This is a genomic window from Geodermatophilus sp. Leaf369 (assembly GCF_001424455.1).
Taxonomy (GTDB): Bacteria; Actinomycetota; Actinomycetes; order Mycobacteriales; family Geodermatophilaceae; genus Klenkia.
Map to the genome: position 1 here is coordinate 452945 of NZ_LMQA01000004.1, position 115343 is coordinate 568287.

At 72.2% G+C, this 115343-nt stretch carries 105 protein-coding genes, 1 pseudogene and 1 riboswitch (2 of these 107 running past the window's edge); of the genes and pseudogenes, 54 read left to right on the top strand and 52 right to left on the bottom strand.

Features of this window, described 5'->3' with window-relative positions:
* Positions 1 to 349, bottom strand: the 5' portion of a protein-coding gene (locus tag ASG36_RS18515; protein ID WP_157498942.1) for a hypothetical protein. Its footprint begins 53 nt before the window's first position; the window shows 349 of its 402 coding nt (coding positions 1-349); it begins with the start codon at positions 347 to 349; its stop codon lies beyond the left edge, outside the window.
* Positions 350 to 381: 32 nt separating this feature from the next.
* Positions 382 to 498, bottom strand: a riboswitch (SAM riboswitch).
* A gap of 90 nt (positions 499 to 588) precedes the next feature.
* Here ASG36_RS18515 and ASG36_RS18520 point away from each other — a divergent pair.
* Both ASG36_RS18520 and ASG36_RS22065 read left to right on the top strand, forming a co-directional pair.
* Positions 589 to 1029 (top strand): hypothetical protein, encoded by a 441-nt coding sequence (locus ASG36_RS18520; RefSeq protein ID WP_157498944.1) that lies wholly within the window; start codon positions 589 to 591, stop codon positions 1027 to 1029.
* 42 nt (positions 1030 to 1071) lie between these two features.
* A complete protein-coding gene (locus ASG36_RS22065; RefSeq protein ID WP_157498946.1) occupies positions 1072 to 1317 on the top strand; it encodes an antitoxin in 246 nt (81 codons plus the stop codon).
* On the opposite strand, the gene ASG36_RS18530 is transcribed toward ASG36_RS22065, so the two are convergent.
* The 5 genes from ASG36_RS18530 to ASG36_RS18550 are packed head-to-tail and all read right to left on the bottom strand — an operon-like array spanning position 1301 to position 6212.
* Entirely contained in the window at positions 1301 to 2197 is an 897-nt protein-coding gene (locus ASG36_RS18530) for a hypothetical protein (protein ID WP_055767398.1), read from the bottom strand. The two genes, ASG36_RS22065 and ASG36_RS18530, sit on opposite strands and share 17 nt — an antisense overlap.
* Positions 2194 to 3864 (bottom strand): ATP-binding domain-containing protein, encoded by a 1671-nt coding sequence (locus tag ASG36_RS18535; RefSeq protein ID WP_055767401.1) that lies wholly within the window; start codon positions 3862 to 3864, stop codon positions 2194 to 2196. The genes ASG36_RS18530 and ASG36_RS18535 overlap by 4 nt, the downstream gene beginning before the upstream one ends.
* Entirely contained in the window at positions 3861 to 4541 is a 681-nt protein-coding gene (locus ASG36_RS18540; protein ID WP_055767405.1) for a hypothetical protein, read from the bottom strand. The genes ASG36_RS18535 and ASG36_RS18540 overlap by 4 nt, the downstream gene beginning before the upstream one ends.
* A 1-nt stretch (position 4542) precedes the next feature.
* Positions 4543 to 5589: a RodZ family helix-turn-helix domain-containing protein gene (locus tag ASG36_RS18545; protein WP_055767408.1), complete on the bottom strand. Its 1047-nt coding sequence runs from the start codon at positions 5587 to 5589 to the stop codon at positions 4543 to 4545.
* Complete coding sequence (locus tag ASG36_RS18550; RefSeq protein WP_235495241.1) at positions 5586 to 6212, bottom strand: hypothetical protein; 627 nt, start codon at positions 6210 to 6212, stop codon at positions 5586 to 5588. Before ASG36_RS18550 ends, ASG36_RS18545 begins: the two co-directional genes overlap by 4 nt.
* Positions 6213 to 6387: 175 nt before the next feature.
* On the opposite strand from ASG36_RS18550, the gene ASG36_RS22405 reads away from it, so the two are divergent.
* Positions 6388 to 6552 (top strand): hypothetical protein, encoded by a 165-nt coding sequence (locus ASG36_RS22405; RefSeq protein WP_200944555.1) that lies wholly within the window; start codon positions 6388 to 6390, stop codon positions 6550 to 6552.
* 46 nt (positions 6553 to 6598) lie between these two features.
* Here ASG36_RS22405 and ASG36_RS18555 read toward each other — a convergent pair whose 3' ends face one another.
* Positions 6599 to 7261 (bottom strand): NUDIX domain-containing protein, encoded by a 663-nt coding sequence (locus ASG36_RS18555; RefSeq protein ID WP_055767411.1) that lies wholly within the window; start codon positions 7259 to 7261, stop codon positions 6599 to 6601.
* A 74-nt stretch (positions 7262 to 7335) separates the two neighbouring features.
* Here ASG36_RS18555 and ASG36_RS18560 point away from each other — a divergent pair, with 74 nt between their 5' ends.
* From ASG36_RS18560 to ASG36_RS21630, 11 genes are all read left to right on the top strand, one after another.
* Positions 7336 to 8196, top strand: coding sequence for an ARPP-1 family domain-containing protein (locus ASG36_RS18560; RefSeq protein WP_055767414.1), 861 nt, complete (start codon positions 7336 to 7338; stop codon positions 8194 to 8196).
* Positions 8193 to 9755 (top strand): ADP-ribosylglycohydrolase family protein, encoded by a 1563-nt coding sequence (locus ASG36_RS18565; RefSeq protein ID WP_235495243.1) that lies wholly within the window; start codon positions 8193 to 8195, stop codon positions 9753 to 9755. The genes ASG36_RS18560 and ASG36_RS18565 overlap by 4 nt, the downstream gene beginning before the upstream one ends.
* Positions 9756 to 12004: 2249 nt before the next feature.
* Complete coding sequence (locus ASG36_RS18575) at positions 12005 to 13276, top strand: RNA polymerase sigma factor RpoD/SigA (protein WP_055767421.1); 1272 nt, start codon at positions 12005 to 12007, stop codon at positions 13274 to 13276.
* A 19-nt stretch (positions 13277 to 13295) separates the two neighbouring features.
* Positions 13296 to 16328 carry a helicase-related protein gene (locus ASG36_RS18580; protein WP_200944557.1) on the top strand — a complete coding sequence of 1011 codons (3033 nt, stop codon included), beginning with the start codon at positions 13296 to 13298 and terminating at the stop codon, positions 16326 to 16328.
* Between the two features lie 102 nt (positions 16329 to 16430).
* On the top strand, positions 16431 to 18158 hold the full coding sequence (locus ASG36_RS18585; RefSeq protein ID WP_055767427.1) for a hypothetical protein: 1728 nt from the start codon (positions 16431 to 16433) through the stop codon (positions 18156 to 18158).
* A gap of 190 nt (positions 18159 to 18348) precedes the next feature.
* Positions 18349 to 21480: a DISARM system SNF2-like helicase DrmD gene (gene drmD / locus ASG36_RS18590; protein WP_235495245.1), complete on the top strand. Its 3132-nt coding sequence runs from the start codon at positions 18349 to 18351 to the stop codon at positions 21478 to 21480.
* 17 nt (positions 21481 to 21497) lie between these two features.
* Positions 21498 to 25487, top strand: a complete 3990-nt coding sequence (locus tag ASG36_RS18595; RefSeq protein ID WP_200944559.1) for a type IIL restriction-modification enzyme MmeI — start codon at positions 21498 to 21500, stop codon at positions 25485 to 25487.
* A complete protein-coding gene (gene drmA / locus ASG36_RS18600; protein WP_055767433.1) occupies positions 25484 to 29152 on the top strand; it encodes a DISARM system helicase DrmA in 3669 nt (1222 codons plus the stop codon). The genes ASG36_RS18595 and drmA overlap by 4 nt, the downstream gene beginning before the upstream one ends.
* Positions 29149 to 31254, top strand: coding sequence for a DUF1998 domain-containing protein (gene drmB, locus ASG36_RS18605; protein ID WP_200944561.1), 2106 nt, complete (start codon positions 29149 to 29151; stop codon positions 31252 to 31254). The genes drmA and drmB overlap by 4 nt, the downstream gene beginning before the upstream one ends.
* On the top strand, positions 31251 to 31964 hold the full coding sequence (gene drmC, locus ASG36_RS18610; protein ID WP_055767437.1) for a DISARM system phospholipase D-like protein DrmC: 714 nt from the start codon (positions 31251 to 31253) through the stop codon (positions 31962 to 31964). Before drmB ends, drmC begins: the two co-directional genes overlap by 4 nt.
* Before the next feature lie 110 nt (positions 31965 to 32074).
* On the top strand, positions 32075 to 32518 hold the full coding sequence (locus ASG36_RS21630; RefSeq protein WP_082523277.1) for a very short patch repair endonuclease: 444 nt from the start codon (positions 32075 to 32077) through the stop codon (positions 32516 to 32518).
* Here the strand turns inward: ASG36_RS21630 and ASG36_RS18615 are convergent.
* Positions 32475 to 33659, bottom strand: a complete 1185-nt coding sequence (locus ASG36_RS18615) for a DNA cytosine methyltransferase (RefSeq protein ID WP_055767439.1) — start codon at positions 33657 to 33659, stop codon at positions 32475 to 32477. The genes ASG36_RS21630 and ASG36_RS18615 overlap by 44 nt on opposite strands.
* Before the next feature lie 124 nt (positions 33660 to 33783).
* On the opposite strand from ASG36_RS18615, the gene ASG36_RS18620 reads away from it, so the two are divergent.
* Positions 33784 to 34695 (top strand): HNH endonuclease, encoded by a 912-nt coding sequence (locus ASG36_RS18620; protein WP_200944562.1) that lies wholly within the window; start codon positions 33784 to 33786, stop codon positions 34693 to 34695.
* Positions 34696 to 34758: 63 nt separating this feature from the next.
* Here ASG36_RS18620 and ASG36_RS18625 read toward each other — a convergent pair whose 3' ends face one another.
* From ASG36_RS18625 to ASG36_RS22075, 4 genes and pseudogenes are all read right to left on the bottom strand, one after another.
* Positions 34759 to 36501: a DUF262 domain-containing protein gene (locus tag ASG36_RS18625; protein ID WP_200944563.1), complete on the bottom strand. Its 1743-nt coding sequence runs from the start codon at positions 36499 to 36501 to the stop codon at positions 34759 to 34761.
* A gap of 295 nt (positions 36502 to 36796) precedes the next feature.
* Positions 36797 to 37183, bottom strand: coding sequence for a Tm-1-like ATP-binding domain-containing protein (locus ASG36_RS22780; RefSeq protein WP_055767445.1), 387 nt, complete (start codon positions 37181 to 37183; stop codon positions 36797 to 36799).
* A gap of 187 nt (positions 37184 to 37370) precedes the next feature.
* Positions 37371 to 37460: pseudogene (locus tag ASG36_RS23110) on the bottom strand (hypothetical protein); the annotation flags it as partial.
* 176 nt (positions 37461 to 37636) lie between these two features.
* Positions 37637 to 37918: an aldo/keto reductase gene (locus ASG36_RS22075; RefSeq protein ID WP_055767448.1), complete on the bottom strand. Its 282-nt coding sequence runs from the start codon at positions 37916 to 37918 to the stop codon at positions 37637 to 37639.
* A gap of 50 nt (positions 37919 to 37968) precedes the next feature.
* Here ASG36_RS22075 and ASG36_RS18640 point away from each other — a divergent pair, with 50 nt between their 5' ends.
* Both ASG36_RS18640 and ASG36_RS18645 read left to right on the top strand, forming a co-directional pair.
* Complete coding sequence (locus tag ASG36_RS18640; RefSeq protein ID WP_162245210.1) at positions 37969 to 38607, top strand: MerR family transcriptional regulator; 639 nt, start codon at positions 37969 to 37971, stop codon at positions 38605 to 38607.
* Positions 38604 to 39467 carry a hypothetical protein gene (locus tag ASG36_RS18645; RefSeq protein ID WP_055767455.1) on the top strand — a complete coding sequence of 288 codons (864 nt, stop codon included), beginning with the start codon at positions 38604 to 38606 and terminating at the stop codon, positions 39465 to 39467. Before ASG36_RS18640 ends, ASG36_RS18645 begins: the two co-directional genes overlap by 4 nt.
* Before the next feature lie 7 nt (positions 39468 to 39474).
* Here ASG36_RS18645 and ASG36_RS18650 read toward each other — a convergent pair whose 3' ends face one another.
* Positions 39475 to 40023 (bottom strand): GIY-YIG nuclease family protein, encoded by a 549-nt coding sequence (locus ASG36_RS18650; protein ID WP_055767458.1) that lies wholly within the window; start codon positions 40021 to 40023, stop codon positions 39475 to 39477.
* Between the two features lie 49 nt (positions 40024 to 40072).
* Between ASG36_RS18650 and ASG36_RS18655 the strand changes: the two genes are divergently transcribed.
* Positions 40073 to 40360, top strand: a complete 288-nt coding sequence (locus ASG36_RS18655) for a hypothetical protein (RefSeq protein WP_055767460.1) — start codon at positions 40073 to 40075, stop codon at positions 40358 to 40360.
* Positions 40361 to 40423: 63 nt separating this feature from the next.
* Here the strand turns inward: ASG36_RS18655 and ASG36_RS18660 are convergent, their stop codons facing one another.
* A complete protein-coding gene (locus ASG36_RS18660) occupies positions 40424 to 41911 on the bottom strand; it encodes an NAD(P)/FAD-dependent oxidoreductase (protein WP_055767463.1) in 1488 nt (495 codons plus the stop codon).
* 161 nt (positions 41912 to 42072) lie between these two features.
* On the opposite strand from ASG36_RS18660, the gene ASG36_RS18665 reads away from it, so the two are divergent.
* Complete coding sequence (locus tag ASG36_RS18665; RefSeq protein ID WP_055767466.1) at positions 42073 to 42891, top strand: alpha/beta fold hydrolase; 819 nt, start codon at positions 42073 to 42075, stop codon at positions 42889 to 42891.
* A gap of 57 nt (positions 42892 to 42948) precedes the next feature.
* Here ASG36_RS18665 and ASG36_RS18670 read toward each other — a convergent pair whose 3' ends face one another.
* The 3 genes from ASG36_RS18670 to ASG36_RS18680 all read right to left on the bottom strand — a co-directional run bounded on the left by ASG36_RS18670 (position 42949) and on the right by ASG36_RS18680 (position 45019).
* A complete protein-coding gene (locus ASG36_RS18670) occupies positions 42949 to 44073 on the bottom strand; it encodes an RNA polymerase sigma factor (RefSeq protein WP_055767469.1) in 1125 nt (374 codons plus the stop codon).
* Positions 44070 to 44477, bottom strand: a complete 408-nt coding sequence (locus tag ASG36_RS18675; RefSeq protein ID WP_055767472.1) for a YciI family protein — start codon at positions 44475 to 44477, stop codon at positions 44070 to 44072. Before ASG36_RS18675 ends, ASG36_RS18670 begins: the two co-directional genes overlap by 4 nt.
* Before the next feature lie 86 nt (positions 44478 to 44563).
* Positions 44564 to 45019 (bottom strand): MarR family winged helix-turn-helix transcriptional regulator, encoded by a 456-nt coding sequence (locus tag ASG36_RS18680; RefSeq protein WP_055767475.1) that lies wholly within the window; start codon positions 45017 to 45019, stop codon positions 44564 to 44566.
* Between the two features lie 36 nt (positions 45020 to 45055).
* Here ASG36_RS18680 and ASG36_RS18685 point away from each other — a divergent pair, with 36 nt between their 5' ends.
* Positions 45056 to 46252: an FAD-dependent monooxygenase gene (locus tag ASG36_RS18685; protein ID WP_055767478.1), complete on the top strand. Its 1197-nt coding sequence runs from the start codon at positions 45056 to 45058 to the stop codon at positions 46250 to 46252.
* A gap of 9 nt (positions 46253 to 46261) precedes the next feature.
* Here ASG36_RS18685 and ASG36_RS18690 read toward each other — a convergent pair whose 3' ends face one another.
* Positions 46262 to 47491, bottom strand: a complete 1230-nt coding sequence (locus ASG36_RS18690; RefSeq protein ID WP_055767480.1) for a type II toxin-antitoxin system HipA family toxin — start codon at positions 47489 to 47491, stop codon at positions 46262 to 46264.
* Positions 47488 to 47781 (bottom strand): helix-turn-helix domain-containing protein, encoded by a 294-nt coding sequence (locus ASG36_RS18695; protein ID WP_055767488.1) that lies wholly within the window; start codon positions 47779 to 47781, stop codon positions 47488 to 47490. Before ASG36_RS18695 ends, ASG36_RS18690 begins: the two co-directional genes overlap by 4 nt.
* A gap of 184 nt (positions 47782 to 47965) precedes the next feature.
* On the opposite strand from ASG36_RS18695, the gene ASG36_RS18700 reads away from it, so the two are divergent.
* Together ASG36_RS18700 and ASG36_RS18705 are read left to right on the top strand one after the other, a co-directional pair.
* Positions 47966 to 48781: a hypothetical protein gene (locus tag ASG36_RS18700; RefSeq protein WP_055767490.1), complete on the top strand. Its 816-nt coding sequence runs from the start codon at positions 47966 to 47968 to the stop codon at positions 48779 to 48781.
* A gap of 41 nt (positions 48782 to 48822) precedes the next feature.
* Positions 48823 to 49767 (top strand): hypothetical protein, encoded by a 945-nt coding sequence (locus ASG36_RS18705; RefSeq protein ID WP_055767493.1) that lies wholly within the window; start codon positions 48823 to 48825, stop codon positions 49765 to 49767.
* Here ASG36_RS18705 and ASG36_RS18710 read toward each other — a convergent pair.
* Positions 49764 to 50201 (bottom strand): nucleoside deaminase, encoded by a 438-nt coding sequence (locus tag ASG36_RS18710; protein WP_055767496.1) that lies wholly within the window; start codon positions 50199 to 50201, stop codon positions 49764 to 49766. The genes ASG36_RS18705 and ASG36_RS18710 overlap by 4 nt on opposite strands.
* Positions 50198 to 50731, bottom strand: coding sequence for an NUDIX hydrolase family protein (locus ASG36_RS18715; protein ID WP_055767917.1), 534 nt, complete (start codon positions 50729 to 50731; stop codon positions 50198 to 50200). The genes ASG36_RS18710 and ASG36_RS18715 overlap by 4 nt, the downstream gene beginning before the upstream one ends.
* Positions 50732 to 50791: 60 nt before the next feature.
* Here ASG36_RS18715 and ASG36_RS18720 point away from each other — a divergent pair, with 60 nt between their 5' ends.
* On the top strand, positions 50792 to 51280 hold the full coding sequence (locus tag ASG36_RS18720; RefSeq protein ID WP_055767499.1) for an acyl-CoA thioesterase: 489 nt from the start codon (positions 50792 to 50794) through the stop codon (positions 51278 to 51280).
* A gap of 67 nt (positions 51281 to 51347) precedes the next feature.
* Complete coding sequence (locus tag ASG36_RS18725; RefSeq protein WP_157498950.1) at positions 51348 to 53531, top strand: bifunctional diguanylate cyclase/phosphodiesterase; 2184 nt, start codon at positions 51348 to 51350, stop codon at positions 53529 to 53531.
* Here ASG36_RS18725 and ASG36_RS18730 read toward each other — a convergent pair.
* Positions 53528 to 53974 (bottom strand): hypothetical protein, encoded by a 447-nt coding sequence (locus ASG36_RS18730; protein ID WP_157498952.1) that lies wholly within the window; start codon positions 53972 to 53974, stop codon positions 53528 to 53530. The two genes, ASG36_RS18725 and ASG36_RS18730, sit on opposite strands and share 4 nt — an antisense overlap.
* Positions 53975 to 54012: 38 nt before the next feature.
* Between ASG36_RS18730 and ASG36_RS18735 the strand changes: the two genes are divergently transcribed.
* The 3 genes from ASG36_RS18735 (at position 54013) to ASG36_RS18745 (ending at position 56187) form a co-directional block, all read left to right on the top strand.
* Positions 54013 to 54777, top strand: coding sequence for a thioesterase family protein (locus ASG36_RS18735; RefSeq protein ID WP_235495250.1), 765 nt, complete (start codon positions 54013 to 54015; stop codon positions 54775 to 54777).
* Between the two features lie 172 nt (positions 54778 to 54949).
* A complete protein-coding gene (locus ASG36_RS18740; RefSeq protein WP_055767512.1) occupies positions 54950 to 55354 on the top strand; it encodes an excalibur calcium-binding domain-containing protein in 405 nt (134 codons plus the stop codon).
* An 80-nt stretch (positions 55355 to 55434) separates the two neighbouring features.
* Positions 55435 to 56187, top strand: coding sequence for a class F sortase (locus tag ASG36_RS18745; RefSeq protein ID WP_082523314.1), 753 nt, complete (start codon positions 55435 to 55437; stop codon positions 56185 to 56187).
* Here the strand turns inward: ASG36_RS18745 and ASG36_RS18750 are convergent.
* Positions 56174 to 56563 carry a VOC family protein gene (locus tag ASG36_RS18750; RefSeq protein ID WP_055767515.1) on the bottom strand — a complete coding sequence of 130 codons (390 nt, stop codon included), beginning with the start codon at positions 56561 to 56563 and terminating at the stop codon, positions 56174 to 56176. The genes ASG36_RS18745 and ASG36_RS18750 overlap by 14 nt on opposite strands.
* Before the next feature lie 122 nt (positions 56564 to 56685).
* Here ASG36_RS18750 and ASG36_RS18755 point away from each other — a divergent pair, with 122 nt between their 5' ends.
* Positions 56686 to 57519: a hypothetical protein gene (locus ASG36_RS18755; protein ID WP_055767519.1), complete on the top strand. Its 834-nt coding sequence runs from the start codon at positions 56686 to 56688 to the stop codon at positions 57517 to 57519.
* A gap of 46 nt (positions 57520 to 57565) precedes the next feature.
* On the opposite strand, the gene ASG36_RS18760 is transcribed toward ASG36_RS18755, so the two are convergent.
* Both ASG36_RS18760 and ASG36_RS18765 read right to left on the bottom strand, forming a co-directional pair.
* Positions 57566 to 59095, bottom strand: coding sequence for a class I adenylate-forming enzyme family protein (locus tag ASG36_RS18760; protein WP_055767521.1), 1530 nt, complete (start codon positions 59093 to 59095; stop codon positions 57566 to 57568).
* A gap of 22 nt (positions 59096 to 59117) precedes the next feature.
* A complete protein-coding gene (locus ASG36_RS18765; protein WP_055767524.1) occupies positions 59118 to 60356 on the bottom strand; it encodes an alpha-amylase family glycosyl hydrolase in 1239 nt (412 codons plus the stop codon).
* A gap of 51 nt (positions 60357 to 60407) precedes the next feature.
* Between ASG36_RS18765 and ASG36_RS18770 the strand changes: the two genes are divergently transcribed.
* Entirely contained in the window at positions 60408 to 61010 is a 603-nt protein-coding gene (locus ASG36_RS18770; protein WP_055767527.1) for a TetR/AcrR family transcriptional regulator, read from the top strand.
* A 61-nt stretch (positions 61011 to 61071) separates the two neighbouring features.
* Here the strand turns inward: ASG36_RS18770 and ASG36_RS18775 are convergent, their stop codons facing one another.
* The 5 genes from ASG36_RS18775 to ASG36_RS18795 all read right to left on the bottom strand — a co-directional run bounded on the left by ASG36_RS18775 (position 61072) and on the right by ASG36_RS18795 (position 67122).
* The gene (locus ASG36_RS18775; RefSeq protein WP_055767530.1) at positions 61072 to 61650 is read right to left on the bottom strand and encodes an Ltp family lipoprotein; all 579 of its coding nucleotides are present in this window, start codon (positions 61648 to 61650) and stop codon (positions 61072 to 61074) included.
* Positions 61651 to 62062: 412 nt separating this feature from the next.
* Positions 62063 to 63082, bottom strand: coding sequence for an acyl-CoA dehydrogenase family protein (locus ASG36_RS18780; protein ID WP_055767533.1), 1020 nt, complete (start codon positions 63080 to 63082; stop codon positions 62063 to 62065).
* Positions 63079 to 64230: an acyl-CoA dehydrogenase family protein gene (locus ASG36_RS18785; protein ID WP_055767536.1), complete on the bottom strand. Its 1152-nt coding sequence runs from the start codon at positions 64228 to 64230 to the stop codon at positions 63079 to 63081. Before ASG36_RS18785 ends, ASG36_RS18780 begins: the two co-directional genes overlap by 4 nt.
* A gap of 25 nt (positions 64231 to 64255) precedes the next feature.
* Entirely contained in the window at positions 64256 to 65563 is a 1308-nt protein-coding gene (locus ASG36_RS18790) for a cytochrome P450 (protein ID WP_055767538.1), read from the bottom strand.
* 44 nt (positions 65564 to 65607) lie between these two features.
* Positions 65608 to 67122, bottom strand: coding sequence for an acetolactate synthase large subunit (locus ASG36_RS18795; protein ID WP_055767541.1), 1515 nt, complete (start codon positions 67120 to 67122; stop codon positions 65608 to 65610).
* 98 nt (positions 67123 to 67220) lie between these two features.
* On the opposite strand from ASG36_RS18795, the gene ASG36_RS18800 reads away from it, so the two are divergent.
* The 5 genes from ASG36_RS18800 (at position 67221) to ASG36_RS18820 (ending at position 71196) form a co-directional block, all read left to right on the top strand.
* Complete coding sequence (locus tag ASG36_RS18800; RefSeq protein WP_055767543.1) at positions 67221 to 67538, top strand: EthD family reductase; 318 nt, start codon at positions 67221 to 67223, stop codon at positions 67536 to 67538.
* 89 nt (positions 67539 to 67627) lie between these two features.
* A complete protein-coding gene (locus ASG36_RS18805) occupies positions 67628 to 68443 on the top strand; it encodes a formate/nitrite transporter family protein (protein ID WP_055767546.1) in 816 nt (271 codons plus the stop codon).
* A 10-nt stretch (positions 68444 to 68453) separates the two neighbouring features.
* Positions 68454 to 69152, top strand: a complete 699-nt coding sequence (locus tag ASG36_RS18810; RefSeq protein ID WP_055767548.1) for a DUF6308 family protein — start codon at positions 68454 to 68456, stop codon at positions 69150 to 69152.
* A gap of 2 nt (positions 69153 to 69154) precedes the next feature.
* Positions 69155 to 70114 (top strand): SDR family NAD(P)-dependent oxidoreductase, encoded by a 960-nt coding sequence (locus tag ASG36_RS18815; RefSeq protein WP_055767923.1) that lies wholly within the window; start codon positions 69155 to 69157, stop codon positions 70112 to 70114.
* Between the two features lie 50 nt (positions 70115 to 70164).
* On the top strand, positions 70165 to 71196 hold the full coding sequence (locus tag ASG36_RS18820; protein ID WP_055767551.1) for a glutathione S-transferase family protein: 1032 nt from the start codon (positions 70165 to 70167) through the stop codon (positions 71194 to 71196).
* Positions 71197 to 71248: 52 nt separating this feature from the next.
* Here ASG36_RS18820 and ASG36_RS18825 read toward each other — a convergent pair whose 3' ends face one another.
* The 4 genes from ASG36_RS18825 to ASG36_RS18840 form a co-directional block, all read right to left on the bottom strand.
* Positions 71249 to 73657 (bottom strand): esterase-like activity of phytase family protein, encoded by a 2409-nt coding sequence (locus ASG36_RS18825; protein WP_055767554.1) that lies wholly within the window; start codon positions 73655 to 73657, stop codon positions 71249 to 71251.
* A gap of 83 nt (positions 73658 to 73740) precedes the next feature.
* Positions 73741 to 74190, bottom strand: coding sequence for a hypothetical protein (locus ASG36_RS18830; RefSeq protein WP_055767557.1), 450 nt, complete (start codon positions 74188 to 74190; stop codon positions 73741 to 73743).
* A 23-nt stretch (positions 74191 to 74213) separates the two neighbouring features.
* Positions 74214 to 74963 carry an IclR family transcriptional regulator gene (locus tag ASG36_RS18835; RefSeq protein WP_055767560.1) on the bottom strand — a complete coding sequence of 250 codons (750 nt, stop codon included), beginning with the start codon at positions 74961 to 74963 and terminating at the stop codon, positions 74214 to 74216.
* On the bottom strand, positions 74960 to 76426 hold the full coding sequence (locus ASG36_RS18840) for an APC family permease (protein ID WP_055767563.1): 1467 nt from the start codon (positions 76424 to 76426) through the stop codon (positions 74960 to 74962). The genes ASG36_RS18835 and ASG36_RS18840 overlap by 4 nt, the downstream gene beginning before the upstream one ends.
* 239 nt (positions 76427 to 76665) lie before the next feature.
* On the opposite strand from ASG36_RS18840, the gene ASG36_RS18845 reads away from it, so the two are divergent.
* The 5 genes from ASG36_RS18845 (at position 76666) to ASG36_RS18865 (ending at position 82860) form a co-directional block, all read left to right on the top strand.
* The gene (locus ASG36_RS18845) at positions 76666 to 78135 is read left to right on the top strand and encodes an APC family permease (RefSeq protein ID WP_055767568.1); all 1470 of its coding nucleotides are present in this window, start codon (positions 76666 to 76668) and stop codon (positions 78133 to 78135) included.
* Positions 78136 to 78146: 11 nt separating this feature from the next.
* On the top strand, positions 78147 to 80063 hold the full coding sequence (locus ASG36_RS18850; RefSeq protein WP_055767570.1) for a primary-amine oxidase: 1917 nt from the start codon (positions 78147 to 78149) through the stop codon (positions 80061 to 80063).
* Positions 80060 to 80431, top strand: coding sequence for a hypothetical protein (locus ASG36_RS18855; RefSeq protein WP_055767574.1), 372 nt, complete (start codon positions 80060 to 80062; stop codon positions 80429 to 80431). The genes ASG36_RS18850 and ASG36_RS18855 overlap by 4 nt, the downstream gene beginning before the upstream one ends.
* A 253-nt stretch (positions 80432 to 80684) precedes the next feature.
* Positions 80685 to 81851: a hypothetical protein gene (locus ASG36_RS18860; protein ID WP_055767578.1), complete on the top strand. Its 1167-nt coding sequence runs from the start codon at positions 80685 to 80687 to the stop codon at positions 81849 to 81851.
* A 13-nt stretch (positions 81852 to 81864) separates the two neighbouring features.
* Positions 81865 to 82860, top strand: coding sequence for a hypothetical protein (locus ASG36_RS18865; RefSeq protein ID WP_055767581.1), 996 nt, complete (start codon positions 81865 to 81867; stop codon positions 82858 to 82860).
* Between the two features lie 14 nt (positions 82861 to 82874).
* On the opposite strand, the gene ASG36_RS22080 is transcribed toward ASG36_RS18865, so the two are convergent.
* A complete protein-coding gene (locus ASG36_RS22080; RefSeq protein WP_055767583.1) occupies positions 82875 to 83522 on the bottom strand; it encodes a hypothetical protein in 648 nt (215 codons plus the stop codon).
* Between the two features lie 55 nt (positions 83523 to 83577).
* Here ASG36_RS22080 and ASG36_RS18875 point away from each other — a divergent pair, with 55 nt between their 5' ends.
* The gene (locus ASG36_RS18875) at positions 83578 to 84348 is read left to right on the top strand and encodes an SseB family protein (RefSeq protein WP_055767586.1); all 771 of its coding nucleotides are present in this window, start codon (positions 83578 to 83580) and stop codon (positions 84346 to 84348) included.
* Positions 84349 to 84355: 7 nt separating this feature from the next.
* Here ASG36_RS18875 and ASG36_RS18880 read toward each other — a convergent pair whose 3' ends face one another.
* On the bottom strand, positions 84356 to 84688 hold the full coding sequence (locus tag ASG36_RS18880; protein WP_055767589.1) for a hypothetical protein: 333 nt from the start codon (positions 84686 to 84688) through the stop codon (positions 84356 to 84358).
* A 133-nt stretch (positions 84689 to 84821) separates the two neighbouring features.
* Between ASG36_RS18880 and ASG36_RS18885 the strand changes: the two genes are divergently transcribed.
* Complete coding sequence (locus ASG36_RS18885; protein ID WP_055767592.1) at positions 84822 to 85649, top strand: DUF1206 domain-containing protein; 828 nt, start codon at positions 84822 to 84824, stop codon at positions 85647 to 85649.
* Entirely contained in the window at positions 85646 to 86530 is an 885-nt protein-coding gene (locus ASG36_RS18890) for a DUF1206 domain-containing protein (RefSeq protein ID WP_055767595.1), read from the top strand. Before ASG36_RS18885 ends, ASG36_RS18890 begins: the two co-directional genes overlap by 4 nt.
* Before the next feature lie 56 nt (positions 86531 to 86586).
* Here ASG36_RS18890 and ASG36_RS18895 read toward each other — a convergent pair whose 3' ends face one another.
* From ASG36_RS18895 to ASG36_RS18935, 9 genes are all read right to left on the bottom strand, one after another.
* Positions 86587 to 87915, bottom strand: a complete 1329-nt coding sequence (locus ASG36_RS18895; RefSeq protein WP_082523317.1) for an ABC transporter substrate-binding protein — start codon at positions 87913 to 87915, stop codon at positions 86587 to 86589.
* An 84-nt stretch (positions 87916 to 87999) separates the two neighbouring features.
* On the bottom strand, positions 88000 to 89166 hold the full coding sequence (locus tag ASG36_RS18900) for a branched-chain amino acid ABC transporter permease (RefSeq protein ID WP_200944566.1): 1167 nt from the start codon (positions 89164 to 89166) through the stop codon (positions 88000 to 88002).
* Positions 89163 to 90050, bottom strand: a complete 888-nt coding sequence (locus tag ASG36_RS18905) for a branched-chain amino acid ABC transporter permease (protein ID WP_055767598.1) — start codon at positions 90048 to 90050, stop codon at positions 89163 to 89165. Before ASG36_RS18905 ends, ASG36_RS18900 begins: the two co-directional genes overlap by 4 nt.
* Positions 90047 to 91924 carry a long-chain fatty acid--CoA ligase gene (locus ASG36_RS18910; RefSeq protein WP_055767601.1) on the bottom strand — a complete coding sequence of 626 codons (1878 nt, stop codon included), beginning with the start codon at positions 91922 to 91924 and terminating at the stop codon, positions 90047 to 90049. Before ASG36_RS18910 ends, ASG36_RS18905 begins: the two co-directional genes overlap by 4 nt.
* Entirely contained in the window at positions 91921 to 92763 is an 843-nt protein-coding gene (locus ASG36_RS18915; RefSeq protein WP_055767604.1) for an ABC transporter ATP-binding protein, read from the bottom strand. Before ASG36_RS18915 ends, ASG36_RS18910 begins: the two co-directional genes overlap by 4 nt.
* Complete coding sequence (locus ASG36_RS18920) at positions 92760 to 93545, bottom strand: ABC transporter ATP-binding protein (protein ID WP_055767933.1); 786 nt, start codon at positions 93543 to 93545, stop codon at positions 92760 to 92762. The genes ASG36_RS18915 and ASG36_RS18920 overlap by 4 nt, the downstream gene beginning before the upstream one ends.
* 166 nt (positions 93546 to 93711) lie before the next feature.
* On the bottom strand, positions 93712 to 94638 hold the full coding sequence (locus ASG36_RS18925; RefSeq protein WP_055767607.1) for an alpha/beta hydrolase: 927 nt from the start codon (positions 94636 to 94638) through the stop codon (positions 93712 to 93714).
* A 29-nt stretch (positions 94639 to 94667) separates the two neighbouring features.
* Positions 94668 to 95012, bottom strand: a complete 345-nt coding sequence (locus tag ASG36_RS18930; RefSeq protein WP_082523284.1) for an STAS domain-containing protein — start codon at positions 95010 to 95012, stop codon at positions 94668 to 94670.
* Between the two features lie 117 nt (positions 95013 to 95129).
* Entirely contained in the window at positions 95130 to 96257 is a 1128-nt protein-coding gene (locus tag ASG36_RS18935; protein WP_055767614.1) for a 5-methyltetrahydropteroyltriglutamate--homocysteine S-methyltransferase, read from the bottom strand.
* Positions 96258 to 96314: 57 nt separating this feature from the next.
* Here ASG36_RS18935 and ASG36_RS18940 point away from each other — a divergent pair, with 57 nt between their 5' ends.
* From ASG36_RS18940 to ASG36_RS18950, 3 genes are all read left to right on the top strand, one after another.
* Positions 96315 to 96617, top strand: coding sequence for a hypothetical protein (locus tag ASG36_RS18940; protein WP_157498954.1), 303 nt, complete (start codon positions 96315 to 96317; stop codon positions 96615 to 96617).
* Positions 96618 to 96917: 300 nt separating this feature from the next.
* The gene (locus ASG36_RS18945) at positions 96918 to 98420 is read left to right on the top strand and encodes an aldehyde dehydrogenase family protein (RefSeq protein WP_055767620.1); all 1503 of its coding nucleotides are present in this window, start codon (positions 96918 to 96920) and stop codon (positions 98418 to 98420) included.
* A complete protein-coding gene (locus ASG36_RS18950; RefSeq protein ID WP_055767623.1) occupies positions 98417 to 100033 on the top strand; it encodes a GMC family oxidoreductase in 1617 nt (538 codons plus the stop codon). The genes ASG36_RS18945 and ASG36_RS18950 overlap by 4 nt, the downstream gene beginning before the upstream one ends.
* A gap of 86 nt (positions 100034 to 100119) precedes the next feature.
* Here ASG36_RS18950 and ASG36_RS18955 read toward each other — a convergent pair whose 3' ends face one another.
* Positions 100120 to 100608, bottom strand: a complete 489-nt coding sequence (locus ASG36_RS18955; RefSeq protein ID WP_157498956.1) for a hypothetical protein — start codon at positions 100606 to 100608, stop codon at positions 100120 to 100122.
* Positions 100608 to 101450 carry a LysR family transcriptional regulator gene (locus tag ASG36_RS18960; protein ID WP_055767630.1) on the bottom strand — a complete coding sequence of 281 codons (843 nt, stop codon included), beginning with the start codon at positions 101448 to 101450 and terminating at the stop codon, positions 100608 to 100610. The genes ASG36_RS18955 and ASG36_RS18960 overlap by 1 nt, the downstream gene beginning before the upstream one ends.
* Positions 101451 to 101542: 92 nt before the next feature.
* Between ASG36_RS18960 and ASG36_RS18965 the strand changes: the two genes are divergently transcribed.
* Entirely contained in the window at positions 101543 to 102259 is a 717-nt protein-coding gene (locus tag ASG36_RS18965) for an SDR family oxidoreductase (protein ID WP_055767633.1), read from the top strand.
* A gap of 126 nt (positions 102260 to 102385) precedes the next feature.
* Here the strand turns inward: ASG36_RS18965 and ASG36_RS18970 are convergent, their stop codons facing one another.
* Positions 102386 to 103699: an MFS transporter gene (locus ASG36_RS18970; protein ID WP_235495254.1), complete on the bottom strand. Its 1314-nt coding sequence runs from the start codon at positions 103697 to 103699 to the stop codon at positions 102386 to 102388.
* A 71-nt stretch (positions 103700 to 103770) separates the two neighbouring features.
* Here ASG36_RS18970 and ASG36_RS18975 point away from each other — a divergent pair, with 71 nt between their 5' ends.
* Positions 103771 to 104739, top strand: a complete 969-nt coding sequence (locus ASG36_RS18975) for a GlxA family transcriptional regulator (protein ID WP_055767639.1) — start codon at positions 103771 to 103773, stop codon at positions 104737 to 104739.
* A 3-nt stretch (positions 104740 to 104742) separates the two neighbouring features.
* On the opposite strand, the gene ASG36_RS18980 is transcribed toward ASG36_RS18975, so the two are convergent.
* Complete coding sequence (locus ASG36_RS18980; RefSeq protein WP_235495256.1) at positions 104743 to 106257, bottom strand: MFS transporter; 1515 nt, start codon at positions 106255 to 106257, stop codon at positions 104743 to 104745.
* A gap of 272 nt (positions 106258 to 106529) precedes the next feature.
* On the opposite strand from ASG36_RS18980, the gene ASG36_RS18985 reads away from it, so the two are divergent.
* From ASG36_RS18985 to ASG36_RS19015, 7 genes are all read left to right on the top strand, one after another.
* The gene (locus ASG36_RS18985) at positions 106530 to 108281 is read left to right on the top strand and encodes a DEAD/DEAH box helicase (RefSeq protein ID WP_235495258.1); all 1752 of its coding nucleotides are present in this window, start codon (positions 106530 to 106532) and stop codon (positions 108279 to 108281) included.
* 58 nt (positions 108282 to 108339) lie between these two features.
* Positions 108340 to 108771, top strand: a complete 432-nt coding sequence (locus tag ASG36_RS18990) for a hypothetical protein (RefSeq protein WP_055767642.1) — start codon at positions 108340 to 108342, stop codon at positions 108769 to 108771.
* Between the two features lie 170 nt (positions 108772 to 108941).
* A complete protein-coding gene (locus tag ASG36_RS18995; protein WP_055767645.1) occupies positions 108942 to 110402 on the top strand; it encodes an NAD(P)/FAD-dependent oxidoreductase in 1461 nt (486 codons plus the stop codon).
* Positions 110403 to 110557: 155 nt separating this feature from the next.
* On the top strand, positions 110558 to 110878 hold the full coding sequence (locus ASG36_RS19000; protein WP_055767648.1) for a putative quinol monooxygenase: 321 nt from the start codon (positions 110558 to 110560) through the stop codon (positions 110876 to 110878).
* Positions 110878 to 111291, top strand: a complete 414-nt coding sequence (locus tag ASG36_RS19005) for a cupin domain-containing protein (RefSeq protein WP_055767651.1) — start codon at positions 110878 to 110880, stop codon at positions 111289 to 111291. Before ASG36_RS19000 ends, ASG36_RS19005 begins: the two co-directional genes overlap by 1 nt.
* 55 nt (positions 111292 to 111346) lie before the next feature.
* Positions 111347 to 112114: an SDR family NAD(P)-dependent oxidoreductase gene (locus ASG36_RS19010; protein ID WP_055767654.1), complete on the top strand. Its 768-nt coding sequence runs from the start codon at positions 111347 to 111349 to the stop codon at positions 112112 to 112114.
* The gene (locus ASG36_RS19015) at positions 112111 to 112677 is read left to right on the top strand and encodes a DUF6578 domain-containing protein (protein ID WP_055767657.1); all 567 of its coding nucleotides are present in this window, start codon (positions 112111 to 112113) and stop codon (positions 112675 to 112677) included. The genes ASG36_RS19010 and ASG36_RS19015 overlap by 4 nt, the downstream gene beginning before the upstream one ends.
* Positions 112678 to 112690: 13 nt before the next feature.
* On the opposite strand, the gene ASG36_RS19020 is transcribed toward ASG36_RS19015, so the two are convergent.
* The 3 genes from ASG36_RS19020 to ASG36_RS19030 form a co-directional block, all read right to left on the bottom strand.
* Positions 112691 to 113908, bottom strand: coding sequence for an HNH endonuclease signature motif containing protein (locus ASG36_RS19020; protein WP_055767660.1), 1218 nt, complete (start codon positions 113906 to 113908; stop codon positions 112691 to 112693).
* Positions 113909 to 113984: 76 nt separating this feature from the next.
* The gene (locus tag ASG36_RS19025) at positions 113985 to 115172 is read right to left on the bottom strand and encodes an amidohydrolase (protein ID WP_055767663.1); all 1188 of its coding nucleotides are present in this window, start codon (positions 115170 to 115172) and stop codon (positions 113985 to 113987) included.
* Between the two features lie 5 nt (positions 115173 to 115177).
* Positions 115178 to 115343, bottom strand: the 3' portion of a protein-coding gene (locus tag ASG36_RS19030; protein ID WP_055767667.1) for a hypothetical protein. Its footprint extends 557 nt past the window's final position; only the last 166 of its 723 coding nucleotides appear in the window; its start codon lies beyond the right edge, outside the window; its stop codon occupies positions 115178 to 115180.

A 115343-nucleotide genomic window follows, 5' to 3' on the forward strand; every position in this document is an offset into this window, starting at 1 on the left:
AGAACGCGGCCCGGTGGCCTTCGTCGGGCAGGTCGAGCAGCAGCAGGTGGTGCCGCCGGTCCAGGTGCGCGACCGGCCCGTGCCGGCGGACGAGGGCAGCCACCCGCGGGGCGTCGTGGGTGCGGACGCGGAGCAGTTGGTCGCCCGCCGCCACGACCGCGGATTCCCGGTCGACGTCCATCACGACGACGATTTCGCGGGTCTGCGCCTCAGCAGACAACCGGACCTGGATGTGGTGCGGACGGTGACCGGGGGCCTGCCGTGCGCAGTCGGCGAACGACGGCAGGTGCCGCGGGACGGCTGTGTACGGCGGCTCGAAGCGGTCGCCGCGGTGGGTGTCATCAGGCATGGGAGCCCTCTCGCCCGGGGGCGCCGTCGGGCGCCCCACCCTTGCCGACCGCGGACGCGGTCGACCCGGTCTTCTCCCGGAGGCACCTTGTGCGGAGCGAGGTTGCCGGGACAGCAAGCCGGGAGGCTGTGCGCTGTCCGCTCTGGACCTGTTTCTCAGCCTAGGACGGGGGTCCGACAGAAACGCACCCTGTGGACAAGATCATCGCGGTGGCCGCCGTTCGCGCGAGGCTGCCGGGCATGACGACACCGCCGCTGCCCACCGTCCCCGTGACCACCGACGCCGAGCTGACCGAGCGCTGGAAGGGACTGCTCACCCTGGGCGGCCAGCCCGTCCGTCGCTCGCTCTTCCTGACGTGGCTGCGAGCCGACGGCACGATGGTCCCGCTGTGCGTCCCGGTCGAGGACCTCGACGCCGAGCCCGACCGACTGGCCATCGGCAACCTGGTCCAGCTGCACGACGTCGTGGCCGAGTCCGAAGGCGCCGACCGCACCGAGCTGCACCTGGCCATGTGCCTGGAACGTCGCGGCCCGGCCGGGCTGTCCCCCGGCGACGACGCGTGGGTGTCCGCGCTGGAGTCGGTGCTGCGCCATCGGGACGGGCTGGACTGCAGCCTGCACGTGGGGAACGGGCACACGGTGGTGGTCGTGATGCCCCGTCGGTCCTGGCCAGCTGCGTGACGCGTGCCTGCCGAGTCGGTCGTGGGCCCGGAGAATGTCGGGATGGCGACCCTGCACCTGACGAACGTCCCGGAGCACGTCGTCGCGGCGTTGGAGGCGATCGCTGCGGCCGAGCAGACGACGGTGAACGCGGTTGCCGTGCGTGAGCTCGCCGCTGTGCCCGAGCCGACCGGGAGCGCCCGCCTGCTGGTGGCGCTGCCGGACACGGGGCTCTCGGCTCAGGTGCTGCTGGGCGCGATCGCCGACGGCCGACGTCCAGCCGGTGAGGGGCTCAGGTCGGCGGAGTGAGGTAGCGCTGGTGGAAGTCCCGGATCCACCGTCCCGGGGTCGTTCCGGCGATGACAGCACCCACCTCCTCCAGGGTCCTCCGCTCGTAGGTGAGTGCGTCCGACAGGAGCTCGCGGTAGCGCACGTCGGCCGAGACGACCGCCGGGTTGGTGGCGGGTGCCAGGACGACGAACCTCGTCGCGGCCACACGGTCCGGGGCGTCGCCGACCATGGACAGGGCCAGCAGGTGGTCCAGCCACAGCTGGCGCAGCGGCAGGGCACGCAGTGCGGGTGCCTCGGGGTCGGTGAAGACCCCGGACTCTCGGGCGACCTCGCCGTACCGGTCCGACCGGGGTGGACCGGGATCCTGGGTCAGGTCTTCGTGGTACTTCACCTCGATGCCCACGCACGTCGGTCGCCCGGCGGCGTCGACGGCCCGAATGGCGACGTCGAACGCCGAGCGGTTCCCCAGGAACCGGTCGTCCCCTCGACCCGGGGACCACTCAAACTCGATCGTCGTCACGGTGCGCACGAGGTCCGGCCACAGCAGGCGGCACACCGACGTCGCCAGGTCCAGGTCGGCGGCCAGCTCGGCGAACAGGTTGAACGCCAACGGCTGCGACGACAGCATGTTCTCGTAGACACGGGGTGCGCTGATCAGGGCACCCGGCCGGGTCCGCGCCCGCTCGACCGCTGCGGCGACTGTTCGGGTGAGGAAGTTGCTCGTCGTGTCCCCGGCCGGCAGCAGCGATCCCAACGGCCGGCCCTGGTGGTCACCGGCTGGCAGGCCGAGGTGTTCGCGCCACCGGGCCTGCCGGAGCCGGAGCTCGCTCTGCCAGGGTCGGTCCGAGGAGACGAGGACGTCGGCTGCTGCCAGCGCCCCGGGGTCGGACGAGGTCATGGACGCACCCTCGCGATCAGTGCGCGGGTCGCATCCGACCCGCGTAGTCGGTGCGCGACGGCGTCCCCGCCGACGCGCTGGATCAGGTCGAGGTCCCCGCAGACCACCAGCAGGTCCCGGGCCCGGGACAGCCCGACGTAGAGCATCTCCCGGGCCCGCGCCTCATCGCGGAACCCGTTGACCGCCAGCACGACCGCCGGCCGCTCCAGGCCCTTGAACCCGAGCACGTGGCCGTAGAAGAGGTCCTCGTCGTCCCAGTAGGAGGCCCAGTAGGCGTCCTGCCCGGCGGCCTGGCGCTCGGCCTGGACCGGGTGTCGGCGGTAGGTCGTCAGCAGCGCCAGCGCCTCCGGGGGCCAGCCCTCGTCGAGCAGCTCCTCGGCAACGCCGTCTGCGGCGTCGACGGCGTCGTCGGTCGCGCACGGCACGAAGCGGACGGGCGCACCGGTCCCGCCCAGCAGCCTCATCTGCGCCGGCGCCAGGCTGGAGAACGTGCCGCCGATCTGCTTGGTGTTCCGCAGGTTCTCGTTGAGGTCGTAGGTGCCGAGCTCGACGGTGGGGCGGCCCTGCCGGGCGAAGACGCGCTGGCCCTCGTCGGCGAACACGTAGAGGCAGCCGCCGTCGGGGTCGCGCAGCGAGGCGAGCACCGCCGGCCACCAGGACTGGTCGAAGTCCTGGGCCTCGTCGACGACAATCGCGTCGAAGCGCTCCTCGGACGGCAGCGCGGAGGCCAGCTGGACCATCTGCTGCGGCAGCCGCTCCTCCCAGTAGGGACTGTCGTCGTCGGTGCCCCGTTCGACGCCCCACCGGATGCCGAGCGCGTGGAACTCCCCCACGTAGGCCGGTTGCTGCTTGGGCGGCAGCAGGGCCACGCGGCGGCGGAGGAACTCGGCCAGGCCGCGGGAGTAGCAGAGCAGCGCGACCCGCTGACCCGCGGCGGTCAGCCGTCGGGCCTTCTCCACCGCCAGCCAGGTCTTGCCCGACCCCGCGCCACCGCGGATCTCGACCCGGTCGTGGGACTCGCAGAAGTCCAGCAGCTTGGCCTGCTCACGGGTCAGCAGCTCGACGGTGGCCTCCCGCTCCCCGAGCTGGGCGACCAGGTCGGCCTGTGGGATCAGGGTGCCGACCAAGCAGTCCACGAGCAGGTCGACGTCGTCCTTGGTCGGGGCGTCGGGCTGGTTGTCCGCCTGCCGCAGGGCCGAGGCGATCCGGCCGGCCGCGACCGGCAACTCGCTCCGGTCGATCAGCGCCCAGCGCGGCGCATCGGGTGCGGCGAAGCCCTCGGGCAGCGTCGTCGTCGGCAGGGCGACCATGTGCACCAGCCGCGGGTTGCCCCGCGACCACCGCGGCGCGGCCCACAGGAAGTCCCGAAGGGCGTACTTGCACTTCAGGGCCTGTTCGACCGGGTGGATGGCCTTGCTCTTGCCGCCGGTCTGCCACCACTGCCCGTCACGCAGCGAGACGCTGCCGCCCTTCACCTCGAGGACGGCGACCCCGTGTCCGGGCCAGGCGACGATGACGTCGGCCTCGCGGTCGGCGCCGCGGTCGGTGAACCGCTGGTTGCAGATGAGCACCGCGACGTCGGGCAGCTGGTCGCACAGCGCCGTGACGAACAACCGCTCCGCGTCCGAGGCGAACGCCGCGTCCGCCGGGACCATCCGCGCTGTCATGTCCGCTCCCCCGTGTCCGCGGGCGTCGACACCGGCACCCGCGCGGGCAGCATGTCAGGCGAGCCACCCTCGGTCGTCGACATGGCGGCCCGCCGCGCGGCGGCAAGGGCCCGGCCCGCGTCGAGCCTGGCTCGCAGCACGGCCCGCTGCGCCGCGGCCTTCTCCCGTGCTTCCTGACGGACGTCGAGCAACCGATGCTGGACCGGCGTGGCGGCGCCGACGACGCGGAACAGCGCCGGACAGGGCGGCTGGACCGCCAGGTTCAGAGCCGCGAGATCGCTGCCCACCAGCGGCACCGGGACGACGAGGACGTGCCGGGCGACCCAGTCGACGAGACGCGGGGACCGTTCGCGCCCGAGGTCGAGCAGCGGCCACAACCGGATGCGGAGCAGGGACAGCAGCCGCGGGTCGAGCAGCCGTCGGGCCTGCCCGGCCAGGGTGTCCAGGGCGGCACCCTCCCGTTCGTGGTCGGCCGGAGCCATCCACCAGGTGAGCAGGTCGCCCTCCATCGGCGTGCCCAGTCGTCGTTCCACCGCCCACCGGCCCTCGCCGTCGAGCCACGCGCTCATCAGCCCGGGCTGGTGCCAGCGCACGGAGTCCCCGTCGGCGATCCAGGCCGGGGGGACGGCGGCGTCCTGGACGAAGAGCGCAGCTGACACCTCGGTGGCCGTCGGCACCTCAGAACACCGTCCCGCGGTGCTCGCTCATGCAGTCGTGGCACTCGTCGCCGTCCATGTGCCATGCCGAGCGCTGCCGGCGGCACAGCACGCACCAGCGGACGGCGGCGCGGCTGGCCCCCACCAGCGCGGCCGCGACGGCGGCGACCTCCGCGGGGCGGACCAGCAGGTCGGTCAGGTCGAGGACGTGCTGGTCGACCGGGTGCAGCACCGGCCGGTGGTCCTCCCAGCGGCCCTCGGGGCGGGCGAGCGCGAAGGAGGACTGGTCGACCCCCAGCAGGAGCTGCGCGGGCTCACCACTGACGAACCAGGTCCGAGAGAGCAACCCTCCCTCGGCCTCCAGCACGTCGGCGCCGCGGCGCCATCCGCCGCCGAGCACGTCCACCAGCGGGCCCACCGGGAGCCCGACCTGCGCCTCGATCACCCTCTCGAGCTCGGGGAGGGAGACCCCGTCGTCGTCCTCGTCATCGTCATCGGGGTCGGGGACGGGGACGCCTGGCGGTGGCAGCGAGGGTGCCGGGCCGGCGGCGATGTCCTCCACGACGTCCCAGAAATCCTCGATGTCGAACGGGAAGGTCATGACGACGTCGACGCCGGGGCCGCCCAGCCAGACGTGGTCGGGACCCGCCCGCAGGTGCACGTCCGTGCCCGCCATCTCGTCGAGGTCGGCGAGGTGGCTGCTGCCGGTGTGGTCGAGCAGCTGCTCGAGGTCCTGCAGACCGGTGTCCGCCGCAGCGACCTGCAGTTGCCGGGCCAGGTCGGGGTGCCAGCGGACGCCGGACTTCATGAGCACCACGTGCAGGACCTGCTCGTCGATGTCGGCGTGCGGGGCCGCTCGGTTCTCGATGGCCGCCAGCCGGTGGACGCGCAGGCGCGTCCTCTGGGCAAGCTCCGGGAGACTCAGCCCCAGGACCGCGCGCATGGCCCGGAACTCCACGCCGGTGGGGATGGGCCCCTGCGGCATCTCCTCGGCCGGGTGCCAGTCCGGGGAGTTCATCTCGGCCTCGGTGGGCAACCGGTCGGTCCACCGGCGACGTACGCTGCTCACCGGTCGATCCCGTGGTGCCGCCCGGCGCAGTCGTTGCAGACTCCGCGGTAGCCCGAGAAGTCCTCCGGGGCGTGCGGACGGCGGCAGGTGGGGCACCAGCGGAAGCTGCGCCGCCGAGCCCGTGCGAACTCGTCGGCCGCTGCGGCGAGCCACCCCGGGGAGCAGAGCAGATCGTCCCGGCTGAAGGACCGCCCCTGGTCCCACGCGACCTCGACGTCCCCGGCGGCGGCGACCGGCGCCAGGGTCAACGTCCCGAGCCCCACGCCGAGGGCCACCTGCGCCGGCTCACCGCTGACGAACCAGTCCACCCCGGCGTCGTCCAGACTCACCCGCCGCCACCCGGCGCCCACCGCGCGGACGACGTCCTCGACCCCGACCCCGAGCAGGTCGGCGAGCTCCCGCTCGTCGGTCGTGGGGTCGTCGTGGGACCCCCACTCGTGCGAGCACCCACGGCAGACGAACGCCGCCTGGTCCTCGAACACGATGCACCCGGCCAACGCGACCAGGCCACGCTCGGCGGCCAGCGCCAACTCCGCCGTCGGCATGCCGTGCACCACGCGCACCGCGTCCTCGACGCCGCACTCCGGGCACACCTGCCCCCGCACCACTCCGTACTCGACCAACCCACACCCCCGTGCTGGTCGCCCCCGTGACGACCGGATGCGGACTGTGGCACGGGGGTCCGACAAAACCCGCGGCCATCGCTCCTCCCGGCTCCGACGCGCTAGGTTCGGCCCGTGGAGCGGAGCGGACTACCCCGCCCTCCGTGGCGGGTGTAGTCACGGACAAGGAGCCCCCATGGCTCACTCCCCGCACAAGCAGTGGAAGGGCTGCCGGGTCTGCCGGCCCCACAAGGACCGCCGCCTCGGCCGGTCCCACCGCGACCCGTTCCGCGAGCTGAGGAAGCTCGGCACGCTCTCGCGCGTCAGCCGCCAGGACCTGGGCGACGTCGACCTGGAGTGACTGCCGCGGGGTGGGTCGCGTCCGACGGCGTGACCCACCCCGTCGCTCAGCCGGCCGGACGGCGCCGGTAGAGCTGCGCCGGCTTGCCGACGGTCCCCTCCCGCACCTCCCCCGACACCTCGTCCAGGGACGGGAGCATCGCCCGCCGGAACGTGTCCGCCGAGCGGGGCAGCCGCCCGAGCACGGCCTCGTGCACCAGGCGCAGCTCCCGCAGGGTGAACGGCTCCTCGACCAGGCCGGCTGGGTCGGGCCCGGCCCGATAGCCGGCGCGGACGTGCTCGGCGGCGAGCGTGACGATCGCGTCGTGGTCGAACGCCAAGCCGCGAACGTCGTCGCACGGCCGGTGGGTGACGTCGTCCGAACGGCGCTCGAGCACCGGGGCCAGTTCGGCCCACGGGACGACGTCGACGTGCGCGACGCTGAGCACCCAGCCGCGGCTGTCCCGCGCCGGATCGTCGAACACCCGCAGCTGCTCGGGGTCGCGTCCGCGGAGACCCACCTTCACCCGCAGCGAGCGCTGGACGGCGTCAGCGAGCCGCTCCCCCTCGTGCAGGAAGGTCCCCGGCAGCCGCCAGGTCCCGTCGTCCGAACGCACCACCAGCACGTCGAGGGTCGGCGAGTCCGGCGGGATCGTCAGCACGGCCGTGTCAACCGCGAGGGACGGTCGCGCGTAGTCGGTGAGGGCCTTGCCGGCTGAGTCCAGGTGCACAGCTTGACATTAACGCAGGACCCGTCTATCTCTTGTTACAGCGAACTTGCGCTAACTAGAACGGGGTGGTCAGCATGACCCGCATCCGACTGCACGTGGGGCAGGGCACCCACCGCGGTGCCCTCACCGTCTTCCCGGTCTGGACGGACGCCGCGCCCGTCACCGGCCTGCTCACCGGTGCCGCGGCCCAGGTCGACGTGGTGGAGCGCGCCGGTTCGCCGTCCGTCGACCAGCTCGTCGTCACCAACCGCACCGAGAGGCCCGTCCTCCTCCTGGCCGGCGAACTGCTCGAGGGCGGCTGGCAGAACCGGACCCTCACCGCGTCCACGGTGCTGGCACCGGCCACGCCGACGGTGCTGCCCGTGCTCTGCGTCGAGCACGGCCGGTGGGGTGGCGGCGAGGTGCACCGCCGCCAGGCGCGCCGGGCTCCGGTCGCGCTGCAGCCCGACCTCGAGCACCCGGACGCCCAGGCTCGGGTCTGGCGCCGAGTGTCCGGTTACACCGCGGTCGCCGGCCCCTCCCCCACCGACTCGCTGCTCGACCGGCTGGACCGCACCCGCCCCGAGGCCGAGCGGCTCACCGCAGGTCTGGCGCCGCTGGCTGGGCAGAGCGGCGTCCTCCTGGGGATCGCCGGCCGACCGGTGTCCCTCGAGCTGTTCGGCTCCCGCCGCGCGCTGGCCGAGCACTGGACGCCGCTCCTGGAGGCGGCCGCACTCGACGCGCTCGGCCGCCCGGCGGTGCGGACCACCGCGGCCCTCGCCCGCGTCTTTGCCGAGCGGGTGCAGGGCACCGACCTGACCGCCGTCCGAGGCGCCGGCGCGGGCCGTCGGTACGGCGGGGGTGGTCGCGTGCGGGTGGACGACGTCCGCTGGCATGACCGCACCGTGCACCTGACCGCGATCGACCTCACCCACCCCGTCCTGGAGGCGTCATGACCATGCCCCGCTCGCACCGCGCCGCCGGCGCCGTCATCGGTTCGGCCGTCGGGGACGCCCTCGGCGCCCCGTTCGAGTTCGGCCCGCCCGGGCGCTTCTCGGCCCGCTACCCGGACGACGCCCGCGGGTCGGCCACCGAGATGTGCGGAGGCGGCTCGCTGGGCTGGGAGCCGGGCGAGTTCACCGACGACACCCAGATGGCCCTGCTCGTCGCGCAGTCGTTGGTCGAGCGCGGCGGCCTCGACGAGGCAGACCTTTTCGACAGGTTCCGCCGCTGGGCCGACGCTCCCCCGCCGGACATCGGCACCCAGACCCGCGCCGTCCTGGGTTCCGGCCGGCCGTGGGACGTCGCCGCGAGCGAGCACTTCGCCCGGTCCGGGCACGCCGCCGGCAACGGCTCGCTCATGCGGACGACGCCCGCGGCCGTGTTCTTCGCACCCCAAGGGCGGACGGCGACGATGGACGCCGCGCGACGGATCTCCGCGCTCACCCACGGCGACCCGTCAGCCGGCGAGGGCTGCGCGGTCTTCCACGAGCTCGTCCGGGTAGCCCTGGACGGCCGGGACCCGCTGGCCGCCGTCGACGACGCCCTGGCCGCGGTGGCCCCCGAACACCGCGACCGCTGGGCGACCGTGCTGTCCGCGGACTGGACGCCGTCCGACGCCACCGAGAGCAACGGTGCCGTGTGGCCGACGCTCGGCCAGGCGGTCTGGGCGTTGCGCGGGGCGACGTCGTTCGCGCAGGTGATGCGCCGGGTGATCGACCTGGGCGGGGACACCGACACGGTGGCCGCCGTCGCCGGCGGTCTGGCGGGCGCGGTCTTCGGCATCGCCGGCATCCCGATGCGCTGGACGTCGGTCGTGCACGGCCGGGTGCCAGGGCACGGCGACCACCGGTGGGACGTGGCGGACCTGCACGCCCTGACCGCCGGGCTCACCGGCGGCTCGACGGCGCGGTACGAGGCGCCGCAGACGCGCGGGATCGAGCCCCGGGAGGTCGCGGACGGCGTGTGGGCCAGCGACCTCGACGGTGCGCGCAACAGCTCACGGGACTTCGCCGTCGTGTCGCTGTGCCGAACCGGCGAGCCGTTCGGCCACGCCGTCCAGCGGTTCGCCTACCTGACCGACGACGGCGCCAACAGCGAGCTGGACGCCGTCCTCGCCGACGTCCTGGACGACATGGCCGCGCTGCGGGCCGAGGGCAGGCCGGTGCTGGTGCACTGCTTCGCGGGGCAGTCGCGGACCGGGCTCGTACTGCGGGCGTGGCTGCGGCGGATCGAGGCGCTCACCGCTGCGAGGCGCCCGCCGCGATCGCTGACCGATGGCCGCACCTACGCCGGCGGAATGACTGCTTCACTGCGGCAATCGAACGCGCGCGCTGACCACGGGAATCCCATCAACGCGGAGAACCTGCTGCCCTGCGGTGCGGTCACGCCGCGATGGCCGGAAAGACAACCAAGGATCCATCTCGATGTCGTTCGATCTCGATCACCACGTCCGGCGCGTGCGCACCTTCGTCAAGTCCATCGCCAAGCGCGCGGAGACGGTAGGCAACCCTGAGCAGTCCGTCGACAGCTCCTTGGGTCCACATAAGGTTACTGAAACCGCTCGACGGCTTGAGTTCGAGAGTCGACAACTGGTGGAGGACCGAGGAGATCCCTCGCTCCAGTTGGTCAACGCGACGCTCGTCGTCCTGCAGAGTGCGAATGAACGCCTCGAACGGGTGATTACCACCTTCTCGCTGCGCATGATCGACGGCTTGCAGTACAAGCACCCGACGCTTGAGCGCGATGGCCAACCGCGCCAACTCCAAGTGCGCGCGGAAAGCGCCGCCCTCCTCGTCTAGGCCCGGGAATGCCTTCGAGAGCGCGCCGATCTCGACGGGCCCCTTGGGCAGCGCGGCGAGCGCCGCTTGCCACCTGGTGAGCCGGGTGCGGGCCCGCTCGGTCGACTTACTGATGGCATGCACGGCCGAGTCGAGTCCAAGGGACGGACCGATGCGCCCCTGATCGAGGAGGACCGAAGTCGCCTTCTCGATGGCGTCGCCGCAGCCGCCAAGCTCGCTGCGCTCGTCGTCGAGCTTCTGTTCGTGCAATTGCTCCAACAAGTCGGTGATCCGCTCGATCGCTGCCTGACGCTGGCGATCGGCGTGGGCGCTCACGCTGACTGCGATCGCCATGAGCACGAGCGGCGCGGCCACCGTCAGCGCGCCAGCACCGGCAGCCGCGACGCCGGCTGTGGCCGCGGAGCCCGTTGCCGCGCCCGCAACTGCCGCCTTGCTCGCCACTGGCACGAAGGTGGCCTGCCCCACGATCCCCGTCGAGTTGACGAGTGCGCTGTGGACACCCAGGGCTGCGCCCTTGGAAGGCATGTTGCGAACTAGTCCGCTGCCGACCTGTGCGGCCACGCTCGCTGGAACAACCATCCGGTAGAGGACCTCGCCACTGGCAGCGACGCTGTCGGTCGGCGCCGACTTCACCGCCTGAGACACGAGCTCCGCCAATTGCTTCGCAAGCGGACTGGCTGCGTGTAGCGAGAGGCCGTCATCCCGGTTGCGTGCGTTCGGCATCGGGTGCGCCTCTAGCATCGTGATCGGTGAAGCCGCAAGCGTTGCCAAGACCGTGCGCAGCTCCGCAAGGCGCGCGGGCGTCATCCCCTCTTCCACCAGGACGTTCGGAACGGCCACGTCCTCCGTCGCGACAGTCCACACCGGTACGGCCGTACTGCATTCAGCCTTCATGTTCTGCTTCCCCCAAGCCGACAGGCCCACGTCCGACGTGAAGCCATCTGCCTCAACCTAGGGGTCCGGCGGAACAGCCGGCCGCCCAAAGGTGGGACGACCAGTGCGCGGCGACATCCGGCGTCACCGGCGCCCCACAGGTCTCGCTAGCCCCTCAGGAACTGGCCGGCTGATGAGGCGGTCCTCCGCAAGTCACTGCCGTCAGCATCGAACCGCCAGGGCCAGTCCATGGCCTCAAGCAGGCGATGGCTACGGGCCTTGTCCGCGCCCGCGTTCGCACCGCCCTCGCTGAGAAGGTGCAAAGCGCCCGAGGCCGCCAATACGTCGCCGGAGCAGCACAGAGCTCGTCGACACAAATCCCTCACACAGGCGTCCGCGCATGCAACGATGCGTCCCCAATCAGTGACGATGTGGTCTCTGAACTACTCGGGGTCGGGGGTCGCGTGGGTGCAATGAGGATCGACTGCCCGTCCACGGCACCGTCGAGAACATTCGGTAGGTGGCCGTCACTCGTCGGCCATGGGGCCGGGCGAAGCGTGCACCTGCTCCACGCCGGCCGTAAAGGTTGAACAGGTCGATGGAGGAGCCCTCTCGGAGGCCTGGCGGTCCAACAGTCGGTGATGCAACCGCTCTGATTGCCCTCCAGGCCGACCTCCGAGACCTGGCACAGAAAACCGGTCGTCGCCCGACGGCTGCTGAAGTGCACGCGCTGCTGCAACGCCACGGGTTGGACAGCGCAGCGCTCGGCGACTTGCTTGGGTCATCGGGTGCCGGCGCGAGCGGAGCGATGCCCGGCCCGGGGAAGCGTTGGCTCAAGCAAGCAAGGTCGTGGCCGACCGTCGAGAGGCGCCCTACGCGTCCCCCGTCGCGGTGGGATCACGCGCCTAGAGATGACGCGGTCGGCGAGCTGTCGACTAGATCGAACGGACATCCGGTCGTCCCCATTCGTTCAGAAGTCGGCGAGGGCACCTCGGCCGGGCCCAATGGCGATGAGGACGACTGGAACGATGAGGATCCCTTCTCCGTCGGACCGGCGCATCGTTCTGCAGTCATCACGGCTGGTGACATCGTGGTCGCCCGCGTCGGAGCCGACCTCTTGGACGATTACAACCGTTCCGGCTCGCTGACCCTGGTGGATGTGACGACGCTGGCCCAGCGACGCGGGTTGTCCAGCGGCGCGGTGGAGGACGTACTGCTTGCGCTGGCCGCAGCTGGCGTCGAACTGAACGAAGAACGCCCCGAACTCGCTTACGACGGCTCCGGCGACCTCGACGGTGGTCTCGTCCGGCGCCAGATCGCCTCGGTCGAGCATGATCAATTGGGCGCGTACCTGGCTGCGGCCTCCCGCATCCGCCTGCTGACGGCAGAGCAAGAGGTGCGCCTGGGCCGCACCATCCGCGCCGGGCAGGAGGCGCTCCGAGCCCTAGCCGCTGATGATGCCTCAGCGATCCGGTCTGGGGCACGAACCCGCTACGTGTCGGTCATCGAGGCCGGACGCCGAGCACACCGGAACCTCGTGAGCGCCAATCTCCGGCTCGTCGTCAGCATCGCAAAATTGCCCCGATACTCGCGCAGCGGAATTGAGCTGTCCGACCGTATCCAGGATGGCAACACCGGTCTGATGCGCGCGGCGGACAAGTACGACCCTGAGTTAGGCTATAAGTTCTCCACTTACGCGACGTGGTGGATACGCCAGGCAATCGATAGGGGGGCCGGTGATCGCGGCCGGGCGATTCGCCTGCCGGTGCACATGTACGACCAGGCGAAGAAGGTCCGGGCAGTGAAAGCTCGCCTTGAGAGCCAACTGGAACGCCCGGTGACGCTCGGCGAACTGGCCGGCGACCTGGGGCTGGAGGTCGGACGTGTGGCAGCCATCCTGACCTGGTCCGAGCCAGTCCTCAGCTACGACGTCCTGGTTGGCGACGAAGAGGACACGCCTCTGCTAGACCTCTTGTCCGGCGACTCCTTTGACATCTCATGTCTCGATCCCGCCGCGGTCGTGCTGGCCCAGCAGCTGGAGCACGACCTGGCGCGCGTGCTCGCCAAGGTGCTGACGCCGCGCGAGGTTCAAGTGCTCACGTGGCGTTACGGGCTCGGTGGGTGCGATGTCCTGACGCTCGACGCGATCGGAGAGCTCCTTCTAGTGACCCGCGAGCGCGTTCGCCAACTTCAGGTCAAGGCCGTGGAGACGCTGCAGTCAGATTCTCATGTCGACTGCCTGTTCGAGTACCTCATCGACCATGCAGTTGACGACGTGCTCGTATCCCCACTGGAACCGCGTGAGGCAGCCCCACCAAAGCGACGCGGACCGAAGAAGCAACCAGGGAAAGTGGGAAACTGACACGATGTCTGATCAACAAATGTTCAGCGAGGCGGCCACGCACTTCACTGCTTGGCTCGACCGACAGGTCACCGTCGCCGGCCGCGGGGACGGCATGGACCGACTCGGCGTTGCGCCGGCGTCGACGTTCTGGATGGGCCGCCTCGCCACCGAGCAAGAGGTGATGAGCAGCGGTCTGGGGCAGCGGGCCGAGCGCCTCGAGCCCTGCGCCATCGGCCTTCGTGTACGCCCCACGGGTGCGGCACCGTGGCACTTCGAGGTCCGGATCCAGGCGCGGGCGTGGACCTACGAGGACCCGAAGACCTCTTCGAATCCGAATCGCCCCTGGGTGCGGTCTCCGGGCATCGACGTTCCAGTGAGCGTCAACATCGATCCAGCCCTCCCGCCTTCCCCCTTCGGTGGCAACGCGCTCGGTGCGGCATTCGCACGCGTGGGGGCAACGGGTCTGAACGCAGAGGTCCGAGTGGACATCGAGAGCTGGAACGGAGCACCTGAGCTGGTGGTGCAGCTGGTCAACAGCAGCCCCGCCCAGCACGCGCAGCTGGAGGACACCCACCTCTACGAAACAGCCATGCAGATCACCGGCCTGTCGACCGTCCCGTTCGAACTTGAGGCCCTGCCCGACAGCTTCCGTTACGACCGGGACGTGCCCGCCTACGGGGTCAACGTCGGTGTCGCCTTGCTGCCCGGAGGGGGCTTCCGCACCACTGACACCGTCGAGGTCACCACCCGCCGACCGGAGTACTGGACGAGCGACCGACCCGAACCCGACCTCACCTTCGCGACACTGTCGCGAGACCCGCTGCCTCCGCTTGAGGCTCTCGTCCAGGCCCTGGGCGACTACCACTCTGACCGGTGGGGCCCGTTGCTAGACGAGCACCCTGAGTGGGACCAGCCGATGCGCGACGAGGCGGCGGAAGCCCGCCTCACGGCTGGACGGGAGATCGGACGGCTGCAGCGCGGCCTACAGCTGCTCATCAGCGATACCACCGTGCGCCGAGCCTTCCAATTGATGAACGACGCCATCGCCCACAGCGCGGCCGGCAAGTACGACAGCTGGCGCCCCTTCCAGGTCGGGTTCCTGCTCGGTGCGCTCGCCTTCCTCGTCGACGAAGAAGAAGCCGACATCGTCGACACGGTCTGGTTCGCCACCGGCGGTGGCAAGACCGAGACCTACCTCGGCCTGCTGGTCACCGCGGCGCTGCATGACCGCATGACCGGCAAGACCAGTGGTGTGACCGCCTGGTCACGCTTCCCGCTGCGGCTGCTGTCCCTGCAGCAGACGCAGCGTTTCGCCGACGCGCTAGCCGGTGCCGAGCTGGTGCGACGCCGCGAACGCATCAAGGGAGCCCCGATCAGCCTGGGCTTCCTGGTCGGTTCCAGCAGCACCCCGAACAGGATCGTCAAGACCGCTAGGCCCGAGACAGCGGACCTAGATCCGGACAGCCCCGGGATGCCCGACCGGTTCCAGGTCCTCATGCGCTGCCCGTTCTGCCGAGGCAACGAAGTCGGCATGCACTTCGACCGTCTCATGTGGCGGCTCACCCACCAGTGCGCAAATCCCGACTGCCCCTGGCCGGAGCCCGCCCTCCCGGTGTACGTCGTCGACAGCGAGCTGTACCGCTATCTGCCGACGGTCGTCCTCGGAACCTTGGACAAAGCAGCCAGCGTCGGCATGCAGGCCGCGATGCGGGGCCTGGTGGGGCCACCCATCGCGCTGTGCACCGAGGCGATGCACGGCTACACCTACACCCCCCGCTCGGCCACACCCACCGGCTGCCTGGTCCCCGACTGCAGCGCCGGGACGCGCCCGTTGCCCATGCCGGCCGACCGGTACGCACCGACCCTGCGACTGCAGGACGAACTTCACCTCCTCCGTGACAGCCTCGGCGCCGTCGACAGCCACTACGAGAGCCTGCTCGACCACCTGCAGGACGAGCTCGGCAGCCGCCGAGCCAAGATCGTGGCCAGCAGCGCCACCTTGACCGGCCATGACCACCAGGTCGACGTCCTCTACCGCCGCAGCGGGCGGGTCTTCCCCACACAAGGACCGGTGGCCGGAGGGTCCTTCTGGACCCGCCCCGGGCCGATGCCTCTGCGTCGCTTCGTAGCCGTCGCACCGCGCGGTGTCACCCTGGACCACGTAAGCGACCGGACGCTGGACGTCCTGCAGATCGCCATTCGCCGGCTCGCTCAAGACCCGGGGACGGTCTGCGCCGAAGCTGGCGTGGACCCCAAGCACGCAGATCGCCTGCTGTCCTACTACGGCACCGACGTCATCTACGGCAGCACCTTGTACGACGTCGAGGCCGCCACCCGCAGCCTTACCAGCAACACCAGCAGTCAGGGACTTCAGGCGGTACAGCTGACCGGTGGCACCGACTTCGACGAAGTCCGCGCCATCTTGGAGCGCCTCGAGAACCCCGAGGCCGACTTCGACGATCGCATCCACATCGTCGCAGCCAGCAGCATGCTCAGCCACGGCGTCGACGTCGCCCGTCTCAACGTGATGGTCATGCTCGGGCTGCCGCTGTCCACCGCAGAGTTCATCCAGACCACAGCCCGTGTGGGACGCACCTTCCCGGGGCTCGTCTACGTCCTTCACAAGATCGGCCGAGAACGGGACGCGGCCATCTTCCGACAGTTCGGCCAGTACGTGACCCATGGAGACCGTTTCGTGGAAGCAGTCCCCATCACCCGCCGCAGCCGACGAGTGCTGCGGCTGACGATGCCGGGGATCGTGGAGGCCCGCCGACTGGCCCTCATGGAACCGGCCTCACGCGGACGCCTCACCACCATCAGCGCCGTGCGCCGCTACTTCGATGACGCCGGCATCGGCGCAGCGGACCAGACGGCGGCCATCGCCGCGCTCCTCGGTTTCGACGGCCCAGTGGACGACACGCTGCGGGAGGAGATCGGCCGATGGCTGGACAACTGGTTCACCAACCTCAACGACCCAGCCGGCAGCCGCACCTGGCCGAACGAGCTGGGCGCCTCGTCCCCCATGACCAGCCTGCGTGACGTCGAGGTCAGCGTGCCCATCCACGACTGATCCAGCCCCTGGCAGCCCAAAAGTCCAAGCGGCGGGACCACCCGCCGGACACCCGCTGCACCACCGTCCCCGCCGGTGATGCGCGATAGGAGGACAAGCAGCGTGAGCGACCTTGGAACTCGCAGTGCCAGCCAGGTGCTGCGCACTTTCCTGCCCCAGCAGACCGCCGACCTACGTGGCGGCATCTACCGCGTCATCGACTGGTCGGGCGCAGCGGCGCTCAGCATCGACGACGCCAGCGTGCGTCGTCGACTGCTCCGGGAGATCCACCCGTGGGAGCAGAACAACAACGACAACGGTTTCGCCGCCGACCTCCGCCGTCAACAACGCCTGGAAGTGGTCGAGCTCGACCCCAGCCGCGGTGTGGCGGTCGAGCGATACCCCCGGGTCTGGTTGTGCCCGCGCTGCAAGCGAGTGGGCAAGGACGCCACCCGCGCCTGCGTGTGCGGCAACTCCCGCTGGGGTCAGCTGCACTTCCTCGGGTTCCACGAGTGCGGGGCGGTGGGCGAGCCCCGCATCCCCCGCTGTCCCACCCACGACGAGGTGGAGCTGGTGGGTACCACCAGCACCCGGACCTCCGACCTGCGGTTCGTCTGCCCTCGGTGTCACCTGCAACTGCAGAAGGGGCTGGGCTTCCAGCAGTGCCAGGGTTGTCGGCAGGGCGGGCTGCACTGGAACGTCCACAAGGCCCGCACCGCCTACACGCCACGCGGGATGGTCATGGTCAACCCGGCTCGACCCGAGCGCATGCAGGCCCTTGCCGGCGCCGGCGGGGCAGCGAAGGCCTTGGACTGGGTGCTGGGTGGCATGGAGGCCCACAGTCCAACCACCGTCACGGGGCTGCCTTCCGCTGCCGAACTCCGTGCCCAGCTACTCGGCAACCGCATGGATCCCGCCATGGTCGACCTGCTCGTCGAACAGGCCGCTGGGCTGGGACAACTTGCCCAGGCAAGCAGCCCCACTGCGCTGGACACCGCGCCCGCCGACCGGCGGGAGGCCGTCGAGCAGGAAGCCGTCGACATCGCCCTCGCACTGGGTGAAGCCCGCGTTTCGATCTCCGGCCTCATGGCGCCCCCCGGCAGCGTGCTGGCCGACCGGTTCGCCAACGACTATCCGGCAGCAGTACGTCGGGCTGGGCTCGCAGGGGTCGATCTGGTGGAGAGCTTTCCGGTTCTCAATGTCATGTACGGCTACACACGGGGCGAGAGCGATCCCAAGCTCTGCCGCCTGGTGCCTTTCCGGCACCCCAAGCGCGAGGGCTACCGGCTCCTGGGCGACCTCGCCGAGACCGAAGCCCTACTCGTCCGACTCGACCCGCTCCGCGTAGCCGGCTGGCTCCTGGCCCGCGGCCACCAGCTGCCGGGCTGGTCTCCCGAACAGGACGCACGGCAGGCGCGCGCCGCGATCACTGCCGCCAGTGACATTCCCGGCCCCGGCGACACCCCCGCCACTCCCACCGTCGGATCCGAGGTCCTCACCTTGGTTCACAGCTACGCCCACCGCATGATCCGCCAGACCGCCGTCTTCGCCGGCATCGACCGGGACGCACTCAACGAGTACCTGGTGCCAAGCCACCTCGGCTTCTTCCTCTACGCGGCACCACGAGGAGACTTCGTCCTCGGGGGCTTGCAATCGGTCTTCGAGACCAGCCTCGACCAGCTGCTGAACACCGTCTCCACAGCCGAAACCCGTTGCCCACTGGACCCCGGCTGCGCACGCGGCGCTGGGGCCTGCAGCGCCTGCCTTCATCTAGGGGAAACCTCTTGCCGGGCCTACAACACGTTCTTGGACCGCCGAGGGCTCTTCGCTAGCGGCGGCTTCATGCGCTGACGGCGATTGCTCGACCACCAGCCCGCCCTGATGCACCAGCGCTAGAGCCGGGTCCGCTTCTTTCGGTCACACGTCTGGATACGCCCCGTTACCGGCTAGTGTCCAAAGGTGACCATCACGGGGGATGTGAACAGCCGAACCATGGCCGCCAACGCACTTGACTTGCGCTCGGTACCGGAGCCGGGCCAGATTGCCATGGTCAGGCGCCACGTGGGCTGTCACCGACGTCCGCGTTCAGGGACTTCCCCGCAGCGGCGCCGACGACGCAACGAGCGGCCTCCAACATGCCGTCACCCTCCAGTCCCTCGACGAAGACCGACTCGGCGAGGAGCTCCAGGTCGTCTGGGAGCTTGAGCAGGGTCGCTCGCTGAGGCCGGAACTGGGTCTGCCGATGACGCTCGATCCGGAACGCTTCGACGACCCCAGCCGGCTCGCGGCCTTTATCGACGCGCTCCGCTGGGGCGCCATCACCTCGGCCGACTCGCAAGTCGTCCAGGCGCCTTTCCGTAGCGGCGCGAACGTCGAGGCCTACCAGCTCGAACCACTACGCCGAGCACTGCGTGAGACCCGGGCCAACTTGCTCCTCGCCGACGACGTCGGCCTCGGCAAGACCATCGAGGCTGGCCTCGTCGTCCAGGAGCTGTTCCTGCGTCACCGCGCCCGCACAGCGATCATCGTCTGCCCCGCCGGCCTTGCCCTGAAGTGGCAGGACGAGATGATCGAAAAGTTCGGACTCGACTTCACGATCATCAACTCCGGGACTATGCGCGAGGTCCGGCGCAGCCACGGGCTGCACGCCAATCCGTTCGTACTCTTCCCGCGGATCATCGTCTCGATGTCCTGGCTCCCTGGCCAGCGCGCCCAGCGCCTCCTGCGCGACGTGTACGCCCAAACGGCGAAGCGCGAAGGCGCCCGCCGGTTCGCCTACGACATCCTCGTCGTGGACGAGGCCCACCACGTAGCGCCCTCAAGCCCGCAGCGCGTCGACAAGCTCAACATCACCCGCCGCGGTTACGCCGTCGACTCGCAGCGCACGCACGCGGTCCGCGAGCTCGCCGAGAAAAGCGAGCACCGCCTCTTCCTCAGCGCCACCCCACACAACGGCTACGTCGAGTCGTTCACCGCGTTGCTGGAGATGATCGACCCGCAGCGCTTCGTCCGCGGCTCCCACATCGACCGCTCGGCGCTCCGCGAGGTGGCGGTCCGGCGCTTGAAGCGCGACTTGAAGGAAGCCAAGGGATTCAAGGAGCGGCAGGTCACTGCCCTCCCGTTCAAGCCGACCACTTCCGAGGAGCAGGCGTACGAGCGACTCCTTGCCTTCACCCATCGGCGTGACAAGGCGGTGGTTACGGGCGACGGCGCGGTCAAGCAGGCGCGCGACTTGGCGACACTGCTGCTGAAGAAGCGCTTCTTCTCCTCTCCCGTCGCCTTCGCCAAGACCGTCGACGTCTACCTGCAGACGCGGTTGCGAGGCGTCGACGCGGACTTGACCGGCGACTACGACGACGTCCTGGGCGTTGACGCCGACGACCTCGAAGAGGGCAGGTCCGGTCAGACGGAGCTGCTCACCCTCGCCAGCACCCGGCGCAAGCTCCCGCCCCTCACGGATGAGGACGTCGAGGACCTCCGCTGGCTGAGCCACTGGGGCCACGACTTCGACGGCACCGTCGACTCCCGGCTCGCCGCGCTGGTCCGGCACCTGGACGGCATCCTGCTCGCGGGTGAGCACTGGTTGGACGAGCGCATCGTCGTCTTCACCGAGTACGTGGACACGCTGACGTGGATCCGGGACAACCTCCTGCAGCACGGCTACGACGCCGAACGGATCGCGATCATCGACGGATCTTCCGACCCCGAGCAGCGAGAGATCACCCGCGCCGAGTTCAACGAGCCACCCCGCAAGACCAAGGTGCGCGTCCTGCTCGCCACTGACGCCGCCGGCGAGGGCATCGACCTCCAGGCGCACTGCCACCGACTCTTCAACTACGACATCCCGTTCAACCCCAACCGGCTGGAGCAGCGCATTGGTCGGGTCGACCGCTACGGCCAGGACCACCAGCCCGACATCCGACACTTCCAGCCGGTCGGCGGTCGATCCGGCCTGGCGTCCGACGTCCACTTCCTTGCGCTTGTGGCGGCGAAGATCGCCCGGGTGGAGCTTGACCTGGGTTCCGCGAACGAGATCATCGCCCCGGACATCCAGCGGAAGCTCGCCGGCTCCGTCGTGGCCAGCCGCTCGGAGAAGGACGTCCCCCAGGGCGACCGAGCGATCAACGAGATGCTCCTCGGTCAGCGGCAGGTCAACGCCGAGCTGACCGCCCTTGAGACGCAGCTGCAGGAGGACCGCGAGAGCCTGCATCTCCGGCCGATGAACCTTTGTCGAGTGGTCGAGACGGCGCTTGAGCTCGACATGCAACCGGCCTTGATCCACGCCCACGCAGAGGGGGGCGACAACGCAGTCTTCGAGCTCCCCGACCTTGCGCGCTCGTGGGAACCGGTGACGCGAGGCCTTGCCAGCCGGCTGGAGCCAGACCGGTTGCGTCCCATCACCTTCGACGAGGACGTCGCCCGCGGCACCACCGACGTCGTCCACGCTCACCTCGGCCACCCGCTGCTCCAACGATCCACGCGCCTGCTGCGATCGGCCTTGTGGGGCGGGGAGTCCGACCTGGGCCGAGTCAGCGCCGTCGTGGTCCCGGGGCTAAACGAGTCGTTTGCCGCCGCGGTGGTCCGGTTGGTCCTCGTCGGCCGCGGCGGCATCCGGCTGCACGAGGAGGTTTTCCTGGCCGGTACGCGACTGACCCGCCGGCAGCAGGTCGGGGTCGAGAAGGCTGAAGACCTGCTGGCCCGAGCTCTGGACGGCGACGAGCTGACCGAAGCGCCGGACGACGTGCGGAAGGAACTCGCGACAGCCTGGGACGACGACGCAGGTCTGCGAGCCCGTGTCGAGGAGGCCATCCGGACCCGGGTCGAGAAGCGGACGCAGGACGTCGAAGCCCGGCTGGCGAAGCGACGCGGCGAGGACCTCGCCCGCGTCGACGCCATATTCACCCGGTTCGGCCAGACGCTGCGCGAGTCCATCGCCGAGGCGGAGAACCTGCAGGAGGACGCGGAAGCCATGTTGTTCGACGTGGAGCAGCACCAGTCGGAGCGGGATTTGAGGCAGATGCGGGCGCGGCTCGACGAGCTGGACGAGGAGCGCAGACGCGAGAGGCGGGCCGTCGAGACCCGCTACGAGGACGTCAAGCCGTGGCCCTTTCCCGCCGCCATTCTCTTCGCCATCAGCCCCGCCGACGCGGAAAAGGGGGTGTCGGTCCGATGAGGCGTCGGCCGCCGAGCGTGTCTCGGCTGCACCAGGATTGGCTGGCGCAGGTGGAGACGGATGGCCCGTTTTTGTCGCTGCCTGTCCTCAAGGACATGTGGCCGGACGGGATGGACCGGCTCAGCGACGTCGACGACCGACTGGTCGCGTTCAAGGAGAACCACGCCGCCTGGGAGACGGCGTTCGACCGCTCCCGGTCCGGTTCGGTCGAGGAATACGGCCGTGCCGTTGCTTCCTGGATCGACGTGGTCCTCGACGATCTCGCGCTGTGGGGACCCCATCGGGTCGCGGCAGCGGGCCTCTCGGGTGATCTGGTCGTCCGGTCCCCCGGCGAGACGATCACGGTGCGTCCCGACGGTGGGCTCGGTGGCCGTGACGACGAGCTGGTGTGCCTGCTCCGCGTCGTACCCTCGACGGAGAGTCTTCATGCCGCGGGCTTGGACGGCTGGTCGGCGAGCGAGATCGACCGGATGGCCGCGCTGCTGCGCAAGGCGCACGTCGCGATCGGCGTAGTGACCGACGGCCGCTGGTGGGCGCTCGTGTGGACCGGTGAGGGCACCACCACCGGATCCGGTGTGGTGGATGGGCTGACCTGGCGCGAAGAGCCGCAGCTGCGCGATGCCTTCCTGACCGTGGTCAACGCCTCTTCGCTGCGCCACAAAAACCCAGAGCGCCGGCTGCCGCGCCTGTTCGAGCGGAGCGTGCTTGAGGCCGAGGAGATCACTGAGGCGCTCGGCGTCCAGGTCCGCAAATCTGTTGAGCTGCTCGTCCAGTCCTTCTCCGAGGCCAGACTCGCCGCGCGAGCCAAGGGGTCGGTCGACCCGCTGTGCGAGGACCCGGACGAGATCTACCAGGCCGCAGTCACGGTGATGATGCGGGTGGTCTTCCTGCTCTTCGCCGAGGAGCGCGGGATGCTTCCGACCGCGGAGCTGTACCGGGCCGCCTACGGAATCAGCGACCTGCTCGACGATCTGCAAGCTCGGGCCAGGCGAGAGGGTGAGGAGAACCTCGATCACTCCTCCGACGTCTGGCACCGACTCCTCGCAGTCAGCAGCGCCCTCTACAGCGGTGCCAATTTCGACGAGGTCCGTATGCCGGCCTACGGCGGATCGCTGTTCGACCCCCAGCGGTTCCCGTGGTTGGCGGCCGAGCGCCCCGATGGCGGCCTCCGTCTCCGGGTGTCGGACCGCACTGTGCTGCACGTCCTCGAGTCGGTGCAGGTGGCCAAGGTCGGTGGCCAGGCGCTTCGAATCTCCTTCCGCGACGTCGACGTCGAGCAGATCGGCTACATCTACGAAGGGTTGCTCGGCTACACGTGCCGTGAGGTCGATGCCGACGTGGTCCTCGGACTGGTCGGCAAGGAGGGCGAAGAGCCCGAGATCGACCTGGACACCGTGGCCAACATCTACGACCAGTCGACCGGCGGGACGGACTTCGCCGCCCGGCTCACCGAGTGGGTCAAGCAAACGCAACCCGCGGCCAAGCTGGTCTCTGCGGCCAAGCTCGCCAAACTCTACGATGCCGAAGTCGATGAGGCCGAGATGAACCGGCTGCTCAAGCCGGTCGCCGGGGATGACCACGACCTGCTGACCGCCCTCGTTGACTGGTCCAATTACATCCGCCGCGACCTGCGCGAACTTCCCTACGTCGTCCCGCGCGGCGGCCTGGTGGTCTCCGAGACCCCATCGCGCAAGAACGCCGGCGCCCACTACACCCCGCGGTCGTTGGCCGAGGAGGTCGTCCTCCACGCCCTGCAACCATTGGTCTATGAACCCGGGCCGCTTCAGACCAAGGACGAAGACGCCTGGCGGCTGAAGTCCAGCTCGGCGATCCTCGACCTCAAGATCGCGGACATCGCGGCTGGCTCGGGCGCATTCCTCGTCGCCGCCGCCCGCTACCTAGCGGACCGCCTCGTCGAGGCGTGGACGGCCGAAGGCATCGTCGACGCCGACCACGTCGACGGCAATCTTCGGACGCGTGCCATCCGCGAGGTCATCGCGCACTGCCTCTACGGCGCCGACATCAACGGCATGGCCGTCGAGATGTGCAAGCTGTCCCTCTGGCTGGTCTCCCTCGACCCGACCAAGCCATTCTCATTCGTCGATGACAAGATCTTTCACGGTAACTCACTGCTCGGCCTGACCTCTATCGACCAGCTCAGGCATCGGCGTGTCGACCCAAAGCCCATGATGTTCGAGCAGCTCACCGCCTACGTCGACGCCGAAACTGTGCTTCATGAGGTCGTCCGCATCCGTCGGCAGCTGGCCACCGCCGTTGACGACCGAGACCCGCAGCGCACCCGAAACGGTAAGCACCAGCTACTCCGGCAGTCCCAGCAGTTAACAGCGAAGCTCCGGCTCATCGCCGACGGCATTGTTGCCACCGCACTCCGCCTCGGCGGCAAACCCGGCGCTCCGCTCGACGACGCGTACAAAGGCCTTGAGGGTGCGTTGATCACGGCGCTTCCCGCAGACGACACCCGCGGCGACCCAGCGGACCTTGAACGCATTATCGATCAGGGACTTACCCCGACGGTTCCCACCGACTACCGACGCTGGACACCGCTCCACTGGATCATTGAAGTCCCCGACGTCCTCCTTGAGCACGGCGGTTTCGATGCCATCGTTGGCAATCCTCCATTCATGTACGGTCGTGATATTTCCACAGCCCATGGTCCAGAGCTCCGCCGCTGGTATCTCAACATACTCAGCGAAGGGCGCGACGGCGTCGCCGACCTATCCGTCTACTTCCTCCGACGGGCCACAGGCCTAGCGGCCGCGAACGCGACCCTTGGACTGATCGCCACTGACTCGATCGCTCAAGGGGACAGTCGAGATGTTGGCTTAACTCCTCTACTAGCAGAGGGTCTGGCGTGGATCTACAGGTCAACAAAAAGCACACGCTGGCCCACCCGCAGCGCTAAAGTGCGAATCGCAAAACTGTGGCTCGCTATGGGTCCCTCTGATCCACAGAGTTTGCTCGCTCAGTGCGACGGTCGCCACGTGCATCGAATCGACGCCGCATTGGAGCCCGCCGGTCGCACCCTGAGCGATCCGGTGAAGCTACTGGAAAACAAGGGCCTGGCATTCATGGGAGCTAATCTAAACGGGATCGGGTTTCTCATGGACCCTAGCGAGGCGAGACGCATGATTGTGGCGGAGCCTACGAACCGGGAGGTCTTGCTACCTTATCTGACGGGAGACGACCTCAACGATTCACCGAACTTAGCGGCCTCGCGGTTCGCCGTGAACTTTCACGATTGGGATCTCGCAAGAGCATCTCACTACAAAGAACCGCTGAAGCACCTTGAAAGAAACCTGCGGGCCTACCGCCAAGGACTCACCAACAAGCCGAAGCTCCAGCACTTCTGGTGGATCTACGAGCGCCGAGCCGTGGCACTATCTGCCGCACTTTCGGGACGAACTGACGTGCTGGCGATAAGTCTCGTGAGCAAGTACTTGACTCCGACGCGAGTCCCGGCCGCACAACTCTTCAGCCATAAGGTGGGCGTGTTCGTCGATTGCAGCTTTGCAAGCATAGCCATACTCTCGTCTGGCGTTCACAGCATTTGGGCCGAGCGGTTCGGATCCACACGGGGCGTTGGATTGAACTATTCGCTGACCGACATCTTCCAAACTTTCCCGAGACCAATGCCGAACGACGAGCTGGCACGGACTGGGCGGGCTATCGCGGAAGCCAGGGAGCACGTGATGACGAGCAGAGACGTGGGCCTGACTGCAACCTACAATCTTTTTCACAACCCAGAATGCTGCGATGCCGATATTGTCGAGTTACGGGCAGCCCACCTTGATCTCGATCGGGTGATGCTCGACTCCTATGGATGGGGGGACCTTGACACCTCTGTCTCCTTCTATCCACGACACAAAGAGTCTCGCCTGGAATGCTCCCCCGACGTCAAGGCGGAGCTGCTCAACCGGTTGATAGAGGAAAATCACCAACGCGCAGGATCCAGCCGCCGGCTCGATCGAGACAGAAGGATTCGATGAGCGAGGCTGGGCCTTCGGTGGTTGTTCGACAGGAGCTCCTCAGGAGCATCCGCCAAGAGCTGCTCGGCCCCCGGGGCGGGGCCGAAGAAGAGATCCCGGCCAGCCCACGGGCCATGTACGCCATTGGGGGAATAGCACCCGTGACCATTGACCCCGGGCTCGACCGCCTGCCGTTCGACGCCGATGGAGCGGAGAGCCAGGGCGTCGATGGCGCTCCGGTGCAGGCGATCAGCGAGGCCGACCCGGAGCACGCCGGTCAACACGGCGTTCCCGTGCCGACCGACGAGGAGATTGCGACCGCGGATTCCGATGACGAAGAGGACTCCGGACCGAAGGGTGCTCTGACCCACCCCTCGTCCATGGGCCTGCGCTTCCAGGTCGCGTCCGATGCTGGCTCGCTGGTCGTGACGGCCGCGTGGGGCCGGTACGGGAGTTTCCAGCGCGTGAACGAGGAGACCGGGCGCAATCGGACTTGGTTCCGGCGGGAACCCGTCCAGGTGGCGGAGGAGATCGATCTGGCGGGCACGAAGGCTCGCCGTACCGAGGTTGTCCAGCTGAAGCAGGACGTCAGCCTAAGAGTCGAGGTTTTTCCTCTCGGCGATCGCTTGATCGTAGAGCTGGCCTTGAGCAACGACCGTGTCACTGGTGACGATGCGCCGCCTGGCGACTGGCTCTTCCAAACGGAGCTGAGCGTGAAGGCTCGGGAGGGCTCGGCCTGCTTCCTGCCGAGCCGCGATATTTGCGAGCCGGGCTACCGGGAGGACGACCCGGAGCGACGACGTCTTGACCTGCAGTACAAGCACAGGCTTGAGTACGCGGTCGGCCGCACTTGCTCAGTGAATTGGGAGGAAGCGGGCGACCAACGACGGGCCACCAAGGTTTTGACCACGTGGCTGCCGACGGCCGACGTCCCTCAGACAGTCGCGGGCGCTGCAGGTCAGACCGTGACCGCGATGCGCGTCCTGGCCGATATCGGGGCCGGCGACATCCGCCGGGCACTTGAGCCGATGGTCTCCGGGTACGTCACGTGGCTGGACGAGGACCAGGCGAAGACGGCTGGTTCCCTCCCCGACCACCTCAAGGAGACGGCGTCCGAGGCGATCGGCGACGCGCGCATCGCTGCATCGAGACTAGAGGCCGGCCTCGCGCTCCTGGAGGGCGACCCGGACACCCTCAAGGCGTTCCGGTTCATGAACCGCGCGATGCGCCGTCAGCGCATCCGTTCTCAGGTCGCCGCCAAGAGGGCCGCCAATGCCGGCGTCACCGTGGACGAAGCCCTGGCCGAGGTGGAAGCCGACGGTGACAAGGCCGCGTCATGGCGACCGTTCCAGCTGGCCTTCATCCTCATGCAGCTGCCGGCGCTCGTGAACCCGTCCGATCCCCATCGCAGCGGCCACGACGCCCGTGTCGAGCTTCTCTTCTTTCCTACCGGTGGCGGAAAGACGGAGGCCTATCTCGGCCTGGCCGCGTTCACGTTCGCGATACGGCGACTGCAGGGCACCCTCCAAGGCAAGGACGGAGAACTCGACGGCGGTGACGGCGTCGCCGTGCTCATGCGATACACCCTTCGTCTCCTGACCTCCCAGCAGTTCCAGCGCGCCGCAGCACTGGTCTGCGCTACCGAGCTGATTCGCCAGGAAGACGAGGCAACCTGGGGCAGCGAGCCCTTTCGGATCGGCTTGTGGGTCGGTAGCAGCGTCAGTCCAAAGCGTTTCGCCGAGGCACAGGCACAGGTGCAGCTGGCCAAGTCCGAGGACGGCAGGGCCCACGGCCTCACCGTGCTGCAGATCAAGCGTTGCCCCTGGTGCGGGACGCCGATCGATCCGAAGAGCGACGTCGAGGCGGTAGCTACGACGCAGCGGATTCACGTCTACTGCGGTGACGACGCGGAGGAGTGCCCGTTCTCCGCGCGGGGACCGGAGGACGAGGGGCTGCCCATCCTCACCGTCGACGAAGAGATCTACCGCCATCCGCCCACGTTCTTGCTTGCCACCGTCGACAAGTTCGCACGGCTGGCGCGTGAGGGGGAAGCCGCGAGCCTCTTCGGCTACGTCGCCGAGCACTGCGAGCGGCACGGCTACCGCCACCCCGACGCCCGCGGCGACTCTTGCAAGGGCCAGAAGCACAACGCGGTCACGAAGGGCGGCGTCGCCTACCCAGCCGTGGAAGTCCGGCCGGTGCCGCGCCTGCGGCCTCCGGACCTGATCATCCAGGATGAGCTGCACCTGATCACTGGAGCCCTGGGGACGGCGGTCGGTGTCTTCGAGAACGTCGTCGACGTGCTCTGCTCGTGGTCTCAGGGCGGCCAGGCGGTTCTACCGCTGATCGTCGCCTCCACGGCGACGGTGCGGAAGGCCGATGAGCAGGTCCGCAACTTGTACGGGCGCGGCGTCGACGTCTTCCCGCCCCAGGTCCTCGACGTCCGGCACACGTACTTCTCCCAGGAGCTGGCGGTGACCGAGGACCAGCCCGGACGGAAGTATCTGGGTGTCGCCGCGCACGGCATCCGGCTCACGCTCGCCGAGATCCGCATCGCAGAGGTCCTTCTGCTCGCCGGGCAGAAGCTGCTCGACGAGCACGGCAAGGCAGCAGACCCGTACATGACCTCGGTCGCCTACTTCAGCGCGACCCGTGAGCTGGCCGGCATGCGTCGGTACCTCGACGATGACGTCACCACGCGTGTGTCGGGCAAGACGGAGCCGTTCCCGCGCCGGACGACGGACTTCTCGCGCCTTGCCATCGGCGAGCTGACATCTCGGATCTCCGCGTCCGAGATCGGCGCAACGCTGGATGGGCTGGCCCTTGAGTTCGACCCGGGGCGCTGGAGCACGGCCGGCAAGGCCGCGTTCGGCAACGCGATGCAGGAGGGGAAGGTCAAGGGCGGGTACGGCCAGCGGCCATACGACTTCGTGCTCGCCACGTCGATGCTGCAGGTAGGCGTCGACGTTCCGCGCCTGGGCCTCATGCTGGTGGTGGGCCAGCCGAAGAACACCGCCGAGTACATCCAGGCGTCGTCCCGCGTGGGACGCGATGCCTCGAAGCCCGGTCTGGTCGTGTCGCTCGCCAACTGGGCGAGGCCACGCGACATGGCTCACTTCGAACAGTTCCGGCACTACCACGAAACGTTCTACGCCCAGGTGGAAGCGCTCAGCGTGACGCCGTTCTCGGAGGCTGCCCTGGAGCGCGGGCTCATGGGCGTACTCGTCAGTGCAGCGCGGGTGCTGGACGTCGGCCGGCCCGACTCCCTGTCTCCGGAGTTGGGCGCCGGCCGGGTCCTCGACGAGAGCCAGCGTCTGGACAAGGTCATCGAGCGCCTGACCGAGCGAGCCTCGCGGGCGTACCTCGAGCCCGACTTCGACGAGCGCGTCCGAGCCAAGCTGATCCAGCGGAAGGACCGCTGGTTCGGCCGGGCCAAGGAGGAGTCAGGTGGGCTGGTATACGAGCGGTCGACCGACAAGAACCAGCTGACCCGCCCCCTGCTCATCAGTCCTGAGGTCCGGACTACGACTGCCGCGGAGAAGGTGTTCGTCGTCGCGAACTCCATGCGCGAGGTACAGCCGGAGATCAACCTGCTCGTCAGCCCAAGCCCAGACCGGCTCGCCGCCAAGGAGCCCGTCGATGCGCCACGATGGGACTTCACCCCGCCCACAGGGAAGGACGCATGACCACCGTGTCGGACGACGCGACTGAGGTCACCGACCTCTCCGGGGCATCTCCCGAGCCGGTAGTGGCGAGCGTCGAGCAGGAGCTCGACCCGATCGCGGACGTCGAAGACAACAAGCCGAAGAACCGAGCCAAGGTCGGCGCCGTCCGACCGTCCGCGCTGCTCTACACGCAAGGCATCGGCTCGACGGTCGACCTACCGCACTTGTCGGTCATGCCGCACGGGCTGGACGACTGGGAACGCATCTATCGGCGACGCCCCACGCCGCCGGAGACGATCGTCGAGCCCCGACTGCTGCAGGTCGTCCAGGCACATCTCGAGAAGAGCGTGCAGGAGCTCCGGAAGCCGCCATGGGCTTCGGCCGAGATCGGCCAGCAGGACTCGGCGACGGACCTCGGCATCCCCGGCCGGATCTTTCCGCAGTGGCTCCGGTGCACAGGCTGCGGTCTGCTCGGGCAGGTGTCGGACGGCGTCAGCTTCGAGTACCGGAACACCAACCCGTTCCGGCCGGACAAGGCGGAGTTCGTACACATGAAGTGCACCGGATGGTCCGAGGAGGGCGCGACCAAGCGCAAGCCCCGCGACCGCACGGCCGTCCCGGCCCGCTACCTCATCGCCTGCCAGAAGGGTCACCTCGACGAGTTCCCCTATGTCGCCTGGGTGCACCGCGGTGAGAAGTGCCCCGCCGCTGCCCGGCCGCGCCTGCGGATGCAGGAGTGGAAGAGCAACCTGGGTCCGGACGTCCGGATGACCTGCCAAGCGTGCAAGCGGAAGCGCGGCATGCTGGAGGCGACCGCCCGCGGCGCTGACACCAAGCTGCCTCGCTGTCGTGGACGACACCCTCACCTCGACGCGTTCTTCAAGTGCCAGGAGCAGGGCCGCCTCATGCTCCTCGGCGCCGCCAACCAATGGTTCTCGAACACCGTGAGCGCCCTCTCCCTGCCTCGGGAGGATCAAGCATCGGCGTCCGAGCTGGCTCCGGCCATCAAGTCTCTGCCGAAGCCGGTCCTGGCTGCCATCCACGGCCCGGAGGCCATGGACTCCCTGAAGCTCCTCGCTGGCGTCAACGGCCTCGGCGGTCTTGAGGACGTCGACAACGCCGTCCTGTGGGATGCCTTCCAAATCGCGACCAGTCAGGCGACCGAAGAGGACCAAGCCGATCAGGCAGCTGCCCGTCGTGATCCTCGGACCCTGCTGGCACCCGAATGGACCGTGCTGAGCGACCGGTCGAAATTCACGAAGTACAGCGGTTCCTCCGACTTCAAGGCAGAGTCACGCAAGGTCGCCGAAGAGCTGGAGCCGATGGTGACGGGTGTTGTAGCGGTCGAACGGCTCAAGAAGGTGAATGCCTTCATCGGTTTCACCCGGATCGATGCCTTCGACCGCATCGACGACGCATCAGATCGCGTCGCACCTCTGACCCGCACGGGTACTCCAACATGGGTCCCGGCAACCGAGGATCGTGGCGAGGGCGTCTTCCTGCAGTTCGACGAGGAGCGCGTCGCCGCTTGGGAAGCCGACGTGCTCGTCCGTCCGGTGTGGCAGCGCTATCGCGAGGCACATCGCCTCAACTTCCTGCGGCGGACGAGCAAGACCGCCGCAGAGATCGATCCCGACGGGCGTTTCCCCTCCCCGCGCTACTGGGCGATCCACACGCTGTCGCACCTGCTCATCCGGGAGATGGCGATGTCCAGCGGATACGGCTCGGCCAGCCTCACCGAGCGGATCTTTGCCTGGCCCGAGAACGGCGACGTCCCAGCAGCGGCCGGCCTCCTGATCAGCACCACGTCCTCGGACAGCGAGGGAACGCTCGGCGGCCTGGTGGAGCTGGCCAAACCGGCGAAGCTCCGGGGAGTGGTGCTCGAAGCTCTTCGCCGAGGCACCCGGTGCTCGTCGGACCCCATCTGCTCCCACCGAGCGCCCCGTGGCAAGGAAGACTTCCTCCACGGCGCGGCCTGCCACTTCTGCCTCTTCGTCAGCGAGACGAGTTGCGAGCGCACCAACCGCTTCCTCGACCGGCGGATGGTCCTGGACCTCGTGGCCGACGACAGCGTCGCGACGCCCGGGCTGTTCTCCGTCCTGCTGCCGGCCGGAGCGTGGTGACGGCGGCGGCCGAGCTCGGGGCGTTCGTGACGAAAGAGGAGGCTCGGAAGCTCAAGGCGAATCTGGCGCTCGGTCACGGGCTGCTGCACCAAGCCATCCGCGGTGTCCACCCGTCGCGGCGGGCCCGGGCTCACGAGCTCCTTGAGGCGGTCCTCACGGATCTCGGCGGTGATGTCGGCGCCGTGTCCGTCGTCCTCGAGGCGCTCGGGGGCGTGGCTCAGGCGGTGCGACCGCAGCTCGTCTGGACGTCACCAAGTCTTCCCAGCAGCGAGGGGCACACAACGCTCGCCGTGTCTTCACTGATCAACGAGGCACAGACGTACGTCTACGCCGCGACCTATTCGGCGGGTATGGGGTCGGCGTACTTGACGGCGTTGCGCCAGGCGCTGGAGCGGGGCGTGAAAGTCACCGTCGTCGTCGACCGCAAACAGCAGGGGCAGATCGCTGCGGCGCTCGCCGCGAAGCTCGGCGGAGCTCGCATCTGGACGTTGCGCGAACCCGACGACGGCAAGTGGGCTGTCCAGCATGCCAAGCTGGTGATGGTCGACGGTCTGGCGGCGCTGGTGACGAGCGCGAACTTCTCCGCGGCGGCTGCCGAGACGAATCTGGAATGTGGCGTCCTCCTACGAGACGCCGCCGTGGCGAAGTCGGTCAAGTCCCACCTCGACCGTCTGCGTGAGTGCGACTACCTGGTGGACTACACCGCCTGACTGAGTCAACTGGGGACATCGCGGTTCGGGTGCGTCGGCGTGCGAGGCTGGTATGCGTGCCGGCAAGGACTCCCCAGCCCGGCCCGCACCCCGGGTCGTCCAGCTCCGAGATGTCGCGACGGATGAGCGCCGTCCGGAAGCGCGACAACGGACCGGAGATGGCCGTCCGCCGCCTGCTACACGCGGCCGGGCTCCGTTACCGGGTGGCCTGGCCGGTTCCGGGTCAGCGCAGACGAACGATCGACATCGCTTTCACCCGGGCGCGGGTCGCCGTCTACATCGATGGCTGCTTCTGGCACGGCTGTCCGTTGCACGGGACGTCCCCCAAGGCCAACGCTGCTTGGTGGGCGGAGAAAATCGCCGCCAACCGAGCCCGCGACGCCGACGTCACTGCTCAGCTCCATGACCTGGGTTGGACGGTATTGCGGTTCTGGGAGCACGAGCCGCCTCCGGACGTCGCAGCAAGCGCCCTCGCCGTCGTGCACGGCGGTACGCCCAGCTCGGACGATGTCAAGGCGCCGCAAGCATCACGTGCTCGTCGAGCGCAGCCATGAACTCGGCCGTGTGCCTGAGATTGCTCCGCTTCAGACGGTCTCGAAAGCCCCTCGTCGCTCGATAGGACAGCGGCTCGCTGCCGTAGCGATCGAGCACGGTCACCAGGTGCCGGTTGTCACCGGCGGGAGAGCGTGGCCACTCGGACACGGCTACGTCCCAGGTCTTGCCGTCCACATGCGCCGCTGCTCGGGGCCACGAGGAACCCGGCATGTGAGGAGACTTATTATATCCGTCGATCGCCGCCTCGGTCTTGCCTGAGCTCAGCAAGCCCTCACCGATCCACGCAGCCACAGGGACGCTCACTGCGTTGCCGACCAGCTTCCAACGGTCCCGCGGAGGCGCTGACTCGGTCCAGCCAGCCGGAAATCCTTGAAGCACCTCCGCTGCCTCGATCGAAGGCCGCACGATCCGTCGCCCGGAGCCATTTCCAGGAACCCAGACGGCGGGAGGACTGGCGATGCTGACCGTCGTCGAACCTTTGAGCGTCGGTACAGCGTCAACAGCCCAACCGACACCGCGGTTGCCCTCGGTCGAATAGAAGCCGTAGGCGCTGTCTCGCCACGCCCCGCGGGCGGCCCCGTCTGGTTCCTCCGAGGGATCGTCCTCTCTGAAGAGAACCGCTGCCGGGTCCTGAACTGCTGAGGCCAGCAGGTAGACCCGTTTGCGGCGCTGTGGCAATCCGAACGAGCGAGAGTCGATCGTCCGGTAGGCCCAGGCGTAACCGGCTGCCTCGAGACTCGCCGTGATCTCCTGGATGGCGCTTCCTCGGCCCAGACGGAGCATGTTCGGGACATTCTCGATGAGGACCCACTCGGGGCTGGACTGCGCCAACAGCTGGAGGATGCGGCGGATCAACCCTGAGGCCTCGCCGTCCAGCCCAGTGGTTCGCCCTGCTTGGGAGAGGTCGGTGCATGGGAAGCCCGCCGTGACGATCGCGGCGTCGTCGAAGCCGCTGAGCTCCGTGACGTCCCGACTCAGCTCCGCCTCAGGCAACTGGTGCGACAGGACCGCGCGCGCTGGGCCCCATCGCTCGTACAACTCGGTGGGACCTCGTAAGCCAGCCTGCCGGAGCCCGAGCTCAAGACCCCCGATCCCTGCGAAGAGCCCCAGGATCGGTCTGTCATGCACGAGCTCGAGCATGGCAGACCAAACATACGGCCGCGCGCCGCATGGGCGACACGCAAGCTCGCTTGCGGACGGCGGTACGACACGCCCCGAGAGCGACGTGGTTGTGGGTGAGCCAGCTCGCAGGCAGGCTCAGCTGGTGGTTGACGGAGTTCGCGAGGAGCACATCAGAGCAGCAGCACTGGACTGGCTGAGCAAGGTGACTCTCGACGGGACGGTGCCGGTCAGCCGTGTCCAACTGAGGGACGACTTCCAGGTCGACGGCAGCCGCTTTCCCTTGGTCGACGCCGGGCGAGGGATTCGCAAGCCGCGCGGGTGGTCGGCGGCACTGAGCATCCTGACCGCAGCACCGGAAGGTGCAGCCTGGCGACCCTACGACGACTCGGAAGGCCCTGACGGGCTACACCGCTACAAGCTGCGACGGGATGAGGGCGGCGCCGCAGAGAACGCCGGTCTTCGCGGGGCAATGCACCAGCAGGCGCCCCTGCTGTGGTTCTGCGGGATCCGCCCTGGCATCTTCCAGGCCATCTTCCCTGTGTATCTGATCGCCGAGGAACCAGAGCAAGCGCAATTCGTCCTGGCGCTCACCGAGGAGCAGCGGCAGGTCCAGCCGGGGAGCAAGATCGAGGCGGCGTTGCGGCAGTACCTCGTCACGATGACGCGACGTCGGCTGCACCAACCGCTCTTCGCAAGTCAGGTCATGCTGGCGTACGAGACACGGTGCGCTGTCTGTTCGCTCAACCACCGTGAGCTCCTGGACGCCGCGCACATCATCCCGGACTCGCAACCGCGCGGCGACGCCGTCATCACGAATGGGCTGGCGCTCTGCAAGCTCCACCACGCGGCCTTCGACCGCAACATCCTAGGTATCCGGCCGGACTACACGGTGGAAGTCCACCCGCGAGTGCTGGACGAACAGGACGGTCCGATGTTGAAGCATGGGCTGCAGGAACACCACAACAAACCTCTGATGAAGGTGCCGGCGGCCAGGCGAGAACGGCCAGATACGGACCGACTACTAGAGCGCTACGCGATGTTCAAGGCCGCTTGACTGCCCTCGTGACGCGTTGACCCGACGCGGCACGAGTTCAGCCCTTCGGCGAGCGCCAAAGCGTCAGGAACTCGAAGTCACCGACGATGGTGAGACGCCAAGCCGCTGTTGCAACCGCTGTCGGAGCAGTGACTTTCTCTTCTCGTAGAAGTCCATGAAGCCAACGATCGAATTCGGGAGAGAGTCGAGATCGTTCTGTTGGACGTAGGTGTCGACATGGTTCGGTGACGCAAAGGCATGAACTAGCCACTCAGCGGGGAGCTCGGCCTGCTTCTCGATGTTGACCGTCCCCTGCAGGAGTTGGAGGTTGGGCAGCCGATCGACGCAGTCCATGAAGGTCGGTACTTCATGAGGCGCCACGCCGGCGTCCGTCAGGCGCTTCTTGGTGAAACGCGACCTCGGGAAGACGTGATCTTCGTGGAAGATCTTGCTGAGATCAAGACCGGGGTAGAGCATCGCCAGAACTGGGAAGGTCCGCTGCCCGCCGTACTTCAGCTCCAGCAATTCGTCGATCTCGGTCGGGTCGAACTCCAGGGACTTCCCTATCGAAGCCATGACCGTCTGGATCGGAGCGACGGGGAAATCGGCGCCGGCCGAATCGTCGATGGCCTGACGAATCCGGGCAAGGGTGGTGTCCAGCCCGGAACCCCAGATCCCGCGCTTCATGACCGACCGGTTGACCCACTTTTGCAGCGCCAACCGGTCCTGCGCCCGAGCCGTCGAGTCGAGGTAAGAATCGTCGAGCCCCTTCGACGCCAGGAAGTATGCGATGGGTATCACCACACTGTCCGCCGTCAAGCTCCTGCTCGAGAAGCCGAACCGGCTGAGGAGTGTGGCTGCTCGCAGCAAGGACTGTCGCGTCAGATCCCAGGCGTCCTCGACCTTCTTCATGTTCTCCTGGGTGAAGTTGGTTACGCGGAACTGCAGATTGACACCCGCAACCATCAACGCAGTCTTGAGAACAACGTCCTTCGAAAACCCGAATTCCCGCGAGCCGCCGGTGTTCAACTCCTGGACCAAGGCACGCACTTCCTCGCGCGCATCGCGGTGCTGCCACTGATTGGTCGCCATGGAGAGGAGCAGGTCGGAGTACGACAATGTTGTGCCGCCACTGTTAACCCGAACGAAGATGTCGAGCACCTTGTCGGCATCCTGTGATCCTTCAAGAAAATAATTGATCGGCTTGTTCACGCGCACCGCGTCGTAGAGGCTGTACAGCCGCTTGTACGAACCTGTGCTGTTCAAGTCCAAACCACGACTGGTCAACGCGTCCATCAGGGCCGGGCCGGCATTCTCGAGCTGGAGGATGTCACCGATTCGAAACCACTTGGACGGTTCGCCCGCCTTCGGCTCCGCTTCGGAATCCGTCAGGAAACGGAGGTCGTACCGCAACGACAGCTCTTCGTGATCTGCGTCGTCCAGCAGGTTGAGGTACAGCCTCTTCTTTGGGAAAGCGTCGGAACTGTTCCACCAGGCGTACTTCTTCTTTTCTGCATGACTCCCGTAGACCGCGATGTTCAGAGCAGTGAGACGCTGCTGCCCGTCGAGGATCGCCACCGTGGACTGACCGGTCGGCACAGTCGCCTTGGTGGCATAGGGGTGGCTCTTCTCGTGGTAGTCCGTGAGGAAGTCGTAGAACGCGTAATGAGACGCCGTATTCGATTCGACCTCCCAGAAGAGGAACGACCCGATAGGGTAGCCCCTCATCAAGCTGTCCATCAGTCGGCGAATCTGATCCGGACCCCAGACGAACTCCCTCTGGATCGCCGGTAGCAGGTAACGCTTCTCATGGATGCCAGCGAGCACCTCTTGAACCGTCACAGGTGTCTGGAAAGCCATTGGATCCCCCGTCGCAGCTTCGGATTGAGGCGCATGCACCATAGCCTCCCCACCGGGCGACCGGTGAGTTCGTCCTGATCCAGGGCGACAGCCCGGCGACGGGCGCGATGCCGGGACGTCGGGCAGTCATCCGACGAGCGCAACACCCCGCCTGCGAGCACCTTGGACAAGGCGTCAGCTAGGGCTGTTTCTGTCGCCAGCCTGAAGGAAGCTCAGCCATAGCTCCATTCTCGGAGTATCGAGCCATGCGTGCCTCTAATAGTCAAGCCTGAGGCCCCAAGCGAATTACTCGCTCGCTGATGGTCTTGCCCCTGCGTCGCCGGAGCCGCGATCGGAGAACCACCGGACCCACCGACGGCGAGACGGCGGGCCGCCTGCCCTGCTTGAGGAGATCCCGGACGACGGCTGCCGCGCCCTTCCCCATCGTGTCCATCACCGCGCCGCGGTCACGGGCTGCCAGCAGCGGGCCGACGTCCACACCCGACCGGGAGGAGACCTCGGACGACGGGATGTCGGCCGCCGCGTCGTCGCTGGAGCTGCCGACGTCGACCGCGACGACCTCGCAGCCGGCGGCCTGCAGCTGCGCGCCCGGCCAGCTGTACTTCTGGCCCTTGGTGTCGAGCGTGGCCAGCAGATCCACGGTCGCCATCGACCGCCTCCTCACTCGTCGAATCGGGTGTTCGGGGTCGTGGTCGGTGCCGACGCAAGGCCGACTCCGTGAGCGCCGGCGGTGCGTAGCCGGCATCGTCGGCGCGGATCTTGGTCCCAGGCGGCAGGATTGCGTCGATTGCGTCCAGGACGTTGTCGGTCAGGACGACGTTCACCGCCGGCAGCTGGCTCGTCAGCTGCTCCATCGTCCGCGGCCCGATGATCGACAAAGTCACTTGCGGGGGCCGGATGATGAACGCGACCGCCAGCTGCGACATCCAGCTTGCGCTGGTTGACTGGGTCCGATGGGTCGTAGCGCGACGCCATCCGGCCACCCATCGCCGACGCGCGGTGCGTCTCGGGGGCGTTTGACGCCCTTGCGCCACCTGCGCCACCTGCCCGATAGCCAGCGACCGGCCAGTGGGCTCCACACCTAAAGGCCCATGCCGTACTCCTAGGCCCCCGGCAGCAGCTGGCGCTCGATCCCGCGCACCAGCATCGCGTAGGGCGGCTGCTCGGTGAAGAAGCTGTCGGATTGCCGCACCGACGCCACCCACTGCGCCTGCACGACCCGCGACGGCAGGAAGGTGGACGAGCCGAGGCAGCGGATCTTCCTCGCCCGCTGCATGTCGGTCAGCACGTCGAGGGGCTCCTCAATCTCGGTGTCCAGCGACGGGTGGTGGATCTGGTACCGGTCGATGTGGTCGGTCTGCGGGCTACGCAGGTGCAACTGCATATGCGGATCCACAGTTGACAGCAGCACTATCGACAGCCATGCTGTCGACCATGCGGATCGCAGAGCTGGCGTGCGCGAGCGGGGTGAGCGCCACCTCGATCAAGTGGTACGTCAGCGAGGGCCTGCTCCCCGCCGGCGAGCGCACCGGCTACAACCAGACCGAGTACACCGAGGACCACCTCACCCGCCTGCACCTGGTCCGCAGCCTCATCGAGGTCGGTGGGCTCAGCGTCGCGGCGGTCAAGGACGTCCTGGCCGCCGCCGATGACCCCGGCCACCCGTTCGGTAACACCCTGGGCATCGCGCAGGCCTCGCTCCCCCGGCCCGCCACACCGCCGTCCGACGAGTCGTTGCGACAGGTCCAGGAAGCGGCGGACGCGCTGGGCTGGCAGGTCCACGACGCAAACCCCGGCCTGCCTGCGGCAGCCGCCGTCCTCGACCGGTACCGCGCCCTGGGTCGCGACGACCTCGCCGCCACCCTGCCGAACTACCTCCGCGCCGCCGAGTTGGTGGCCGAGGCCGACCTCGACGCCGTCACCAAGATCCTCGACCAGGGGCCGGCGGTGGCGGCGCAGACCGTCGTCGTCGGCACCGTGCTCGGGGACGCCCTGTTCGCCGGACTCCGCCGCATGGCGCAGGAGAACGAGTCCGTCCGCCGGTTCGCACCCACCCCCGGGAGCCCCACATGACCGCCGTCCTCGACCGTCCCGCCGTTCGGACCCTCAACCGGCCGCTGCTCGGCCTGGCCGCGCTCATGGCGGCCACCGCCGTCGTCATTGCCGGGCTCGCCACCGTCGACCCGGTGCAGATCACCGGCACGAACGGCTGGTTCAAGCCGCTGAAGTTCTCGGTCTCCATCGCCGTCTACGCCCTCACCCTGGCCTGGCTGCTCAGCCTGCTGCCCCAGCGCCGCCAGCGGCTGGGCCGGCTCGGCGCGTGGGTCGTCGTCGTCGCCATGGTCGTGGAGATGCTGGTCATCACCGGTGCCGTCGCGGCCGGCACGACCAGCCACTTCAACGTCTCCTCCCCCACCGCGACCGCCCTCTGGGCAGCCATGGGGACGGCGATCGCCGCCGTCTGGCTGGTCACCCTCGTCGTCGCGGCCCTGCTCTGGCGACTGCCGGACGCTGACCCCGCCCGACAGCTGGCCATCCGGGCCGGACTGGTCATCGGGCTGGCCGGCATGGCGGTGGCCTTCTTCATGACCTCGCCGACCAGCGCCCAGCTCGACGACTTCGCCGGGGTGGCCGGCGCGCACGCCGTCGGGGTCGCCGACGGTGGGCCGGGCCTGCCGTTCCTCGGCTGGTCGACCGTGGGCGGGGACCTGCGGGTGCCGCACTTCGTCGGCATGCACGCCCTGCAGGTGCTGCCGCTGCTCGCCCTGGGTCTGGAGCTGCTGTCCCGCCGGGTCCCCGCGCTGCAGGCACCGGGCGCTCGCTACCGGGTCGTCGCGATCGCCTCGGTGGGGTTCGCCGTCCTCGTCGTCCTGCTGACCCTGCAGGCCCTCGCCGGCATCCCGGTCACCGAGCCGCTGGGGTTCATCGACTGACGGGTCGTCAGCGACCGGCGGCCTTTGCGGCCTCACGCCAACGCCGGCGTGCGTCGCTCACATAACCGTGCAGCGGGTGGGCGGTGTTGTCGGCCAGGTTGAGCGGCGGCTCCAGCTCGGCGATGACGGTGGCCTCCACCGTCCACGGCTCCGGGTGCTCGGCCCAGGTCAGCTGCAGCGTCTGGGCCATCCACTCCGACAGCGCCAGCTCGTCCCTGTTGACCAGCACCGGCCGCGACGTCCAGCGGCTGTGCCAGCCCTGCTGCTCGCTGAGCAGCGCTGCCAGCGAGCGGCGCAGCGTTGAGGAGCCCGTTGTCCCGCGGACGTGGTTGCCCACCACCCGCGAGCGCAGCGTCGCCTGCGAGGTCGACCCGCTCGGCGCGATGCCGACGTAGAGCAGCTGCACCGGGGCACTCGGGTGCTTGGGTCCGGAGACGCCGGGCAGCGCACCGAACCGGCCCCACCAGGCGTAGAGGCCGGGGACGGCCGGCACGGCGGTCGGCGCCTCCGTGACCGGTACGGGCTGTGCGTGCAGAGCTCTGACGACGGCGTCCACCGCGTCAGTCAACCCGGGCCGCCGACGCGACTCCTCCTAGGCTCCCTGCGTGACCACACCGCAGCAGCCCCGCCCCCTCCCCGTCCGGGTGCTCGGCGGCCTCGGCGTGCTCGGCATGGCCAGCCCGCTGGTCTGGGTGGTCGTCCTCGCGGTGTTGTGGCTCGTCGCGCGTGACCGGCTCAACGGGGGCCTGGTCTTCTACGTCTTCGGATCGACGCTGCTGGCGATGATCGTCGGGGTGCTGCTGTTCGCCTGGGCCGACCGGCTCGACCAGCGGCGTCTCCACCCGGACGGTAGAGCTCGCGCGGACGACAGCGAGGTCGACGGGCAGTCCTGAGCGGCACCGCTCCCCGGGCAGCGGAGGCCACGGGGTGTCCCCGCGGGGACACCCCCGGCCCCGTCAGCGGTAGACCAGCGACCCGTCGTCCAGGTCGGCGCCGGGCAGGTCGTCCTTCTCCACCGCGTGCTCCTGCAGGCCCAGCCACGGCTCGTGGTCGCCCTGCTTGGGCATCAGCTGCATCGACCGCGCCAGGTAGCCCGGGTTGAAGTTGGCCGGGTCCACCCACGGGCCGAGGGTCATGTCGCCGTCCTCAGGCCGTAGCTCGGGGACGACGGTGCTCGCACCGTGCGTGCTCATCTCGCCGAACAGCCGGCAGACGACGTCGCTGATCATGTCGGCCCGCAGCGTCCAGCTGTGCCGGAAGTAGCCGAACACGTAGACCAGGTTCGGGATGCCGCTGAACATCATCCCGCGCCAGGTGACGGTGTCGGCGAAGTCGACGGGCGTCCCGTCGACGGCGAAGGCGATGTTGCCGAACACCGACAGGTCGAAGCCGGTCGCGGTGACCACGATGTCGGCCTCCAGCGTCTCCCCGCTGCTGAGCTTGATGCCGTCGCGGGTGAAGGTCTCGATGGTGTCGGTGACCACCGAGGCGCTGCCGTCCTTCAGCGCGTCGAACATGTCGCCGTCGGGCAGCACGGCGATGCGCTGCTGCCACGGCCGGTAGGCCGGGTTGAAGTGCTTGTCGATGTCCATCCCCTCGGGCAGCAGCGGGCGCATCGACCCGATGAGGAACGTCCGCAGCTCCTCGGGCTCCTCGAACGACATCCGGGTCAGCTCGTTCATCTCGGTGATGTAGGCCCGCCGGAGGATCTCGTGGGTCCATTCCTCGGGGGTGTCAAGCCCGCGCAGCGTCGTCGCCAGCTCGTGGGTCTTCGGCCGGGCGTAGAAGAACGTGGGCGAGCGCTGCAGCATCGTCACGTGCTTGGCGGTCTTCGCGATCGCCGGGATGAGGGTCGCCGCCGTCGCCCCGGAGCCGATGACGACCACCTGCTTGCCGGTGTGGTCGAGGTCCTCGGGCCACGTCTGCGGGTGCACCACCTGGCCCTGGTAGTCCTCGATCCCGGGCCACTGCGGCGTGTAGCCCTGGTCGTGCTTGTAGTAGCCCGGGCACATCCACAAGAAGTCCGTGGTCAGCCGGCTCTCGACACCGCTCGCGACATCGGTGACGTCGACGGTCCACCGCGCCTCGGACGACGACCACTGCGCCGCGGTCACCCGGTGCTCGTAGCTGATCTTCGAGCCCAGCTTGTTCTCCTCCACCACCTCGTCGAGGTAGGCGAGGATCTCTGCTGCCGTCGCGATCGAGGGCCCGCGCCAGGGCTTGAAGCGGTAGCCGAAGGTGAACAGGTCGCTGTCGGAGCGGGCTCCGGGGTAGCGGTGCGTCCACCACGTGCCGCCCTTGTCCGGCAGCGCGTCGAGCACCCGGAAGCTGCGATCGGGGAAGCGCTCCTGCAGGTGGTACGCGGCCCCGATGCCGGAGATCCCCGCCCCCACCACCAGGACGTCGACGTGCTCGGTGGCCGTGCTCTGCTCGATGGTCGTCACGTGCGGTTCCCCCTCGGCTGTGGCCCTGCCCCGCCGCCAGGCCCGGTTGTGATCCAGGTCTCACGCTGCACTTTCGGAACCGGCTTGTCCACCCCCCACCCGCGCGTCGTCGGCGTGTGGTGTGATCCAGGCCACCCACCCGTCACACCCGAGGAGACCCCGTGACCGAGCAGCGCACCGTCCAGGTCGGCGACATCTCGGTGGCCGTCCAGGAGTACGGCGAGGGCGAGCCGCTGCTGGTGATCAACGGCACGAGCCAGTCGCTGGGCTTCTGGACCGAGATGGCCGAGGTCTGGGCCGCCACGCACCGGGTGATCACCTACGACCTGCGCGGCATGGGCGGCACCAGCCGTGGGGACGGCGAGATGACCGTCGCCTCCCTCGCCGCCGACGCCCGCGGGCTGCTCGACGCCCTGGGCATCGAGCGGGCCCACGTGCTCGGCTACTCCCTGGGCAGCGCGATCGCCCAGGAGCTGGCCCTCGCCGTCCCCGAGCGGGTCTCCTCGCTGGTCCTCTACTGCACCTGGGCCCGCACCGACGGGTTCCAGCGGGCGATGATGACCGGCCTCGCCTACCCCTGGCGGCACGGCGACCTGGCCGGCGGTCTCGGCGTCCTCGGGGTCGCGTTCTCCCCCCAGCTGCTGGACAGCCCCGAGTTCGGCGGGCTCATCGAGCAGCTGCTGCCGCTGTTCCCCAGCACGCCCGAGCAGATCGCGGCCACCGCCGAGCAGTGGGACGCCGACCTCGGCCACGACACCCTGGACCGGCTCGGTTCCATCACCGCCCCGACCCTGGTGATCGCCGGCGAGCAGGACCTCCTGACCCCGCCCTGGCACGGCCGCCAGGTCGCCGCCGCCATCCCGGGCGCCCGGCTGGAGTTCTTCACCGGCCCGGGCTCCTCGCACGCGCTCGGCGTCGAGCGGCCGGAGGAGTTCCTACCGCTGGTGGGTGGGTTCCTGGCCGAGCAGCGGGTGGGGTGACGCGGTCGTCTTGTTCGCACTTACCGCGCTAAGTGCGAACAAGGGCGGGCGTTGTTCTCAGATGCGCAGCCGGGCCGCCTGCCGCGCCAGGTGGTCGCGCTCGGCGGTGTTCGTCGACACCCGGGCCGCCTCGGCGTACAGCTCCGCTGCCCGGGCGCGGTCGCCGTCCGCCTCGTGCAGGTGCGCGGCCACCGCGGCGTAGCGCGGCAGGGCGGGGTCCAGCGGCGCGAGCGCCGCCAGCCCGGCCCGCGGTCCGTCGGCCTCGCCGACGGCGACCGCCCGATTGAGCCGGGCGACCGGGTTGTCGGTCAGCGCGACCAGCTCGTCGTACCACTCGACCACCTGCACCCAGTCGGTCTCAGCGGTCGAGGGGGCGTCGGCGTGCAACGCCGCGATCGCGGCCTGCGCCTGGTACTCCCCCAGCCGGTCCCGGGAGAGCGCCCACTGCAGCACCGCGACCCCCTCGGTGATGAGGACGGTGTCCCACAGCGACCGGTCCTGCGCGGCCAGCGGCACCAGCGACCCGTCGGCGGCGAACCGGGCCGGACGCCGGGCCGCGTGCAGCAGCATCAGCGCCAGCAGCCCGGCCACCTCGGGGTGGTCGATCGCCGCATGCAGCTGCCGGGTCAGCCGCACCGCTTCGGCGGCCAGGTCGACGTCCCCGGAGTGGCCCTCGGTGAACACCAGGTACAGCACCCGCAGCACCGTGCCGACGTCGCCCGGGGTGTCCAGGCGGGCGCCGGCGATGGTCCGCTTGGCCCGGCTAATCCGCTGCGCCATCGTGGCCTCGGGCACGAGGAACGCCGATGCGATCTGCCTCGTCGTCAGCCCGCCGACCGCGCGCAGGGTCAGCGCCACCGCCGAGGACGACGACAGCGACGGGTGTGCGCAGAGGAAGTAGAGCCACAGCGAGTCGTCGGTACCGGGGACCTCGCCCGGCTCGACGTCCACCGCCTCCTCTCGGCGCCGGCGCGCGGTCTCCGAGCGCTGGGCGTCCAGGAACCGGCGCCAGGCAACGGTGACCAACCACGCGCGCGGGTCCCGCGGCGGGTCGTCGGGCCAGGTGCGCAGCGCCTCGACCAGTGCGTCCTGCACGGCGTCCTCGGCCGTCGCGAAGTCCAGCCCACGGCGGACGAGGACGCCGAGCACCTGCGGCACCAGCGCCCGCAGGTCCGGGGTCACTCGGTGACGGTGGGCGCCTCGGACATGAACGGCCGCAGCTCGAGCCACTCTTGGATCGGCTTCCCCCCGGCACCGGGCGCCGCCGACAGCTCCGCGGCCAGCTCCAGCGCGCGGTCGTAGGAGTCGACGTCGATCGCCATCCAGCCGGCGATCAGGTCCTTCGTCTCGGCGAACGGCCCGTCGGTCACCGGCGGCTTGCCCTCCCCGTCGAACCGCACCCAGGTGCCCTCCTGGGCCAGCGCCTGCGCGTCGACGAACTCGCCGTTCTCCTGCAGCCGGGCGGCGAAGTCGTTCATGTACTGGATGTGCGCGGTGACCTCTTCCGGCGTCCACTCCCCCATCGGGACGTCGTTGCTGGGAGCCGGTGCGCCGCGGTAGTGCTTGAGCAGCAGGTACTTGGCCATGAGGTGTCCTCTCGGTCGCGTGCGGCCCATCCTGGCCGCCTCCACCCCTGGGACGGAACCGTCATCGCGTTCTCGACACCGCCCCGTCAGGGGTGCTCCTGCACCGCCTCGGCGATCCGCCGCAGGTAGTCGGCCACGACGCCGCGGTGCTCGGCGGGCAGGTCCGCGGCGACCGCGTCCATCGCTCGGATCGCCGGCTCCCACAGCCCCCAGCTCTCGGCGCGCCCGGCCGGGGTCAGGTGCACCAGCGTGCTGCGCCGGTCGGTGGGGTGCCGACGGCGCTCCACCCGGCCGGCGGCGACCAGCCGGTCGACCAGCACGGTCGCCGACGCCGTCCGGATGTCCAGGCGCGAGGCCAACGCCCCCACCGTCATCGGGCCCAGCATGTCCACCAGTCCGACCGCCGTGACATCGGTGACCGGCATGTCCAGCCGGCGGGCGATCCGGGCGGTCAGCTCCCGGAACGCGTGCGTCAGGTCGCGCACGCCCAGGGTCACCTCGGTCAACCCGGGCAGCGCGGCAGAGGTCACGTCGTCGTCCATTTGCTAGACAATCTAGCGAACGTGTCTACTGGGTGCATGACCACCCGCAGCATCCTCGTCTCCGGCGCCAGCGTCGCCGGACCCACCGCCGCCTTCTGGCTCGCCCGCGCCGGCTTCGACGTCACCGTCGTCGAGCGCACCGACGCCCTGCGCGAGGAGGGCCAGAACGTCGACGTCCGCGGCGCCGCCCGCGAGGTGCTGCGCCGGATGGGCCTGGAGGACGCCGCGCTGGCCGCCACCACCGGCGAGCAGGGCACCGCGTTCGTCGACGACCAGGGCCGCGACGTCGCCGCCTTCCCCGCCGGCACCGACGACACCAGCGGGCCCACCGCCGAGCTCGAGATCCTCCGCGGCCGGCTCAGCGAGCTGCTGTACGAGCACACGAAGGACGACGTCACCTACCTCTTCGGCGACCAGATCGCGAGCCTGGAGCAGGACGCCGACGGGGTGGACGTCGTCTTTGCCTCGGGCCGCGAGCAGCGCTTCGACCTCGTCGTCCTCGCCGAGGGCGTCAACTCCCGCACCCGGCGCCTGGTCTTCCCCGACGCCCGCAAGGACCACCTCGGCATGGTCATCGCCTACCTGACGATCCCGCGCCAGGACGACGACACCGACTGGTGGCGCTGGTACGTCGCCGGCAAGGGCCGCGGGGTCAACCTGCGCCCGGACGACGTGGGCAGCATCCGCGCCTCGGTAAACCTGATGACCGATGTCCGCGGCCTGGACGAGCTCGACCGCGACGGCCAGGTCACCGTGCTGCGCCGCGCCTTCGAGGACGCCGGGTGGGCCGCGCCGCGCATCCTGGCCGCTCTGGACGACGGTGCACCGTTCTACTTCGAGGACCTCGGCCAGATGCACCTGCCCAGCTGGACGGCGGGCCGGGTCACCCTGCTCGGCGACGCCGCCTGGTGCGCGACCCCGGTCAGCGGCATCGGCACGACGCTCGCGCTCACCGGCGCCTACGTCCTCGCCGCCTCGCTCGCCGCGACCGAGGACCACCGCGCCGCACTGGCCGACTACGAGGCGACGATGCGGCCGTTCGTGGACAAGGGCCAGTCGCTCCCGCCGGGCACCCCGGGCCTGGCCAACCCGCAGTCCCTCGCCGCCCGCCGGGTGCTGTGGACCGTGCTGCGCGCCGTCGCCAGCCGCCCCGCCCAGCGCCTCGGCGCCCTGGCCGGCCGCTTCTCCCCGCCGGCGGACGAGTTCGAGCTGCCCCCGATGCCCGCTCGTTGACGCTCGTGGTCAGCCGGCGAGCTCCGCGCGGCGGGTGCGCAGCAGGTCGGCCAGCCTGGCCGTCGCGGCGTCGTCGAAGCCGATCTCCCCGACCCGGTCGATCCACGGCTCGACAGCGGTGACGATCCGGTCGAGCGACCGGTGCACCACGCGCTCGGGGAGACCCAAGCGCTGGGCGGCGTCCAGCCACCACCGGCGGCCGAGCCGGTTGGCGCGGCCGTACAGCGGGACGGCCATCGGGTCGGTCCAGCCGGTGTAGGGCTGGGTGCAGAGCAGGTCGTAGGCCGGGGTCACCTCCCACAGCCCGTCGGGTGCGGCCCGCACCGACAGGTTCTTCCCGTGCAGGTCCCCGTTGCCGATGAGGTAGCTGACCGCGGCGGTCTCCAGCACCCGGCGCAGCGCCAGGGGCCGGGAACCGCCGGCCTGCTCGACGGCGTCGGCCAGGGCCAGCGCAGCCTCCTGCAGGGTGATCCGGTACTTCGCCGCCGGGTAGCGGCCGAGCACCTGGCAGGCGTCCTCCTGCGGCAGCCGCCGCACCGGGGCTCCGGGGACGACGACCCGGTCGAACCGCCCCACGAGCAGCCCGGAGCGCCCGGCCGCGTCGGTGAGCAGACGGTGCGACGGGACGGGCAGCCCGCAGGCGTCGGCCAGGGAGAGGAAGAAGTGCTCGTTGGCGACCAGCTGCGGCCAGCCGGGCGGGTCCAGCTTGAGGATGGCCGGCCCGGCCGTCGTCCCCAGCGGCGTCGACATGACCGCGGCCGACACCTTGACCTGCACCCCGGGCAGCGCCACCCGGTCCAGGGCAGCCGGGTCGGTGGAGGTGGCCCGGGCGAACAGGGCGGTGAAGTCCACGTCGGGGGCGGCGGTGTCCAGCAGGGGGTCGGGCTCGACCGGGGTGGTGCCGTGCGGCAGCACCCGGACGTCGCCGATCGCGTCGGCGCCGACCAGGAGCAACAGGGTGAGGTGGTCGTCGGCCGACGTCCGCGCGCCGCTGGTCAGTGCCTGCAGGCGGGCGCCCTCGGGCAGCAGACCGGCGAAGAAGGGCGGGACCGACCCGGCTCCGGAGCGGACGGGTACCTCGGTCAGCGGCAGGGAGGAGGCCACGGGGCGGGCCTCGGGGTCGGCGAGGTGCGCGGGGTCGTAGGTGAAGACGACGTCGTCGCCGTCCCGGCGGAGCTGCCCGGCGAGCCGGTCGCCCTGCAGGACGTCGGCCACCTCGACCTCACGGGGGTCGCTCACCGGGGCGCCACCGTCGGGTCGAGCAGCAGGACCTCGCGGGCCGACCGCAGTGCCGGGCGGGGTCCGACGCCGAGCCCCAGCCCGAGGGCCTCCAGGACGGCGAGCGCCACCACGAGGGTGACCGTCTCCCGGCCGGCTTCGAGCCCGCGGACGGAGGAGACCCCGACCCCGGAGAGGTCGGCCAGGTCGAGCTGGGTGAGGCCGAGCTGCAGCCTCCGGTCCCGGACCAGCTCGCCGGCCTCGGCCAGACCGCCGGTGGTCAGCCGCTGACGACGACGGGGAACGGACACGAGGGCTCCTGTCGTCGGTAGAGCAGCGATAGCGGGCCAGACGGCCCACGGGGAGGATCGGCACCATCTTATCGCTGCTTGAGCAACGAACAACGAACATCCAGCTCGATCACGCTCCGATCACGACCTTGTCGTTGCTCCAGCAACGCCGGAACCACCGACGCGCCCGGGTCGTCCTCACCGCATGCGCACCCGCCTGCTCGCCGCCGTCCTCGGAGCGGGGCTCGTGCTCACCGCCTGCGCCGAGCAGAGCAGCGGCAGCCCGGCTCCCCGGGTGCAGCTGCCCGTCGGCGCCGACGACCTGGTGCTGCGGATCGCCTACACCGGCGGCTACGTCACCCCGACGACGACGGTGAGCCGGCTGCCGCTGGTCGCGGTGTACCGCGACGGCCGGGTCTTCACCGAGGGCCCGGTGACCGCGATCTACCCCGGCCCGGCGTGGCCCAACGTCCAGGTGGGCCAGCTCGACGAGGCGCAGGTGCAGCGGATCGCCGAGGCCGCGATGGACGCCGGGGTGGCCGACACCGCCGACCTGGGCTCCCCCGGCATCGCCGATGCCCCGACCACGGTGTTCACCCTGGCCACCGCCGAGGAGACCTTCACCCGCGAGGTGTACGCGCTCCGGGAGGGGACCTCGGGCCCCGGTGTCACCCCCGAGCAGCAGGACGCCCGCGTCGCGCTCTCCGAGCTGCTCGACGAGCTGACCAGCTCGCAGGACCCGACCACGGCCTACGAGCCCACCGCCGTCGCCGCGATCGCCGAGCCGTACCTCCCGCCCGAGGACGCCACGCTCACCCGCGACCCGGTGGCGTGGCCCGGCCCGGCGCTGCCCGGTGACCCGGTCGGCCCGGGGATCGGCTGCGTCGTCGCCGGCAGCGAGGTCACCGCCGCCGCGCAGGCCGCCGACACCCTCACCCCCTGGACCAGCGAGGGGCAGACCTGGACCGTCACCTTCCGGCCGCTGCTGCCCGACGAGACCGGCTGCGCCGACCTGGGCTGAGGCGTGGCGCCCGGGCGGCGACCGTCCTACGGTCCACGGGCATGGCGACCGAGCTGACCCCCGAGGTCCGGGACTGGCTGCTGGACGGCGACCCGGCCATCCGCTGGCAGGTGCACCGCGACCTGCTCCGCTCCCCCGCCGACGTGGTCGACGCCGAGCGCGCCCGCGTCGCGACCGAGGGCTGGGGCGCCCGGCTGCTCGCCCTGCAGGGGGACGACGGCCAGTGGGCCGGCGGCGCCTACTTCCCCGACGACGCCACCGCGGCGACCGAACCCGGCCAGCCGTGGACGTCGACCGCGCACGTCCTGGAGCTGCTCCGCCGCTTCGGGCTGCCCCCGGAGGCCGCGCGGGAGGCCCTGGCCGGGGTGGCCGAGAACTGCCGCTGGGAGCACGACGGCCAGCGGTTCTTCGACGGCGAGGTCGAGCCCTGCATCAACGGCATGACCCTCGCCGTGGGCGCGTACTTCGACCAGGACGTCGCCGGGATCGCCGCCCGGCTCGTGGCCGAGCAGCTGGCCGACGGCGGGTGGAACTGCGCGGTGGAGACCGGCTCGACCCGGTCGTCCTTCCACACCACGATCGCCGTCCTCGAGGGGCTGCTGGAGTTCGAGCGTCGCACCGGTGACGCGGGAGCGAGGGAGGCACGGCTGCGCGGCCAGGACTACCTGCTGCAGCGCCGGCTGCTCCGCAAGGCCTCGACCGGCGAGCTCATCGACCCGGACTTCACCACCCTGGCGTTCCCGCCGCGCTGGTACTTCGACGTCCTGCGGGCTCTGGACCACCTGCGCGACGCCGGCACCTTCCTCGACGAGCACTGCCGGGAGGCCGTGGAAGCGGTCGCGGCCCAGCAGGGGGACGACGGCCGCTGGCTGGTGGGCCACGCCCACCCCGGGCGGGTGCCGTTCGAGCTGGAGCCCGTCGGTGCGCCCAGCCGGTGGAACACCCTGCGGGCGCTGCGGGTGCTCGCCTGGTGGGAGGGCCGCTAGACGCCGATGTCCTCGTTCCACAGCGCGGGCTCCCGGGCGATGAAGTCGGTCATCAGCTCGATGCACTCGGCGTCGTCGAGCACCACGACGTCCACCCCGCGCGAGCGGAGCAGGTCCTCTCCGCCCAGGAACGTGCGGTTCTCCCCGATCACCACCCGCGGGATGCCGTAGAGCAGCACCGCGCCGGTGCACATGTCGCACGGGGAGAGCGTGGTGACCATCGTGGCGCGGGCGTAGACCGAGGCCGGGAGCCGACCGGCGGTCTCCAGGCAGTCGGTCTCCCCGTGTCGGATCGCGCTGCCCAGCTGCACGCGCCGGTTGCGGCCGACGGCGAGCACCTCGCCGTCCACCACCAGGGCCGCGCCGATCGGCACCCCGCCCTCGTCCCGGCCCAGCCGGGCCTGGGCGAGGGCCGGTGCGAGGAGCTCGCTCACACGCCCAGGTGGGCCAGCGCCTGCTGCAGCAGCACGCTCTGCCCGTTGGCCAGCTCGGACATCACGGTGGGCTCGCGGACCTCCTCCGGGGAGAACCAGGTGAGCTCCAGGGCGTCCTGCTGCGGGGAGCAGTCGCCCTCGACCGGCACCACGTAGGCCAGGGACACCGCGTGCTGGCGCGGGTCGTGGAACGGGGTGACGCCGGGGGTCGGGAAGTACTCGGCGATGGTGAACGGCTGCGGCGCCGGGGGCACCCGCGGCAGCGCGAGGGGGCCGAGGTCCTTCTCCAGGTGCCGGATCAGCGCCGTCCGCACCCGCTCGTGGTAGAGCACCCGGCCCGACACCAGGGCCCGCTTGATCTGCCCGTCCTCACCCGCGCGCAGCAGCAGGCCGACGCCGGTGACCACGCCGTGGTCGTCCACCCGCACCGGCACCGCGTCGACGTAGAGGATCGGCAGCCGCTCGCGTGCGGCGTCCATCTCCTCGCGGGAGAGCCAGCCGGCCTGCGTCGCGGTCGTCACGTCGGTCATGAGCACTGTCTATCCGACGACACGGCGATCCGGGCGGAGGGGATGCCAGGATCACACCCCATGACCGGCGACGAGGAGCTCCACCGGCTGTCCATGACCGTGCTGATGACCCCGGACATGAGCAACTTCTCCGGCAACGTGCACGGCGGGCAGCTGCTCAAGCTGCTGGACCAGGTGGCCTACACCTGCGCCAGCCGGTACAGCCGGAACTACGCGGTCACCCTCAGCGTCGACCAGGTCGTCTTCCGCGAGCCCATCGCGGTCGGCGAGCTGGTCACCTTCCAGGCCAGCGTCAACTACACCGGCCGGACGTCGATGGAGATCGGCATCCGGGTCACCACCGAGGACCTGCGCGCCGGGCAGGTGCGGCACACCAACAGCTGTTACTTCACGATGGTCGCCCTCGACGGGGACCGGAAGCCCGTCGAGGTCCCCCCGCTCGTGCCGGCCACCGACGACCAGCACCGCCGGCGCGCCGCCGCGCTGGCCCGTCGGGAGCTGCGCCGGGAGATCGAGCGCCGCGGGCAGGAGATCCGCGGCACCGGCTGACCACCCGACCGGGTGGTCCCGGCCGTGCGGGGTGCAGGACGACGTCCCGGCTGCCGAGGACCTCAGGGTGACCGCCCCCCGCACCCACCGCGCGCGGGCACTGCTCCCGGTCGCCCTGGCCGGGGCCTCCCTCGCCGCCACGGCGGTGTCGCTGTACACCCCGGCCCGACCGGCCGCGATGCTCACCGCCTGCGGGCTGGCCACGGTCGCGCCGCTGGTCGGGATCGCGCTGCACCGACCCGCCCGGCGGGTGCCCTGGCTGCTGATGAGCCTCATGCTCGGCACCTGGACGGTCTCCTTCGCCGCCACCTCGGTCCAGCTCGCCCTGGACACCCAGCTCGCCGGCACCGTGCTCGCCCTCGTGGTGGTCGGGCTGATGTTCGACGTGCACCGCCGGTCCCCCCGCTCCCCACGACCGGTCAGCCGCCGGGAGACCTGGGGACGACGGGCCGACCTGGTCGCGGTGATCACCGTGATGGGCCTGGCCGCAGCGCAGGCGGTGCGGGCCGCGACCGCCGTGGACGCCCCGCCCAGTGCCTGGTGGTCACCGGTCGACGTCGTCCTGGCCTGCCTGCTGCTGCGCTTCCTGGCCTCCCGCGCGGAGCTCGGCCCCAGCACCAAGCTCTTCGTGCTCGCCGGGGTCATCGCCTGCGTCTACGACGCGGTCGTGGCCAACACCGGCACGCACCTCGTGCTGCTGCCGCACCCGCTGAACAGCCTGTGGGCGTTCGCCTCGACGGTCTTCGTGGCCGCTGCGGTGCACCCCAGCATGCGGACGGCGTACGCCACCAGCCGGGTGCCGCGGATGCGGCCGGAGTCCGGCCGGGTGCTCGGGCTGGTGCCGCTGGTCGTGGTGCCGTGCGTGCTGGCCAGCTTCGACCCCGCGGGCCGGCTGCCCACCTGGGTCTACCTGGTCAGCGGCGCGTTCCTGGCTGGCGTCGCCCTCGCCCGCGGCGCCCAGGCGCTGCACACCAGCGAGCAGCGCGCCCGGCACGACCCGCTCACCGGGCTGGCCAACCGCCGCGGGCTGCAGGACGCCTTCGACGCCCTCGTGCTGACCCCCGTCGCGGCGGGCGCGGTCGTCGGACGGCTCGCCGTGCTCGACGTCGACGACTTCAAGCACGTCAACGACACGTTCGGTCACGAGACCGGTGACCGGCTGCTGGTCGCCGTCGGCCGCCGGCTCGCCGAGGCCGTCGCCGGCCACGGGACGGTCGCCCGCTCCGGCGGCGACGAGTTCGTACTGCTCCTCGCACCCGGGGCGCCCCTGCCCGAGGACCTGCTCGAGCGGGCGTTCCTGCAGTCCTTCGTGCTGGACAACGGGTTGCGCGACCAGGCGTTCACGGTCCGGGCGAGCTCGGGGTGGGTCGACGTGCGCACCGACAGCGAGCTCACCCACGCCCTCGCCGACGCCGACGTCGCCCTCTACACCAGCAAGGACACCGCTCGGGGGACGACGACGCGCTTCGCCCCGCTGCAGCGCACCGCCGTCCTCGGGCAGCTGGCCCTGGCCGAGGACCTCCGCGCCTTGGTGCGCGGCGACCCCGCCGCCGGGGAGCTGGTCCTGCACTTCCAGCCGCTGGTCGCACTGCCCGACCGCACGGTCCTCGGCCACGAGGCGCTGCTCCGCTGGGCGCACCCCACCCTCGGAGTGCTGGGCCCCGACGCGTTCCTGCCCCTCGCGGAGTCCCAGGGCCAGGGCGCGGCGCTGGACAGCTGGGTGCTGCAGCGGGCCTGTGCCGCGGCCGCCGGGTGGGCCGCCGCCGGGTCGGACTGGACGGTCAGCGTCAACCTGGGCCGCTCGTCGATGGTCGACCCCGACCTCGCCCGCCGGGTGCAGACCGCCCTGGACGCCACCGGCCTCGCCCCGGACCGGCTGCACGTGGAGATCACCGAACACGACCAGCTGCCCGCCGAGGCCGGGGTCGGACCGCTGCGGGTGCTCGCCGACGCCGGCGTCGGCGTGCACCTGGACGACTTCGGTACCGGCTACACCTCGCTGGCCTACCTGCAGCGCTACCCGGTGTCGGTGCTCAAGCTCGACCGCTCGGTCACCGGCCTGGACGCCTCGCACGGCCTGCTCGCCGGGGTGGTCGCGCTCGCCGACGCCCTGGGCATCACCGTGCTCGCCGAGGGCGTGGAGACCGACGCGCAGTGCGCCCGGCTGGCCTCGCTGGGGATCGACCGTGGGCAGGGCTGGCTGTTCGGCCGGCCGGTGCCGCACCCGCAGCGGGTCGTGGCTGCGGTCTAGCGGTCCCGCGGCACCCGGCGGTCCCTCCCGCGGTCACCGACGAGGGACGCCACCACCACCAGCTCGAGGACGACGAACACCCAGCCGGTCGTCACGGCCCGGTCGGGCGTGCGCGGCCACTTCGTGCCCCCGTCCGGGTCGGCCACCAGCTCGGGGGCCAGCACGCCGAGCGGACCGATGACGAACAACCCGACCACCAGCGGCGCCGTCACCAGGACCGCGCTGGCCCTCCACCACCGGTCGTGCGTGCGCCGGTCCGCGAGCGGGAACAGCAGCCCGGCCAGCCCCCAGCTCAGGAACAGACCGCGGACGAGCACGTCGGACAGCCGCTCGGCGGGCTCGGCCAGGGTGAGCCACCCGCCGGCACCGAGGAGCACCAGACCGACGACGGCGCACACCAGCCGCCCGCGCAGGCCCATCGGCTGGGGGCTGGGGCGACGCACCGGACCATCCTGGCCCGGCGTGGGTGAGGATGCCGGGCATGGACGCCTTCTACCTCCCGCTGGGCGAGAACCGGTTCGCCCCGACGGTGGCCACCGAGAGCCCGTGGGACGGCGAGGCCCAGCACGGCGGCCCGCCCTCGGCGCTGCTCGCCCACCTCGCCGGTGCGGCGAACGGCGGCCAGCAGATCGCCCGGGTGTCGGTGGACTTCCTCGGCGCCATCCCCCGGCGGGAGCTCTCCGTGGAGGTCTCCCCGGTTCGGCCCGGCCGGCGGATCGACCTCACCGAGGCGGTGATGACCGTGGAGGGCCGGACCGTGGCCGTCGCCCGGGTGTGGTCGCTGGCCCCCGGCCCCACCCCGCCCGTGGTCACGTCGCTGACCCCACCCCCGCCGGTGCCGTCCGAGGGGTCCCAGGTGCTGCCGCAGCTCACCGACTGGGGCTACGGGCGGGCGCTGGACTGGCGGTACACCGCAGGGTCGGCCACCGAGCCGGGTGCCGCCGACGTGTGGACCCGGGTGCGCATCCCCTTGATCGACGGGCAGGACCTGACCGGCACCGACCGGGTGCTCATCGCCGCCGACGCCGCCAACGGCATCTCGGCCGAGCTGCCCATCGACTCGTGGCTGTCCATCCCGCCGGGGATGACCGCCCACCTCGTCCGCGAGGCCGAGGGCGAGTGGGTGCACCTGTCCTGCCGCACCTCGATCTCCGCCACCGGCCTGGGCCTGTGCACCGGCGTCCTCGCCGACGCACGCGGCGCACTCGGCGAGGTCTCCCAGCCCCTGCTGGTCCGCGCCCGGTAGCGCTGCGTGGCGGTCCTCCCCCGGCTGTCGTGACCCTGTGTGTGACCTGAACGACATGTGCCGAACAGCGGACCCGCAGGTGTCGGAAACAGGCGCGCGGCACGCGGGCCGTTCCGAGACCCAGCGGTCAGGGTGATGGAGAACGTCCACCACCTCACGGGGAGCAACCCACATGCGCACTCGCACCCTCGCCGCCGGCGTCCTCGCCGCCGCCACCATCTCCATCGGCTTCACCGGCACCGCGTCCGCGGCCGACCTCAACTGCGACGACTTCGCCACCCAGGCCGAGGCCCAGGCCAACCTGGTCGCGAACCCGACCGACCCGAACGGGCTGGACCGCGACAACGACGGTCTGGCCTGCGAGAACTACACCTACGCCGCCGGAAGCGCGACCTCGAACGAGGGTCAGACCGTCATCGTGGCCCAGGTCGCCAACCGCCCCTCCGGTGGTGTCGCCGCCGGTGACGGGTCGTCGTCGGACGCCTCCGCGCTGCCCTACGTCCTCGGTGGCCTGGCCTTCGCCGGTGCCGGTGGCGCCGCGTTCGCGTCCAAGCGCACTTCCCGCGCCACCGCCTGAGCACCCCGCACCTCCTCGTGCGGCACCGCGCACCCGCGAGCGACCGGCCGGACCCGATCGAGGTCCGGCCGGTCTCTCCCGTGCGCATCGTCGGGCTGTACCCCCCACCCCTGGTCCCGGTGGAGGTCGAAGCCCCCCACGTCACCCGGTACGGACGACGGCGGACCAGCAGCTCCCGTGCCTGGGCCGGCGCCTCGGCGCTGCTCGCCGCCGCCGGGGTGGCCGCCGTCGTCGTCCTGCCCTCGTCGGGAGACCCGGCGCCGGCGCGGCTCGACCAGCCGGTCGCCGTCGTCGCCGCCCCGGCCCCGGTGGCCCAGGCGCCTGCTCCCGTCGTCCCGGCGCCGGTCGTCGAGACGGCTGCGCCGATCGCCCTGCAGCTGACCCCCAGCACGCCCACCCGGGTGCAGATCCCGGCGCTCGGGGTGACCTCGTCGGTCATCGACCTGGGCCTGGAGCGGGACGGGTCGATGGAGGTGCCCGGCGGCGCCTACCCGGTCGGCTGGTTCGACGGCAGCCCGACCCCGGGCGAGCTCGGGCCCTCCGTGCTGGCCGGGCACGTCGACTGGTCCGGTGAGCCCGGCGCGTTCTACGGCCTGCGTGAGCTGCTGCCCGGTGACGAGGTCGTCGTGGACCGCGCCGACGGCACCCGGGCGGTCTTCGTCGTCGACGCCGTCGAGGAGCATCCCAAGGACGAGTTCCCCTCCGACGCGGTCTACGGCGACATCGACCACGCCGGGCTGCGCCTGATCACCTGCGGCGGCTCCTTCGACGAGGACACCGGCGACTACCTGGACAACGTCGTCGTCTTCGCCTCGCTCGTCAGCGGCGGCTGAGCGGGGCGGCGATCTCCCAGAGGTGGCCGGACGGGTCGGCGAAGGTCGCCGTCCGGATGCCCCAGGGGCGGTCCTGCGGGCCGTTGGTCAGGGCGACGCCCAGCTCGGCGAGGGTCACGCAGACGGCGTCGACGTCCTCGACGCCGACGGTGAGCAGGAACCGGTGCCCGGACGGCGGCGCCACCTCGCCCGGCGCCACCAGCTCGGGGGCCTCGCCCGCCTGCAGCAGGTTGACGATCACGTTGCCGAGGTCGAAGGCGGTCGAGACGTCGTCCTCGTGCACCACGGGGCGGTCGAAGACGGCGGCGTAGAAGGCGCGCGAGGCGGCCAGGTCCTCGGTGAACAGGGTGATCGCGTCCAGGTCCTGCAGCGGCACGGGTGCTCCTCGGGGGTGGGACGGCGGGGTGTCGGAGGGGGTGACCGGGTCACGGGGCGGGACTCATCGCCGAGGGGGCACTAAACTCGGGTGCACACCGAGCCATTCGTGTTCGAACGACCGTGAAGGCTCTCTCCTTGGCCCTGATCGCCTGCCCGGAATGCTCCTCCGAGGACATCACCGGCACCCCCCAGCCCGACAGCCGTCTGCTGATCCACTGCGCCGACTGCGGCCACGAGTGGCTGCGCGGCGAAGCCCGCCGCGACCCGGCCCGTCCGCACGTGCGTTCCGTCGACACGCTGCAGGGTGAGTTCCCCTCGGCAGCCGACGTCCGGCCCGACGTCCGGGAGCGGATCACCGCCCTCGAGGCGGAGTACATCGCCCAGAAGCCCGACGCCGACCCCGACGTCGAGGGCTTCGCCAGCCGCTACCGCGAGCTGTTCCAGAAGGAGAATCTCTCCTCGGCCAGCCCCGAGGCGCTGCTGCACTTCGCCACGTCCACCACGCTGGCCAACCCGGGCAACACCTCCGGGTTCACCCGCGCCTGGAAGACCGCCGGGGACGACAAGGCCGCCGACGGCGTCCGCGCCTCGATCGACCACCTGCTGTACGGGCCGGAGAGCCTGCGCGTGGAGGACCGGCTCACCCAGCTCGTCGAGGGCAAGAAGGGCCTGGGCTTCCCCTCCTTCAAGGAGCCGATGCTGACCAAGGTCCTGGCCGTCGTCGAGCCCGAGCGCTTCCTGCCGCTGCTGCGCTACAGCGCCGCCGCCGACGGCAAGAAGGAGATCGCCAAGGACGTCTTCGGCCTCGACCTGCCCCCGGTCGACAAGTCCTCCTTCACCGCCGGCCGCGTCGCGGTGTGGAGCAACGACCTGCTCCGCTCGCTGGTCGGTCTGGAGAGCCCGCAGGAGGCCGCGGCGTTCCTGCGCTGGGCCAAGGTCCGCCCGACCGGCTGACCCCCCGCCCCGGCCGGACCCTCAGCGGTCCGGCCGGGCGAGCACCTCAGCGCGGGACGGGTATCCAGTCGGTCGCCGTCCGCAGCGGGCCCTTGAGCACCTTGCCGCCGGCGTTGCGGGGCAGCGGGCCGTCGAGCACCCGCAGGAACTGGGGCACCTTGAAGTCGGCCAGCCGCTCCCGGGCGAACGCGGCGAGCTCGGGGGCGTGCAGCGTCGTCCCCGGGCGGGCCAGGACCACCGCGCCGACCTTCTCCCCCATCACCGGGTCCGGGACGCCGACGACGGCGACCTCCAGCACGTCGGGGTGTTCGGCGAGGGCGTTCTCCACCTCGACGGAGTACACGTTCTCCCCACCGCGGTTGATCATGTCCTTGGCCCGGTCGACGATCCGGACCAGGCCCTCGGCGTCGATCGAGGCCAGGTCACCGGTGTGCAGCCAGCCGTCGACGAAGGTCTGCGCCGTCCGGGCCGGGTCGCCCCAGTAGCCGACCGCGACGTTCTGGCCGCGCACCAGCAGCTCGCCCACACCGGTGTCCGGGTCGGGCCGGTCGACGGCGACGTCGACCACCGGCGCCGGGAAGCCCACCGAGTCGGCGTGCGCGTCGGTCCAGGCGTCGGGCAGGAAGGTCGCGAGCGCGCTGGTCTCCGAGAGCCCGAACCCGTTGCCCAGCCGGACGCCGGAGAGCGTCGTCCGGAGCCGGTGCACGAGCTCGGGGGCCATCGGGGCGCCGCCGTAGTACAGCGCGCGCACGCTGGACAGGTCGGTGGTGGCCACGTCGGGGTGCCGGAGCACCAGCTCGTAGATCGTGGGCACGCTGGTGAGCAGGGTGACCCGGTGCTCGGCGACCGCGGCCAGGAAGGTCTCGGGCCGGAAGCGCGGCATCAGCACGGTCGTGCCGGCCATCAGCACCTGGGTGACCATCTGCGAGCAGCAGCCGGTGACGTGGAAGAGCGGCACCGAGATCAGCGAGACGTTGACGACGTCCGGGTCGAGCTCGCGGCAGCGCTGCACGTTCTCCGCCGAGGACAGGAAGCACTCCTGGGTGAGCATCGCGCCCTTGGGCCGCCCGGTGGTGCCCGAGGTGTAGAACAGCGCGGCCAGGTCCCCGGGCTCCCCGTCGTGCGCCTGCACCGGCTCGCCGTAGGGCAGCTCGCCGATCGTGACGACGGCGCCGGAGTCGGTCTCGATGAACGCGCGCTCGGCCGGTGCCAGCCGGGTGTTCAGCGGGACGACGACGGCCCCGGCCAGCTGGGCGCCCCAGAACCCGAGCATCCAGGTCAGCCCGTTGGGGTGGGCGATCGCCACCCGGTCACCGGGCTGCACACCCTGCGCGCGCAGGCCCCCGGCGACCCGGGCGGCGCCGTCCCACAGCTCCCGGTAGGTGGCGGTCGGGCCGTCGAGCTCGACCACGGCGGTCCGGTCGGGATGGGCCGCCACGGTACGGGCGAACCCGCGCACCAGGTTCTGCTCCAGCCCGGTGTAGCGGGCGATGCCGTCGGCACCGCGCTCGATGCCGCTGTCGTCGAAGACCACGTCGCTCCCGTTCCCGGTGGCGCCGTCGCCACCTCGTTGCATCCTGCACCCGCCCCCTGTGGGCTCAGCGGGGAGCCAGCACCGCCCAGCCGTGCGCGGGCAGCGTGCCGCCGTCGATCCGTCCGGCGAGCACCTCACCGGCGGCCGGGACGGGGGCGGGCTCGTCGGCCAGGTTCAGCGCGACCAGCAGGGCCTCGCCGTCGGCCTCGGTGCGGTAGACAAGCTGCAGGTTGGTCAGGTGCTCGGTCGTCGTCCGGGCGTGGTGCAGCCAGCGGTGCCGACGGCGCAGCCCGATCAGCTCCTGGTGCAGCGCGAACACCGCGCCGCCCTCGACGGACAGCGGGTCGGCGGGGAACTCGGGGCGGATCGCGTCGTCGCCGCCGACCCGGTCCTCCTTGATCCCGTGCCAGCCGAACTCGTCGCCGGACCACACGGCGGGGGTGCCGCCGACGGTCGTCCAGACCACCAGCGCGTGCGGCAGGTGCTGCTCACCGACCTGGTCGACGATGCGGGTGACGTCGTGGTTGCCCACGAACGTCCACGGCACGAAGGCGTCGAGGAACCCGTCGTGGCGCTGCAGGGCGTGGTCGAGCTCGAACAGGTTGCCCTCGGCGATGCCGTGCCAGAGGCCCTGCCACAGCTCGTACTGGGTGACCGCGTCCATCGTCGACGCCTCGACGATGCCTGCGTAGTCGCCGTGGATGACCTCACCGACCACGTAGACCTCGGGGAACCGCTCCCGGACGGCGGGCAGCACCTGCGCCCAGAACTCCGGTGGGACGGCGTAGGCCGCGTCCAACCGCCACCCGTCGATGCCGCGCTCGAGCCAGTGGCACATCACGTCGACGACGAACTGCACGACGTCGGGCTGGGCGTGGTCGAGGGCGACGAGCTGCTCGTGGCCCTCGAACACCTCGGGCTCGCCGTCGGGACCGCGGCGGATCCAGTGCTGCCTCGTCGGGTCGGTGAAGGCGGCGTGGCTGCGGCCGACGTGGTTGAACACGCCGTCCAGCAGCACCCGGACGCCCTTCTCGTGCGCGGCGTCGACCAGGTCGCGGAGGTCCTGCTCGTCGCCGAGCCGACCGTCGATGCGCAGGTGGTCGGTGGTGTCGTAGCCGTGCGTCTCCGCGGCGAAGACCGGGCCCAGTGCCAGCCCGTTGGATCCGAGCGCGACGGCGTGGTCGAGCCAGCCGACGATCCGGGACAGCCGGTGCGTGGTGGTCTGCTGTGCGTCCCGTTCGGCGCCGACGAACCCCAGCGGGTGCACCTGCCACCAGATCGCGTCCTGCACCCAGTCGGGCACCCGTGCCTCCTCGATCGCCTTCAGTGAGTTCGACTCAGTAGGCTACGCCCCGTGCCCAGGACCGACCGCCGACCCCGGACCCGGCAGGACCCCGCCGTCCGCCGGGCCGAGATCCTCGCCGTCGCCGCAGTGCTGTTCGGCGTCCGCCCGTACCCGGACGTCGCGGTCACCGCCATCGCCGAGCGGGTGGGCGTCTCCGAGGCGCTCGTGCTGCGCTACTTCGGCACGAAGGCCGAGCTGTACACCGCCGTCGTCGAGGCAGCCCTGGCCCGGCTGCAGGCCGAGCACGAGGCCGCCGACGCCGCCCTGCCGGCCGGCACTCCCCCGATGTCCCGGGTCGCCCGCTCGATCGAGGTCTACCTGGACGTCGTCGCCGCGGCCCCGGTCGGCTGGTCGGCCCCGCTGCGCGGAGAGGGCGTCCCGGCCGCCGACCGGCTCCGGGCCCAGGCGCTGACCGGCTACGTGGACCGGCTCGCCGACGTCCTGTCCGTGGACCCCACCGGCCCGGCCGGCCTGGCCCTGCGCGGCTACCTGGGCTTCCTGGAGTCCGCGTGTCTGGCCTGGGCCGACCGCGGTTGCCCGGCGTCGTCCCGCCCCGCCCTGCTCGCCATGTCCCTCGACGCCCTCCAGGCAGCCCTGGAAGCCGCCCGCTGACGACGAGAACGCCCTTCTCATCAGCTCGGCTGACGGGAAGGGCGCCTCTCGTGCGGGGTGGTCAGAGGCCGACCGAGTCGGCCCCGAAGGCGGCCTGCTCCGGGGTGTAGCCCTCATAGACCAGCTGGTCGATCAGCCCGGACCGGGAGAACGAGGTGAACTCCAGGTAGCTCTCCGCCGACCCGGCCGCCTGGGCGTTCCAGTCGACCGTGACGGTGTCGGCCGCCCAGGTGGCGTCGGCGGTCGAGTACCCCTCGTACTCGAGCTGGCCGATCAGGCCCGTGCGGGAGAAGTTGGTGAAGTCCAGGTAGCTGTTCGCCGCGCGGAGTGCGTTGGACTGGCTCACGGACACGTCCGGCACCGGTGCCGGGGCCGGCGCGGGAGCGACCGTGGTCGTGGGCGCAGGCGCGACCGTGGTGGTCACCGGTGCCGGAGCGGCCTCGACGACATCGGTGACCGGCGGCGGCGGGACCACCGAGGAGATCGGCGCCGAGGACGACGAGGACGTCGCTGCGGAGGCCGCCGAGGACGGACTGGTCTCGGTCGGTCCGTTCACCGCCGAACCGATGATGCCCAGGCCCAGGACCACGGCAGGGATCACGACCCGCTTGCGCTTGAACCACGGCTTGGCACCCGGCACCTGCGGTGCAGCGGGAGGCTGCCCGGGACCCGTGTACTGCCCCGGGGGCGGGAACTGCGGGGGCGGCGCCTGCTGCCACGGGACACCGTTCTGCCCGTAGGCCGCCGTGGGGAAGTCCCCGGTCGGAACCGGCCCGTACGGACGTCCCGGGTCCGGCTGTCCGGACGGCTGGTGGAACGGCGGCTGCGTCATTCTCGGTTCTCCCCGTGGCTGAGCCGTCGCTCACCGACGGCTGCCGAACCGTAACGTCACGTATCCGAAACCCAAACAGGCCACAAGTGACGAAGCGCAGGCCCTGCGTTCGGTGATCGTCGAGTACCGGGTTGTCCCCTCGCGCGAGCTCCCCCACGACGAGAAGCGCCCTTCTCGTCAGGAGTCCTGACGAGAGGGGCGCTTCTCGTGCGGTGCCGGGTCAGACGGCGGAGGTGAGGGCGGCCCAGGGGTCGTCGCCGGCGACGGCGGCGCCGAGGACGCGGGCCCAGGTGAGCTCGTTGCCGGCCTCGTCGCGCCACGACCACATCCGCTTGGTGAGGTGGTGCAGCCGGTGCTCCTCGGTGAACCCGATGGCGCCGTGCACCTGGTGGGCCTGCCGGGCGACCACCTCGACGGCGGCCCCCGCGCGCACCTTGGCCGCGGCGGCTGCGAGCTCGAGGGGCTCGCCCCGGTCCAGGCGCTGAACGGCGGCGTCCACCAGCGCCGACACCGCTGTCACCTCGCCGGCCATCTCGGCCAGCTGCATCTGGATGCCCTGGAACTTGGCCAACGGGCGACCGAACTGCACCCGCTCCCCCGCGTACTGCACTGTCCAGGCCAGCACGGTCTCCGCGGCCGCGGACAGCTGCACCGCCCGGGCCAGGGCGTACCGGGCGCGGACGTCGTCGGCGAGCGGCCCGACCTGCGCCTGCACCCCGTCGAAGACGTAGGAACCCCGGGGCTCCCCGGCCAGGTTCGCCGCATCCGTGGCGTCGAGCCCGAAGACGTCGACCAACGCGAGGACGTCGCCGTCCGGACCGGCGGCGACCACGGCGAGCCAGTGCGCGACCCCGGCCCAGGCGACGTCCGTGGCGGTGCCCGTGAGCAGGCCGGAACCGTCCACCTGCACGGCCCCGGAGACGGCGATCGTCAGCGGCTGCGACGGGTCGGGCAGGTCCAGACCTGCGGCCAGCACGGCGGGGCCAGCGACCAGCAGCTGCTCGGCGACCGGCACCGCCCCGGCGCCTGCGGCCAGGGTGGCGACGACGGCGACCGCGTCGGCCAGCTCACCGCCGGAGCCGCCGGCCTCCTCGGGCAGACCGACCCCGGTCAACCCGGCCTCGGCCAGGTCGGACCAGAGGTCGGCGTCCCAGCGACGGTCGGGGGTCAGCTGGGTGGGCTCGTGGCCGGTGAGGATCTCCCGGACGGTCTGGACCACCAGGTCCTGGTCGGAGCTCATCGCAGACCCAGCCCGCGCGCCACGATCCCGCGGAGGATCTCGTTCGTGCCCCCGCGCAGCGTGTAGCCCGGGGAGTGCAGCTGGGCCTCGGCCAACGCCCTCCCGAGCGGGTCGGGTGAGTCCAGCGACGCGGGCACGTCGACCACCTTCCGGATCTCCTCGGCGACGTCGCCCTCGAACGTCGTCCCGACGTCCTTGACCAGGGCGGCGGGGATGTCGGGCAGCTCGCCGCGGTCCAGCGCGGCGGCGATCCGCAGCGACAGCTGACGCAGGGACAGCAGCCGGGCCGAGAGCCGGCCCACCGTCGCGAGCTCGGCCGGGGACGACGCCCGGCGGGCGAACTCGGCGAACAGCGGGAAGGTGGAGAGGAAGCGCTCGGGCCCGCTGCGCTCGAAGGCGAGCTCGGCGGTCACCTGGTGCCAGCCGGCGCCCTCCTCCCCCAGCAGCATGTCGCCGGGGATGACGACGTCCTCGAAGACGACCTCGTTGAAGTGGTGGCCGCCGTCCAGGATGCGGATCGGGTTGATCGTGATGCCCGGGGTGGAGAGGTCGACCAGCAGCTGGCTCATGCCGGCGTGCCGGTTGGCCGAGTCGGCGGGCGCGGTGCGGACGAGGGTGATGGCGTAGTGGCTGTGGTGGGCGTTCGACGTCCACACCTTGGCGCCGTTGACCACCCAGTCGCCGTCGGCGTTGCGCTCGGCCTTGGTCCGGATGGACGCCAGGTCGGAGCCGGAGTCGGGCTCGCTCATGCCGATGACGAAGAAGCACTCACCGGCGGCGATCTTCGGCAGGATCTCCCGGCGCTGGGCCTCGGTGCCGTACCGCAGCAGGTTGGGCCCGGACTGCCGGTCGGCGATCCAGTGCGCGGCGACCGGGGCACCGGCGGCCAGCAGCTCCTCGGTGACGGCGTAGCGCTCCATCGCGGTGCGCTCGTGGCCGCCGTACTCCTTGGGCCAGGTCATCCCCAGCCAGCCCTGCTCCCCCAGCTTGCGGGAGAAGTCCGGGTCGACCCCGGACAGCCAGGTGTCCACGTGGGTCTCGAAGGAGCCGGCGGCGAGCTCCTTGGCCAGGAACTCGCGCACCTCCAGGCGGACCCGTTCGGCGGCCTCGGAGGTGGGCGCGGGGGCGAGCGTCAGTGTCGACGGCATGTCGCCGATGGAACCACGCTGCCGCTCACCGCACCGTGAGCAGCATCGGCCCCTTCGGCTTGGGGATCGGGATCGGCGAGATGACGACGCGCGCGGCCGGGTCGGCCGACACCCGCCGGGTGGCCAGCAGCCGGGCGACGATCGCCTTCACCATCACCTCGGCGACGTGGTTGCCGATGCACAGGTGCGCGCCGCCGCCGAAGGGCACGAAGAGGTGGCTGTGCTGCTTGTGCTCCTCCCGTCCGGGGGCGAAGCGGTCGGGGTCGAAGGCCGACGGGTCGCTCCACCAGTCGGGGTGCCGGTGCAGCGCGAGGCTGGAGACGCTGACCCCGGTGCCCGCGGGCACCGCCACCCCGTCGTTCTCGACGTCGGCCAACGCGCGGCGCGGGGAGAACGGCACCGGCGGGCTCAGCCGCAGCGCCTCCGACATCGCCCGCGAGGTGTGCACCAACCGGCCGTGATCGGCGGGGGTGACCGGGGCGCCGTCCAGGGCGCGGACCTCCTCGGCGACCCGGTCCTGCTCGACCGGGTGCAGGGCCAGCTGCCAGAGCAGCACCGCCAGCGTCGAGGTGGTGGTGTCGTGCGCGGCGAGCATCAGGAACACCACGTGGTCCACGACGTCGTCGACCGGCAGCAGCGCGCCGTCGTCGGTGGCGTGGGCCAGCCGGGAGAGCAGGTCGCCGCGGGGCTCCTCCCGGCGCCGGGTGGCCACCAGCTCGCCGAACACCCGGGTCAGCTCGGCCCGGCCCTGCAGCCCGCGCCGGTACGGGGTGCCCGGCAGCGGCACCCGCAGCGGGGTGACCGCCGCGGCGACGGCGGCCTGGAACGCCCGGTTGACCCGCTCGGACTGCTCCCCCAGCGACACCCCGACGAACACCTCGGCGGCGATGTCCAGGGTCAGCCGCTTCATGAACAGGTAGACGTCGACCTCGCCGTCCGGGAGGGCGCGCAGGTGCCGGTCGGTGACGTCGTGGATGGCGTCGACGTAGCCGGTCAACGCGGCCCGGCTGAAGGCCTGCTGCATCACCCGGCGGTGCCGGTGGTGGTCGTCGAAGTCGCGCAGCATGAGCCCGTTGCGGAAGAGCTCGCCGATGGTGTTCGACCAACCGCCCTCGCTGGAGAGCACCTTGCCGGGGTCGAGGTAGATCTCCCGGGTGGCCTGCGGGGTCAGGAAGGTGACGCCCTCGCGGCCCAGCACCCGGGTCCGGAAGACGTCGCCGTGCCGCAGCCGGTTGCGCTCGGTGAAGCCGGTGGCGTCCCGGACGAAGGACAGCGTGTGGCCGACCAGCGGCCACCCCCGGTCACCTGGGACGTGCGCGAGCGGGTCGACCACGGAGCACCTCCAGCACGCCGCGTCGTTGCGACGTGCCCCGGACCCTAGGGCCGGCGCAGGACGGCGTCGACCAGGTGCGGGCCCGGCTCGGCGAACGCGTGCCGCAGCGCCTCGGCCAGCTCGGGGCCGGTGGTCACCCGCACCCCGGGCACGCCCATCCCGGCGGCCAGGGACACGAAGTCCAGGGCCGGGGAGCCCAGGTCGAGCAGCCGCCCGGCCCGCTCCCCGCCGGCGGTCGCCCCGACGCTCTCCAGCTCGCCGGCCAGGATGGCGTAGGCCCCGTTGTCGCAGACCAGCACGGTGACGTCGAGCTGTTCGCGGGCCATCGTCCACAGCGCCTGCAGGGTGTACATCGCCGAGCCGTCGGCCTGGACGGCCAGCACCGGCCGGTCGGGGCAGGCAACCGCGGCACCGACGGCCATCGGCAGACCGTCGCCGATCGCCCCGCCGGTCAATGACAGCACGTCGTGCCGGGGTGCGCCCGCGGTGGCCGGGAAGAGACCGAACCCGCTGGTCAGTGACTCGTCGACGACGATGGTCCGCTCGGGCAGCACGGCCCCGACGACGGCGGCGAGCACCTGCGGGTCCAGCGCCCGGTCCGGGACCGTCGGCACCGACGCCGACGCCAGCACCGGATCGGCCCCGACCCGGTCGGCCAGCTCGGTGAGCGCGGCGAGGGAGGACTCCCCCGGCTCGGCCAGCACGTGCACGGTGCAGCCCTCCGGCACGAAGGAGCCCGGGGTGTCGGGGTAGGCGAAGAACGCCACCGGCGCCGGCGCCCCGACCAGCACCAGGTGCGCCACGTCGGCCAGTGCCGCGAGCGCCGGGCCCGGTGGGTAGGGCAGCTTCGGCACGTCGGGCAGACCGGCGCCGCGGGCCATCCGGGCCGGGAAGGTCTCCGCCATCAAGCGGGCGCCGGTGCCGGCCGCGACCCGGGCCGCGGCGAGCAGTGCCTCGGCGTCCAGTGCGTCCCCACCCAGGAAGAGCACGGTGTCCGGGCCCAGCGGCAGGTCGGGGACGCCGACCGTGCGGGCCGGCCGGTCGGGTGCGGCCACGCCGACGGCACCGCCCTCGGACCAGGAGACGTCGGCGGGCAGCACCAGGGTGGCGACCTGGCCACGGCGGGCGGCGGCGACCGCGTCGGCGACGTCGTCCCCCACGTGGGCGGTGGTCAGCGACCGGCGCCACCAGCCGACCGCGCCGGCGAGGGCGTCGAGGTCGGACTCCAGCGGGGCGTCGAGCCGCTTGTGGGTCAGCGCGTGGTCGCCCACCACGTTCACCAGCGGGGCCCGGCCGCGACGGGCGTTGTGCAGGTTGGCCCAGCCGTTGCCCAGCCCCGGGCCCAGGTGCAGCAGGGTCGCCGCGGGCTTCCCGGCCATCCGGGCGTAGCCGTCGGCAGCACCGGTGGCCACGCCCTCGAACAGCGTGAGGACGGCGCGCATCTGCGGCACGTCGTCCAGCGCGGCCACGAAGTGCATCTCCGAGGTGCCGGGGTTGGCGAAGCAGACCTCCACCCCGGCGTCGACGAGCGTGCGGATGACTGCCCGGGCTCCGTTCACGCCCGCACCCTGGCACCTCGCACCGTCGTCCGCCCAGTGGTGGGATGAGCCCGACGCCCGGGCACCGCCGCCCGGACGCAGAACCCCGGAGGTACCCCGTGACCCACCGCCTCGTCGTGACCTACGGCCAGCCCACCGACCCCGCCGCCTTCGACGCGCACTACCGCGACGTGCACGCCGGCCTGGCCCAGGCCATCCCGGGCCTGCAGCGCTTCACCATCGGGCACGCCGAGACCATGGACGGCACCCCGTCGCCGGCCTACCTGGTCGCCGAGCTGGACTTCGAGTCCGCCGAGGCGATGGCCGCCGGGATGTCCTCGGAGGCCGGCACCGCCGCGGGGGCCGACGTCGGGACCTTCGCCACCGGCGGGGCGACGATGGTGCACTTCGACGTGCAGGACCGCACCGGCTCCTGACCCGCGGGCGGCGGCGGGCAGTCCTGCCGCCGCTCCGGTCGGCGCCCGGGGCCGCGGGCGCGCACACTCGGGCGACCCCGAGGAGCCCCATGAGCGACACCCGTACGGAGCTCGGCGACGGGGACGCACCCGTCGAGGACGAGGTCGGCGAGGCCTTCGAACGGATCGTCAGCGAGGGCGCCCAGCGCCTGCACCGCAGCTGGCGCGAGGTGCTCACCACCGGACTGGCCGGCGGCCTGGAGGTCGGGGTCGGCGTGCTGGCCTACCTGGCCGTGCTGGCCGAGACCGACAGCCACCTGCTGGCCGGCATCGCCTTCGGCATCGGCTTCATCGCCCTGCTCCTGGCCCGCAGCGAGCTGTTCACCGAGGGCTTCCTGGTCCCGGTCACCGCGGTGGTCGCCAAGCGGGCCAGCCTGCGCCAGCTGCTGCTGTTCTGGGGCGGCACGTTCGCGGCCAACCTGGTGGGCGGCTGGATCATCACCTGGCTGGTCGTGCAGGCGCTGCCCGACCTGCGGGCCACCGCGATCGAGTCCGCGGTGCACTTCGTGGACGCCCCGCTGACCCTGCAGTCGGTGTGCCTGGGCGTCCTGGCCGGCAGCGTGCTGACGCTGATGACCCGGATGCAGCACGGCACGGACTCCGACGGCGCCAAGATCGTCGCCGCCGTCGCCGGGGCCTTCCTGCTGGCCGGGCTGCAGCTGTTCCACTCGGTGCTGGACTCGCTGCTGGTCTTCGCCGCCCTGCACGCCGGGGCACCGTTCGGCTACGCCGACTGGCTGGCCTGGCTCTGGTACACCGTGCTGGCCAACATGGCCGGCGGCCTGCTGGTGGTCACCCTGCTCCGGCTGGTGCGCAGCAAGGACCTCATCGTCGACGAGCGCGCCGAGGTCGACGCCGGGCGGTGATGATGGGCCGGTGGCCCCGCCGTTCGTCCTGCCCAGCGCCGGGCCCGATCCGCTCCCGGCCGACGTCGCCCTCGCCGCCGTCCGCGGGTACCAGCACGGGCTGCGCCCGCTGCGCTTCCGCCCGCCCGGTGACCGCGGTGGGCGGTGGGTGGAGGTACCGGCGTTCGGCTGGGCCCGCTGCGACCTGCTGCCCACCGGCACCGACGACGCCGACCTGCTCGCCGCGGAGGGTCTGCACGGCCGGCTCGACCCGGCCGGCTGGGCGGCCGCCGCGGACGCGCTCACCCGCCTGCGCCCGGTCGTCGACGCCGCCGTCGACCGGGCCGCCGGACGGGCGTTCGGGGACCTCCCGGACGACGAGGTGTCGGTGCTGGGGGAACCCGGCACGGTCGGCGCCGCCCTCCGCGCGGTCCAGCAGGAGCAGCTCTTCCCCCACGTGAGCGCCGCGCTGCACCACCGGCACCCCGCCCTGGTGCCGCACGTCGACCGGGTCACCCGGCTGCAGCTGCTGCCGCACCTCGAGGAGGGCGACAGCGACCTGCACGCCGTCGTCCACCGGGAGCTGCGCGTCAACGCGGGTCCCTTCGCCGACCTCGCCGCCGCGACCGGGGCGACCCCGCTGCGGCTGCACGACGTGCTGGTCTGGCTGTCGGGCTCCCTGCGGCTGACCCACGCCGTCGCGCTCGGCCGACGAGGGGCACAGTGGTGACCATGCCCCTGATCACCACCCGCTTCACCGCCACCAGCACCGCCGACGACGTCGTCGAGGGCCTGGACCTCACCGGCACCCGTGTCGTCGTCACCGGCGGGGCGTCGGGCATCGGCCTGGAGACCGTCCGCTCGCTGGCCAAGGCCGGCGCCGAGGTCACCCTCGCCGTCCGCGACACCGAGGCCGGCGGCCGCGCCGCCCAGGACGTCGTGGGGACGACGGGCAACACCACGCTGCGCGTCGCCCGCCTCGACCTGGTCGACCTGGACTCCGTCGCGGCCTTCGTCGCCGACTGGGACGGCCCGCTCGACCTGCTGATCAACAACGCCGGGGTGATGGCGCTCCCCCAGCTGACGCTGACCGACCGCGCCTGGGAGACCCAGTTCGCGACCAACCACCTCGGGCACTTCGCGCTCACCGTGGGCCTGCACGACGCGCTCGCCGCCGCCCCGGACGGTGCCCGGATCGTGTCGGTGTCCAGCACCGGACACCTGCGCTCCCCCGTCGTCTTCGACGACCTGCACTTCGCCGAGCGCGAGTACGACCCGTGGTCGGCGTACGGGCAGTCCAAGACCGCGAACGTGCTGCTGGCCGTCGAGGCCACCCGCCGCTGGGCCGACGACGGCATCGTGGCCAACGCGCTGATGCCCGGCGGGATCATGACCAACCTGCAGCGGCACGTCTCCCAGGACGTCCTGGACGGGTGGGAGAAGGCCCAGCGCGAGGGCACGGTGACCTTCAAGACCCCGCAGCAGGGCGCGTCCACCACCCTGGTCGCCGCCCTCGCCCCGGAGTTCGCCACCGGCGGGCACTACCTGGAGGACGGCAACGAGTCCCCCACGGTGGCCGACGACGCCGAGGCCCGCAGCGGGGTGCGGGAGTACGCGCTGGACCCGGCGAACGCCGAGCGCCTCTGGGAGGTCAGCACCGAGCTGGTGCAGGAGCGTCCCGCCGACGAGTGATCCGCGGCGTTCGGGCTGCGCACCCACTGCGCAGCCCGCACGCTCGTCGGGTGAGCAACGAGAACGGTTACGTCGAGCCCGGCAAGTCCTTCGAGCGGGACACCAACTACATCGAGGACCGGATCCTGGCCGACGGGTCCCAGGGCTGGCCGGTCGAGGCCGACCGCTACCGCCTCGTCGTCGCCCGGGCGTGCCCCTGGGCCAACCGCGCCACCATCGTGCGGCGGCTGCTCGGGCTGGAGTCCGCCTTCTCGATGGGCATCACCGGGCCCACCCACGACAAGAACAGCTGGACCTTCGACCTCGACCCCGGCGGCCGCGACCCGGTGCTGGGCTACGAGCGGCTCCAGGAGGCGTTCTTCGCCCGCGACCCGGAGTACCCGCGCGGCATCACCGTGCCGGCGATGGTCGACCTGCCGACCAGGGCCGTGGTCACCAACGACTTCGCCCAGATGACGCTGGACTTCTCCACCGAGTGGACGGCGTTCCACCGCGACGGCGCGCCCGACCTCTACCCCGAGCACCTGCGGGACGAGATGGACGACGTCATGAAGCGGGTCTTCACCGAGATCAACAACGGCGTCTACCGCTGCGGGTTCGCCGGCTCCCAGGAGTCCTACGCCAGCGCCTACGACCGGCTGTTCACCGCCCTGGACTGGGTGAGCGAGCGGCTGGAGACCCGTCGCTACCTGATGGGCGACACGATCACCGAGGCCGACGTCCGGCTGTTCACCACGCTGGCCCGCTTCGACGCCGTCTACCACGGGCACTTCAAGTGCAACCGGCAGAAGCTGGCCGAGATGCCGGTGCTGTGGGGCTACGCCCGGGACCTGTTCCAGACCCCCGGGTTCGGCGACACCACCGACTTCCCGCAGATCAAGCGGCACTACTACGTCGTGCACGCCGACATCAACCCCACGCAGATCGTGCCGGTCGGCCCGGACACCTCGAACTGGCTCACCGCGCACGGCCGCGAGGAGCTCGGCGGCTCCCCGTTCGGCGACGGCACCCCGCCCGGCCCGGTCGCGGCCGGCGAGGAGGTCCCGGCGTCCGAGGGCGCTGGAGGCTCGACCTCGTACTGAGCCACCCGACGCTCTGACCCTCCAGAGCGGGGTCAGAGCGCCGGGGCGGGGCTCAGGCCCGGCTGCGCCGACCGGCGACGACGGCGCCACCACCGGCGAGCAGCAGCAGCGCCGCGACGGCGCCCAGGCCACCGACGGAGGCACCCGTGTCGGCCAGCTGCGGCGGGGCCGCGGGACCGCCGGCGACCGGGCCGGGTGCGGGCGTGGGCGTGGGTGTGGGAGCAGGGGCCGCGGACGGGAAGACCTCGGCCGCCGCACCCAGCCGCAGGAACACCGTCTCCCCCGTCGCGTCGGACACCCCGTCGTTGTCGGTGACGGCGTACAGCTGCCCGTCCCCGCCGATCGCCAGGCCCTCGACCTTCTCCTGCACCCACCCGTTGCCCGCGGCCAGCAGCGGCAGCAGGTCCACCGCCAGCGTCTTGGGCGCGATCGGCAGCGGGGCACCGGTCGCCGCTGGGGTCACGCCGGCCAGCTCCACGGTGTAGACCCGCTTGACCGCGGCGAACACGCCGGGCCGGTCGTCCCGCTCGACCACCGCGAGGGTGTCGGCGTCCACCGCGACCACCTCCGAGACGCCCTCGGCGGAGCCCGCCGGCGGGGTCTCCTGCCGGTACCCGACCCAGCTCCAGGTGCCGGTCGCGGTGTCGTAGCGGCCCAGCCGGCTGACACCCTCCGGGTCGCCGGTCGCCGTCGTCTGCAGCGCGACCCAGAGCACCTCCGGTCCGCCGCCGGGCACGATCGTCACGCCCTCGAGGCCCCGGTTGCCCAGCTGCACCTCGGCCGGCAGCGCCACCCGCTCGGCGACGACGCCCGCGGCGTCGAGCCGGACCAGCTGGTTGGGCAGCTCGTCGTCGGCGTTGCCCTCGCTGACCACCCACCACCCCCCGTCGGCCCGGGCGGCGATGCCCTCCAGGTCCAGCGGCGTGTCGGAGGTGACCGGGAGGGAGGCCCGGACCGTCGCCGGGGTGGTCGTGGTGTCGATGGTGGTGATCGTGGCCGGGGCGTAGGCCGAGTCGCTGACCCCGTTCAGCAGGCCGGGCGAGCCGGGCACCGCGGTCAGCCCGGACAGCGCGCCCCAGGCGACCGGCGGGTCACCGGGCAGCGAGGCGATCGTCGGGAACGTCGCTGGCCCGGCGCCCAGGGAGTACAGCTGCACCGAGGCCCGGACGTCGTCCTCGGGCACGTCGGTCTCGCTGGAGACGACGAACAGCCCTCGGGACGGGATCGGCAGCAGGCCCTCGGGGCCGTTGGTGGTCGGCAGGGTCTGCAGGTACGCGGGCTCGGTCGGGTCGCTCATGTCGTACACCGCGACGAAGTTCCCGCGCTCGCTGCCGACGAAGGCGTACGGGACGCCGCCGTAGGTGCCGAAGGACAGCCCCTCGGGCTCGACGCCCTTGGCGTCCGACCGGCTGTCCGGGTAGAGGCCGAGCTGGATCGCCAGCCGGTCGAGCTCGTTGCCCGAGTCGTGCACGACGTCCCCGGTCGCCGTGTCGAACACCGTCCAACCGCGTGTGCCGCCGACCAGGTCGCCCTCGTTGGCGGTGGCGAGCAGCCCGTCGCCGACCCAGGCGATCGCGTCGGGCTCGCGGGGGGCGTCGACCACGGTGCCGGTGGGGTCGATCGAGTCGTCGTCCTCGGTGTCGACACCGCTGACGGTGACGCTGCCGGCGTCGAAGGCCCGCACGGTGCTCGCCGCCAGGTCGGTGGCCGGGGTGATGACGGCGACCGCGTTGTTCTCCTGCAGGCTCAGGGCCAGCGTGCCGTCGGGGGCGAACGCGACGTACTCCGGCTCGGGGTCGGAGGCGCCGTAGGCCCCGATGCCGGTGAGGGCGTCCACCAGGTCCACCGTCGCCGGTGTCCAGCCGGCCACCGGGCCGGTGACGTCGAGCAGGGTCAGCGTGCCGGCGGGGAGCTGCGGCAGCTCCCCGTCGGCGACGTCCTCGTCGCGCTGGTTCTCCATCGCGATCGCGACCAGACCGCCGTCGGCGCGCAGCGCGATCGAGTCCGGCTGCCCGCCGAGGTCGATCTCCCGGACGACGGTGCGCGTGGCCGCGTCGAGGACCACGAGCCGGCCGGAGGGGGCGGCGAACGCACCGTCGGTGTCGTCCACGCAGACCAGCACCAGGCCACCGCGGTACACCACCGAGGTGGGCTCGCCGCCGACGTCGACCACGCCCCGGCCGACCGGGGCCGACGGGTCGCTGATGTCGAGGAACCCGACGAAGCCGTTGGCCGCGTCGGTGTAGGCGACGGTGCGGCCGTCGGGGCTGGTCGCGGAGATCTCGGCGACCGCCTCGGCGTCCGGCCCGAGGCCGGAGTTCTGGAAGACCGGGTAGGTGGCCGTGCGGGTGAACAGGTCACCGGGGGCGGCGCCGGCCGTGGGCGCGGTGAGCGCGGCCGTGCCCGCGGCCAGGGCGGTGAGGGTGAGGAGGGCGCCGCAGCGGCGGCGGGGGGAGGTCACGACGGGCGACGCTGTCAGCGGGAGGTGACCCGGCGGTGGCCGCCAGGTGGCCGGGAGTCAGCGGCTGTGCGTCCGCTGAGGGGTCAGTCGCTGCCCCCGCCGCCCCCGCCGCCGTCCGAGCCGCCACCACCACCGTCGGACCCGCTGCTGCTCCCGCCGTCGGAGGCGAAGGACCCGCCGCCACCGAAGTCGTGGCCGCCGTGCCCGCTCGACCCGCCGTCGTGCCGACCGTCCGCACCGCCGTCCCCGCCCCACACCCCACCGACGTAGCCGTAGGACACCGACGTGTCGCCGTAGTACAGCCCCTGGTCCCGTCGTCCCGTGCGCCGCCGGCGGTCACCCGCCGAGCGCTTCCCGGCCCCGGCCGACGCCCTCACGAGCAGCACCGCGGCCAGCAGCGTGATGGCGAGGAAGACCGCGGCCAGCACCCCCGACCCGGTGCTCCCGTCGACGAACAGGCTGATCGTGACCACGGTCATCAGGGCCGCCACCACGAACAGGACGACGGCGACGACGATCCCCACCACGCGCATGCCCGCACCCTGCCGGGTACGACTCAGTCCAGCAACGGCGCGAGCACCGCGGCACACTCCCGGGTGGCGTCCAGGTACTCCACCGGGACCACCCCGCGCGCCGAGGTGACCGCGACGGCGGCGACCAGCAGTCCCCCGGCCCCCCGCACCGGGACGGCCAGACAGCCCACCCCGGCGTGCAGCTGACCGACCTGACCGGCGAAGCCGTGCGCCCGCACCTGCGCCAGGCAGGCCTCGACCTCGGCCGGCCGGGTGGGGGTGGCGACGGTCAGCGCCTCCAGCCGCCCCGGGTGGTGCACGGCCTCGCGCCAGTCGTCGGCCTCGGCGAGCACGAGGTGGCCCACCGCGCTGGCGTGCAGGTGGCCCTCCACCAGGGCAGGGGAGGCCAACGGCAGGTCGGGGTCGACGTCGGCGCAGCGCACCGTCGGCCCGGCGACCAGCACCAGGTGCACCCCCGCGCGCACCCGGCCGCGCAGGTCGGCCACCGCCCGGCGGGCCGCGGTGGGCACCCGGGCCGGCGCGATCACCCCGGCCAGGCCGGCGACCTTGGCGCCGAGGGCGAAGCCGTGCAGGTCGGGCAGGCGGACCAGGTACTCCTCCCCCACCAGGAGGTTCAGCAACCGGTAGGTGGTGGCCGGGGGCAGCCCGAGGCCCTCGGCCACCTCCTTGGCGGTCACCCCCGCGCCGGCCCGGGCCACCTCCTCCAGCACCGCCAGCGCCGAGCGCACCGCCTGCGGTTGCCGCCCGGTGACCCCACGGTCGACCGCGGTCACCGGCGCACCCCCTGGCCGGGGAGCAGGGAGGACGCGGTCGCCTGGTCGTAGACGCCGACCCGGGCCAGCCGCTGCGGGGCCCGCAGGCGCAGCGCCGCCCAGAGCAGCGGCCCCGGCAGCCAGGCCAGCACGAACACCACCACCGTCAGCCCGCCACCGGCCCACGACGCCCCGGCCACCGCGAGCACCAGCACCCCGGTGGACAACGCCGTGGCGACCGCCGCCCCCACCAGGACCGGACGGGTGAGCTCACCGATCCGGCGCAGGAACAGCGGCACCGCGGCGGCGGCGAGGGCGTAGGCCACCACGTACCCCAGCGCGCTGACCGTCAGGGAGGCGGCCAGCACGTCCCGCGGCCGCGCCCCGCTCGCCAGGGCCACCGCCGGGACCCCGACCAGCACCGGCAGGACCAGGGCCAGGGCGACCGCGGGGGTGTCGAACCGCCGGTGGGTGCGGCCCAGCGGGGCGGGCAGCACCCCCTCGCGCGACATGGAGAACAGCACCCGGCTCAGCGCGTTGGTCGACCCGGTGACGCAGGCGAAGAAGGACGCGGCGATGCCGGCGTCCAGCAGCCGGGACAGCGCGCCCAGACCCTCGGCGTCGGCCAGCTGGGCGACCGGGACGTCGCTGGTCAGCACCTCCACCGGCGCCGCCCGCAGGAGCACCACCTGGGCGGCCCCCGCGGCCAGGAACAGGACCCCGGCGGCCACCGGGGTCCACAGCACCGCCCGGGGGACGGCGACCAGCGGCCGGCGGGCCTCCACGCCCAGCGTCGCCGCGCTCTCGAACCCCATGAACGCCGCCACCGCCAGGACCACCCCGGTGGCGACCCCTGCGGGGCTGACCGGTCCGTCGACCACGGCGGCACCGGTGCCGGTGCCGCCGGACCCCGACCAGTGCGCGACGAGCAGCACGCCGAGGACGACGACGACGACCGCGATCGACACCACCTCGATCGCCAGCGCGACCCGGGCCGAGAGCTGGATCCCACGGACCGTGGTGAGGGTGGCCAGCGCACCGATCGCCACCGCGAGCAGCGCCAGCACCCACCCGGCCGGCCGGAGCCCGGTGAAGGACGTCAGGTAGGCCACCGACCCGACCAGGGCCGACATCGCGACCGCGGCGTACCCGACCACCAGCCCCCACCCGCCCAGCAGCGCCCCGGCCGGACCTAGCCCCTTGGCGGTGTAGCTGTAGACCCCGCCGACCGCGGCCATCCGGCGCGCGACGTGGGTGAGGCACCAGCCCACGAGCACCACCAGGGCGGTGCCGGCCAGCAGCACCGGCAGCGTGGCCGCCCCGGCCTGCACCATGACGATCGAGGGCACCGCGACGACCGCCGCCGACGGGGCGAGCGCGCTCACCGACTGGGCCAGGACCTCGACGAAGCTCAGCCCGCGGCGGCGCAGACCCGCTACGGGCGACCGGTCGGGCAGTCCGTCGAGCGTGGCACGCTGGGACACTGTCCTCCTCGGGCGGTGCACGGGCGGGCCGGGCGAGGCCGGACTGGTGGCGCAGCGTAGTCAGCCGCGGAGCCGGTCGGGTGTCCACCAGCGTGTCCCCGAATGAGAATCGGGGATGCCCGGTGTCCCGTTCGGTGTCACGGGGATGTTGCGCACAGATGACGGGCGTGTAACCGGCATCACGGTCCGGCGGGCCAGTCTCGGCAGCCACACCCGCCGTCGACCCCCAGGAGCCCCCCGTGGCCACCGTCTCGGACCCCGCACCACCCGGAAGCACCGCGACACCCGACGGGCACCGGCTCTCCGGGAAGCTCGGGGTCGGTGCCATCGTGTTCATGGTCGTCGCCGCCGCGGCACCCCTGACCGTCGTCGCCGGCACCGTCCCCATCGGCATCGCCGCCGGCAACGGCCCCGGCTTCCCCGCCACCTACCTGGTGTCGGCGATCGTGCTGGCGTTCTTCGCCGTCGGCTTCACCGCGATGACCAGGCACGTGCCGAACGCCGGGGCCTTCTACTCCTACATCGGCGTGGGCCTGGGCCGCGGCTGGGGGTTGGGCAGCGCGCTGGTCGCGCTGGTCAGCTATGTGACCGTGCAGGGCGCGGTCTACGGCTACATCGGTTTCGCCCTCGGCGGGCTGGTCGAGTCCTACGGCGGCCCGTCGTTGCCGTGGTGGCTGTGGACCTTCGTCGTCCTGGGCATCACCGGGCTGCTGGGCTTCCGGCACATCGAGCTGTCGTCCAAGGTGCTCGGGGTGCTGCTGGTCGCCGAGGTCGCGATCGTGCTGGTGCTGGACGCCGCCGTGGTCGGCCGGGGCGGCACGGACGAGGGTCTGTCGACGGCGTTCCTGAACCCCACCGAGGTGCTCTCCGGGGCGCCGGGCCTCGGGCTGATGTTCGCCATCGCCGGGTTCATCGGGTTCGAGGCCACCGCGATCTTCCGCGACGAGGCACGCGACCCCGACCGCACCATCCCGCGCGCCACCTACGCAGCGCTTTCGATCATCGGCGTCTTCTACACCCTGAGCGCCTGGGCCGTGGTCAGCGCCTGGGGCGACAGCGGGGTCGTCGCGGTGGCCGCCGCCGACCCCGGCAACATGCTCGTCATCACCGCCCAGGAGTACCTGGGGACGGCGGCCGGCGACGTCCTGCAGGTCCTGTTCATCACCAGCCTGTTCGCCGCGGTGCTGAGCTTCCACAACGTGCTCAGCCGCTACTTCTTCTCCCTGGGCAACACCGGCGTCGTCCCGGCGTCCTTCGGGCGCAGCCACGGCAGGCACTCCTCGCCGCACGTGGCCTCGCTGGTGACCAGCGTCGTGGGTGCGGTGCTCATGGCGGCCAGCGCGATCGCGGGACTCGACCCCGTGCTGGAGGTCTTCACCTGGCTGGCCGGCATCGCCAGCGTCGGCATCGTCGGGCTGATGCTGCTGGCCTGCATCGCCGTCCTGGTCTTCTTCCGCCGCACCGGGGTCGACCGCCGTCCCTGGCAGACGCTCGTCGCACCCGCCCTCGGCGTGCTCGGGCTCATCGCGATCCTCGTGCTCCTGGTGGAGAACCTCCCGCTGCTGATGGGCGGCTCGACCGCCCTCGGCGTCGGCGCCGGGGTGCTCCTGCTCGTCGCCCTGGCCGGCGGGTTCGTCCTGGCCAAGGCCCGCCCGTCCGCCGCCCGCGACCTCGTCCGCGCCACCCGCCCCGACGCCCCCCAGATCTGAGGAGACCGACCATGACCACCACCGAGGACCGCACCACCGCCAGCACCGCCACCCACCCGCTCTCCCGGATGTCGGCCGAGGAGATCGACACCGCCCGCGGCATCGTCACCGAGGCGGGTCTGGTGCAGCCGAGCACCGTGTTCGTCTACGTCGGGCTGGAGGAGCCGCACAAGCGCGACGTGCTGGAGTTCGTCCCGGGCGCGCAGGTCGAGCGTCGGCTGCGCCTGCTGCTCCTGGACCGGGCCACCGGCTCCGGGCGCGACGTGCTCGTCTCGGTCACCGCGGGCACCGTCGTCCGGGACACCGAGATCGACGGCGTCGCCGACGGCCAGGTGCCGATCACCGACGCCGAGTTCGAGGCCATCGAGCCGATCCTGGCCACCGACGAGGGCTGGCTGGCCGCGATGGCCAAGCGCGGGCTGGACGTCGCCGACGTGCGCGCGGTGCCGCTGTCGGCCGGGTCCTACTTCCCCGAGGAGCACGGCCACCGCGTCGTCCGGGTGCTCGGCTTCCACCAGGCCGACCCGCAGGACCTGCCGTGGGCGCACCCGGTGGACGGCGTCGTCGCCTACGTCGACATCACCCGCGGCGTGACCACGGCGGTGCACGACCACTTCGACCTGCCGGTGCCCGCCGAGCGGGCGTCGCTGGAGGGCACCCCGCGCGACCTGAAGCCGATCGAGATCACCCAGCCCGAGGGCCGCTCGTTCACCGTCGAGGACGACGTCGTCCGCTGGGCCGGCTGGGAGTTCCGGGTCGGCTTCGACGTGCGCGAGGGCCTGACGCTCAACCAGCTGTCCATCGACGGCCGCTCGGTGGTGCACCGCGCATCGATCGCCGAGATGGTCGTGCCCTACGCCGACCCCTCACCGGTGCGGTTCTGGCAGAACTACTTCGACACCGGCGAGTACCTCTTCGCCCGGTACACCAACTCCCTCGAGCTGGGCTGCGACTGCCTGGGCGACATCCAGTACTTCGACGCCACCATCGCCGACGAGACCGGCGCGCCCCGGGTCATGCGCAACGCCATCTGCCTGCACGAGGAGGACTACGGCGTCGGGTGGAAGCACACCGACATGTTCACCGGGATGGCCGAGACGCGGCGCTCGCGCCGGCTGGTGATCAGCTTCTTCACCACGATCGGCAACTACGACTACGGCTTCTACTGGTACCTCTACACCGACGGCACGATCCAGCTGGAGTCCAAGGCCACCGGCGTCGTCTTCACCTCGGCCTACCGCGGCGAGGAGCACCCCTACGCCACCGAGATCGCCCCCGGGCTGGGCGCCCCGTTCCACCAGCACCTGTTCTCCGCCCGGCTGGACATGGCCGTGGACGCCGCCGACGGCTCGGGCAACACCGTGCACGAGGTGGACGCCGTCCGGGTGCCGGTGAGCGACACCAACCCCTACGGCAACGCCTTCACCCGCTCGCTCACCCCGGTCACCCGGGAGTCCGAGGGCGGCCGGAGCACCGACGCCACGAAGGGCCGCACCTGGCACGTGGTCAACCCGAACAAGACCAACCGGCTGGGCCAGCCGGTGGGCTACGCGCTGCACCCGGAGAACGCCCCGGTCCTGCTCGCCGACGACAGCTCCTCGATCCACCAGCGGGCGACGTTCGCCACGAAGTCGCTGTGGGTGACCGAGTACGACCCGGCCGAGCGTTATCCCGCCGGGGACTTCGTCAACCAGCACCCCGGTGCCGCCGGCCTGCCGGCGTTCATCGAGGGCGACGCCCCGCTGGAGGACGCCGACGTCGTCCTGTGGCACACGTTCGGGCTGACCCACTTCCCGCGACCGGAGGACTGGCCGGTCATGCCCACCGACTACGCCGGGTTCGTGCTCAAGCCGGTCGGGTTCTTCGACGCCAACCCCGCGCTGGGGGTCCCGGCCTCGACGTCCGCGCACTGCCAGGGCAAGGGGTGACGGCGACCCTGCCCCTGACCGGGTCCACCCGGGCCGTCGCCCTCGGCCGGACCGCCGCGGTGCTCGCGGTCGGCTCGGCCGGGGTGCACCTGCTGCTCGCCGCGAGCGGGGAGCTCTCCGCCGTCGCCATGGCGGTGATGGCGCTGGCGTGTCTGCCGTGCGCCTGGCACCTGTGGCGGGCGCCGTCGGGGCAGGTGTGGGCGCTGAGCGCCCTGGTGGACGCCGGGATGCTGGCCGTGCACGCCCCGATGGTGGTCGGTGGCGGTCACGACGGGATGGCACACGGTCCCTCGTCGACGGTGGTGGCCGGGCTGGCCCTGGTCACCGTGCAGCTGGTCCTGGCCGCGGTCGCGCTGCTGCGCCGCTGAGCCGGCGTCAGTGCCGGGTCGTGCCGCAGTCGGTGCAGCGCTTGCGGTGGGACTCGTTGGTGGTGGGGCAGTTGGCGCAGGTCCAGGCGCCGCGTTCGAGAGTGCGCACGGGGTCCCCCAGCGGGTGGTCGAGGTGTGACGTGCACGACGGTAGGCACACGTCATGACGAATCGGTGAACCGACGGTTGCGATCCCGCACCGATCCACCCCGGTGTCACACCTCGACGACCCGACAGCGGCGAGGATGAGCCGGTGACCCGCACGCGACTGATCCCCCTGGCCGGCCTCCTGTGCCTGAGCGCCGGCTGCACCTCCTTCGCCGACCGGGACACCGCCGACCCGACGAGCACCCCCTCCTCGTCCGCGCCGACCACCAGCACGTCGGCCCCCCCGACCGGCCTCACGGTCACCGAGGAGACCGACCTGGCCGTCGACGCCGACACGGTCACCGGCGCCCGCGTGGTGCTGGACCCCGACGGGTCGCCCGTGACGCTGGTGCTGACCTCGACGGGGGCCACCGTGGTGGCGTCCGGCGGCACGACGTCGGTCACCGGCACCGTCGTCGGCGACCTGGTGACCACCGACGACGGGCCCGTGGGCGTGACGCTCACCGCCGACCCGGTCAGCCCCGACCCGGTGCTGGGCCTCTACCCGTTCGACGACGGTCAGGTGCCCAACGGCAACGGCCCGGCCGCCCAGCCCGTCCCCCTGCAGCCCGGGGAGACCGCCCCCCGCGGCGTCCCGCTGTTCGCGGCCGCCAGCACGGACGCCGCGACGCTCTACGTCCTCGTCGAGGACACCGACGCGGTCGGGGCCACCGTGCTCGCCCTGGACCCGGGCACCGGGGAGGTCCTCGACACCGCCGAGGTCGACCCGGGCGTCGCCGACCCGACCGCGCTGGAGCTGGCCGGCCTCGCGTCCACCGGCGACGGCGGCCTCGTCCTCGGCCTCACCGTGGACGCCGCCGAGGGGTCGGCGTCGGTGCTGGTCGGGCTGGACGCCGACCTGGAGCCCGCCGGCGACCCGATGGACGTCCAGCCCGGGGACGACCGCGCCCCGCTCGTCGCCGTCACCACCGACGCCGACGGCGCGCCGGTCGCCCTGCTCGACGACCCGGCGCAGGGCCTGGCCCTCGTGCAGCCCGACCTGGCCACCGGCGGACAGGAGTCCCGGCCGCTCACCACCGACCCCGGGAGCCGCGCCGCGGGTCTGGCCGTCGGGGAGTCCGGGGTGCTCGTCGCCCTGCTGGACCGGGGATCGCCCACCGTGGTGCTCACCCCGCCCGGCGACGCGGACCCGACCACCCTGGAGCTGTGCAGCGGCACCGGCGACGCGCTGGCCGTGACGGCCGACCCCGACGGCGGCTTCCTGGTCGCCGGCACCTGCGACGGGGAGAGCCTGCTGTGGACCCTCGGCTGAGCCGGACCTGACCGTGCGCCGGGTCCTGGCCCTCGCGGCGGCACTGCTGCTCGTCGGCTGCACCGGTCCGGCCGGGGACGACGCCGCACCGCGGGCCCCCCGGCTGCTGGTGCTGCCCGGTTCACTGCCGGTCGCGGACCTGGCGCTGGTCGAGGGGCAGGTGCACGCACTGACCGGGAACGACGCGGGCCTGCTGCTGGTGGTGCTGGACCGCGACCCGCTCGCCGCCGGGGTGGCCGCCCCGGTCGCCGGCCGGCCCACCGAGCTGCTGGAGGTCCGCGGCACGCTCCTGGCCGCCACCCGGGCGCCCGACACCGTCCTGGGCCTGGACCGGGACACCGGACAGGTCCGGGTGCTCGCCGAGCTCGCCGCCGCCGGCGGCGGCCCCCAGCTGGGCACGGACGGGGGCGACAGCTTTGCGGTCAGCGGCCCGGCCGCCCCGGGCGGACCGGTGACGCTCGCGGTGCTCAGCGGGGACGTCGTGGCCACCGACGTCCCGCTGCCGTTCCCGGCGACCGCGACCGGACCGCCCGTCACGGTTGCCGACCTCGCCGTGCTGCGCACCGGGGCGAGGACGGCGCTGGTGGTCGCCACCGTCGACGGGGCCGGTGCGACCACGCTGACCTGGCTGGACGTGACCGTGCCCGGCGCGGTGACCGTCCCGCGCACCCACCCGCTGGCCGGCGCGGTCGCGAGCCTGGGCGTGCGGGACGACACGGTGCTGGCTGCGACCACCCGCGACGAGCGGGCCTGGCTGGAGACGACGGACGGGGAGCCGGTGGACCTCGGCCCCGGTCGGGCGGTGGACCTCGCCGTGGCCGGGGAGGCGGTCGCCGTGGCGGTGCAGGACGCCGGCACCGCACGGGTGGTGGTCGGCGACGGGCAGCAGCGCTCGGCGTTCGTGCTCGGCAACGGGGTGGCGGTGACCTCGCTGGTCGCCGACGGCTCCGGCGGCTGGGTGGCCGGCGGCGCCCGGGGCGACTCGCCGGTGGTGTGGCTGCTGGGCTGAGTGCGGGCGGCGGGTCAGCCGCGCTGCAGGCCCCCGCAGCCACCGGCGCCGCACGCGCAACCGCCGCACCCGGCCGGAGCGACCGGCTCCGGGGTCGCGGCGACGCGGCGCACCGCGAGGGCGGCCAGCCCGGTGAGCACACCGAGCACGGCGGCGGCCACGCCCACCGCGACGACGGCCGACGCGGTCAGCCAGGCGGGGCCGGCGAGCACGGTGCCGACCGCGAGGGCGGCCACGGCGAGCCCGGAGGCGAGCAGGGCACGGGTGCGGCGGGCGGCGTCGGCCCGGGCCACCAGGGCGCCGAGGGCGAGGACGAGCAGGGCCACGCAGGCCCACCCGGCGACCGGGGACGGGAACAGCGCCAGGCCGATGCCGACCAGCCCGGCCCAGGCAGCACCGGCGCCGACGACGGCGGCCTGCCGGTCTACCAGGCCGGCGCGACCGGCCCGCAGCGCGGTCACCCCGCGGACCACGCCGAGCGCACCGACCCCGGCCAGCAGCACCCGGGCGCCACCGCCGGCCCACAGGACCGCGGTCAGCCCGAGCAGGACGAGGAGGCCGCCCTGGGCCACCAGCCACGGCCAGGACCGGCGGGCCTGGGCCGGGGAGTCCGTCGCCGCGGGGGTGGCGGCAGGGGTGGGGCGCTGGGCAGACGTCGTCACCGCCCCAGTGTCCCCCATCCGACGGCGCGGCCGGGCCGGGGCAGACTCGACCGCGATGCCCGACCCCGAGAGCGCCCCCGTGCCCGACGTCCGCAACCGGCACGCCCAGCAGGCCCTGGCCGCCTTCGAGGCCTCCCGGGACCGGCAGCACTGGGTGCTCGCCGTCCGCACCCTGCTGCAGGGCCGGCTGCTCACCGACGTCACGCGCGCCGTCCGCGACCCCGACGACGGTGCACCGTTCTCCATCAGCGGCGGGCAGGCCACCGACGGCTCCCCGGTGGCCTTCGCCTACACCGACCTGGCCGCGGTGGTCGCCCACACCGGGGTGGCCGCACCCGAGGTCGTGGCCCCCACCGCGGTCGGTGTGCTGGACCTGGTCACCCGCGCACCCGGCACCGGCCTGGCCGTCGACCCGGCCGGGGCGTGCCTGGTCCTGGGGCCCGCCGAGCTGGCGGCGGTGCTGCGCGGACGACGCAACACCCCGGTCAAGGAGGCGCTGGTGGTCGGCGACCACGAGCTGCTGCTGCGCGTGCTGGGCCACCAGCTCGACGACGACGACGCGGTGCTCCTGGAGGCCGTCACCGCCCCCCGCGAGGGCTCCCCGGTGCTGACGGCCCGGCTGCCCGACGGGCGGGCCGCGGCGCTGGCGTTCACCTCGTCCCTGGAGGTCGAGGCGGTCCTCCCCGGGTCGGCGTCCGCGGTCCGACCCCTCCGGGTGTTCCTGCAGCGGGTGCTCGACGACGGCCGCCCCGGCCTGGTGCTGGACCCGGCCGGCCCCTCGGCGACGCTCACCCCCGCTGACCTGCGCCGCGTCCTGGGCGGTTGAGCAGGACTCAGCCGCGCCGGGGACGCCCCGCGGTGCGCACGGCCTGCTCGGCGGTGGGCACGTCCCCGTGCCGGGTGCAGGTCGCCAGCGCGTCGAGCTCGTTGGCGCCGTCGCGCCGGCCGCTGCTGTGCAGCCACCGGCGCCCTGCGCCGTCACCCCGGACCTCGACGGCGATCGGGCCCTGCGACCACGGGACGGCGTAGTGCACCCCGGTCTCGATGTCCGCCGCGACGTCGGCCACCTCGCGCGGCGACCAGTCCTGGTGGGCCCCGCCGCACACCGCCGTCAGCGCCCCGCCGGCGTCACGGTGGCAGCTGAAGACGAACCTGGTCGTGCGCACGGGCGTGCTCCGGCCTGCCGGGGAGCGGACGCCCGACCGGGAACCCGAGGGCACAGCGTCCCACGGCCCGGCGGGGCTGATGCCCGTGTGCCACGCTCCAGCGGCACCGGGGGAACGACGAGGAGGAGCCACCATGACCGCCCAGCAGAAGGCCCGGCAGGCCGGTGACTCCGACGCCCTCCAGCACCTGGCCCGGGTCGGGCTGCTCGCCTACGGCCTGGTCCACCTGCTCATCGCCTGGCTGGCCCTGCAGCTGGCCTGGGGCGGCGGGGGCGGGTCGGCCGACCAGTCCGGCGCGCTGCAGACCCTGGCCGAGGAGCCGTTCGGCACCCCGCTGCTGTGGGTGCTCGGCCTCGGACTGATCGCCCTGGCGCTCTGGCAGGCCGCCTCCGTGCTGCCCTTCCTCGGCCGGCTCGGCGGCGCGGGAGACGCGAGGAAGAAGGCCGTCGTCGGCATCGTGAAGTGCGTGGCCAAGGTGGTCGTCTACGGCTTCCTGGCCGTCAGCGCGCTGCGCTTCGCCACCGGCAGCGGGTCCTCGAGCTCTGGGGACCAGCAGCAGGCCACCGCCGGGGTCTTCGGGCTGCCCGGCGGGCGGTACCTGGTCGGGCTCGGTGCGCTCGTCGTCATCGGCGTGGGTGTCTACCAGGTGGTCAAGGGCCTGAAGGGCTCCTTCATGAAGGAGATCGACACCGCCGACGCGCCCGCGCAGCAGGTCCGCGTGGTCGAGCGGCTCGGTCGGGTCGGCTACGTCGCCAAGGGCATCGCGTTCGTCGTGGTCGGCGGGCTGCTCGGCTACGCCGCGGTCACGGTCGACCCGTCGCAGTCCACCGGCCTGGACGGCGCGATGCACACCGTGCTGGAGGCCCCCTTCGGGCAGGGGCTGCTGACCCTGGTGGCGCTGGGCATCGCCGCGTTCGGTGTCTTCTGCTTCTTCCGCGCCCGGTACCCGCAGCGGTCGTGACCGGCACCGCTCCCCCGCTCCGCCGGGTGCTCAGCACGGTCCTGCGGGCCGTCCGGCACGCCCGCGAGGTCACCGACCACCCGTGGCTCGAGCGCCTGGCCCGGATCGGGCTGATCGCGTACGCCCTCATGCACTTCACCATCGGCTGGCTGGCGTTCACCGTGGCCTGGCGGATCAACCCCGACGCCGCGGACGCCGACCAGGCCGGGGCGCTGCGCACCCTGGGCTCGAGCCCCGGCGGGCTGGTGCTGCTCTGGGTGCTCGGCCTGGGCCTGCTGAGCCTGGCGGTCTGGCAGGCCGGGGAGGTGCTCCGGTGGTGGACCGGGCTGCTGGACCCCGAGCACCGCGCGAAGGCCGCCTTCGTCTGCGCGAAGTGCCTGGCCAAGGCCGGGGTGTACGGGTTCTTCGCCGTCCTCGCGCTGGTCTTCGCCGTCGGCGCCGAGTACGACGCCGCGGAGAACACCCAGGACCTCACCGACGACGTGCTGGGCGTGCCGCTGGGCAACTGGCTGGTGGGCGCCGTCGGCCTCGTCGTCATCGGCGTGGGCGGGTACCTGGTGCTGCGCGGGATCACCGGCGGCTTCATGAAGGACGTCGACCTCGACGCCGCCCCCGATCGCTACGAGCCGACCATCGAGGGCCTGGGCCGGGTCGGCTACGTGGCCAAGGGGGTCGCCTTCGGCGTCGCCGGCGGGCTGGTGGTCTTCGCCGCGGTCACCTCCGACGTGTCCACCGCGACCGGGCTGGACGGCGCGATCAACGCCATCGGCTCGGTCCCCACCGGACAGTGGCTGCTCACCGCGGTCGCCCTGGGCTTCGCCGCCTTCGGCGTCTACGCCCTGGCCCGGGCCCGCTACCCCGACCGCGACCCCTCCAGCTGACAGCACTGCGGCCGGCCTCCCGAGGGAGACCGGCCGCAGCAGGGGGTGCCGGTGGATCAGCCGAGGTCGATCGCCTCGTAGCAGGGCTCGGTGAACTCGTAGCCCTCGGCGGTCGAGCCCTCCAGGTCGGCCTCGGCCACCGTGACGCCGGTGGAGGCGTCCGCGCTGACGTCGGAGAGCTGGGTGGTGCGGACCGCAGCGGCGTCCCCGCCGTTGGCGTAGTTGCCCGACCCCTCGGGGAGGATGCCCTCGTAGTCGACCGACTCGAGCGCGGCCGACGCGGTGGCCAGACCCTCACGGGTCAGGTCGCCGGAGTCCGCAGCAGCCTCGAGGGCGGCCTTCATCGGGTAGGACCAGACCCAGCCGGACAGGAAGAACTCGTTGGGCGTGGTGTCGCCGGCAGCCTCACGCATGGCCTCGTGGCCGGGGCTGTCGGTGTCCCAGGGGCCCCACGGCCCGAGCAGCTGGTAGCTGGCGGTCAGCGCCGGCGCGGCCGGGCTCTGCAGCAGGGCGACGTTCCAGGTGGGCGAGGAGCCCAGGAAGCGGCCCTGGAAACCGGCGGCGACGGACTGGCCGACGATCGTGGCCATGTCGGCCGGGCCGGTGGAGACCACGACGACGTCGGGCTGCTGGTCGACGATGGCGGCCACGGCGGCGGACTGGTTGTCGGTGCCAGCGGTGGTCTCCACGTTGGCGAAGTCCAGGCCGTTGGCCTCGGCGGCGACCGACGCTCCGGCGGCGGCGTCCCCGCCGTAGTCACCGGCGTAGTGCACGGCCATCACCGACTCCGCGGAGTAGGTCTCGGCCGCGTAGTCCACGCCGTTCATGGCCTCGGCGCAGTAGGTCGGGCCGGACTCCAGGATGACGTCCTGGAAGAGGTACAGGGAGGTCCAGCCGGCCGGCGCCGCGACGATGTCCTCGGCGGCCAGGTCCTCCACGATCGAGGCGGTGGGGGGCGACCCGAGGGTCTGCGCCAGGCCCAGGATGTCGGGCTTGATCTCCTGGTAGACCTGGTTGGTGACCTGCGGGTTGTACTGGTTGTCCCGCACGTACTCGCTGACGTTGACGTCGTAGCCGCCGATGCCGCCGTCCTCGTTGACCCGGTTCCAGAACGCCTCCTGGCCGGCGACGATCGTCGGGCCGGCAGCGGCGAAGGGGCCGACGGTGAGGTCGGAGAGCGTGCCGAGGTAGATGCACCCGTTGTCCGGGTTCACCGCCTCCGGGCAGGGGTCGCTGGTGACGCCGACGTCGGTGGCGATGCTGCCGCCCTCGCCGCCCCCGCCGTCAGCAGGGTCCTCGCTGCCGCCGCGGCAACCCGCGGCGAAGACCGCGAGGCCGGCCAGGGAGGCCGCCGCCACCCGCCGGCGTGTGGTGGTGCTGCTCATCTGTCGTGCTCCCTTCGTGCCGGCGTCGGTGCCGGTCGGGTGACCCACCCGTCGTCGTCGACGGGCGGGAGTTCTGGGTGGCCGTCAGTAGCTGAAGGGCCAGGACTTCCAGTAGTTCCGGGCTCGGACCCACACGCCGAACAGGCCGCGGGGCTCGAAGATCAGGAAGGCCACGATGAGCAACCCGTAGAGCAGCGTCTCCACCTGGAAGACGTTGGGGAACTCGGTGGCCGAGGAGGAGAGGAAGGGCAGGTACTCGGGCAGCTCGCGGGTCAGCCGGGGCAGGATCGCGATGAAGAAGGCGCCCATGATCGAGCCGGAGATCGTCGCGACACCGCCGATCAGCACCATGGCCACGAACTGCACGCTGACCAGCAGGCCGAACGAGCTGGGGTCCAGGTAGCCCGAGATCGAGTACAGCAGCGCCCCGGCGCACCCGGCGTAGAAGCCGGAGATCACGAACGCCAGCCGCTTGGCCTTGCGGACGTCGACCCCGGTCACCTCCGCGGCGATGTCCCGGTCGCGGACGGCGGCGAAGCTGCGGCCGATCGCCGAGCGGGCGATGTTGCGGCCCAGCAGCGCGAAGAGCACCAGCAGCGCCGTCATCAGCAGGTACATCTGCTGGTCGGCGCTGAACGCGTCGGTGGACCGGGAGAGGTCCACCCCGAACAGCACCGGGTCCGCGGCCGGCCGGCCCACGCCGACACCGCCGGTGACCGCGTCCCACTCGCGGAACACGTGCTCACCGAGGAAGACCAGACCCAGGGTCACGATCGCCAGGTAGAGCCCCCGCAGCCGGGAGGCCAGCGGTGCGACGACCAGCCCGACCAGCGCCGCCATCGCGCCACCGGCCAGCAGCCACACCGGGATGAACGTGATGCCGAACCCGTAGAGGTCCTCGTCGCCGGTCTCCCCGCTGACCACGGCCGCGGTGTAGGCACCGATGCCGAGGAAGAAGGCGTGCCCGAGGCTGACCTGCCCGGCGTACCCGGTGACCAGGTTGAGCCCGATCGCCCCGATCGCGAGCACCGCGCCGGTGGCCAGCAGCCGCAGCAGCTCGTCCTCCAGCACGAAGGGCAGCAGCAGGGCCACGACCAGCAGGACGGCCAGTGCGGCCTTCTTGGCACCGGTGTTGAGCAGTGCCATGTCCTGGCCGTAACCGGTGTACATGGCCGGGCGGCCCCAGGGGCGCCGCCCCTTGGCCGGGGCGGGCGTCGCACGCTCCGCCGGACGGTTCTCGAGCGCGGTCACACGCGTTCCACCTCTCGGGTGCCGAACAGCCCGTAGGGCTTCACCAGCAGGACGACCAGCAGCAGGACGTACGGGGAGACCAGCGAGAAGTTCTGCCCGAGCCAGGGCAGGTACTCCCCCTGGTAGCTGGCGAAGAAGGACTCCACGATCCCGACGAGCAGGCCGCCCACGACGGCGCCCTCGATGGAGTCCAGGCCGCCGATGATGATCGCCGGCAACGCCTTGAGCGCGATGACCCAGGTGGACTGGTCCACCCCGCCGCCGGCGCCCACGAAGGCCCCGGCGACCGCGGCGAGACCACCGGCCATCGCCCAGGCCAGTGCGGTCATCGCACCGACCGAGACCCCCTGCACCAGTGCGGTCTCCTGGTCCAGCGAGGCCGCCCGCATGGCCAGCCCGTAGCGGCTGTACCGGAAGAAGGCGAACAGCGCCCCGACCACCACGACCAGCACCACGACCATCGCGATGTAGCGCTCCTGCACCGGCAGCCCGGCGACGTCGACGGTGTTCAGCCCCCACGGGTCACCGACGTTGCGCACGTCGGGGCCGATGAAGACGTTCACGACGACCCGGATCGCGATGTCCAGGCCCAGCGTGATGATCGCGACGACGAAGACCGGCCGGCCGATCATCGGGCGGATGGTGGTCCGCTCCAGCCCGAGGCCGAGCGCGGCGATGCCGATCGCGGCCAGCGGCACCGCGAGGTAGAAGCCGACCGGGCCGGCCAGGTAGCTGACCAGCACCGCCCCCGCCAGCATCAGCGCCGGCTGGGCGAAGCTGATCACCTTGGACGACTTGTAGATGATCACGAAGCTGACGGCGAGCATCGCGTAGATCGAGCCGAAGCCCAGTCCGCGGATGGTGGTCAGCAGGACGTCCCTCATCGGGCGGAACCTCTCGAGTACATCCCCTCGACGAGGGGACCGAAGCGCTCGGCGAGCGCGGAACGTCGGACCTTCTGGGTCGCGGTGAGCTCGCCGTCCTCGTGGTCGAGCAGCTTGGGCAGCAGCCGGAAGTCCTTGATCTGCTCGACGGTCGCGAGGTTCGCGTTCACCTCGTCGACCTGGGCCTGGACCAACGCGACGACCTCGGGCTTCTCGGTCAGGTCGCGGTAGGTGGTGAAGGAGATCTTGTTGCGCTGGGCCCAGTCGGAGACGGTGTCGGGCTCGATCCCGATCAGCGCCACGAGGTAGGGCCGGCGGTCGCCGATGACCACGGCCTCCTTGATCATCGGGCTCACCTTGACGGCGTTCTCGATCTCCGAGGGCGCGATGTTCTTGCCCCCGGCGGTGATCAGGATGTCCTTCATCCGGTCGGTGATCCGCAGCCGCCCGTCCTCGAGCACCCCGACGTCGCCGGTGTGCAGCCAACCGTCGGCGTCGACGGCCTCGGCGGTGGCGTCCGGGCGCTTCCAGTAGCCGAGGAAGGTGGCCGGCCCGCGGGTCAGCACCTCCCCGGTGGTCTCGTCGATGCGCAGCTCCACCGCGTCGTGCGGTTCGCCGACCGTGCCCAGCCGGATCCGGCCGGGGCGGTTGGCGGTGGCCGAGGCGGTGTTCTCGGTCATCCCGTAGACCTCGTGCACCGGCACGCCCAGGCCCATGAAGAACTGGAGGACGTCGGTGGCCACGGGGGCGGCACCGCACCCGGCCCAGCGCACCCGGCGCAGGCCCAGCCGGTCGCGCAGGGCCCGGACGACGAGCACCCAGGCGATCGCGTGCTGCACCCGGCTGGAGACCGTGTGCTTCCCCCCGGTGCGGGCCAGGGTCTCCCCCACCCGTCGCGCCAGGGCGAGCCCGGCGTTGCCGACGTTGCGCTTGAGCGGGCTGGCCGAGGCCTGCCGCACCTGCACGGTGGCCAGCAGCTTCTCCCAGATCCGCGGGACGGCGAAGAAGAAGGTCGGCTGGATCTCCCGGAGGTTCTCCGGGACGGTGTCGATCGACTCGGCGAAGTTCACCTGGATGCCGGTGGCGGCGTTGTTCCAGGTGGTGAAGATCCGCTCGGCGACGTGGCACAGCGGCAGGTAGCTCAGCGCCAGGTCGGCAGGACCCGCGGGCGGGTCGAGCAGGCCGCCGTCCCCGGTGAAGGAGGCGATCGTGGCCTCGGCGTTGGCCACCGAGAGCATCGCGCCCTTGGGCAGCCCGGTGGTGCCCGAGGTGTAGATCAGCGTCATCAGGTCCTCGGGCCGGGTGGCGGCCAGCGAGGCGTCGACGGCGTCGGGGTGCGCGGCCCGGTGCTCCCGGCCCATCGCCAGGAAGTCCTCCCAGTGCAGCAGCCGCGGGTCGGTGTACCGGCCGCGGATGCCGCGCGGGTCGAGGTAGACCAGGTGCTGCAGGTCCGGGGTGCGGTCGGCGACCTCGAGGGCCTTGTCCAGCTGCTCCTGGTCCTCGGCGACGAGCACCCGCGCACCGGAGTCGGCGAGCACGTGCACGACCTCGGCCGCGGGGTTGGTGGGGTAGAGCCCGACCGTGACCGCGCCGGCGGCGAGCGTGCCCAGGTCGGTCGACAGCCACTCGCGCCGGTTCTCCGACTGGATGGCGACGCGGTCGCCGCGCTCGACACCCAGGGCCATCAGCCCGTGGGCGACGTCCTGCACGTCGTCCCAGTACTCCGCCCAGGAGGTCTCCCGCCACAGGCCCAGCTGCTTGCTGCGCATGGCGACCCCGCGCGGGGTCTCCCGGGCGCGGTCACGGACCCGGGTGACGATGCTCGTCGTCGTCCCGGTCCGGCCGGTCGTCGTGGTGTCGACGGTGGTGGTCACGAGACCTCCTCGGTCACGGCCGACTCGTCGGCGGTCTTCTTGCGGCGTCCGCCGGTGTCGTGGTCCTCACCGAGGTAGGCCTTGATCACGTCGGGATCGCGCTGCACCTCGCGCGGGGTGCCGGTGGTGATCGGGACGCCGAAGTCCACGACCATGATCCGGTCGGCCAGGTCCATGACCAGGCCCATGTCGTGCTCGACCATGACCATCGAGATGGCCAGCTCGTCGCGGATGTCGAGGATGAACCGGGCCATGTCCTCGGTCTCCTCCAGGTTCATCCCGGCGACCGGCTCGTCCAGCAGGAGCAGGGTCGGCTCCATGGCCAGCGCACGGCCGAGCTCGACCCGCTTCTGGATCCCGTAGGGCAGCAGCCCGACCGGCATCCGGCGGTAGGAGGCGAGCTCCAGGAAGTCCACGATCTCCTCGACCGCGGCGCGGTCGCGCATCTCGCTCCTGCGGGCACGGCCGAACCACGCCGCGGCGCTGAAGACGCCGTAGGACACCTGGTGGGCCCGGCCCAGCATCAGGTTGTCCACCACGGTGAGGTTCTCGAAGAGCTCGATGTTCTGGAACGTGCGCGCCAGGCCCTTGCCGGCCAGCACGTGCGGGCGCTGACCGAGCACCTCCTCGCCGCGGAACCGCACCGAGCCCTCCTGGGGCCGGTACACCCCGGACAGGACGTTGAAGATCGAGGTCTTGCCCGCGCCGTTGGGGCCGATCACCGCGAACAGCTCCTGCTGCCCGACGGTGAAGGACACCCCGTTGATCGCCGTCACGCCCTTGAACCGCAGGGTGACGTCGCTGACCTCGAGCACGTTCTCGCTGACCGCGTGGGTCATGACAGCCACCGCTTCCGACGTCGGTAGTGCTTCACGTCGCGGAAGCTGCGTTCGGCGCCCTCGGCCCCCAGGCCGAGGTAGAACTCCTTGATGTCGTCGTCGTCGAGGAGCTCGGCGGCCGGCTTGTCCATCACGACCCGGCCGTTCTCCAGCACGTAGCCGTGCTCGGAGATCGACAGCGCCATCGAGGCGTTCTGCTCGACCAGCAGGACCGTCGTCCCCTGCTCGTTGATCGTGGTGATCAGGTCGCGGATGTTGGCCACCAGCTGCGGGGCCAGGCCCAGGCTCGGCTCGTCCAGGAGCAGGTAGCGCGGGTTGCTCATCAGCGCCCGGCCCATGGCCAGCATCTGCTGCTCGCCGCCGGAGAGGTAGCCCGCGGCCTGGGTGCGCCGCTCGAGCAGCCGGGGGAACAGCCCGTAGACCCGCTCCAGGTTGCCGGCGCGGTCCTTGGGCTTGGTGTGGGCGCCCACCCGGAGGTTCTCCTCGACGGAGAACTCCCCGAAGACGCGGCGGCCCTCGAGCACCTGGCTGACACCGCGGGCCACGACCTGCTGGGGGTCCAGGTGGTCGATGCGCTCGCCGTCGAGGGTGATCTGGCCGCGGGTGACCGCGCCGTGGTGGATGTCCAGGAGGCCGGACAGCGCCCGGAGCAGGGTCGTCTTGCCGGCGCCGTTGGCGCCCAGGAGGCCCACGACCTGTCCCTCCGGGACCTCGAGGCTCACCCCCCGGAGCACCAGCACGACGTCGTCGTAGACGACCTCGAGGTTGCTGACTGCGAGCACGTGCCGCCCTTCGTCGATGGAGGTCGCACGCACCGACGACGTGGTCTGCCTCACGTCCGTGGTGTGAGGGCGGACACTAGGTGGCAGCTGTGAACCAGCGGAAGGGTCGACGCGCCGTTCGGCATCCGGAGGGGTGTTTCGTTATCCGCCCGTTACCGACGGCCTGTCACCGGAGGGGCGGGAGCCGCCGGGCGGCGGTGGACACCCGCTCCAGGGCGTCCGCGCAGCCGGCGTCCAGGGCGACCAGGTGGGCGAACCCGTGCGGCACCCCGGCCAGGTCCAGGCGCGCCACCGGCACCCCGGCGTCGGCGAGCCCGGCGGCGTATGCGCCACCGGAGTCGCGCAGCGCATCGAGCTCGGCGGTGACCACCAGGGCCGGCGGGAGGCCGGCCAGCCCGCCCTCCAGCGGGCTGATCCGCGGGTCGGTCAGCGGGGTGCCACGCGGTACGTAGCCGCGGGTGTAGAAGCCCATGTCGGCCAGGGAGAGGAACGGTGAGGTCCCGTGCGCGGCCACCGAGGGCCAGTCGACCCCGGCGGCCACGGAGGGGTAGAGGAGCAGCTGGGCGGCCGGCTGCGGTCCCCCGGCGTCACGCAGCTGCTGGCAGGCCACCGCGGCGAGGTTGCCGCCGCCGCTGTCCCCGGCCACGACCACCCGGTCGGGGTCACCACCGAGCTCGGCGGCGTGCTCCAACGCCCAGCGCACCCCGGCGACGGCGTCCTCGACGGCAGCCGGGAACGGGTGCTCAGGGGCGCGGCGGAACTCCACCGAGACCACGACGGCGTCCAGCGCCTGTGCCAGTCGCGCGGTCAGCCCGGCGTACTCCCCCGCCGTGCCCACTGTCCAGCCGCCGCCGTGGCAGAACACCACGGTCGCCCCACCCGGTGCGGTCGGCCGCTGGCACAGCGCGGTCAGGCCGCCCCCGAGGTCGAGCTCCTCGGTCGCGACGTCCGGGGCCCCGGCGGTCCCGAGCGCCAGCAGCTCGGCGAACCGGGCCCGCGCGGCGTCCAGCCCGACCTCGCGGGCCGGCGGGGTGAGCAGGTGCCCGAACCGGGCGGCGAGGTCCTGCAGGGACGGGGGGAGGTCGGCGGTCACCGGCGCATCGTGGCGCACCGCGCCCGGCGTCAGTCGGGGGTGCGGGCCAGCACGTCCCACAGACCGGTCATCTGCAGCGGCCGGACGACGGCCCGGGTGTCGCCGACCCGCAGCAACACCACCCGGCCGCAGCGCAGGGCCTCCCGGTGCGCACGGGCCAGGGCGCAGAGACCGGCGGAGTCCAGGAAGGTCACCCGCCGCAGGTCGACGACGACCTCGGCGACACCGGGGCGGACCAGGGCCTCGGTGAGCGCGCCGGTCAGGCCGGGGGCGGTGGAGGAGTCGACGTCGCCGGAGACGACCACCAGCACCGAGGAGGTCGTCGAGGTCTCGACGTGCACGCGCATCGGCGGCGCGGGAGCGGGGACGGTCATGTGTCGGCCTTCGGGTGCGGGTCCCGTGGAGTGCCGGCTGTGGTCTCAACCGTTGGCGCAGAGGCTAGGTCGCGCTGACACCCCGTGTCCAGGCCCGCACGACCGGTCCGGACCGGGTCAGCCCCACACCTCCGCGGCCGTCTCCACGACCAGGGCGAGCTTGGCGATCTGCTCGTCCCGGGTCAGCGCGTTGCCCTCCACGGTCGAGGAGAACCCGCACTGCGGGGACAGCGCCAACTGCTCCAGCGGCACGTACCGGGCGGCCTCCTCGATGCGGCGCTTGAGGTCGTCCTTGCGCTCCAGCTCAGGCCGCTTGGTGGTGACCAGTCCGAGCACGACCCGCTTGCCCGGCGGGACGAAGCGCAGCGGCTCGAACCCCCCGGAGCGGGCGTCGTCGAACTCCAGGAAGAACCCGTCGACCTCCAGGCCGCCGAACAGCGCCTCGGCGACGAAGTCGTAGCCGCCCTCGGCCACCCAGGAGGAGCGGAAGTTGCCCCGGCACATGTGGGTGGTGACCGTCAGGCCCTCGGGCCGACCGGTCAGCGCGGCGTTGATCTGGGCGATGTACCGCTCGTGCTGGTGCTCGGCGTCCCGGCCCTGCCCGGCGAGCTCGGCCCGCTGCGCCGGGTCGTTGAGGTAGGCCAGCGAGGTGTCGTCGAGCTGCAGGTAGCGGCACCCCTGGGCGGCGATCCCGGCGACCTGCTGGCGGTAGGCCCCGGACAGGGCGTCCCAGAAGGAGTCCTCGTCGGGGTAGACGGCGGGATCGATCGCCGCCGCGCCGCCCCGGTAGTGGACCATCGAGGGCGAGGGGATCGTCAGCTTCGCCGTCTGCGCCGGCTGCACCGATCCCTGCAGGAACGCGAAGTCGTCGGCGAACACCGGCTCGTCGATCGAGAGCGGACCGTCCACCCGCAGCCCGGCCGGGGTGAAGTCGAGGGTGCCGTCGGCGTTCGTGAAGTGGACGGCGAGGTCCTGGTCGGCCTTCGAGATGCCGGTGATCGCGTAGATGAAGTCCATGTGCCAGGACGCCCGGCGGAACTCGCCGTCCGTGGCGGTCTGCAGCCCGACGTCGGCCTGCATCCGGACGACCTCGTCCACCGCCTCGTCCTCGACGGCCCGCAGCCCGTCGGCGTCCAGCTCCCCGGCGGCGAACCGGCCCCGGGCCTCGAGCAGGGACGGCGGTCGCAGCAGGCTCCCGACGTGGTCGGCGCGGAAGGGCGGACCGTCGGGCAGCGAGGTCGTCACCGGCCGATCCTCGCCCACCCCGCCGCCCGTCGCAGTCCCGGGCGGATACTCGGCCCCATGAGCAAGCGCGTGCTGACCGGTGCCGGCGTCTGGGCGCTGGCCGTCCTCGGCGGCTACCTCCTCGACCCGATCCTGGGCACCGCCGTGCTGGTCTTCGGCGGCATCCTGCTGGTCGTGTCGTTCCTGGGCAGCACCGGGAGGAGCACCACCTTCGAGGAGCGCGAGCTGGCCCGGGCCCGCAAGCGGGCGGCCTCCCGCGAGGCGAACGCGGGCAAGCGGGCCAAGGACAAGCTGCGCTACGAGGCCGAGCAGGCGCGCAAGGCCAAGCGGGCGGCCAAGAGGTCCGCGAAGACCGGGTGACCCCTCTGCCCCGTCATCCCGGGACGAGGACGGCGACGGGTGCGGCCGGTGGCGGGTCCGGCGCACCCCCACCGGTGGGCGGCGCCGCTGCGCGCGGTGTTCCCGGGCGTACCGCCTGAGCCACCTGGCTCGGTCCCCACCCGCTCGGCCACCGCATCGCGCCCACCCCCGTCGTCGCCTGCGACCGCAGCGTGCCGCATGCGGACGGACTTGTTCCGCAACGTCACCCACGTGGGGGCACCGTGGGGGCGTCCGTCGCCGCCCTACTGGCGGGTAACAACCGGGGTACTCTCCCGCGGCATGACCCTGGTCGAACCGTCGGTCGGCAGCGCTGCCGAGACGTTCCGCTCCACGAACCCCGCCTCCGGCACCCTGGTCGCCGAGTTCCCGGTCGCCGACGAGGCCGCGGTGACCGCCGCCGTCGCCCGCGCCCGGGTGGCGGCCGCGGCGTGGGCCGCGCTCGGGTTCGACGGGCGCAAGGAGCGGCTGGCCGCGTACCGGGGGTACCTCGCCCGCCGGATGCACGAGCTCGCCGACCTGGTGCACCGGGAGAACGGCAAGCCGCACGCCGACGCCGTCCTGGAGATCACCCTGGCGGTGGACCACCTGGCCTGGGCCGGCGCGCACGCCCGGAAGACCCTCGGACCCCGGTCGGTCCACCCCGGGCTGCTCGCAGCCAACCACCAGGCGGTGCTGGAGTACCAGCCCCTCGGCGTGGTCGGCGTCATCGGCCCGTGGAACTACCCGGTGTTCACCCCGATGGGCTCGATCGCCTACGCCCTCGCCGCCGGCAACGCCGTCGTGTTCAAGCCCAGCGAGTTCACCCCGGCGATCGGCGCGTGGCTCGCGGAGGCGTGGTCGGCCGCCGTCCCCGACGCCCCCGACGCCCTGCAGGTGGTGACCGGCCTCGGCCCGACCGGCACCGCGCTCTGCCGCGCCGGCGTCGGCAAGATCGCCTTCACCGGCTCGGCCGCCACCGGCCGGAAGGTCATGGCCACCTGCGCCGAGACCCTCACCCCCGTGCTGATGGAGTGCGGCGGCAAGGACGCGATGATCGTCGACGACGACGCCGACGTGGCCGCCGCGGCGGACGCCGCCGTCTGGGGTGCGATGAGCAACGCCGGGCAGACCTGCATCGGGATCGAGCGGGTCTACGCCACCGCCGCCGTCTACGACTCCTTCGTCGCCGCGGTCACCGACCAGGTCGCCGCGCTGCGCCCGGGTTCGGACGACGGTGCCTCCTACGGCCCGATGACCATGCCGTCCCAGACGGAGGTCGTGCAGCGGCACCTGGACGACGCGGCCGCCACCGGCGGTCGGGCCGTGGTCGGCGGCAGCGTGGACGGCGGGTACGTGGCCCCCACCGTGCTGCTGGACGTGCCCGAGACCTCGTCGGCGGTGCAGGAGGAGACCTTCGGCCCGACGATCACGATCACCCGGGTGGCCGACGCCGAGCAGGCGCTGGAGCTGGCCAACGGCACGTCGCTCGGGCTGGGCGGCTCGGTGTTCGCGGGCTCCGCGAAGCGCGGCATGGACCTGGCCCGCCGGATGCGCAGCGGGATGACCAGCGTCAACTCGGTGATCACGTTCGCCTCGGTGCCGGCGCTGCCCTTCGGTGGGGTCGGGGAGAGCGGCTTCGGCCGGATCCACGGCGAGGACGGGCTGCGCGAGTTCACCCGGGCCAAGGCGATCACCCGCCAGCGCTTCCCGCTCCCGGTGGCGCTGATGAGCTTCGGACGACCCGCGAAGGCCGCCGACGCCCTCGCCCGGGTCATGGGCCTGGTGCACGGACGGCACCGGTGACCTCCTCGTTCGACGTCGTCGTGGTCGGCGCCGGGTCGGCCGGCTGCGCGCTGGCCGGCCGGCTGAGCGAGGACCCGGCGCTGTCGGTGCTGCTGCTGGAGGCCGGCGGGTCCGACGACGTGCTCGAGGTGCAGGTCCCGGCCGCCCTCTACAAGACCTTCCGCACCCGGCGGGACTGGAACTACGCCACCGAGCCGCAGCCCGCCGCTGCCGGCCGGTCGCTGTTCTGGCCGCGCGGCAAGCTGCTGGGCGGGTCCAGCTCGATCAACGCGATGATCTACATCCGGGGCGCGGCCGCCGACTACGACGCGTGGGCCGCACGCACCGGCGACCCCTCGTGGTCCTACGAGCAGGTGCTGCCGCTGTTCCGCCGGATGGAGGACAACGGCCGCGGCGCCGACGACTTCCACGGCGTGGGCGGCCCGCTGCGGGTGGAGGACCCCCGCTCCCCGCACCCGTGGTCGCGCGCGGTCGTGGAGTCCGCGGTGGCCGCCGGGTACCCGCGCAACCCGGACTTCAACGGGGCCCGGCAGGAGGGCGCCGGGCTGTACCAGCTGACCCAGAAGCGCGGCCGCCGCTGGTCGACCGCCGACGCCTACCTCCGGCCGGCGCTGCACCGGCCCAACCTGACCGTGCGGACCGGCGCCCAGGTCACCCGGGTGCTGCTGGACGGGTCGCGCGCCACCGGCGTCGAGTACCTCTCCGGCGGGCAGCGGCACGCGGTCCACGCCGAGGAGGTGCTGCTGTCCGGCGGTGCGATCAACTCCCCGCAGCTGCTGATGCTCTCGGGCATCGGACCGGCCGACCACCTGCGCGACGTGGGCGTGGAGGTGGCGCACGACCTGCCCGGCGTCGGCAGGGGCCTGCAGGACCACCCGCTGGTGCCGACCATCTGGCACGTCCGGGAGGGCCGCTCGCTGTTCCGCGGCGAGTCCCCGGCCGGCTACGCGCAGTGGTTCGCCCGCCGCCGTGGGCCGCTGACGTCCAACCTGGCCGAGGCCGGGCTCTACACCCGCTCGTCCCCCGAGCTGGCCGAGCCCGACCTGCAGTTCCACTTCCTGCCGGTGAAGTACTGGCAGCAGGCCCGGGTCGACCCCGACGTCGACGCGTTCACCGCCTGCGCCGTGCTGGTCGACGTGCACTCCCGCGGCTCGGTACGGCTGCGCTCGGCCGACCCCACCTGGGCCCCGGCCATCGACGCCGGGTACCTCACCGACGACCGGGATCTCGAGGCGCTGGTCACCGGGGTGCAGAAGGCCCGCGAGATCGCCTCGGTCGGCCCGCTGGCCGGGGTGCTCGCCGAGGAGTGGTCCCCCGGCGGCACCGTGTCCAGCCGGGAGGGGCTGCGCGACGCCGTCCGCCAGACCCTGGAGTCGCTGTACCACCCGGTGTCCTCGGCCCGGATGGGCACCGACGACCAGTCCGTCGTCGACCCCGAGCTGCGGGTGCACGGCATCGACGGCCTGCGCGTCGTCGACGCCTCGGTCATGCCGACCCTGGTCCGCGGCAACACCAACGCCCCGACGATCATGATCGCCGAACGCGGCGCGGACCTGGTCCGCGCCGCCCTGGGCTCGCGCGTCCCGGCCCGCAGCGTGGACCAGGTCTCCTGATCAAGAACTGTCCTCCCTCAGCAACGTTGGTGAGGGCGGCCAGTCTTTGATCAGGTCACCTGATCCACGCTGGGAGGCGGGTCCGGTCAGCAGGGGAGGTCGGCGAGGTCGCCCAGGGACAGGACGGCGGCCGGCGGCTCGGCGCCCTGGCCCGACCAGTCCGGGGGCACCAGCACCTGACCGGCGGTGAGCGCGGCGATCTCGGCGCCGGTCACGCTCAGCCGGTCGGTGCGTTCCTGGTCGTCGTCGGCGGACACCCAGAACTCGTAGGTGGTGGCGGGGTCGAGGTCGGGCAGCTCGCCGGACCGGGACCAGGCCAGCGAGCGCCCCGGGCCCAGCAGCCACACCTGCAGACCCTCCTCGGCCGAGGACCGCTCCCAGGTCACCAGGTCCTCGTCCGCCCCGTCCGCCCGCAGGTGCGCGACGGTCACGTCGACCGTGCAGGGCTGCACCGCCCCGATCAGCCGCCCGCCGGCGTCGAGCCCGATCGCCGGCGAGCCCTGCACGATCGGCGAGCAGGCCGAGAGCAGGCACATCCCGGTTGCGACGGCCAGGACTGCGGGGGGCCGTCGCATCAGAGCCGCAGCGCCGTCCGCACCAGGCCGGCCACGGCGCGGGACCGGCTGTGCGGCGGCCACGCGATCACCGTCGTGACCGGCGGCGCGTCGAGCACCGGCACCGCGGTGAGGCCCTCGTGCAGCTGTGGCCGGACCGACTCGGGCAGCACCGCGAACGTGCGGCCCAGCGCGATGAGCTGGAGCAGCTGGGCGTGGTCGCGCACCTCGGGGCCGGGCCCGGCCGAGACGCCGCTGGGGCCCGGCCAACGGGGCGCGGGGAGGCCGGGCAGGTCGTCCAGGTCGGCCAGGACGACGTCGGTGCGGCCGCTGAGCGGGTGGCCGGCCGGCAGCACGGCGAGCTGCCCCTCGGTGGCGAGCTCCTCGACGTCCAGCCCGGCGGTGGAGTCGTACGGCCGGTGCAGCAGAGCGACGTCGGCGCGGCCGTCGCGAAGCATCGGCTCCTGCTCGCCGATCCCGCAGAGCAGCACGTCGACGGCCACTGTGTCGGGTTCGGCGGCGTACGCGTCCAGCAGCTTGGCGAGCAGCTCGGCCGACGCGCCCGCCTTGGTCACCAGCACGACGCCGGCCTGCCCGGTGTCCGGGGCAGCCCGACGGGTGCGCCGCTCGGCGGCCTCGACCGCGGCCAGCGCGGCCCGCCCCTCGCGCAGCAGGACCTCACCGGCCGCGGTCAGCCGGACGACGCGGCTGGTGCGCTCGAACAGCGGGGTGCCCAACCGGCGCTCCACCTGGCTGATCGCCCGGGACAGCGGCGGCTGGGCGATGCCGAGCCGCCGGGCCGCCCGCCCGAAGTGCAGCTCCTCGGCCACGGCCACGACGTAGCGCAGCTCCCGTGTCTCCACCCGATGACCGTACGCCCACCGATACCCGCGGAGCATCGATCGCACCCGATCGGTGGTGGCGCAGGGCCCCCGGGCGCGACGACCCTGGGCGCATGACGACGACAGCGCTGGTCACCGGCGCGAACAAGGGCATCGGGTACGAGATCGCCGCCGGGCTGGGCCGACTCGGCTGGGCCGTGGGCGTCGGCGCCCGGGACGACGAGCGCCGCGAGGCCGCAGTGGCCCGGCTGCGCGAGGCCGGGGTGGACGCGTTCGGGGTGCCGCTGGACGTGACCGACGACGCGAGCGTGGCCGCCGCCGCGGCCCTGCTGGCCGAGCGTGGCGGCCTCGACGTGCTGGTGAACAACGCCGGGGTCACCGGCGGCGGGGTGCAGACACCCAGCGAGGTGGACCTGGACGCCGTCCGTGCGGCCGTGGAGGTCAACGTCTGGGGCGTGATCCGGCTGACCAACGCAGTGCTGCCGCTGCTGCGCCGCTCGCCGTCCCCACGGATCGTCAACGTCTCCAGCGGGGTGGGGTCGCTGACCCGGCAGAGCGCCGACGACGGTACGACCGGCCCGCTGTCGGCGGCCTACTCACCGTCCAAGACCTACCTCAACGCGGTCACCGTGCAGTACGCCAAGGAGCTGGCGGGCACCGGGATCCTCGTCAACATGGGCTGCCCCGGCTTCGTGGCCACCGACCTCAACGGCTTCCGCGGCACCCGCACCCCGGCGCAGGGCGCCCAGACCCCGATCCGCCTGGCCACCCTCCCCGACGGCGGCCCCACCGGCACCTACTCCGACGACGACGGCCCCATCCCCTGGTGACCCCTCCGCCGCCCCGGCGTTGATCAGCTGGGACGACGAAACTCCGTCCTCCTCCACCGACGCCGGTGGAGGAGGACGCACGGTGGTCGTCGGAGCTGATCGACGCCGGGGGCAGGGGCGGGCGGGTCAGCCGCGGGTGACGGCGTCCTCGGCAGCGGCCAGCTCCGGGTCGGGGGCGGACGGCGGGACCGACGCCGAGCCCTTACGGATCGCGATGGACAGCCCGGCCGCGACCAGGCAGAGCAGCGCCGCGCCGTACCAGGCGGCGTCGTAGGTGCCGGTGACGTCGCGGACCACCCCGGCCGAGTACGCCGCGATCGCCGACCCGACCTGGTGGCTGGCGAACACCCAGCCGAACACCACCGGGGCGCGGGCGCCGAAGTGCTGCCGGCAGAGGGCGAGGGTGGGCGGCACGGTGGCCACCCAGTCCAGGCCGTAGAACACGATGAACGCGATCATCGAGGCCTGCAGGTCCGAGCCGAACAGCGGCGGCAGCAGGAACAGCGACAACCCGCGCAGCGAGTAGTAGGCCAGCAGCAGCAGGCGCGGCTCGACCCGGTCGGTCAGCCAGCCCGAGGCGATGGTGCCGGCGATGTCGAACAGCCCGACCAGGGCCAGCAGTGACGCCGCGGTGGTCACCGGCATGCCGTGGTCGTGCGCGGCCGGGATGAAGTGCGGCTGCACGAGCCCGTTCGTGGTGGCCCCGCAGATCGCGAACCCGGCGGCCAGCAGCCAGAACACCCGGGTCCTCGACGCCAGCGCGAGCCCGGCGAGCGCGGTGCGGGCGGCGTTGCCGGTGGCCCGGGGCGGCTCGTCGGCCGCCGTGCCGCCGTAGGGCACCGCGTCGACGTCGCTGGGCCGGTCGCGCAGGAAGAACGCGACCAACGGGATGACCACGAGGGCGGCAGCCGTCGTCCCCAGGGCCGCCGGTCGCCAGCCGTGCGCGGCCGAGACCTGGGCGACGACGGGCAGGAACACCAGCTGCCCGGCCGCCCCGCCGGCGGTCAGCACGCCGGAGACCAGGCCGCGGCGGGCGACGAACCAGCGTCCGGTGATGGTGGCGACCAGCGACATGGCCATCGATCCCGTGCCGAGACCGACGAGCAGCCCCCAGCACAGCACCAGCTGCCACGGCGCGGTCATGAACACGGTCAGCCCGGACCCGACCGCGACGACGAGCAGCGCGCTGACCACGACCCGCCGGGTCCCGAAGCGCTCCATCAGGGCCGCGGCGAAGGGTGCGGTCAGCCCGTAGAGCGCCATGTTCAGCCCGACCGCGGCGGAGATGGTCGACGTCGACCAGCCGAACTCCTCCTGCAGCGGCTCGATGAGCACACCAGGCACCGCCCGGAACGCCGCCGCCCCGACCAGCGCCAGGAAGGTCACCGCGGCGACCCACCAGGCGGGGTGGATCCGGCGGGTGCGCGGTGCGGCGGTCACGGGGCTGAGCATGACGTCTCCCGCCGCCGGAGAACAGTGGCCGGACGGCCACCACGTGCAAGGATCCGGCCATGGCTCTGCACGAGGTCGTCGTCCTGGCCCTGGACACCGGGATCGCCTTCGAGACGGGCCTCCCGCACGCCTTCCTCGGCGGGGCCCAGGACGAGACGGGCCGGCCGCTCTACCGGGTGCGCACCGCGACGCCCGACGGCGGCCCGATCACCACCTCTGCCGGCTACCGGCTGCTGCCCGACGGGGACGCCGCCCTGCTGGACGGGGCCGACACGGTCGTCGTCCCCGGGGTCTCCGGGTGGCCGTGGCCGACCCCGGACGAGGTGCCCGCCGACCTGGTCGCCGTGCTGCGTGCGGCAGCGTCCCGGTCCCGGGTGGTGTCGATCTGCACCGGCGCCTTCGTGCTCGCCGCCGCGGGGCTCCTGGACGGCCGGACGGCGACCACGCACTGGATGCACGCCGAGCGCTTCGCCCGGCTGCACCCGCAGGTGCGCCTGGACCCCGACGTGCTCTTCGTCGACGACGGCGACGTGCTGACCAGCGCGGGGAACGCCGCCGGCATCGACCTGCTGCTGCACGTGGTGCGCCGCGACCACGGCAACGCGGTGGCCGCCGACGTGGCCCGCCGCCGGGTGGTGGCGCCCTGGCGGACCGGCGGGCAGTCCCAGTTCGTCGACCGCCCGGTGCCCATCGAGACCGGCTCGGGCACCTCGGCGACCCGGGAGTGGGCCCTGCACCGACTCGACCGCGCGCTCACCCTCGACGACCTCGCCCGGCACGCCGGCACCAGCGTGCGCACCCTGACCCGGCACTTCCGGGAGGAGACCGGCCAGAGCCCGCTGCGGTGGCTCACCCAGCAGCGGGTGCACCGGGCCCGGCACCTGCTGGAGACCACCGACGTCAGCGTCGACCGGGTCGCCGAGCAGGCCGGGTTCGGCAGCGCGACGTCACTGCGCCAGCACCTGCACGCCGCGATCGGGGTCTCCCCGCTCGCCTACCGCCGCACCTACCGGGGTGCGAGCGGCTGAGGATCAGTGCACGTGGTGGGCGTGCGCGTGCTCCTCGGCCGCCGCGTCCTCCACGTCCCGGGGCCCGCCGGGACGGTCCTTGCGCCAGTCCAGGACGGCGATGACCAGCGCGGCGACCGCGCCCAGGACCGCCGTCCCCAGCGCGACACCGGCCGCGACCGGGTACTGCTGCCCGGAGCTGGACAACACCACGTAGAACAGCCCCGGCAGGACCGCCGAGCCCAGCGCGGCGCCGAAGCGCTGCATGGTCTGCAGCCCGCCGCCGGCGGCGCCGGCCATCCGCACCGGCACCTCGCGCAGGGTGAGGGTGATGTTCGGGCTGATCACGAACCCACCGCCCAGCCCGGCCAGCAGCAGGGTGGGGACGACGACCCAGCCCAGGATGTCGGTCGGCACCAGCCACACGACGACGGCGGTGGCGGCGAGCCCGGTGGACACGACGCTGAGCCCGATGACGGTCAGCAGCCGGCCGAACCGGGTGACCAGCCGGCCGGCGACGGCGGCGGAGACCGCGGCCCCGATGGCGAAGGGGACGACGGCGAGCCCGGACTCCAGCGGGGTCCAGCCCAGCCCGGTCTGGAAGAACAGCGCGAAGACCAGCCAGATGCCGCTGAACCCGATGAAGTAGACGGTGCCCACGGCGACCCCGGAGGCGTACCCGCGGGTCTGGGTCAGCAGCCGGACGTCGAAGACCGGCTCCCGGTCGCGGGCCACCACCCGGCGCTCCCACCAGGCGAAGGCGGCCAGCGCCGCCGCGCCGAGGACGAACAGCCACCACAGCCGGGCGATGCCCCCGGACTCGGCCTGCACCAGGGGCAGCAGGACGAGGGTGGCGCCGACCCCGAGCAGCAGCACGCCGACGACGTCGATGTCGGTGCTGGTCCCCGAGGGCCGGCCCTTGGGCAGCAGCCGGGTGGCCAGCACGAACGCGACGACGCCGATCGGCACGTTGACGAAGAAGATCGCCCGCCAGCCGAGGTCCTCGCCGAACAGGCCGATGAGCAGACCGCCGACCACCGGCCCGATCGCGGTGGAGACGCCCACGGTGGCGCCGAAGAGCCCGAAGGCCTTGCCGCGCTCGGGCCCGCGGAACAGCTGCTGGATCAGCGCGGAGTTCTGCGGGGCCAGGAAGCCGGCGGCCACGCCCTGCACGAGCCGGGCGACGACGAGCATCAGCACGCTGGGTGCGGCCCCGGCCGCGGCGCTGGAGAGCACGAACACCACCAGGGCGACCAGGAAGATCCGTCGTCGGCCGAACGCGTCACCCAACCTGCCGGCGGGAACGAGCACGAGGCCGAAGGTCAGCGCGTAGCCCGAGACCACCCACTGCACCCCGGACGCCGTCGTGCCCAGGGCGTCCTGCATCGAGGGCAGCGCGACCGACACGATGCTGACGTCGAGCAGGGTCATGAAGCCGACGACGAGGGTGACCGAGAGGGCCTTCCAGCGGCGGGGGTCCGGCTCGTAGGGCGGGTCCTCCACCCGGGCCGGGGAGGGCTTCTCGTCCTGGGTGGTCACGGGGTCCCGTTGTACGCCACGTGCAGGTCCGCCGCCGGGGGTGTGAGCACCGACTCCCCCGCGTCCCGACGGTGCCGGGCGCCGGGCGTGGGAGAGTGGTGATCACCGACGCCGCCCCCCGCTCATCCGAGAGCAGGTGGACTCGACGTCGGCGCGAGGCTGCGCCACCGAGGCGCGCCGGCGACCCGACGTCCGACCGGACGGTGCGGCCCCTCCCTGTGGGCCCCGCCCTGGCGATCGACGGTGGCCACCTCACGGTGAGGACACCCCCTGTGACATCGAGCCAGACCCCCAACGACCGCCCCCGCCGTCGGGCCACCAGCCCGGCCGGTGCCGGTGGCGGTCGCCCCTCCCCCTCCTTCCGCTCCGGCTCGTCGGCTCCGGCACAGCCGCTGGTCACCCGGCACGAGCCGGCCCAGCCCGAGGTGGCCGGCGCTCCCGGCACCGGTCGCCGTCGTCGTGGTGGCCGTGGTCGCGGCACCGGTGCCGACCAGAGCGTCCAGGCCCAGGCCCCCGTGGCCCCCGTGGCCGCCGAGGTCCCCAACCCGCGCGCGCAGCAGCCCGTCGTCCAGCCCCGGGTCGAGACGGTGCCCGCCGGTGCCGACGCGACCGTGCTGCCCACCGACACCACCTTCGCCGCGCTCGGCGTCCCCGCCCCGCTGGTCGAGGTGCTGACCGCCAGCGGGATCGCCTCGCCCTTCCCGATCCAGGTCGCCACGCTGCCCGACACCCTGGCCGGCAAGGACGTCCTCGGCCGCGGCCGCACGGGCTCGGGCAAGACGCTGGCCTTCTCCATCCCGCTGGTCGCCCGCCTCGCGGGCTCGGGCACCAAGCGCCAGCCGCGCAAGCCGCGCGCGCTGATCCTGGTGCCGACCCGTGAGCTGGCCAACCAGGTCTCGGCCGTGGTCGACCCGCTGGCCCGCGCGCTGGGCATGAAGACGACGACGATCTTCGGTGGCGTCGGGCAGAACCCGCAGGTGCAGGCCCTCTCCGGCGGCATCGACGTGCTCATCGCCTGCCCCGGGCGCCTCGAGGACCTCATCGGCCAGGGCCACTGCGACCTGTCCGCCGTCGAGGTCACGATCCTCGACGAGGCCGACCACATGGCCGACCTGGGCTTCCTGCCCGGCGTCAAGCGCCTGATGGACCGCACCCCGAAGGTCGGCCAGCGGATGCTGTTCTCGGCCACCCTGGACAACGGCGTCGACGTCCTGGTCAAGCGCTACCTCGACCACCCGAAGACGCACTCGGTCGACCCCGCGGTCGCCCCGGTCTCCACGATGACCCACCACGTGTTCCGGGTCGACACCCTGGACAAGAGCCAGGTCGTCAAGGAGCTCGCCTCCGGCCACGACCGGGTCGTGCTCTTCACCCGCACCAAGCACCAGGCCAAGAAGCTGGCCAAGCAGCTCACCGCCGGCGGGGTGCCCGCCGTCGACCTGCACGGCAACCTGAGCCAGAACGCCCGCGAGCGCAACCTCGAGGCCTTCACCAACGGCTCGACCCGGGTGCTGTGCGCCACCGACATCGCCGCCCGCGGCATCCACGTCGACGACGTCGCGATCGTCGTCCACGTCGACCCGCCGGCCGAGCACAAGGCCTACCTGCACCGCTCGGGCCGGACGGCGCGCGCCGGTGCCGGCGGCACCGTCGTCACCATCGCCACCCCCGACCAGGCCGGTGAGGTGCGGCTGCTGGCCCGCCAGGCCGGGATCACCCCCGAGGTCACCGCGGTCAAGCCCGGCGCCCGGGAGATCGTGGCGCTGACCGGCCCGGCCGCGCCCTACGTCGAGCCGGCCCCGGTCGTCGAGCAGCCCCAGGGCGGCGGCGGTGGCGGCAACGGCGGACGTCGCCGCAGCCCCGCCGGTGGCGGCGCCTCCGGTGGTGCCCGCTCCGGTGGTCGTTCCTCCGGTGGCAGCGGCGGCGGCTCCGGCCGCTCGTCGGGCCCGGCCCGCACCCGCGCCGAGCTCGCCGCCCGCGCCGGACAGCAGCCCGCCACCCGCTCGCGCCGCGGCGTCCGCTGACCTCGGTCAGACTGACCCGCACTCCCCACACCCAGCACCAGACCCCGAACGAGGCCCCATGCGTCTGCCCATCACCCCCGCCGAGATCGCACCCCGTGTCGCGACCGGTGCGTTCATCCTCAACTCCGGGCTCGGCAAGCGGAACGCCGACGCCGACACCGCGGCCGGCCTGCACGGCTTTGCCGCCGGCACCTACCCGTTCCTGTCGAAGGTCGCCCCGGCCACCTTCGCCAAGGGCCTGTCGACCGCCGAGATGGTCATCGGCGCCGCGCTGCTGACCCCCTTCGTGCCGACCGCCGTCGCCGGTGCCGCGCTGACCGCCTTCTCCGGCGGCCTGCTCGGGCTGTACCTGCGCACCCCGGGCATGACCAAGCCGGGCAAGTCGATCGCCCCCACCCAGGACGGGCTCCCGGTGTCCAAGGACGTCTGGATGCTCGGCATCGGGATCGGCCTGCTCACCCAGGCCGTCGTGGGTCGCCGCACCCGCTGACCCGCCGTCCGGCCGAGGGCCGTCGTCCCCACCCGGGGACGGCGGCCCTCCGCCGTGCGCGGGGGTGGCGGCCTCCGGGCATCCACGTCACGCTGTGTCCGACGTCGCTCGCCCGGGCGAGCCGGGTGGTGACCCGCCAGGGCCCCTCGGCGTGGGACGATGGAGACATCATGACGACATCCGGAGCTGCTGCTGTGCCCACGAACCAGACCACCGGCCGCCGACCCAAGGTCGTCATCATCGGGTCCGGGTTCGGCGGCCTGTTCGCCGCCCAGCGGCTGCGCAAGGCCGACGTCGACGTGACGCTGGTGGCCAAGACCGGCCACCACCTCTTCCAGCCGCTGCTCTACCAGGTGGCCACCGGCATCATCAGCGAGGGCGAGATCGCCCCGCCGACCCGGGACATCCTGAAGAAGCAGGACAACGCCACCGTGATCCTCGGCGAGGTCGTCGACATCGACCTGGCCGAGAAGACCGTCACCTCGTGGCTGCTGGGCCGGGAGACGTCGCACTCCTACGACCACCTCATCGTGGCCGCCGGTGCCGGGCAGTCCTACTTCGGCAACAGCCAGTTCTCCCAGTACGCCCCCGGCATGAAGAGCGTGGACGACGCCCTCGAGCTGCGCGGCCGCATCCTGGGCGCCTTCGAGATGGCCGAGGTCGCCACCGACCCCGCCGAGATCGACCGGCTGCTGACCTTCGTCGTCGTCGGCGCCGGCCCCACCGGGGTGGAGATGGCCGGGCAGATCGCCGAGCTGGCCCGCCGCACCCTGAAGAGCAACTTCCGCAACATCGACCCGAAGACCGCCCGGGTCATCCTGATGGACGCCGCGCCCAAGGTGCTGCCGCCCTTCCACGAGAAGCTGCAGCGCAACGCGCACCGCCAGCTCAACCAGATCGGCGTGGAGGTGCAGCTGGGCGCCATGGTCACCGGGCTGGACGCCAACGGCCTGGACGTCAAGGACTCCGACGGCACCACCCGCCGGGTCGTCGCGGCGACCAAGATCTGGGCCGCCGGTGTGCAGGCCTCCCCGCTGGGTGCACTGCTCGCCCAGCAGAGCGACGTGACCATCGACCGCGCCGGCCGGGTCGAGGTGCAGAAGGACCTCACGATCCCGGGCCACCCCGAGGTCTTCGTCGTCGGCGACATGGCCAGCCTGGACAAGCTGCCCGGCGTCGCCCAGGTCGCCATCCAGGGCGGCCGCTTCGCCGCCGACCAGATCGCGGCGACGGTGGCGGGCAAGGCCGGCAAGGACGCCTTCACCTACCACGACAAGGGCTCGATGGCGACGATCAGCCGCTACCACGCCGTCGCCGACCTCGGGAAGCTCAAGGTCACCGGCTTCCTGGCCTGGATGATGTGGCTGCTGGTGCACCTGGTCTACATCGTCGGGTTCAAGAGCCGCGTGGTCACCACGTTCAGCTGGATCGTCTCCTTCCTGGGCAAGGGCCGCGCCCAGCGCGTCGCCACCCAGCAGCAGGTGTACGGCCGGCTCGCGCTGGAGAAGCTCGGCCCGGACTTCGAGGTCTCCCAGACCGGGGGGCTCGAGCAGGCCGAGACCGACGACGTGCAGGGCGCCCTCGACGTCGCCGACGGTGCACCGGTGGGCACCGACCGCTCCATCGCCTGACCTGCTCCGCCTCGACGGGCGGTCCTCCCCCACCGGGAGGGCCGCCCGTCGTCGTCTCAGTTCTGAGACACCCGACCCGTTGTGCACCACTGGTCGGACCGTCACGGTGGGTCTCCCGGGCGACGACGTCGTCGCCCCGCACCCCAGGAGCCGTGATGCCCACCCCCACCGACGACCGCCGCGACCTGCTCACCGTCATCGCGTACATGACCGCGGCCCCCGGCAAGGCCGACGCGCTGCGCAGCGCGCTGGAGGCCCTCATCGAGCCGACCAGCCAGGAGGACGGCTACGTCAACTACGACCTGCACGAGTCGGTCGAGGCGCCGGGGACGTTCTTCTTCTACGAGAACTGGGAGGGCGCCGAGCAGCTGGACGCCCACCTGGCCACCCCGCACCTGGTGCAGTTCGCCGGGCGGATAGAGGAGCTGCTGGACGCCGACGGCCTGACCATCAACCGGCTGCGGCGGATCGCCTGATGGCTCTCGACGTCCGTGTCATCGGGCCGGAGGAGCGCGACACCCGCACCGCGCAGACCCCGGGCCTGCAGCGGTTCGCGGCGATCTCGGCCGACCAGACCGGCTCGTCGGACATGTGGATGGGCTACGCCGTCCTCGAACCCGGCGGGAAGACCGGGGTGCACCACCACGGCCGGTCCGAGACCGCGATCTACGTGATCAGCGGTGTCACGCGCTGGTGGGTGGGCGAGGAGCTCGACGACGTCCGCGAGGCCCGGGCCGGCGACTTCGTGTTCATCCCGCCGGGCATCGTGCACTGGGAGCAGAACGCCAGCGACACCGAACCGGTGGAGATGATCGTGGCCCGCAGCACCCAGGAGGCCATCGTCGTCGCCGTCGAGGGGCACCCGCACCGTCCCGAGCACGCCAGCTGAGCAGGAGCCTCCGGCCGGGTCCCGACGGGGCCCGGCCGGTGGCTACCGTGCCCGGGTGACCTCCCCGCGCACCCGTTCCCTCGTCACCGGCGCCTCCCGCGGCATCGGCGCGGCCATCGCCCATCGGCTTGCCGCCCGCGGTGACCGGGTGGCCGTGCACTACGGCAGCAGCGCCGATGCGGCCCGGGCGGTGCTGGACTCGCTGCCCGGGGACGGCCACGTGCTGGTCTCCGGCGACCTGGGCGTGCCCGCCGACGTCGCGTCGATGGTGGCCGCGGCGGTCGAGGGCATGGGCGGGGTCGACGTGCTGGTGAACAACGCCGCCGCCCACGACGCGCTGGTCATCGAGGACTCGGACTACGAGCAGTGGCAGTACTCCTGGAACCGGGTGCTGTCGGTCAACCTCACCGGGACGGCGAACGTCAGCTGGCAGGTCGTCCGGCACCTGCTCGACCGACCCGAGGGCCCGGACGGCGGCCGGATCGTCACGGTCGGCTCGCGCGGTGCGTTCCGGGGTGAGCCCCAGGCGATGGCCTACGGGGCGTCCAAGGCCGCGGTGCACTCCCTCACCCAGTCGCTGGCCCTGGCCCTGGGCCGCCACGGCATCGGCGTCTCCGCCGTGGCCCCGGGCTTCGTCGCCACGGACATGGCCACCGAGCTGCTGGCCGGTCCGGTCGGTGACGGCATCCGCGCGCAGAGCCCGTTCAACCGGGTGGGCGAGCCCCCGGAGGTCGCAGCCGCGGTGGAGTTCCTGACCGGGCCGGACGCGCTGTGGTGCAGCGGCGCGGTGCTCGACGTGAACGGCGCCTCCTACCTGCGGTGAGCGATCCACGGCTGCAGGTGGACGTGTCGGAGTGGGAGCTGGCCTGCTGCGGTGGGCCGCTCCAATCCGGGGACGTCGTGTCCTGGCGACTGCTCTTCATCGAGGACGCCGCGGCACCGGAGCAGCTCTGGACGGCGACCCCGGTCGGCGACGTCGGCCCCGAGCGGACCGCGCGCGTGCTGGACGGCAACGGGGTGCAGGTGGCCTGGACCGTCCGCGGCCGCGAGCTGCCCACCGGCATCGTCAGGCTCCGAGGGCGCTTCACGGCGACGTGGCACGGCGGCGACTGGACCGACGACCTGCCGCCGGTCCGCGGGCGCGTCGAACGCATCCAGCTCGTCCGGGAGCTCTTCGAGGAGACCCACGGCGCTGTTCCCGACGACCACTCCAGCACCTGGCACGCGGCCGGAGGTGGGCGGACGTTCATCGTCGTCCCGGGCGCGGAGGACCTGGCCGACGTCGAGATGGCCCCGGACCCCACGGACGAGCCCGAACCCGACCTGAGATCGGGCACCTACCGGCAGCTCACCGGCTACCGGGTGGACCTGCAGCTGCTGGGCTGACCTGACGCAGGCCTCAGCCAGGGACGCGGTCCACCACGATGTCGGTGCCGTCGGGTCGGAAGGTACGCCAGCGCCTGCCCGGGGGCGCTCCGTCGTCGCGTTCGACGCGGAACCCGTGGTGGACCTTGGTGTGGTGGCGTTCGCAGAGCAGGGCCGAGTTGTCCAGTGAGGTGTCGCCGTCGTCGCGGAGCCACTCGAGCAGGTGGTGGACGTCGCACCAGTGGGTGGGGGCGTGACAGCCGGCGAACACGCAGTGCCCATCGCGTTGCTCCACGGCCTGGCGGATCTTCGGGGGCACGACCCGCTTCGTGCGGCCCACGTCCAGCGGCACACCGTCGGGGCCCATCACGATGCGGGTGACTGCGGAGTCGCAGGCGATCCAGCGGGCGCGGGCCGCGGAGATGGTGGCCCCGAACCCGGTGGTCGCCGTGTCGTGACCGGTGCTCGAGTCGAGCAGGTCCCCGACGTCGATGGTGACCACCACCTGCGGCTTGACCGTGCGCAGGAAGGGCAGGTCACCGGACGCCAGGGTGTTGTCGGCCCACTGCACGAGGGCGTCGGCCTGCTGCTGCGAGCGGTTACGCATGTCCCCCAGGGGCCGATCGGCCTGCACCATCGACTCGATCACCGCCTGCACCTTCTCGAACCCCACGGCGTCGAGGTCGAATCGGCCCGACCCTGACCCGTTGGCGTGCCGGGTCATGGTGAACCGGCGCTCCTCGGTCGGGTCGGGCTCGGGCCCGTCGGGGTCCAGCGCGTTGCGGAACGCGTTCACCGCGGTGGCCAGCTTGGCGTGCGGCAGCGTCCGGGCGACCTCGGTCCACGCCTCGTCGAACGCGTCCAGGTCGACGTCCTGCTCGGCGGCCGCCGCGATGTCGCACGGCCGCAGCGCGTCGGCGACCACCCCGACCTGGGCGGCGGTGACCGCACCCTCGGCAAACGCGGCCTCCAGGCGTGGCAAGTGCTCCAGCACCCGGCCGGCCCGCACCACGGCAGCGGCTGCTCCGCTCGAGAAGTGGTGGTGACCGCGCAGCAGCGACTGCATCGTCCTGAGCCCGTCGTGCTCGGCAGCACCGACCACGTCGGCGTGCCGCACGGTGCGGGTCAGCTCCGCGCTCAGCCGGTTGATCGACTGAACCAGCTCCGCCGTCCGGTCCAGCAGCTGGCCGTCCACCAACCCGTGCAGGTCGTCGGCCGCGAGGGCGTCGACAGCGGAACGCAGTTCGCTCACGACACCCCCCAGGACGTTCGATCAGGTGTTCGAAGTCTATCGCGGCGGCGATTGTCCGACAACCCGAAAGCGCAGCTCAGAGCACCAGTTCGCCGTCCCGCACGACCGTCCGCCCGCCGGCCAGCACCAGCGACCGACGAGGCGCTCGGACCAGGGCGTCGGGGACGTTCTCGGCGTCCAGCAGCACCACGTCGGCCCGTGCACCGGGGACCAGGTCGTGGACGTCCCGGTGCACGAACCGGGCACCGCCCGACGTGGCGAGCTCGACGGCGGCGGTGAGGTCGCCGTCGGTGCGCAGCCCGTGCAGCCGGGCGAAGTCCAACGCCACGCGCAGCAGGTCGCCGTCCCCGAACGGGGACCAGAGGTCACGGATGCCGTCGGTGCCCAACCCGAGCCCGACCCCGCGCGACCGCATCCCCGCCCAGGGCAGCGGGGCCGAACGGACCGGCGCCACCGTCGTCCACGCGACGTCCAGCTCGGCGAGCTCGTCCAGCAGCCGCTCCTGGCGGGCGGGCGGCAGCTCCCCGAGGGCGAACCCGTGCGAGACCGTGACCCGCCCCTGCAGGCCGGCGTGCCGGACGCGGTCGAGCAGCAGGTCGTAGGTGAAGCCACCGAGCTCGCCGCCGTCGTGCACGTGCAGGTCCAGCCCCACACCGCGCCGGACGGCGATGTCGACCAGACCGTCGAGCTGGGCGACCGGGTCACGGTCGATGGACGCCGGGTCGAGCCCGCCGATGCTGGCGACGCCGTCCGCAGCGGCCCGGTCCAGGAACTCCAGCACCCCGGGACGACGCACGACGCCGTCCTGGGGGAAGGCCACGAGCTCCACCTCGACGGCCCCGTCGAGCGCGGCCGCAGCCTCCCGGACCACCTCGATGCCGCGCAGCTCGACACCGAGGTCGACGTCGACGTGGGTGCGGACGGCCGTGGTGCCGTGCCGCAGCAACTCGCGCAGCACCGCGACGGTCGAGTCCACGCTCGGGATGCCCAGCGCATCGCGCTCGGCCCGCTCGTGGGCGATCCGACCCTGGGTCGTCGCCTCGCCGCCGTAGGAGACCCAGGGTCGTCCCCACCAACTCTTGTCGACGTGGGCGTGTGCGTTGACGAAGCCGGGCAGGGCGAGCAGCCCGGCACCGTCGAGTCGCTCGCGGGCCGGTGCACCGCTGCCGGCCGGGACGACGGCCTCGATCCGGCCGTCGGTGACCAGCACGTCGACCGGGTCCGCTCCCCAGGGACGGACGTCGGACAGGACCAGGTCGATCATCGCGCTCAGCGCTTCTGCCGGCGGCTGCCGCCGTGCCAGTCCTCGGTAGCGCCGACCTCGCCGGGCTCCACGCCGAAGCTGCGCAGCTGGGGCCGCTCGCGCAGGCTCCGCTTGAGCTCGGTGAAGCCGCTGAAGGACGCCAGCCCGATGACGTGGTCCCAGAGCGCCACG

Bases quoted from the DNA above. Each gene is read 5' to 3' on its own strand.
- ASG36_RS18815 (WP_055767923.1), top strand. From the start codon at position 69,155: ATGCCCCTGATCACCACCCGCTTCACCGCCACCAGCACCGCCGACGAC.
- ASG36_RS22405 (WP_200944555.1), top strand. From the start codon at position 6,388: ATGGCTCACTCCCCGCACAAGCAGTGGAAGGGCTGCCGGGTCTGCCGG.
- drmB (WP_200944561.1), top strand. From the start codon at position 29,149: ATGACCACCGTGTCGGACGACGCGACTGAGGTCACCGACCTCTCCGGG.
- ASG36_RS18720 (WP_055767499.1), top strand. From the start codon at position 50,792: ATGACCGGCGACGAGGAGCTCCACCGGCTGTCCATGACCGTGCTGATG.
- ASG36_RS18915 (WP_055767604.1), bottom strand. From the start codon at position 92,763: ATGACCCACGCGGTCAGCGAGAACGTGCTCGAGGTCAGCGACGTCACC.
- ASG36_RS18560 (WP_055767414.1), top strand. From the start codon at position 7,336: ATGACCCGCATCCGACTGCACGTGGGGCAGGGCACCCACCGCGGTGCC.
- ASG36_RS18535 (WP_055767401.1), bottom strand. From the start codon at position 3,864: ATGACAGCGCGGATGGTCCCGGCGGACGCGGCGTTCGCCTCGGACGCG.
- ASG36_RS18530 (WP_055767398.1), bottom strand. From the start codon at position 2,197: ATGACCTCGTCCGACCCCGGGGCGCTGGCAGCAGCCGACGTCCTCGTC.
- ASG36_RS22065 (WP_157498946.1), top strand. From the start codon at position 1,072: ATGGCGACCCTGCACCTGACGAACGTCCCGGAGCACGTCGTCGCGGCG.
- ASG36_RS18940 (WP_157498954.1), top strand. From the start codon at position 96,315: ATGAGCAAGCGCGTGCTGACCGGTGCCGGCGTCTGGGCGCTGGCCGTC.
- ASG36_RS18645 (WP_055767455.1), top strand. From the start codon at position 38,604: ATGACCGCCGTCCTCGACCGTCCCGCCGTTCGGACCCTCAACCGGCCG.
- ASG36_RS18640 (WP_162245210.1), top strand. From the start codon at position 37,969: ATGCGGATCGCAGAGCTGGCGTGCGCGAGCGGGGTGAGCGCCACCTCG.
- ASG36_RS18955 (WP_157498956.1), bottom strand. From the start codon at position 100,608: ATGCGACGGCCCCCCGCAGTCCTGGCCGTCGCAACCGGGATGTGCCTG.
- ASG36_RS18805 (WP_055767546.1), top strand. From the start codon at position 67,628: ATGAGCGACACCCGTACGGAGCTCGGCGACGGGGACGCACCCGTCGAG.
- ASG36_RS18780 (WP_055767533.1), bottom strand. From the start codon at position 63,082: ATGAGCTCCGACCAGGACCTGGTGGTCCAGACCGTCCGGGAGATCCTC.
- ASG36_RS18850 (WP_055767570.1), top strand. From the start codon at position 78,147: ATGACCACCACCGAGGACCGCACCACCGCCAGCACCGCCACCCACCCG.
- ASG36_RS18675 (WP_055767472.1), bottom strand. From the start codon at position 44,477: ATGGCCAAGTACCTGCTGCTCAAGCACTACCGCGGCGCACCGGCTCCC.
- ASG36_RS18830 (WP_055767557.1), bottom strand. From the start codon at position 74,190: ATGCGCGTGGTGGGGATCGTCGTCGCCGTCGTCCTGTTCGTGGTGGCG.
- ASG36_RS22075 (WP_055767448.1), bottom strand. From the start codon at position 37,918: ATGCAGTTGCACCTGCGTAGCCCGCAGACCGACCACATCGACCGGTAC.
- ASG36_RS19025 (WP_055767663.1), bottom strand. From the start codon at position 115,172: ATGATCGACCTGGTCCTGTCCGACGTCCGTCCCTGGGGAGCGGACCCG.
- ASG36_RS18785 (WP_055767536.1), bottom strand. From the start codon at position 64,230: ATGCCGTCGACACTGACGCTCGCCCCCGCGCCCACCTCCGAGGCCGCC.
- ASG36_RS18905 (WP_055767598.1), bottom strand. From the start codon at position 90,050: ATGAGGGACGTCCTGCTGACCACCATCCGCGGACTGGGCTTCGGCTCG.
- ASG36_RS18580 (WP_200944557.1), top strand. From the start codon at position 13,296: ATGTTCAGCGAGGCGGCCACGCACTTCACTGCTTGGCTCGACCGACAG.
- ASG36_RS18990 (WP_055767642.1), top strand. From the start codon at position 108,340: ATGCGTCTGCCCATCACCCCCGCCGAGATCGCACCCCGTGTCGCGACC.
- ASG36_RS18520 (WP_157498944.1), top strand. From the start codon at position 589: ATGACGACACCGCCGCTGCCCACCGTCCCCGTGACCACCGACGCCGAG.
- ASG36_RS18735 (WP_235495250.1), top strand. From the start codon at position 54,013: ATGGACGCCTTCTACCTCCCGCTGGGCGAGAACCGGTTCGCCCCGACG.
- ASG36_RS19005 (WP_055767651.1), top strand. From the start codon at position 110,878: ATGGCTCTCGACGTCCGTGTCATCGGGCCGGAGGAGCGCGACACCCGC.
- ASG36_RS18895 (WP_082523317.1), bottom strand. From the start codon at position 87,915: ATGAGCAGCACCACCACACGCCGGCGGGTGGCGGCGGCCTCCCTGGCC.
- ASG36_RS18965 (WP_055767633.1), top strand. From the start codon at position 101,543: ATGACGACGACAGCGCTGGTCACCGGCGCGAACAAGGGCATCGGGTAC.
- ASG36_RS18700 (WP_055767490.1), top strand. From the start codon at position 47,966: ATGCGCACCCGCCTGCTCGCCGCCGTCCTCGGAGCGGGGCTCGTGCTC.
- ASG36_RS18615 (WP_055767439.1), bottom strand. From the start codon at position 33,659: ATGCTCGAGCTCGTGCATGACAGACCGATCCTGGGGCTCTTCGCAGGG.
- ASG36_RS18995 (WP_055767645.1), top strand. From the start codon at position 108,942: ATGACGACATCCGGAGCTGCTGCTGTGCCCACGAACCAGACCACCGGC.
- ASG36_RS21630 (WP_082523277.1), top strand. From the start codon at position 32,075: ATGTCGCGACGGATGAGCGCCGTCCGGAAGCGCGACAACGGACCGGAG.
- ASG36_RS18715 (WP_055767917.1), bottom strand. From the start codon at position 50,731: ATGACCGACGTGACGACCGCGACGCAGGCCGGCTGGCTCTCCCGCGAG.
- ASG36_RS18705 (WP_055767493.1), top strand. From the start codon at position 48,823: ATGGCGACCGAGCTGACCCCCGAGGTCCGGGACTGGCTGCTGGACGGC.
- ASG36_RS18740 (WP_055767512.1), top strand. From the start codon at position 54,950: ATGCGCACTCGCACCCTCGCCGCCGGCGTCCTCGCCGCCGCCACCATC.
- ASG36_RS22780 (WP_055767445.1), bottom strand. From the start codon at position 37,183: ATGGCGACCGTGGATCTGCTGGCCACGCTCGACACCAAGGGCCAGAAG.
- ASG36_RS18680 (WP_055767475.1), bottom strand. From the start codon at position 45,019: ATGGACGACGACGTGACCTCTGCCGCGCTGCCCGGGTTGACCGAGGTG.
- ASG36_RS19000 (WP_055767648.1), top strand. From the start codon at position 110,558: ATGCCCACCCCCACCGACGACCGCCGCGACCTGCTCACCGTCATCGCG.
- ASG36_RS18945 (WP_055767620.1), top strand. From the start codon at position 96,918: ATGACCCTGGTCGAACCGTCGGTCGGCAGCGCTGCCGAGACGTTCCGC.
- ASG36_RS18685 (WP_055767478.1), top strand. From the start codon at position 45,056: ATGACCACCCGCAGCATCCTCGTCTCCGGCGCCAGCGTCGCCGGACCC.
- drmA (WP_055767433.1), top strand. From the start codon at position 25,484: ATGAGCGAGGCTGGGCCTTCGGTGGTTGTTCGACAGGAGCTCCTCAGG.
- ASG36_RS18760 (WP_055767521.1), bottom strand. From the start codon at position 59,095: ATGCAACGAGGTGGCGACGGCGCCACCGGGAACGGGAGCGACGTGGTC.
- ASG36_RS18885 (WP_055767592.1), top strand. From the start codon at position 84,822: ATGACCGCCCAGCAGAAGGCCCGGCAGGCCGGTGACTCCGACGCCCTC.
- ASG36_RS18930 (WP_082523284.1), bottom strand. From the start codon at position 95,012: ATGACCGTCCCCGCTCCCGCGCCGCCGATGCGCGTGCACGTCGAGACC.
- ASG36_RS18975 (WP_055767639.1), top strand. From the start codon at position 103,771: ATGGCTCTGCACGAGGTCGTCGTCCTGGCCCTGGACACCGGGATCGCC.
- ASG36_RS18875 (WP_055767586.1), top strand. From the start codon at position 83,578: ATGCCCGACCCCGAGAGCGCCCCCGTGCCCGACGTCCGCAACCGGCAC.
- ASG36_RS18565 (WP_235495243.1), top strand. From the start codon at position 8,193: ATGACCATGCCCCGCTCGCACCGCGCCGCCGGCGCCGTCATCGGTTCG.